Source organism: Bacteroides sp. MSK.20.82 (assembly GCF_019052485.1).
GTDB classification, from domain to species: domain Bacteria; phylum Bacteroidota; class Bacteroidia; order Bacteroidales; family Bacteroidaceae; genus Bacteroides; species Bacteroides thetaiotaomicron.
In genome coordinates this window covers 115,343-210,862 of the sequence record NZ_JAHQUN010000008.1, presented here as the reverse complement: position 1 = coordinate 210,862, position 95,520 = coordinate 115,343, and the positions used below count along the sequence as shown (strand labels likewise).

Below are 95,520 nucleotides of genomic sequence, written 5' to 3'. Positions count from 1 at the left end.
GTTTATCGTAGATTGTGTGTAACTGAATTTTCAATGGTGAAGGCAATTGGTTTTTAAGAATCATTTGCGAACGCCTCAGAACAGTCTTCTTCTTTGCCTCATCCTCTGAATTGGCATACATAGACACACTATATCCCATCAGAAGAGACAGACACAAAGCAGCTTCCTGCTCAGCAGTCTTACCGTGACAAGGATACAGATCATTGATCTGTTCATGGATTTCGTTGTTCAGTCGTGCAAGATCATCAACATACACACCCGCCATATAATTACTTTTATGGAGCAGAGCATGAACTGTATTTTGAAGTTTATCGATTTTTTCTTGTAAACAGGAAGTCGTCATTACCCACTTAGTTTTTTTCACCTATAGGCTCAACATAGCCAATCGGCATGTCTACGCAGGCGCAACCAAGCATGTTCAGTCGAACAGCAATCTTACTTTTACCATCTACATTGACAAGCTCACCCACAAGCCCCTGCAGAGGTCCTTTAATTACTTGAACTTTCTCACCACGTGCCAAAGGAGAGCTATTCATACAGATTGTTTCATCCGAATAATCAAGCATGAAACGAAAACGTGCCATCTGGTCGTCAGGAATAACAGCAGGACTGCTCTCACCGCGCATCACCATATAGCGGCTCACAGTAGTAAAGTTCAGGACTTCCATACGTTCTTTCGGATCAGCGTGTACAAAAACCATCATCGGAAGAAGAACGGATTCAACTAATTTACGGCGATCACTCCATTGATGGATTTCCTTCTGAACAGGTACAAAATTCTCAATCCCCACCTTGTTCAAATACTCGGAAACCTTCTTTTCATGATGCATACGAACTAATGCAACATACCAGCGTTTTGAGTGTGCTACGCCTTCCCCTGTCCCATAAATAGGCCCAGCATTTAGTGATTTCTCTTTTGTTAAAATCATACTTTTTTACCCCATGTTTTTCCGTTACTTCTTAGGTAACGGAAAAGTACACTTCATAATAAATCGGGAGGAAAAAGTCGAAAAGTACCGGCTAATGAGGGTTGAGAGCATCTTGGCTTTAGAGAAAGTAGAGATTCTTAGGAAAATTGGGCATATAAATTCCTAAGCATGAAAATAGGCCTTTTTCATGTTCAGATACATTTTTTTTCAAATTCAGGGTTAAATCGAAAAAAAGTAGGTTTTTATTTGTTTAATACATGTGTTTTTGTCTATCTTTGCGTCAAATTTAAATCCGTTACCTAAGAAGTAACACACCAGCATCAGTACTGATTATCAATTTTTTAACCATTCAAATTCGACCTAAAGGGCAAGTCTTCACGTAATGCAAATTCTTACGATTTACCTCTGTACGCTCTTTCAACTCAAACCCCTTCAGATAAATTTGTGTCGTCTTTATAGACTTATGCCCTAAAGATTCACTGATCATTTCAATTGGAACTCCACGGAACTTTGCAGTAGTTGCCCAAGAATGGCGAATCGTGTAAGAAGTTACCGGAGAGGTCAGGTGCAAAGCCCTCGCCAAACTTTTCAAATGATTATTAAACCGGCGAAGTGCAGACTGATATTCACGATAAGCACGTTCATCCTTACGTTTCTTATCACCGGAAAGGATACTGAAAAGGTAATCGGGGCAACCCGGACGCGATGACTGGGAATTGCGAAGCTGATTCATCATTTCCTTAGCTGTATCCAAAACTTCCACACTCATTGGAGTTCTGGTTTTAATTCGATTATATCGGAGCACATTACAATCTAAAGCCGACTTTTCCAAATGAGCAAGGTCAGCAAAAGACATCCCACAGAATTGAAACATCAAAGCAGCAATCGATTGTGTGCGCCGCAAACAATCCGTCTTGGGATCTTCGTAAAGAAGCCGTCGGAGTTCACTCACCGGAAGAGCCCTTTTCTGACGGATATCCACTCCTGTATACACATCACGGAACAGACCATGTACATAGGGCGCACTACCCAACTCTACCCCACGGTTATAGATACTGCGAAGCATACGCATATACGTTGATACCGTATTCGGTTTTAAGCCCGAATCATACAGATGTTCCCCGTAACGACGCAATCGGTCACGAGTGACTTGCCTGAAAGATACACTGGCATTACCACAAAATTTATTAAAAGAGAAAAGAGCATTTTGATAGACATGTGCCGTAGAAAAACGACCTTCTTTTCGTAAAAGGCCGATGTATAGTTCCCCACATCGGCTAAATCCATTTTTATTCATTATTTGCATCACTAGTTATTTTATATACAATTATAGGGCGAAAATTTGGAATTTCCATCTTAATGCCATTTATTAATTTTATTTAAATCAAAAGAAATGACAACGACAAAAAAATGCCTAAAAAATGCAACTGGCACACAAAAGAAGAGAAGTCTTGAAACTGATTATCAGGATGATGACGAAATTATTGACATCGATGAGGTCAGAAAAAGAAATGGCATCACAGGCGAAAAAAAACACTATTTCATTGCCTGTCTTCGCACTTATTACGAAGATGACGAGTTTAATTCCTACGTAAAATCTTTAACAGGACTAGCCAAGTACATTGCAGACTGGAGAATCTTTTACGTAAACACACATCATGGATATAGATTAATGAAATTCAGGAGTATACTCAGCGAAATTAGCAGTTTAAGCAAAGGAATCGGAATAATTTCGAAGCACGAAAAAGAAGAGAAAGAACAATACAAATCAAAGTATCACAGTAGAAAATAGCAAGAATAATTGGAGCGAAAAAATACAACTTATACTTTTGCCCCCGTTTTTTAGATAAAGAAATGAACGAACTATCCGGCAGAAATTATAGTGTCACTATAACAGTAAGATAGTGTCACTATAACAGCAAGATAGTGTCACTATCCCGACAGGATAGTGTAACTATCATCGCACGATAGTGTAAGCATCCTACAGATAGTTCCGCCTTTTCTTTAAATATAACTATTTTACTAACAAATTTATAATGTAATGACAAAAGAAAAACGGCTGATAGCCACTAACAAAACAGAAGAAGAAAGAGATCGATTAACAGAAGTATGGAAAAAACGTATCGTATCAGAGAAAGGTTATTCGGAAACGATCGCAGAACGAATAGCCGAAAAAGTGAAATCACTGGCAGACTACATGCAATATGGCCATGCCATCATCGCATACTACAGACAGAACGGTAGTTTTCAGTTAGTTACAGGCACTCTTATTTCTTATTCCAAAGACTTTCACCACTCTTATGACATGAAGCAGGTACACAGTACCTTCATATTCTGGTGCATGGAAGAGAAAGGATGGAGAACCTTTCAGATTGAGAATTTTCTCGATTGGAAACCAATTGTATAAACTTAAAAACAAACAATAAGACTGATATGAGCACAACTTATTTAAGCGTAGACTATTTTCCGCTTACCGTAAACTTTTTCGACAGAGATGCCATTGAACTGGCTGAAGCCAAATATGGCATCAGAGTGGATGGAGCTGTATGCAAACTTCTATGTAAAATATTCAAAGAAGGATATTACATCCCATGGGGTGAGGAACAATCGTTGATTTTTGCCCGCAAGCTGGGAGGAGAACTGAAAGGAAAAGAGATAGACGGAATCATTCAAATTTTGCTTGACAAAGGATTCTTTGACAAAGAAAGCTATGAGAAGTTTCAGATATTGACTTCCCTTGAAATTCAGCACATCTGGATAGATGCTACCTGCCGCAGGAAAAGAAAGTTAGAAGATTTGCCCTACCTGTTGGTCAATGACACCCAAAAACAGGAAAAGGAAAATAATACAAAGGATGCAAACAATTCGTCAGTACAAGGTGAATTGAAACTGGAAAATGAGAACATTTCACCCGAAATTGCTGACATTTCCGGACAAAGTAAAGGAGAGAAAAGAAAAGCAGAAGAGGAAGAAGACAATACGGCTTCGCCTTCGCTCGAAATCCCCGGTTATGCCTACAACAAGAGTACGCACAACGTCAAAGGACTTCTGGACAGCCTGGCACAACATGGAGTAACAAACAAGAAAGAAATTACAGCTATTCTCAAGCTGTCGGATTATGGAAAGAAGGGGACGCAGATATGGATCACGCTGTCTACCACCAAGTGGGGAAAGATTGATAATCCGGGAAGGTATATCATTTCAACGTTGAGGACATAGAGATAAAATAAGGCACGGATTACACGAATTAACACGGTTTTTAGTTACTCAATTCCTGAAACCGTGAAATCTGTGTAATCCGTGCCTAAAAAAATTACCACTTATAGTTAATACCGAAGCTCAGCAATTCCTTCAGCTGGAAAAAGCTGCCATTTTCAACGGTTGGTTTTGAACTGTCGTCAAAACGGGCGTGTACGTAAAGTTTAGTAGAAAGATAGCGGTTCAAAACAAAGTTGAATGTATTCTCCCACTCCACACGTACCCATTCGTAATTGGTCAGATAGTTCAGACGGGATTCCAGCGAAACAGCCGAAATGATTTTCCAGTTGAACGTTGACTGCAACTGAGAACCGAAATCGTTTTTAGAGCATTTGCCTTTCTCCAGACCGAACTTGGTTTCATCTACTTCCGAATTGTCGATATATCGCAAGTTATAAGTCAGCGGACCGATGAAAACAGAAAGATTGAATTTCTGCTTATTCAATTTGTAGTCCATACCGATACTGACTGCCAAATCCGCCGGAGACAGGAATGCGGAAACAAGTTCTTCGCTATTGGCTTTGTAACCGTGACAGAACTGAGTCTTAAACTCGGAAGAAATAGTATAGTACCAGTTCTTTAACGCTCTCAATCCTAACTTATTGTACAAACGGAACTGGTCGGTATTAATCAGATAATCATGGAATTTATCCGACGGTGTGGATGTCATACCCAGTTTAGCCTCCAACTGATTTTCGAAAAGGACTTTCTCATTATCATTGTAATTGGCATAAAGCTGCAAGGTAGCCAGACCGGCAAAGTTACTTTCTCCTCCCTTGTACCAGTTCTCAGAAAGGTGGTTCTGGCTGATTTGCAAAGAACCGTTACCTCCGGTAACCCACCAGTTAGGACGGCTGATTTTCATTTTTGCCTTGCCTACATCGTTGCTCATTTCTTCCGGCTGGAAAAGATGGACAACAGATGCCTTCGGAGAAATCTTCGGTTTCACATCCCTACGGAAGACATCACGGCTCATGATACGGTTTTCCGTGGTGACAACCAATTCCGGATGATTGAGATAAAGAGCCATCAGTGCTTTATTGACCGATTGATTGGCACGCTCGGACTTCGTATATGCCAAAGTATCATAAGGAAGAAGTTCCGCTGTCAACTTTTTCAAGTTGTCGGGCAAAGAGTCAAACTGTACCGGTTTCCAGTCCACCTTTGAATACTGCGCCATCGGAGCATAATAATAGGCTAACGGAGTAAACAGACGAAAATAGTCAGGATCGGACGGAATATAACGTTCCGGTACAGACGGGTCATTCAGATAGTCCAACTGACCGATATACTTATTATATAAGATTGATACAGTGTCCAATTTAGGAGTTTCTCCGGACAGATTCAATTTAAGCATTAAATACTTCTGAAGTTCTGACGAAAGCGTGTCTGCCTTCACAATTTTCGCTTTTGCCACTACGGTAGAAGGTTGAGTGGCGGTCTGTGCTGAAAGCGATAAAGATAAAGTCGAGGTAAAAACTACGAATGATAATAACTCTCTTCTCATAATATTCCTAATTTGGTGCAAATCTACATTATTTTGTTTAGAAAACATAGGAATCTTTCAAAATTGCATTTTTTAATAAAATTGTAGAGGGGAAAGTCTGCATTCTTCCCCTTTTTTTTATAATTTTGCGCTTTTTAAGTTCGTAAGAAACTACTAAGTAAAAATAATTAAAACAGTTATAGCTGTGGGAGAAACAAAGTATATTTTCGTCACCGGTGGTGTTGCCTCTTCTTTAGGAAAAGGGATCATCTCATCCTCCATCGGTAAATTGCTGCAAGCAAGAGGTTACAATGTAACCATCCAGAAGTTTGACCCGTATATCAACATCGACCCGGGAACATTGAATCCTTATGAGCATGGAGAATGCTATGTGACCGTAGACGGCCATGAAGCCGATCTTGACCTGGGACACTACGAACGTTTCCTGGGTATTCAGACTACAAAGGCTAACAACATCACTACGGGACGTATCTACAAAAGTGTTATTGACAAAGAACGCCGTGGAGACTATCTGGGTAAGACGATTCAGGTGATTCCTCATATCACGGATGAAATCAAACGGAACGTAAAATTGCTCGGTAACAAATACAAGTTCGATTTTGTAATTACCGAAATCGGTGGTACGGTAGGTGATATCGAATCACTCCCCTACCTCGAAAGTATCCGCCAGTTGAAATGGGAGTTGGGTAAGAACGCTCTTTGCGTACACCTGACATATGTGCCTTATCTTGCCGCTGCCGGAGAGCTGAAAACCAAACCGACACAGCATTCTGTCAAGGAACTCCAGAGTGTAGGTATTCAGCCGGACGTATTGGTGCTTCGTGCCGAACACCCGCTGAGCGACGGACTCCGCAAAAAAGTAGCTCAATTCTGTAATGTGGATGACAAGGCTGTCGTGCAGTCTATCGACGCAGAAACAATTTATGAAGTACCTCTCCTGATGCAGGCACAGGGACTGGACAGCACAATCCTTGAAAAGATGGGGCTGCCCGTAGGAGAAACTCCGGGACTAGGTCCGTGGCGTAAATTCCTGGAACGCCGCCATGCTGCTGAAACGAAAGAACCCATCAACATCGCATTGGTAGGTAAATATGACTTGCAGGATGCTTACAAGTCAATCCGTGAAGCATTGTCACAGGCAGGTACTTACAACGACCGCAAAGTGGAGGTTCACTTTGTGAACAGCGAAAAACTGACAGATGAGAACGTAGCCGAAGCCTTGAAAGGCATGGCAGGCGTGATGATCGGTCCGGGATTCGGTCAGCGTGGTATCGACGGTAAGTTCGTTGCCATCAAATATACACGTACACATGATATACCGACCTTCGGTATCTGTCTGGGTATGCAATGTATCGCTATCGAATTTGCCCGCAACGTATTGGGATATGCCGATGCCGACTCACGCGAAATGGATGAAAAGACTCCGCACAACGTGATCGACATCATGGAGGAACAGAAAGCGATCACCAATATGGGAGGTACGATGCGTCTGGGCGCTTACGAATGTGTGCTTCAGAAAGGATCGAAAGCATACCTTGCTTATGGTGAAGAACATATTCAGGAACGTCACCGCCATCGCTATGAGTTCAACAATGACTATAAGGCTCAATACGAAGCTGCCGGTATGAAATGCGTGGGTATCAACCCCGAATCGGATCTGGTGGAAATCGTTGAGATCCCGGCATTGAAGTGGTTTATCGGCACTCAGTTCCATCCGGAATACAGCAGTACGGTATTGAACCCGCATCCGTTGTTTGTGGCTTTCGTGAAGGCAGCCATCGAGAACGAGAAGAATTGACAATTGACAGTTGACAATTGACAATTTATTATTCAAAAATTTATAATTCATAATTAATAGGAATGGATAAAAACACCATTACAGGTCTCGTTTTAATAGGTATATTATTGGTAGGATTCAGTTATCTGAGCCGTCCAAGCGAGGAGCAGATAGCTGCGCAGAAGAAATACTACGATTCTATTGCCGTGGTGCAACAGCAGCAGGAAGCGCTGAAAGCAAAAACAGAAGCCGCACTCGCCAATGAAAACAAAGGTGCAGCGGCGGCAGCAGATTCTTCTGCCCTGTTTTTCAACGCGATGCATGGAACTGATTCCAAAGTAAGCATCCAGAACAGCGTAGCGGAAATCACTTTCACTACGAAAGGCGGACGGGTATATTCGGCTATGCTGAAAGAATACAAAGGACAGGACAAGACAAACCCTGTCGTACTGTTCGACGGTGATGATGCTACCATGAGTTTCAACTTCTACAACAAGCAAGGAGCCATCCAGACAAAGGACTATTACTTCGAAGCTGTCAATAAGACAGACAGCAGCGTAACTATGCGTCTGGCTGCGGACAACGCCAGCTACATCGATTTTATCTATACGCTGAAACCGAACAGCTACCTGATGAACTTTGAAATCAAAGCAACAGGCATGGAAGGCAAACTGGCCAGTACGGAGTATGTAGACATCGACTGGACACAGCGTGCACGCCAGCTGGAAAAGGGATTCACTTACGAAAACCGCCTCTCAGAGCTGACTTATAAGGTAAAAGGTGACAATGTAGATAATCTGTCGGCTGCCAAGGATGACGAAAAGGATCTGGGCAATACAGCGATAGACTGGGTAGCATTCAAAAACCAGTTCTTCTCTTCTGTATTCATCGCAGACCAGGACTTCAACAAGGTTTCTGTGAAGTCAAGAATGGAACAACAAGGAAGCGGATATATCAAGGATTATTCTGCAGAAATGAGTACCTTCTTCGATCCGAGCGGAAAACAACCGACAGAAATGTACTTCTACTTTGGTCCGAACCACTTCAAGACCTTGAAGGCACTGGACAAAGGACGTACAGAGAAATGGGAACTTAACAGACTGGTATATCTGGGCTGGCCGTTAATCCGCTGGATCAACCAGTTTATCACGATCAACGTATTCGACTGGCTGTCGGGCTGGGGCTTGAGCATGGGTATCGTACTGTTGATTCTGACAATTATGGTGAAGGTGGTAGTTTACCCTGCTACCTGGAAAACATACATGTCTTCTGCCAAGATGCGTGTATTGAAACCGAAAATCGACGAGATCAACAAGAAGTATCCGAAGCAGGAAGATGCGATGAAGAAACAGCAGGAGGTGATGAGCCTTTACAGCCAGTATGGCGTGAGCCCGATGGGCGGTTGTCTGCCAATGTTATTGCAGTTCCCGATCTTGATGGCATTGTTCATGTTCGTACCGAGCGCTATCGAGTTACGTCAGCAGAGCTTCTTGTGGGCGGACGACTTGTCCACTTACGACGCGTTCATCACATTCCCGTTCCATATCCCGTTCCTGGGCAACCATCTCAGCTTGTTCTGCTTGCTGATGACGGTAACCAACATCCTGAACACAAAGTATACAATGACGATGCAGGATACAGGAGCACAACCGCAAATGGCTGCGATGAAATGGATGATGTATCTGATGCCGATTATGTTCCTGTTCGTACTGAACGACTATCCTTCGGGATTGAACTATTATTATTTCGTGTCAACACTGATTAGTGTAGGAACCATGATTTTGTTGCGTAAAACTACAGACGAAACAAAATTACTGGCTATTCTGGAAGCTAAGAAAAAAGACCCGAAACAAATGAAAAAGACCGGATTTGCTGCACGCCTGGAAGCTATGCAAAAGCAACAGGAACAGTTACAGCAGCAAAAACAGAATAAGCGATAAGAAATTATCCGAAGATATATTCTGAGAAAGCCGGGCAACCGAAAGGGGTTTGTCCGGCTTTCTTTCTCTAAAAAACAAACTTAATATGAAGACAAAATATACTTATAAACAAATCTGGACGATCGCCTACCCTATTCTGATCAGCCTGATTATGGAGCAGCTGATCGGCATGACGGACACGGCCTTTCTTGGACGTGTCGGGGAAATTGAATTAGGGGCATCCGCCATCGCCGGGGTTTACTACCTGGCTATTTTCATGATGGCATTCGGATTCAGCGTAGGAGCACAGATATTGATCGCCCGTCGCAACGGGGAAGGAAACTACAAGGAAATCGGACCGATTTTCTATCAGGGGATTTATTTCCTGGTAGTGGTTGCTGCGATTCTGTTTACACTTTCCATCGTATTCTCGCCATTTATTTTAAAGAATATCATTTCGTCCCCTCACATTTATGATGCTGCGGAAAGTTATATTCATTGGCGGGTGTACGGGTTCTTTTTCTCATTTGTCGGAGTGATGTTCCGTGCCTTCTTTGTCGGTACGACACAGACCAAGACGCTGACGCTGAACTCCATCGTGATGGTGCTTTCTAACGTGGTATTCAACTATATCCTGATTTTCGGTAAGTTCGGTTTCCCACAACTGGGCATTGCCGGTGCAGCCATCGGTTCATCCCTCGCCGAGCTGGTATCGGTGATTTTCTTTATCATCTATACCTGGAAGCGGATCGACTGCAAGAAGTATGCACTGAATATCCTGCCGAAATTCCAAAGCCGGACATTGAAGCGGATTCTCAATGTCTCCGTGTGGACAATGATTCAGAACTTCGTTTCTTTATCTACCTGGTTTATGTTCTTCCTGTTCGTGGAACACCTGGGAGAACGGTCATTGGCTATCGCGAACATTATCCGGAATGTGTCGGGTATCCCGTTTATGATCGCCATGGCTTTTGCTGCAACCTGCGGATCTCTGGTCAGCAACCTTATCGGTGCGGGCGAAAAAGATTGTGTACGGGGAACCATCAATCAGCACATCCGTATCGGATATGTGTTCGTACTGCCGATATTGATATTCTTCTGTCTGTTTCCCGACCTGATTCTGCGCATATACACGGATATGCCCGATTTGAGGGATGCGTCCATCCCTTCTTTATGGGTGTTATGCGCAGCCTACGTAGTGCTGGTACCAGCCAATGTGTATTTCCAGTCGGTATCGGGAACAGGTAACACACGCACGGCACTGGCCATGGAACTTTGTGTACTGACAATTTATGTAGCTTACGCTACTTATTTTATTCTTTACCTTAAAATGGACATTGCGTTTGCCTGGACAACAGAAAGTGTGTATGGAATCTTTATCTTCCTCTTCTGCTACTGGTATATGAAGAAAGGAAACTGGCAGAAAAAGCAGATTTAAATCCTTTTTTCATTATCTTCGCAAGAAAATAAACATTTTTATAAAATATGAGACAAGCAAATCTATTTATGATGTCGGCAGCAATGTTGTTAGCTGCCTGCGGCGGAACAAAAGACGCGGGCAAAACGGATCAGGTGCTTATCGAAAAATCCGATATTAAGATCGAAGGGAAGCGTATGACGCCTGAAGCCCTTTGGGCAATGGGACGTATCGGAGGACTGGCGGTATCGCCCGACGGAAAGAAAATTGCGTATACGGTAGCATACTACAGTGTACCGGAGAACAAGAGTAATCGCGAAGTTTTCGTCATGAACGCGGACGGCAGCGATAACCGGCAAATCACCCGCACTCCTTATCAGGAGAATGAGGTGACCTGGATAAAAGGAGGAACGAAGCTGGCTTTCCTGAGCAACGACAACGGAAGCAGCCAACTATACGAAATGAATCCGGACGGTAGCGGCCGTAAACAACTGACCAACTACGACGGTGACATCGAGGGTTATTCTATCTCACCGGACGGCAAGAAACTGCTGTTCATCTCGCAAGTGAAAACCAAAGAAAGCACTGCCGATAAATATCCGGATCTGCCGAAAGCTACAGGTATTATTGTCACCGACCTGATGTATAAGCACTGGGATGAATGGGTGACAACTGCTCCGCATCCTTTCGTGGCAGACTTTGACGGTAACGGTATTTCCAATATCGTGGATATACTGGAAGGAGAACCATACGAAAGTCCGATGAAACCTTGGGGCGGCATTGAGCAGCTGGCGTGGAATACGACTTCGGACAAAGTGGCTTATACCTGTCGCAAGAAAACGGGGCTGGAATATGCTGTTTCTACCAATTCGGATATTTATGTGTATGATCTGAATACAAAGAAAACGGATAATATCACCGAAGAAAACAAGGGGTATGACACCAATCCGCAATACTCTCCGGATGGCAAGTACATTGCATGGCAAAGCATGGAGCGCGATGGATACGAATCTGATCTGAACCGTTTGTTTATCATGAATCTGGAAACCGGAGAGAAGCGTTTTGTCAGCAAAGCATTTGAGTCTAATGTGGATGCGTTTGTCTGGGGCAACGATGCCAAGACCATCTATTTTACAGGTGTATGGCACGGAGAAACTCAGATTTATTCTCTTGACCTGACGAATGATTCTGTAAAGGCGATTACTTCGGGTATGTATGATTATGAAGGGGTAGCACTCTTCGGTGACAAACTGATTGCTAAACGCCACTCAATGAGTATGGGTGATGAGATCTATGCGGTAGCATTGGATGGTTCTGCCACTCAACTGACACAGGAGAACAAGGAGATTTATGATCAGCTGGAAATGGGCAAGGTAGAAGGTCGCTGGATGAAAACGACGGATGGCAAGGATATGTTGACATGGGTGATCTATCCTCCCCAGTTCGATCCGAACAAGAAATATCCGACATTGCTGTTCTGTGAAGGTGGCCCTCAAAGTCCGGTAAGCCAGTTCTGGTCTTATCGCTGGAACTTCCAGATTATGGCTGCCAACGACTATATCATTGTAGCCCCGAACCGTCGCGGATTACCGGGATTCGGAGTGGAATGGAACGAACAGATCAGTGGTGATTATGGTGGCCAGTGTATGAAAGACTATTTCACTGCTATCGACGAGATGGCAAAAGAATCGTATGTAGATAAAGATCGTCTGGGATGTGTGGGCGCTAGTTTCGGAGGATTCTCCGTATATTGGTTAGCCGGTCATCACGACAAACGTTTCAAGGCATTTATCGCTCATGACGGAATCTTCAATATGGAAATGCAGTATCTGGAAACAGAAGAGAAATGGTTTGCCAACTGGGATATGGGCGGCGCGTACTGGGAAAAACAGAATCCGATAGCACAACGTACTTTCGCCAACTCCCCTCACCTCTTCGTGGAAAAATGGGATACTCCGATTCTCTGTATTCATGGAGAAAAAGATTTCCGTATTTTGGCTAATCAGGCTATGGCTGCATTTGATGCCGCTGTAATGCGTGGTGTACCTGCAGAGTTGCTGATTTATCCGGATGAAAACCACTGGGTACTGAAACCACAGAATGGCGTCTTGTGGCAACGCACTTTCTTTGAGTGGCTGGATAAGTGGCTGAAGGCTCCTGCAAAATAAATCTTTGATATAAGACAAATAATGAAGGCTCTGTTCTCAAATCAAATTGAGTTCAGAGCCTTCTGCATTACATCTAAAATCCGCTAGACTTTACTCATGATATATATTTTCGATTGCTACTATATACTTAGATAAGGTCTATGATTCAATCTAGACCTGTTTCATAATCCTTTTCAAATAGCTCAATCGGAGCCTCCATTAAAACAGTTTTTTCAGCACCTTTTTCGTCTGATAAATCAATTAATCCCATTTTTTGCTCCCTTAATTGTTCTCCAGTCCATCTGCCTTTTAAATGGTATTCTTCCCCTTTATTTACGGCCTTCAGTACCAAATAAAAAGTTAAGGTACATCGATATCCACATTCTTGTTTTGTTAACTCATAAGTTGAATAGGGAGGTATCTCATACTTTACATTTCCAATAGAACGTGATCCATTCTTTACTTTTAATGTTTCTCCAAAAATCAACGGAGTCTTCGCACCCGTTCCGTCTATAAAAAGCTTACCTCCAGCATCAATGAAAGGAACAGGAATCTTCAAATCCGCCAAATTTTCAGCATTAACAGGCAAAGAACCTTCAGTCAATACAAATAAAGAGTTCTCTTCCTCTTCCACATCCCATGCATATATCATTGGAAGAGGTTCATCTTTATCATTTACTTTATGTTGCAAGACTACTACAGGATATTCAACCCGCTCTACTACATCCGTTTCCTCCTGCACAAACTTATAGGAAACAACCTCTAATATCGCCGGAGTATTGGATGGAGAAGAAGACACATCATCCGAATCACTACTACAAGCTGCGAGTGCAGCACAGATACCTGCAAGAAAGAACATTTTTGTTTTCATAACGCTTAGTTTTAGTTGTGTTACAATAGTTTAGTTTAAGGCAAATGTATAATATTTATATCACTTATCAAAGCTTTACCGATAAAAAATAAAAAAAGGGAGAATTAATCTCCCTCCCAAATATTTTCGATTTCTACTATATACATTTTATGAAAACCTCCATGAGCATCGTCATACCATTTTTCCAAGGACTCTTTATCCAAGAAACATTCGGGTTTAATAGTATCTGTATAGAGCTTCTTGCATTCCAAACTTAGACGGGCTTGTTCGAAAAGCACATTCCCCTGTTCTGTGAAGACCGGCTTCAATCCGGTTGCTTTCACCTTATCCGTATCACGACCGGACTTTGAGCCACAGACCGCATGAATCTTCTTATTTGCTTCGCCCAAAAAAGAAAGTGTCAGATAATCACTTTTCTCGATGAACTCATACGTATATCGTTCGGGGCGGACAAAAACAAAAGCAACGGGCTTATTCCAAAGCCAGCCAATACCACCCCAACTGGCAGTCATTGTATTGAATTTCTCTTTGGTGCCGGCAGTAACCAACATCCATTCTTTGCCAATCGCCTCAAAGAAATTTTCTTTCAGGTCTTTTACTTCTAACTTCTTCATCTCTCAGTTTATTTTATAATTACTTTCTTTTACTCAGTTTTACGATTTCTCCCAGATAAGGGATTTCCACACGAATCTTTCTTTTCTTTGCTTCTGCCGCAAATACTTTAGGCGGATCATGCAAGGGTTCATCAGACAAATCAAATGTACCGTAGTGCATCGGAATGGTTATTCCTGCATGCATCTCTTCGGAGGCAGTCAGTGATTCATAAGGGGAAATATGATTGGGACGCATGAACCAACGGGGTTTATATGCACCAATACCCAACAAGGCATAGTCCGGAGCTCCGAACAGATCCGGGATTTCCCTAAAATGGGTAGAATACCCTGTGTCTCCGCTATAATAGAGAGAAACACCATTCCCCTGCAGCATGAAAGCTCCCCACAATCGCTGCCCTCCATCACGTACGGAACGTTTGCTCCAATGCTGTGCCGGCAAGAAAGTTATTTTCAGCCCTTCATCTTCCAGTTGCTGATACCAGCCGGCCTCGATCACTCTCATTTCCGGAAACCAGCTCTTTATCAGTTCTCCGGTTCCCAAACCGCAAAACAGTTTCATCTGCGGATTATTATTCAGCAAACGGGTGATACTTTGCTTGTCCAAATGATCAAAATGGTCATGACTGATAAGCAGGTAATCAATTTCTGTAAAAATGTCGGGATTGGCAGGAAACTCACTCTGTCGTTTCACAAAAGGGATGTTTCCGAAAACCGGATCGAACATGATTCTTTTACCTGCCAGCTGAAGGAAGAAGGAATTATGTCCCAGCCATATTAAAGAATCTCCCACCACAGCATCCAGCGAACGAAGGTAACAGACTTTCGGGTCCCACTTCACCGTTTTCTTTTCTTTCCGCTGAGGATTGGGGGACAACCGCCATTTCAACACACTTCCCATACCGGGGCGGAAACGGTGCTGCCTGTTAAAAAAACGTCCGCGTACCATCGGATTTCCTCTCCAATAAGGATTGACGGTAGCCAAACGTTCGTTTCTCCTGAAACATATATGTTCACCCATTTTCTTTATCTATTGAATAAGTCCTCACAAACTTAATTAAAAATCTCGATTTACAAAGAGGGACAAACAAAAAATGTACCCCGGACACACTATCGGGGCACATTTCTCAGAAAAAGAATAAATATTATTCTTTTTTAATAGAACGATCTTATATTAAAAGCAATGCAGTCCATACAACGGCAACTGCCATCCGAGAGCTGACAAATTGATAATCACGATGACCAGTCCCAATACCCATAGGATAAACAGTGACCATTTCAAGCCGGTCCCCATCGGTGACCAATGGAACAACTGACGCATTATGGTGTACAGAAAAGCTCCTAATGGAATGGCAATGAGTGCAATTCCTGAAATGGTGCCAAGCAATGTCATCACAGGAGATATGGTAGCTATGGGCGTCCAGTCAATAGCCGGAAGCATTTCATAAAGCAGAGCTCCGCCACCAACAAGCGCAGCAATCACCGCAAACACAAGAGCTACTATCACCACAGCGAGCACGAACAATACCGGACAGCAAATGATGACAAGAGCTACCAGGAATATCTTAAGAATGATAGCGGCGATCGTCACAAATACATCTCCTACTTTCTGCAGAAAGGTACGCGGTTTGTCCGAGTTCACAAAGTTATTGACCCCGTCGGCAACCCGTTCAAATCCGTCCGTCACCGTTTTGCCTATATTTTCTATAGTTACCGCTTCGCCACGCATACTCAGTTTCTCAGCTGCCGTACGTGCTTCGGGAATGATAATCCATCCTATAATATAAAGGATAATCATCGGGCAATAGGGAACAAACAATAATACGATCATCAGGATACGCACCAACGTGATATCCCAGTCAAAATAAGCTGCCAGCCCGGAAGCTACTCCCCCAAGCAACTTATTATCCGGATCACGGAACAGGCGACGGGCTGTAGTGGTCCGTGTATATCCCTGACCGGAAGAAGCTGTCTGTTCCTTCTTATGCGGTTCGGATTCGTCGTCAGATACACCAAAATCTTCCGGTTTGCCTACCCGGGCAATTATTTCTTCCACATCGGCAATAGTAATGACTTGCTTCCCTGCGGACACTTTCTCGGCAAACAGCTCGGCAATACGAATCTCGATATCATTCACAATCTCTTCCGCCCCCTCCTGTTTGCGAAAAAAATGTTTCAGGTTGGCCAGATAGTCGTCCAGCAAGCGGTAGGCATCATCATCTATATGATAGACAGTTCCTCCCAAATTTACAGTCAATGTTTTTTTCATTATTATTTCTTCTTTATCGAATTATCTACTAGCAATATGATTCACGGTTTCGTTCAGTTCCTTCCAGGATATCTCAAGCTCGCCTAAAAAAGCCTCTCCTTTTTCTGTGAGCTTATAGTACTTGCGAGGAGGTCCCTGCGTGGATTCTACCCATTCATAACTCAACAAATCGTCATTCTTCAAACGTGTCAGCAATGGATATAAGGTACCTTCCACCACAATCAGCTGCGCCTCTTTCAACTTCTGAATAATATCAGAAGCATAAGCCGGCTCTTTGTGCAGTAAAAGCATGATGCAATACTCCAACATGCCTTTTCTCATCTGAGATTTTACATTGTCTACATTCATTGTTATTTTTCTTTTTGACAGGACAAATATATGCATTACTCTAGTACCTTGCATTACAAAGTACTATAATTTAATAATAATTAAATCATTAAGAAGTTTTCTCCTTATTATAAAAAGAAATAATAGCTATATTTGCAGCTCATAAAACCACAAAAAAGAAAATACGTATGTTTACTATTCGAAAAGCAAGGATAGATGATTGCGGTCTGATCAACCAAATGGCCGGTGAAGTATTTCCCGCCACTTACCAAGAGATCTTATCTCCCGGACAACTGGACTATATGATGGACTGGATGTACTCTCCCGAAAATATCCGGAAACAAATGGAAGAAGAAGGTCATGTTTATTTTATCGCATATGAAGGAGATGAGCCCTGTGGCTATGTCTCCGTACAGCAACAGGAAGAGAATGTATTCCATCTGCAGAAAATCTATGTCCTCCCCCATTTTCAAGGCGCACACTGCGGTAGTTTTTTATTCAGAGAGGCTGTCAGATATATCAAGGAGGTGCATCCGGAACCTTGCTTAATGGAGCTTAACGTGAACCGTAACAACAAGGCTTTACTGTTCTATGAACGGATGGGTATGAGAAAATTGCGGGAAGGGGATTTTCCGATTGGCAACGGGTACTATATGAATGATTATATCATGGGACTGGATATCTGAAAAGTAAGATAACCATATACAAAATGCCCCGGAACAGATTGTTACTCAATCAATGTTCCGGGGCATTCGTTTATTTATTACCAAGCGGGCTTATTTCGCTACGCGTTCCAGCCATTTCAGCATGAAGATCATGGTAAACATTGAAATAGTACAAGCTACCACAAATACTGTCCATGTCATCCAGATAGGAATGGATTCATACAAAATAGCACCGATCACCAACAGCTGATTGCCAAGTGCAGTCGCACCTAACCAGCCTCCCTGCATAATACCCTGGTATTTCGGAGGAGCTACTTTAGACACAAATGAAATTCCCAACGGAGAAATATACAATTCAGCTACCGTCAAAATCAGATAAGTCAGCATCAACAAGAACGGAGTCACTTTCACCGGTGAAGTTCCTACAGCGATAATGTCCTTGTGCAAAGGCAGATTGGCAAAATAAGAACCGACAGCCATTACGATAAAGGCCAATGCGGCAATACCCATACCAATTGCAATCTTCTTAGGAGTAGAAGGCTCTTTTCCACGTCTGCGCTGGCTGGCAAAGATTGCCATAATCACAGGAGTCAGGAAAACAACAAAGAACGGATTCAACGACTGGAACAACTCAGCGGAAATAGGCATACCAAACAAGTTAAGGTCAGTGTATTCCTTTGCAAAGTATGTCAAAGTCAAACCATTCTGATGGAAAGAGAACCAGAAGAAGATAACAACTCCGAACACTGCGAACAGGGCATACATACGTTGTTTCACTTCCTGAATACTCATTTCTACAGTAGCCGAAGATGCTGAAGATGCAACGGCTTTCTTGCTGGGATCGGGGAAGTTTCTCTTATTCAGCAAATAGATAGTCAAAGAAATGACCATAGCAATGATAGCTACTCCAAATGCATAATGGAAACCTGTAGTAAAGACGTTCAGGTAATCGGATGCAAAAGCTGTATAATCCTGTACCGGAGCGTTGGAAGCTTTCTCTACCAACGTATGATAAGTTTCAGTAGCTTCGGTCGACAAAGTACCAGCCAAATGACCGTGACATAATGCAGGAAGATCAGCATCGTAATTATAACCGAAAGTAGACAACCACCAGTTACGTACACCTACCGCTGCAAACGGAGCAAAGATTGCACCGATATTAATGAACATATAAAACAAGGAGAAACCGGAGTCACGCATGCTGGCATATTGAGGATTATCGTACATCTGCCCTACCAGAGCTTGCAGATTTCCTTTAAATAATCCATTACCAAATGCAATCACAAACAAGCTGGCGCAAGTAATGACCAGATAAAAGGTCTGATTGTCTACAGGAGTCTTGGATGGAATAGCCAACAACAAGTATCCCACTGCCATCAGCACAATTCCCGTGAAAATAGTTCCTTTGTAGTTTCGTGTCTTATCGGCGATAATACCTCCAACCAAAGCAAGAATGTAAATGGAAAAATAGAAAGTTGAATAAATAAATCCCGCTTCTTTTCCATTCATTCCAAACTTAGCTTGCAAGAAAAGCACGAGGATCGCCATCATTGTATAGAAGCCAAAGCGTTCACCTAGATTGGCTAAAGCGGCTGCTATCAGTCCTTTAGGGTGTTTGTCAAACATAGATATAAATTTATTAATTAATGATTGATAATTTTTCTAATGACATATATTCTGCAAATATATACTTTTTTGGATTTATTCCTCAAATAAACGGCAAATTTCTGCCCTCGATTCGCGGATTAAATCACCCGGCGCAAGCTTTATCTGCAGCCCCCGTACACCGGCACTTACATAAATATACGGAAATTGCCGGCAGGTTTCATGAATATAAGTAGGAAAATGTTTCTTCATGCCAATAGGCGAACAGCCGCCCCGGATATATCCCGTCAGCGGAAGAAGTTCTTTCACCGGTATCAGATCACACTTTTTATTGCCGGAAGCCTTTGCTGCCAGCTTCAGATCGACTTCGTGCTCACCCGGAATGACGCAAACAAAATAACCGCTTTTGTCACCGTGAAGAACCAGTGTCTTAAATACCTGTTCTATATTCTCGCCTAAGCTGGCAGCTACATGAATGGCACTCAGATCGTTTTCGTCAACTTCATAAGGAATCAGTTCATAAGCTATTTTAGCTTTATCCAGCAAACGCGCCGCATTCGTTTTATTGATTTTCATCTAGTTGTTTCTTTTTAGTAAGCCGACACTTATACTTCAATATTAAAGTCCTAATTCCTCGCGAAGAAACTTAGGAGTATAACCTTTCTGGCTCTTCGCAACCTCTTCCGGTGTTCCGTAGCTAAGGAGTACTCCCCCGCCCTTACCACCTTCAGGTCCCATGTCTATGATATAATCCGCCATCTTGATAACGTCCAGGTTATGTTCGATTACAATGACGGTATTACCTTTGTCCACCAGCTTATTAAGTACCCCCATCAATACACGGATATCCTCAAAGTGAAGTCCGGTAGTCGGTTCATCGAGAATGTAAAGTGTTTTACCGGTATCTCGCTTGGACAATTCTGTTGCTAGTTTCACACGCTGGCTCTCTCCACCAGAAAGAGTAGTAGATGACTGCCCTAATTTAATATAGCCCAAACCGACATCCTGCAAGACTTTTATCTTATTCAGAATCTGCGGCACATTCTCAAAGAATTCGACAGCACGGTTTATAGTCATATCAAGCACATCAGCAATAGACTTTCCTTTGAAACGTACTTCAAGCGTTTCGCGATTATACCGCTTGCCGTGGCAAACCTCACAAGGCACATACACATCCGGCAAGAAGTTCATTTCAATTGTCTTGTATCCATTTCCGGTACAGGCTTCACAACGACCGCCCGATACATTAAAAGAGAAGCGTCCGGGCTTGTAACCGCGAATCTTAGCTTCCGGAAGGCTTACGAACAAGTTACGGATATCGGAAAATACACCTGTATAAGTGGCCGGATTGGAACGGGGGGTACGACCAATCGGAGATTGATCTACGTCCACTACCTTATCTATGTTTTCCAGTCCCTCTATAGAATCGTATTCCAAAGGATCCTGCAAAGAGCGATAGAATTTCTGTGAAAGAATCGGCTGCAAAGTCTCATTAATTAACGTCGATTTACCACTTCCGGATACTCCGGTCACACAAATCAACTTCCCTAACGGAAATTCAACATCTACATTTTTCAGATTATTTCCCTTCGCTCCTTTCAGCCAGATAGATTTTCCATTTCCTTTTCTTCGCTTGGCGGGTACTTCTATTTTCATCTCTCCGTTCAGATACTGCGAAGTCATCGTTTCGGTTTGAAGCATTTCTGACGGGGTTCCCGAGAAGACTACCTCCCCACCCAGACGACCGGCTTTAGGCCCCATATCAATCACATAATCGGCAGCCAGCATCATATCTTTATCGTGTTCAACAACGATAACCGAGTTTCCCATATCACGAAGCTCTTTCAACGAGCGGATCAAACGCAGATTGTCACGCTGGTGCAACCCGATACTCGGTTCATCCAGAATATAAAGCACATTCACCAATTGCGAGCCGATCTGTGTAGCCAGACGAATACGCTGACTTTCACCACCGGACAGGCTGACCGAGCTACGGTTCAATGCCAAATAATCCAATCCTACATCCAACAAGAATTTCAAACGCGTACGAATTTCTTTCAGAATCTCGGCTGCGATTTTCTTTTGTTTATCGGACAGAAATTGATCTACGTTCATCAACCAGTCATATAGCTCATTGATGTCCATATTGGCCAAGTCATTGATGTTCTTGTCATGAATACGGAAGTGCAATGCTTCTTTATTCAACCGGGCACCTTTACATTCCGGACAAACAGTGGTACGGGCAAACTGCTCCGCCCACTTCTGCGCGGTAGCAGAAGCATCCTTTTCCTGAAGCATCTGGATATATTTTACGACTCCTTCATAGGTTACAAAGTAATCAGAAGAAGTTCCTATCAGCGAACTCTTGATCTTGATCCGGTCATCCGAACCATATAATATTTCTTCAACCGCATCATCCGACAATTCCTTCACCGGAGTTTTTAAAGTGGCTTCATACTTCTCCAGCAAAGCACCGATCTGCCAGAAAATCATGGCATTCTTGTATTTTCCCAAAGGTGCTATCGCTCCTTCATAGATGGAAAGTTCACGGTCGGGAATCACTTTATCGACATCAATCTGATTGACCACGCCTAATCCTTTACATTTCGGGCACGCTCCCTGCGGAGAGTTGAACGAGAAGTTATGAGGAGCCGGTTCCCGATAAGACAGTCCGGTAACCGGACACATCAGGCGTTTACTGTAATGACGGACACTTTCTGTCTGCGCATCAAGAATCATCAATAAACCATCACCTTGGCGCATAGCAGTTGCCACGCTCTGTTTCAGTCGTTTATCATCTTTCTCGGCTACTATCAGTTTATCAATGACTACCTCAATATCATGATTCTTGTAACGATCGAGTTTCATGCCGTGCGTCACTTCACGCAGTTCGCCGTCTATCCGTACATAGAGATATCCTTTCTTTCGCACCTGTTCGAAGAGTTCTTTATAATGTCCCTTACGCGAACGAACCAAGGGTGCGAGCAAGTATATTTTCTTTCCTTTATAATCTTTCAGGATTAAATCCAGAATCTGTTCTTCCGTATATTTCACCATCTCCTCTCCTGACAGGTACGAATAAGCAATACCTGCACGGGCATAGAGCAGACGAAGGTAATCGTATATTTCCGTTGTTGTTCCCACGGTAGAACGGGGATTTTTATTCGTAGTTTTCTGTTCGATAGAGATAACCGGACTCAGCCCTGTTATTTTATCGACATCCGGACGTTCCAGATTCCCCAAAAAGTTGCGGGCATAGGCCGAAAAAGTCTCGATATAGCGGCGCTGTCCCTCGGCAAATATCGTATCGAAAGCCAAGGAAGATTTACCACTACCACTCAATCCGGTAATCACTGTCAAACTGTTACGGGGAATTTCAGCATCAATATCTTTCAAATTGTGCACACGGGCACCATACACATTAATATATTCTGTTTCTTGCATATTCATATCCTTCATAAACGGTACAAAATTAATGTTTCCGACTGAAATATGCTCCTAAAAAAGCACAATATTATTTTCTTAACTCAAATCTTATGAAGATATAGGGCATTATTCGTACCTTTGTTCCTTGATTTCAAGAACCAATAGTTATAAATTGATGAAACCGATAAGCCGAATATTCTTATTTTTGCTTTTTATAAGCGCCTCATACGCTATTAGTTATGCACAAGAGAACCAATCTTATTTCTTGCATACCATCGAAAAAGGACAGAGTTTATACTCCATTGCCAAGATGTATAATGTCACAACAAACGACATCACACGTCTGAATCCCGGATGTGATGAGAAAATTTATGCCGGACAAGCTATAAAAATCCCTAAAGGAAAAGAAAGCCAAAAAGGGGAAACATTCCATACGATTCAAGCCGGAGAAACTTTATACAAACTGACTACCATTTATAATATATCTGCAAAAGCCATTTGTGAAGCCAATCCGGGATTAAGCGCCGAAAACTTCCGTATCGGTCAGGTTATTCTCATTCCGTTGGAACAAGAGCAGGAAACGGAAACTGCACAAGCACCGGCTGAAAAACCCGCTATACAGGGGCCTGTACAATCCAGATGCAAAGATATGCATAAGGTAAAACGCAAAGAAACCGTATTCAGTGTAAGCCGCGAATATGGAATCAGCGAACAGGAATTGATTGCAGCCAATCCCGAACTGAAAAAGGGAATGAAAAAGGGACAATACCTCTGTATCCCCTATCCCAGTGCAACCACCATGCAACCGACGGCTCCCAAAGAGGATCCGTACGCTATCCCACCCAGTAACAATGAGCTTTTCCGCAAGAGTAAAGAAGCCCCTCAGGCAATCTCTACTATCAAAGCGGCCCTGCTATTGCCTTTCCAGGAAGACAAACGTATGGTGGAATACTACGAAGGTTTCCTGATGGCGGTAGACAGCCTGAAACGTACGGGTACTTCTATTGATCTATATGTATATGACTGTGGAAAAGATGTTTCTACATTAAATACTATTCTGGCGAAAAATGAGATGAAGAACATGAATGTCATTTTCGGTCCGATGCACCAGCAACAGATCAAACCTTTATCTACTTTTGCAGAAAAGAATGATATACGACTGGTGATTCCTTTCTCTTCGAAAGGGGAAGAAGTATTTAATAATCCTGCCATCTACCAGATTAATACCCCGCAATCCTATTTATATTCGGAAGTATACGAACACTTTACCCGTCAATTCCCCAATGCCCATGTCATCTTTATTGAACCAACCAGCGAAGATAAAGAAAAAGCCGAGTTTATCAGCGGCATGAAACAAGAGCTGAAGAGCAAGGGAATGTCAATGAAAACCGTCAATGAAAACGCAACCAAGGATATGCTGAAGGAAGCTCTCCGCTCTGACAAAGACAATATTTTCATTCCGACTTCCGGCAAAAATGTCATGTTAATCAAGATTCTTCCTCAACTGATTCTACTGGTCAGAGATACTCCGGAGCAGAATATTCATCTGTTCGGTTATCCCGAATGGCAGACATATACCCGGGATCACCTGGAAAGTTTCTTTGAACTGGATACCTATTTCTATTCATCGTTCTACACAAATACATTATTTCCGGCTGCCATACAGTTCACCAACAATTATCACAAATGGTATAGCAAGGATTTGGTGAGTAAATTCCCAAGCTACGGAATGCTTGGTTTCGACACAGGCTTCTTCTTCCTGAAAGGCTTGTCACGCTATGGCTCGGAACTGGAAAACAATTTACCGAAAATGAACCTGACTCCGATACAGACAGGCTTCAAATTCGAACGTGTCAACAACTGGGGAGGATTCATTAATAAGAAAGTATTCTTTATCCATTTCACGAAGAATTTTGAATTAGTAAAACTTGACTTCGAATAAGACGAAAATGACAAAGATAAAATCACTTCTGATTGCCGCTTCCCTGATGATGGGACTTGCACTTCCTGCCACCGCACAGATCGGCGAACCACGCCAGAACTTTTCTGTCGGATTTAATGGAGGAGTCAACTTAAACAGTGCTTCATTCACTCCTAAAATCAAACAGAACTCATTGATGGGTATTACCGGAGGTTTGACGGCACGCTACATTTCCGAAAAGTATTTTGCCATGATCTGTGGTGCGCAAGTAGAGTTAAATATCTCCCAACGTGGCTGGGATGAATTATTTGAAGTACCGGGGGAGAATGGAGAACCCGTAGAAGATCCTACCCGCAAATACACCCGAAAGATGACCTATCTCGATATTCCCTTCCTCGCCCACTTGGCTTTCGGCAATGAAAAAGGACTACAGTTCTTTATCAATGCAGGTCCTCAGATCGGCCTTCTGATCAGTGAATCTGAAAGCATGGAGAATATAGACATGAATGCCCTGACAGACACTCAAAAAGCTGTTTACGGAGATAAAATCCAAAACAAATTCGATTATGGTATAGCCGGAGGCGGCGGAATAGAATTCAGAACAAAGAAAGCCGGTAGTTTTCTGCTCGAAGGACGCTATTATTTTGCTCTGTCAGACTTTTACAGCACAACGAAGAAAGACTATTTCTCCCGTGCGGCTCATGGCACAATTACAGTGAAGCTTACTTATCTATTCGATTTAAAGAAATAAGAAGCAGTACCCAAAAAGATCAGGCGCGAATCTCGCTCGAACCTACGGTTTATATTTCCGTGAGTCTGCGAAATTCGCGCCTGTTTTATTCTATCAGGAACTCCCAATGCGAGAGCTTCCCGCATTCTTATCGAAGTCTGTCTGCAGCCTTTACCATCACCTCGTCACGTCCGATAGCACGAATAGCCAGCACATTCAGAACGATAGACACCAATGGTAAGCAAAGCGCCCAACCAATACGGAACAGATTGGCATCGCTCTTCAATGCAAAATAAAAAGCAATGAAGGCAATATAATAGCCCACCAGCAACAAGCTATTGAAGATTGACATACGAATCTGCAACATTCGGTTCTTATACAGAAAAATAGTCGCAAAAGCTACCAGAGCGCTCAGCATCAGAATACCAAATATCCCCCAAGTAGACTGGAAAATTCCATTCACGTCTATCCCCAGTGCTTTAAAAGGATGTTCTCCTGTAGTGTCAATAAAATATCCCATCGGTAAACACATTGCTGTAATCAGCAACCCTGTTACAATCAATAAGTAAAAACTTTGAATTCGTTGAATCATAAGTATTCTATAGTAGTTAAGTTAAACAATAATAGCCAAGCAATAAGGAATAGGAAAATGCTTCCCGCTTACTACTTGACTATCAATTCTTTCGTTAGAAAATAAATTACTGAAGTTTTTCTTTCTCCTTAGCCGGATTTCTATAATAAATTTTCCCTTCGATGTATTCCTGTGTAGCAATCAAGTCAGGTTTCGGCAATTTCTCATAATAACGAGAAATTTCGATCTGTTCTCTATTCTCGAATACTTCTTCCAAATTATCGTTGTAAGAAGCAAACTCTGCTAATTTCTTAGAAAGATCGTTTTTAATTTCCACACTAATCTGGTTAGCACGCTTACCAATAATGGCAACAGTTTCATAAACATTCCCTGTGTCAGCACAGAGTTCCATCATGTCACGGGTTACCGTCGTAGCAGGAGCGTTCGTTTTTTTGTAGTCCATAAATCTATTTAAATTTAGTCTTTAATTACTTTCTGTGATTCATTGAATATTTTTTCAGCCTCTTTCAGGTATTTACTTTCCGGAAACTCGTTCTTGAAAGCATAATATTCATCTATCGTTTCACGGTAACGATCCATCTTCTTGTCTTCTACACTATAAATGGCCATTTCATGTCTGGCACGCAGAATCAATATGGAAAGTTCTTCGCGATAATCTGTATAAGGATAATCTTTCAGAGCATTCTGAGCTGTAATTACACAGGACTCATAGTTATTACCCAGATAGTTACCCAGATTATAATACAACTTTGCAGAATAGAGTTCTTTCAACACCAGTTTATCCTGCAAAGCAAAAATCATATCTTGTGCTTCCTGCTTCTTGGTACTGTTCGGGAAATATTCCATAAACATCTGCAGTTGCTGGATAGCCTGATAGGTGCTTGATTGATCCAAACGTGGTTCCGGAGTATCCAGGAACAGGGATTTACCTGCATGGAAACGTGCCAGTTCAGTGAAAGTACCACGGGGATAAGTATTGAAATAGGTGATAAACGTCTGGGCAGCTGTCTGATAATCTTTCTGATTATAGTAACTCATACCCAACATATACAGAGACTCCTCCGCTTTATCGGTTCCCTTAAGGATTGTAATCAATTCGTTCAGCAAGGTAGCTGAGCGGTTATACTGCCCTTTAGCAAAATAGTTTTTGGCGGCCTCGTACTTGTATTCGTAATCGGTACTTTTCAGCAACTTATTGTACTCTCCACACGATGTCAGAGAGGCTGCTGCGAGCAAAGTTATAATGATATTTTTCTTCATCCTTTTAAAAAATATTGCGCAAAGTTACTTATTCGCGGGGAATTAACCAATTAATCTATGTTTTTTAATACATAAAAGGCGTTAAACATCGACGAAAAGAGAAAAAACGACGTCGAACAGGAAGCTATAAACAGTCAATAATAAACGGTGAACGATCAACAAGCGCGCTATATGTCATTGGTATACCAGCGCTATCGTTCTTCGTTCACCGTTCGCTTATGGTCCGCCGTCCGGTTACAGCTTGTACAAATCACTTGCCGCCAACAGGTCGACTTTCTTTTCTTTCAGTACTTCAATACATTTATCCATATTACTAGGACGAATCACAACGTTTGCCACGTTATTATTGGCAAACGAATACATATACTCAATAAAGACCCCTTCTGCCGACAAGAATCCCAGCACTTTTGCCAGAGCTCCCGGCACATTCGGACAGCTAATGCCGACCACATCTGTTATATTCACGGCAAAATGATTATCTTTCAATGCTTTATATGCTTTATCCGGATCGGATACAATTCCACGCAAAATGCCAAAATCAGCATTTTCAGCGATGCACAAGGCAGAAAGATTGATGTTCTCTTTTGCCAGCACTTCAGTCACTTCCGTCAAACGGCCGGACTTGTTTTCCAAAAAGATAGAAAGTTGTTTTGCTACCATTATCGTAAAGTTTTAAGTATTAGGTATTAAGTAATAAGTAATAAGTAATAGCCACACGAATTCCATGTTGCAGCTACGATAATACCTAATACTTATTACTTATTACCTATTTTAAATTTTTCTGTTATCAATCACTCGTTTAGCTTTGCCTACGCTGCGTTCAATACTACGCGGTTCTACCAGTTTCACATTGACTCCCAGTCCAAGTACGCTTTGGAGACGGCTTGCCAGTTTCTTCTTCAACGCTAGCATACGGTTAATCTCATCCGAATAGAAATCCGGGCGCACTTCTACCTGAAGTTCCATCGTATCGGTATTGTTTTCACGCCCCACTATCAACAAATAATGTGGTTCGAATTCTTCCATCTCAAGAATGACGGACTCGATCTGAGTCGGGAATACATTGACACCACGGATAATCAGCATATCGTCACTACGTCCCAGGATACGGTCCATACGAACCAATGTACGCCCGCAGGAGCATTTATCATAATGCAAGGCCGTCAAGTCACGCGTACGATAACGAAGCAATGGCATTCCTTCCTTCGTCAGGTGCGTAAATACCAGCTCGCCCGTCTGTCCGGGTTCTACCGGCTGCAATGTATTCGGATCAATAATTTCTGGGAAATAATGATCCTCATTCAAGTGCGTACCATGCTGACATTCACATTCGTAACCTACACCCGGTCCGGCAATTTCACTCAGTCCGTAGATATCATATGCTTTAATACCGAGTTTTTCTTCGATTTCATGACGCATATTCTCCGTCCAAGGCTCCGCACCCAAGGCCCCCACTTTCAGTTGGAATTCCTCCCGCGGATAGCCGGAATCTTTAATGGCATCCGCCAGATAAAGTGCATACGAAGGAGTACAGCAAAGAACCGTTGATCCAAAATCATGCATCAATGTAATCTGCTTTTCTGTATTACCACTGGACATCGGAATCACAGAAGCACCAATATTCTCAGCTCCGGCGTGTGCTCCCAGGCCACCCGTAAAAAGTCCGTAACCATAGGAAACCTGAAATATATCTGAGCGTCCTGCTCCATAAGCAGTAAAAGCACGCGATATACATTCTGCCCACGAAGAAAGGTCTTTGCGGGTATATCCCACTACCGTCGGCTTTCCGGTCGTTCCGGAAGAGGCATGAATACGCACGATCTGGCTCATCGGCACGGCACAAAGTCCGAAAGGATAATTATCTCTTAAATCATGTTTCGTGGTAAACGGCAGTTTCACGATATCATCAATCGTATTGATATCATCGGGGGTGATACCCATTTCCTGCATTTTCTTCCGGTAAAAAGGCGTGTTGTGATAAACGTAATCCACAATTTTCTTGAGTCGTATGCTTTGAATCTTGCGAAGACTTTCGCGGTCCATACACTCAATGGTCTCATTCCAAATCATGTTCTCTTGGTATTATTAGTTGTATGAATCTGTTTCATGATATTAATATGTTGCAAAGTAAAGGATTTATTTGGAAAAATGATTTGTTATCTCAATTATTTTGCCGAATATTGCTCCACTTTTTAGGATTTAACTATGAATTTTGAACTAACATCAGCTTACAAACCTACCGGGGATCAACCAGAAGCGATCGCCCAGCTTACTGAGGGGGTACTTCAAGGAGTTCCCGCACAGACTTTATTGGGGGTTACCGGATCGGGAAAAACGTTCACCATCGCCAATGTGATCGCCAACATCAACAAGCCTACGTTGATCTTGAGCCACAACAAGACATTGGCTGCGCAGCTATACAGCGAGTTCAAGGGATTTTTCCCCAATAACGCCGTAGAATATTACGTTTCATATTACGACTACTATCAGCCGGAAGCCTATCTGCCAAATTCAGATACCTATATAGAAAAGGATCTCGCCATCAATGACGAGATTGACAAGTTACGTCTCGCCGCTACCTCCTCCCTGCTTTCAGGCCGGAAAGATGTGGTAGTCGTTTCCTCAGTCTCCTGTATTTACGGTATGGGAAACCCGTCGGATTTCTATAAAAATGTAATCGAAATTGAACGGGGACGGATGCTTGACCGTAATGTTTTTCTGCGTCGTCTTGTGGACAGCCTGTATGTCCGTAATGATATCGATTTGAATCGTGGCAATTTCCGCGTTAAAGGAGATACGGTCGACATTTTCCTTGCGTACTCGGACACTCTGCTTCGTGTCACTTTCTGGGGAGACGAGATTGATGGTATAGAAGAAGTGGACCCGATTACCGGTGTGACTACCGCTCCTTTCGAAGCCTATAAGATCTATCCCGCCAATTTATTTATGACCACCAAGGAAGCCACTCTTCGTGCCATCCACGAAATAGAGGACGACTTGACCAAACAAGTAGCGTTCTTCGAATCTATCGGCAAAGAATATGAAGCGAAACGATTGTACGAGCGGGTTACGTATGACATGGAAATGATCCGGGAATTAGGGCACTGTTCCGGCATTGAGAATTATTCCCGTTATTTTGACGGTCGCGCTGCCGGCACCCGTCCTTATTGCCTTCTCGATTTCTTCCCGGATGACTTTTTGCTGGTTATTGACGAAAGCCATGTAAGCGTGCCGCAGGTTCGCGCCATGTATGGAGGCGACCGTGCCCGTAAAATCAATCTGGTAGAATATGGGTTCCGACTACCTGCCGCAATGGACAACCGCCCTCTGAAATTTGAAGAATTTGAGGAGATGACCAAGCAAGTGATTTACGTCAGTGCTACCCCGGCAGAATATGAGCTGATACAATCGGAAGGAATCGTTGTAGAGCAAGTGATCCGCCCTACCGGTCTGCTTGATCCTGTTATCGAAGTACGTCCGAGCCTCAATCAAATTGACGACCTGATGGAAGAAATTCAGCTGCGCATCGAAAAAGAAGAACGGGTACTTGTCACGACACTTACGAAACGTATGGCGGAAGAGCTGACAGAATACCTTCTCAACAATAATGTGAGATGTAACTATATCCATAGCGATGTGGATACATTAGAGCGTGTGAAGATCATGGATGACTTGAGACAAGGCGTTTATGACGTACTTATCGGTGTCAATCTGCTTCGTGAAGGTCTTGACCTTCCGGAAGTATCCCTTGTCGCTATTCTCGATGCCGATAAAGAAGGATTCCTCCGTTCGCATCGCTCATTGACCCAGACTGCAGGACGTGCTGCCCGTAATGTAAACGGAAAAGTAATCATGTATGCAGATAAAATAACAGACAGTATGCGGCTTACGATCGATGAAACAAACCGTCGACGCGAGAAACAGCTCGCTTATAATGAAGCGAACGGCATCACCCCACAACAAATCAAGAAGGCGAGAAACTTGTCTGTATTTGGCAGTCCAAGTTCCGAAGCCGATGAGTTGCTGAAAGAAAAACACGCTTATGTGGAACCTTCTTCACCTAATATCGCAGCCGACCCAATCGTACAATACATGAGCAAAGCTCAAATGGAAAAGAGCATAGAGCGTACCCGCAAATTAATGCAGGAGGCCGCCAAAAAACTGGAATTTATCGAAGCTGCCCAATATCGGAATGAGCTGCTGAAACTGGAAGATTTGATGAAAGAAAAGTGGGGATAAACGGCTTATAAATATCAATAAATCTATAAGAAACCCAAACTTTTGCTAATTAGTGTTATAAAAACACCTATTTAAGAGAAATAATTTGCAGATTTCGCAAAAGCCCGTATCTTTGCACTGTGTTTTTCATAGTATTAGATTTAAGGTTAACAAAGGTTGGAGCAAGGCGTTGCTCCTTTTTTTATGCCCATACCCCATCTTAGCATCTTCCAATCCTACAAAAATACCCCTTGAAATCTTATCAAAGGGCATTTTTTATCTACACTCTATCTATAATTAAAGCGCTTTTTCAATAGCCTGTTTAATGAGTGCTTCCATGATATCATATCCTTCTCCTGTAGGATGTACCCCATCTTTCGTATATTGAGGATTCAAGGTCTTATTCTCGCCCACCACCATTGGCTGATAATAATTCACAAACGGAATTTTATTAGCTTTGGCGTAAGCTTCTATGCGGGCATTCAATGACTGAATCTTTTGAGGAGCATCTTTAATCTCCCGTCTCCACGGAAATTCAGCAGCCGGCAATACTGAAGTCAGAATCACTTTGATTTTATTTGCCTTCGCCAGTTCTGCCATAGATGCAATATTTCCGAATGTATAATCTTCATTATAAGCACCTGTATTTTCGGCTACATCATTTGTTCCTGCATTAATGACAACCAATGCCGGAGAAAGATTGATCACATCTTCCCTAAAACGAAGTAAAAACTGATAAGACGTCTGACCACTGATACCACGACCGATATATCCATTTGTTTTGAAGAAATCAGGATGTGTCCTCACCCATCCTTCCGTAATGGAATTGCCCATAAAGACCACTCTTTTTTCCTTCTTTACAGGTTGTGCAAGTGCTGCATTCTCTGTCGCATAACGCTTGTAATTAGCGAACTCATGTTTCTGTGCATAGGTCTCTCCTACTGAGAAACTCAAACAAACGATGGCCAACAACATCCATTGACCCAGTCTTTTCTTTTTCATATACGTATATAAAGATTAGTAATTCAAATTGGTTGCAAAGATAAAAAAACTCTTTATATGAACGATCAAATACCGAATATCCGTTAAGCGGAAAGGAGAAATTCTTAATCTATGTTATATAACATAAGATTTTTCTTGGTTAATTTGCAAAGTTCACAGAAGTCCGTATCTTTGCAACGTGTTTTTCATAGTATTAGATTTAAGGTTAACAAAGGTTGGAGCAAGGCGTTGCTCCTTTTTTTATGCCTATACGCTTGGTTTCCTGAAAAAGAATGGTATTTTTGTGAATCTTAATACCCTAAAAAAAACTGCCATGAAAAAGCTCATTACTCTTTTATTTATAAGCATACTTAGCCTTCAGGTTTATTGTTCCGCACAAGAAATATTAAAAGTGGATTATCCGGCTATCAAAGAGTACGTAACTAATCACAATACGGAGTTTCAAAAGCTCATGCAACGTTTTGCAGAAAATGATACTTTACTCACCCGGCAAGATCATGCCATGCTATATTACGGGTATTCATTCACACCAGCTTACAAAGGAAGTATGGATGATTTTCAGGATTTCCGAAAGTTGATTAAAGAAGAAAAGTATGAAGATGCTTATAATATCGGCAAAGAACTACTAAAAAAGAATCCGGTATCTCTCCAATTACTATATAATATGTACGGAATAGCCGGTTTGCTCCAGAAAGATATCCGGGAAATAAAACACTATTCAAAAAGATACGCAGCCTTGCTTACTATGATTGCGCTTACAGGTGACGGTACAAGCGAAGAAACCGCATTTAAGGTTATCTGCGTAAATGACGAATACCAACTGCTGAACATGTTATTCAAAATGGAAAACATGAAAGGTCAATCGCTAGTCAATAAATGTGATCTGATAGAGTTTGATAAATGCCAGTACTATGAAGGAAATCAAATGTATTTCGACATTAGCCGTTCCCTTGATTATATGAGTGAATTATTCGGAAAATGAAAAAAAAGCTATTCTATATCACACTGATAATTGCCATACTTTGTGTTATCAGTATCTTTATCTGCGACTGGACCATCAAGAAGAATGCAGCCTCCTGCATCTATACTGAAATCAGTGATATTCCTGCAAACAATGTAGGTCTGCTTCTCGGCACCTCTCCTAAGCTGAAAAGCGGAAATAACAATTTATATTTTGACTATCGCATTGATGCGGCGGTTGAACTGTACAAGGCAGGCAAAATTAATTATATTCTTATCAGTGGAGATAATCGCAAAGAAGATTACAACGAACCGGAAGAAATGAAGAAAGCGCTTATGCAAAAAGGTGTTCCTGAAAAGTCTATCTATTTAGATTATGCCGGTTTTCGTACCCTTGACTCTGTTGTGCGTGCTAAAGAAGTATTCGGTCAGACCCGTCTGACCATCATTTCTCAACGATTTCACAATGAGCGGGCTATTTATCTTGCCGAAAAGAATGGGATTACCGCCATCGGTTTTAATGCCAAGGATGTAGACGTCTATGCAGGATTGAAAACCAATATCAGAGAATTATTTGCAAGGGTCAAGATGTTTATCGATTTAGCGATAGATAAGCAACCGCATTTCCTGGGAGAAAAGTACAAACTGCCATCCGGCAAATAAGAAAATATCAAAAACAAAAAGTTATTGAAAAATTTATGGAACAACAACCTCAACTCAATGATCACAACAAACAGGAGTATCCTCCTATGCATACAGCAGAGCATTTACTAAATGCCACTATGGTAAAAACTTTCGGTTGCCCTCGCTCAAGAAATGCCCATATAGAAAGGAAAAAGAGTAAGTGCGACTATATTCTTCCTACTTGTCCTACAGATGCGGAGATACAAGCGATAGAAGATAAGGTAAACGAAGTTATCAGTCAAAATCTGCCCGTAACTGTTGAATTTATGACTCATGAGCAAGCTAAAGGCATCGTAGATCTGAGCAAACTTCCTGCTGACGCCAGTGAGACTCTTCGCATTATACGCATAGGAGATTATGACGCCTGTGCCTGTATAGGGTTACATGTATCCAATACCTCAGAGGTAGGAACTTTCAAAATCATCAGTCATGATTATAATGAAGAAAGGCAAACTTTAAGGTTAAGATTCAAACTCATTGAAAAAAAATAGATTATCAAATTAATATCTATATTATATAAAATAAACACACTGCGGTTACATTTTGTCACCAAACAGGCAAAATTGGCATTATTAAAATGACAAATAGACATTTTCAGTCTCAGTTTTCCTTTGGCATAAGGTTTGCACTAATAGCAGTGAACGACGGTTCAAAAGCATACGGCAAGAGTCGGGATGTCCCCTCTGCGGAAAGCAGCGAACCGAAATTCAAGAGTGAATAAACCGAATGTTTAACTAAAAGATAGGAGACTAAGATTATGATGCCTGTTAGAAGAACTCAAAGTTGGTTACCAAGTATTTTTAACGATTTCTTTGATAACGATTGGATGGTAAAAGCAAATGCAACTGCACCTGCAATCAATGTTTTTGAAACAGAAAAAGAATACAAAGTTGAACTGGCTGCTCCGGGAATGACAAAAGAGGACTTCAATGTTCGCATTGATGAAGACAACAACCTCGTTATCTCTATGGAGAAGAAGACTGAAAACAAAGAAGAGAAGAAAGAAGGTCGCTATCTACGTCGCGAATTCTCTTATTCTAAGTTTCAGCAGACAATGATTCTGCCGGATAATGTAGATAAAGAAAAAATTTCTGCCGCAGTAGAAAACGGAGTTTTGAGCGTCCAACTTCCTAAGATTTCTGAAGAAGAAGTGAAGAAGGCCGAAAAGCAAATCGAAGTAAAATAATACAGTAACCACGATTCATCCCAAGGGGTGAAAACAATAATAAAAACAGCTCTTTTCCAACCAATAAGGATAAGAGCTGTTTTTTATATAATCAAATTCTCAATTATTGATTTTTCCGATAACTGATCACCGCCCAGGTATTGAAACCCAGTGCAAAAAGAAGCAGGACTCCTATTTCAGGCAGCAGTTCCAACAAGCTGCTTCCTTTGAGGTATACCATACGCATTCCTTCCATAAAGTACTTCAAAGGATTGAAATAAGTAATCACCTGTGCCCATTCAGGCATACTGCTCACCGGAGTGAATAATCCGCTCATCAACATCAGAATCAGCATAAAAAAGAACATTACAAACATAGACTGCTGCATAGTTGCCGAATAATTGGATATAACGAGCCCGAAACCGGACATAACGAATACAAACAAAATCGCCAAAAAATAAATCACGATAAAATGCCCTACAGGAGTTATTCCATAAAGCAGCCAGGCTAACAAAAAGCACAAAGTCAATACGATAAAGCCTGTGATCCAGTAAGGTAAAAGTTTAGCCAGAATAAAAGTAAATTTCGGTACGGGAGTCACATTAATCTGTTCGATCGTTCCTACCTCCTTCTCACTAACCACATTCAGGGCAGGCAAAAATCCGCATATCAAAGTCAACAACATTCCCATCAAAGCAGGAATCATATAAAGTTTATAATTCAAATTCGGGTTAAATAATCCCTGCGTATCGATACGAATGGAAGGGGCACTGCCCGACGCAGATATGGCATCAGGATATTCTGCACGTAACTCGGCTGCATAGTTCTTGACAATAGTGCCCAGATAAGCACTGCCTAGCCCTCCTTTCGTTCCATTTACCGAATTGGCTGCAATCAGTATATGGGCTTCTCCTTTGTTCATCCAGTCCCGCTCCAGGTGCCTGGGGATCTCCATTATAATATCCGCTGTTCCCAGTTCAATATTCTGTAATCCATCCTCATAAGATGCCGGCACTTCCGTCAGACGGAAATAGGTAGAAGCCGCAATCTTATTCACCAGCCGCTGAGAAATCACCGAATGATCGTTGTCTACAATATTCAGCTGGATATTCTTTATTTCCAGATTCACAGCCCATGGCATCAGCAACATGATCATGCAGGGAAAGATAAGAATCAATCTCGGCAGGAACGAATTGCGAAGCAACTGTTTAAACTCTTTTTCTATCAGAAATTTTATCATAATAAATTCCTTTATTCCAGTCGATATTTAAATTTCCTGATACTGATGGTAATAAGCACTACTGCCATCAGCAACAAAATACCAATCTCTTTAAGTACCAGCACAACCGGCACTCCTTCAATCATCAGTTTGCGCACAGCCTGAATATACCAGCGGGCCGGAATAATGTCCGATATGGCCCGGAGAATCACCGGCATACTTTCTACCGGAAAAATCATTCCGGACAAAACCATGGTGGGCATCATCAATATCATTCCGGATGCCAGCATGGCCGCCACCTGTGTACTTGTCACAGAGGAAATCAGCAAACCCAAAGCCAGCGACACGAAAATAAAGAGCAAAGACACCATCACCAGCCAGAACAAACTCCCCACTACCGGCACATCCAGTACAAAGACTGAAAGCAGCAAAATGGTTGTCAGATTGACAAAAGATAAAACAAAGTAAGGTACCGCCTTGGCCAGCACGATAAACAATGGTCTTACCGGAGATACCAGCAATACTTCCATCGTGCCCGTCTCCTTTTCACGAACAATGGAAATAGAGGTCATCATCGCGCAAATCAACATTAAAATCAGTCCCATGACTCCGGGCACAAAGTTGTAGGCACTCTTCATCTGCGGATTATACAGCAATTTGACATCCGGAGTCAAACGCGAAACGGACACATTGGGAGGCAACATCTCCTGTCCTGCCGAAGAAACAATGCTGGCTGCATAATTACTCTGCGAGGTAGACATATTGGGATCGGTTGCATCGACTATCAGCTGCACACGGGCATCCCCCGTATAAAGTCCGTCGGCAAAACGCTCTCCAAATACAATTGCCATATCGATCTTATTTTTCCGGAAGGCAGTTTCCATCTCCTGTGGAGAATGAAAACGGGTGGTAACCGTGAAATATTCACTCGCATCCAACCGGTCTATAATTTTCCTTGTCACCACATCATTCGAAGGATCAAGAACTGCCAGCCGGACATTCTTCACTTCCGTACTGATAGCAAACCCAAACAGAATAATCTGCACGACCGGCATTCCCAACAGGATCAGCATAGTACGCCGGTCACGGAAAATATGATAAAATTCTTTCTTTACGAAAGCAATAAATTGTTTCATAATCAATCCGCTTTACGCACCGCATGGCGGGCAAGTTGTTGAAACACATCATCCATTGTCTCCACACCAAACTGTTCTTTCAGCCGGGCCGGCGTATCCAGTGCCTTGATCTGGCCGTCCACCATAATCGATATCCGGTTGCAATATTCCGCTTCATCCATATAGTGTGTGGTAACAAATACAGTGATTCCACGATCGGCAGCCTGATAAATCAGCTCCCAGAACTGCCTGCGAGTAGCAGGATCAACTCCTCCGGTCGGTTCATCAAGGAAGACTATTTTCGGCTCATGGAAGATAGAGACAGAAAAGGCCAGTTTCTGTTTCCAACCCAAAGGAAGTTTTTTCACCAACGTATCTCGTTCGTCTGCAAATCCCAGGCGTTCTAACAATTCATCTGTCTTTTCTTCAATCTCCATCTCCTTCATCCCATAAATTCCGGCAAAGAGACGGATATTCTCCCAGACTTTAAGATCCTCATACAAAGAGAATTTCTGACTCATATATCCGATATGCCTTTTGACTTGTTCGGCTTCCCGAAAGATGTCATAGCCTGCCACCTTTCCTACTCCCGAAGTCGGACGGCTCAATCCGCAAAGCATACGCATCGCAGTCGTCTTACCTGCTCCATTGGCTCCAAGAAAACCGAAAATTTCTCCCCGCTGCACTTGAAAAGAGATATGATCGACTGCCGTAAAATGTCCGAAGGATTTGGTCAGCTGCTCCACCTCGATAACAGGAGCTGCCATCTGTTGCGCCTCCTCCCGTTCCAAGGGTGGCGGACAAAGAATGGAAGCAAACTTCTGAAGAATCCGTTCGGGCGTATCGATTCCGTGCACCTGCCCGTGATTAATAAAAGCAATCCGGTCGCATTGACGAGCCTCATCCATAATAGGAGTGGAAACAATGATCGTGATCCCCTGCTTTCTCAAATTACGGAGCATCTGCCAAAATTCTTTCCGAGACACAGGATCTACACCCGTAGTCGGTTCATCCAGAAATAAAATATCAGGTTTATGAATCAGGGAACAGCTCAATGCCAGCTTCTGCTTCATACCTCCCGACAAAGCGCCTGCCCTTCTTTTTTTAAAGGGCTCGATCTGCTGATAAATATCTTTAATCAAATCATAGTTTTCCTGTATCGACGTATGAAATACCGTAGCAAAAAATTCCAGATTCTCTTCTACGGAAAGGTCCTGATAAAGCGAGAACCGTCCGGGCATATATCCTACTTTCGTACGAATCTGCTTATAATCCGTCACCACATCCAGTCCGTTGACAGTTGCCGTACCTTTATCAGCCAACAGTAAAGTGGTCAGGATGCGGAATAAGGTACTCTTCCCCGCCCCGTCAGGACCGATCAGCCCGAAAATTTCTCCCTGCTCTACCGCAAAAGAAACCTCTTTCAGTGCCTCTACTTTCCCGTAGCTCTTGCTGATTTCCTTTACAACGACTATGGGTTCTCCTTTTTCCATACCACACCTCCATACATACCAATCTTCAACGAACCGTCATTTTTCACGGCAATCTTCACTGCGTATACCAGATTGGCACGTTCATTTTTAGTCAGAATCGTTTTGGGGGTAAACTCCGAACGGTCCGAAATCCAAGTGACCACACCGGGATAGGCTTTCTGTTCCGAATTTCCATAATCGGAATACACCGTCACTTTATCCCCCAATTTCACTTGGGACAATTGCTCTGAAGTAACATAAGCCCGCAAATACATCCGGTCTACCTCACCCACTTTAAACAACGGTTTGCCAACGGATGCCAGTTCTCCCGCTTCCGCATATTTTGCCAGTACCGTACCTTCAATAGGTGACTGAATATGGCACTTGTTCAACTGATCTTCTACCTGTGCCACTTGTATACTGACCGAATTCCCCTGTTCCGTCAGACTGTTCGTACTCTTCATCAATGAGGATTCCTGAGCAATCAACTGCCGCTGAAGCAAGGTTACCTGTGCATCCCAGTCATCCAGTTGTTTCTGATTGGCAGCTCCGGCAGCAAGCAGGTTCTCTACCCGCTTCTTTTCCCTTTGCGCTGTAGTAATTTGCTGTTTGGTAGCGGCTATCTGTTTGGCCAGATCGGGGCGCTGGCTTTCCACCGATTTCATGCTTGCTTCCAGTTGCAACTTTTTCAGATATAACTGGACGGTATCTACCAGCCCGACTTCTTCGCCGGCTTTCAATCTTGTTCCTTCTTCCACTTCCAGTTGCAGCAGTTTTCCCGCCGCTTCGGCGGAAACGATCACTTCCGTAGCTTCAAAGGTTCCCGTTGCATCATAATCGGGCGTTCCGTTTCCACAGGCAGAAAGCAACCATACTGCCATCCCGTATATTCCTATTTTTGTCATTCGTTTCATATCCGACAGATTTTTATTAATGATTAGTAGTATATTTCAATTGATAGATACCCATCAACCGTTGAATCTCATGCATTGCCTTCGCCTGACGGGCAAGACTCTCATTCGTCAGTTCTCTGAGCATCTCTGTTACTGTCAACGTACCATTCGCAACTTTGGCTTCCGCAGCCCGACGAATATTCGTACGCAACCGGATAATTTCATCATCATCCTGCATCTGCTTCTCCAACGAACGGACAGACTGATCTTGCTGCGTCATTTCCAGTCTCGTATTAAAAAGAAACACATCCCGATTGCTGTCCAGTTGCTGCCGTTTGTTTTCAATCACCCGACGGTCGTTCTTCAACGTATACAGACTCCCGAAATTCCATGAAAGCCGGACACCTGCAATATAATAAGGAGAAAATTCATTCTTCAGCATATTCAATCCCGGGTTACCGTAAGCTCCCTGCACAAACAATCCGAAATGAGGAAGATGGCGCACATTCAAGGCTTTCTCTTGTACCTGCAAACCGGCCCCCAGTGCGTCAAACCACGACAGCTCCGGTCGGCGAATCTCACTGACAGTCGACAATTCGTTTTGAGGAACAGGCTTCTCCAATACTGTCTCCGGCGAAAGCACCTCTCCCATCAATAACGAAAGCATCTTCAAATAAGCCATACGGGAAGAAGTCAGTTCCACTCTCTTCTGACGGGTATTCAACTGCTCCACTTTCACAGCATCCAGATCGGCCTGATTAGCTATTCCATTTTCCACATAAGCTGTAATCTGACGGAAGTTCCGTCCCAGTTCATCTTGCAGCAAGGCATTCTGAGCCAACTGCTCATCCAACATAAGAATTCCAAAATACAAATCATTCACACGGCCATTCAACGCATACATATCGACGTTCAACTTTTCCCTGTCGATCTCCGCTTCCGCTGTAACCTTTTTCTTCTGCATCCGGATTCCTCCGCCATCCCATATCTGTTGCTGTAACTCCAGCATCACCTGATACTGGTCTTTGGCCATCCCTTTGATATCCACACCGGGAATGGTAATAGGCAACTCCGTCACATCACTTTGATAAGAAGCCTTTGCTGAAAGAGCAAACTGAGGCAAGTATCCCCTCACCGCATTTTCCAGATTATATTCTTTCGTCTTCTCCACTAAATCATATTGACGCACCAATGGATAGTTATCCTGCGTTTTTTGCTGACATTCTTCTAGTGTTATATGTCCGGTCTGCCCATATATTCCGGCCATGAACAGTAAAAGCGAAAGACTAAAAATAATTCTTTTCATACGCATTTTTTCTATGAATTTAAAGATAGACAAAGATAGACCTTTAAGTAATAGTTTCACATTCTGATAGTTGGAAAATATGTCCCAATAGTTCGATTCATCCTAAAAAAAGAGAAGATTCAAGGGCTATTTCTTATCTTTGCCGGAAAAGAACTGAGAAAATGGAACAGAAGAAACCGATGGAATTAGGCCTCCAACTGTTGAAGGATATAAATATAGTACGTCACAACGAATTTCGCTTCATCAATGCCGAATTCGGATTCGTGACAAGTTTCTCTAAAATGGAAACGACTATCTTCAGTGTCGGACAACCGTACCGGCTACAGGAAGGCCGTATTGCTATTGTCACTAATGGCTCGGCACGTGTTTTAATCAATCTGATCGAATATATTTTCCTGCCCGACCATATATCCCTGATAGCTCCCAACTCTATCATACAAATCATAGAAGTATCTCACGATTTTGATGCTCACATGATGGCAGTAGACCTGAACTTTCTGCCGATATCCGGAAAGGAAGAATTCTTCACCCATTTCCTCCAACAAAAGAAAAATCTCCTGTTTCCACTGACTACCGAAGAACAAATACAGATAGAGAATTTTGTGACGGTCATGTGGAGTGTATTGCAAGAACCTGTATTCAGAAAAGAGGTCATTCAGCATTTACTAGTAGGATTACTATATAATATAGAGTATATAGCCAAAAGCAAAGGGCAGGCCGAACTCAGTCCATTAACCCATCAAAACGACATTTTTCAGCGCTTCATTTCTTTGGTCAACACCTATAGCAAAACAGAACGGAATGTCAGTTTCTATGCGGATAAACTTTGTCTCACTCCCCGTTATCTGAACACTGTAATCCGGCAAACCAGCCAGCAAACAGTAATGGACTGGATAAACCAGTCCATTATACTAGAGGCTAAAGTATTGCTAAAACATAGCAACCGCCTTGTTTATCAGATATCAGATGAATTAAACTTTCCCAATCCGTCTTTCTTCAGCAAGTTTTTCAAACGAATGACCGGAATGACGCCTCAGGAATATCAGAAGAATTAAAGGATTACTTTGAAAACTCCTTTATCCGCTGTTCTTCATCCAGTTTACAGATCAACAGTGTATTATCTTTCTCGGCAATGATATATCCATCCAGCCCCTGAATAACGACCCGTTTCTCTTCACTGGTATGTACGATGCAGTTCTTGCTTTCGTACAAACGGACATCGGCCCCTACCGTAGCATTTCCGGATTTATCTTGTGGCAACAGTCCGCGGAGCGCTCCCCAGGTCCCCAAGTCCGACCAACCGAAAGAAGCCGGAAGTACATAGATTTCCTGTGCTTTTTCCATTACGGCATAGTCTATGGAAATAGCTTCGCAGGTAGGGAACAGCTTTTTAATCGTTTCATTTTCCTTCTCCGTATAGAAATCGGGGAAAATACGATCGAAGATTTGCGCTATGCCCGGAGCATATACACGCATCACGGAAGTGATAGTACGCACATTCCATACAAAAATTCCTGCATTCCAGAAGTAATTACCCTCGGCCAGATATCTGTCGGCAGTCTCCCTGTCCGGTTTTTCCTTGAATGCATCTACCGTAAAAATCTCTTTATCAGTCATGATCTGATCTCCGGCAGCAATGTATCCATATCCGGTTTCCGGGCGAGTCGGTTTGATACCCAGCGTTACGATAGCACTGCTGTTGTCAGTAAAACGAAGTGCTTTCTCTACTACCCGGCGGAATTCACCCGTATCGATAACCAATGCATCCGACGGAGTCACCACCACATTGGCGTTCGGATGTTTTTTCTTGATTTTCCAGCAAGCATAGGCGATGCAGGGAGCAGTGTTTCGTGCACAAGGCTCTGCAAGGATATTGCTTTCAGGAATCTCCGGCAATTGCTCCCGGACGATATCAATATATTTCTCGGACGTTACTACCCACACATTTTCCCGTGGACAGACGCCATCAAAACGATCAGCGGTCAGTTGAATCAACGTACGCCCGCATCCCATTATATCAATAAATTGCTTGGGACATTCCGGTGTACTCATCGGCCAAAAACGACTACCGATGCCACCAGCCATAATTACGATATGATTATCCATGCTCATATTACTCCCCTGTTTTAGAATATTTGTGAAATAATTGCGCAATTTACACCAATTTGTCCAATCATGCAACTTTATAGACATTAAAAAAAATAGTGACACTATGCAGAAAGGATAGTGTAAGCATACGGACAGGATAGTGACACTATGCCATGCCTATAGTGACACCATCCCAAAAACAGAAATTCATAAAAAAAGCCGCCCCCGAATGCACGGGAACGACTTTTCCAACTTATTATATAACAACTTATTATATCTTACTTATACTCTTCCCAACTCTTGATGGCAATATCATCAACGGTCATCGTACAGAAAGCATTGATAAATGCACTTGCCAGACGGGCGTTCGTTATCAACGGCACGTTCAGGTCGATAGCCGCGCGACGGATTTTATATCCATTGTCCAGTTCTCCGGCAGTCAGGTTCTTCGGGATATTGACTACCATGTCAATTTCCTTATTATGAAGCATTTCCAATGCCTGCGGATGTCCTTCTTCACTCGGCCAGTAGACAAGCGTACTTTCAATGCCGTTCTCAGCAAAGGTTTTATGAGTACCGTCGGTTGCAAAGAGTTTGTATCCCTTGTTTACCAACATACGTGCTGCATCCATCATATCAGCCTTCTGCTTCATTGTACCTGTAGAAAGCAGGATGTTCTTTTTAGGAATACGGTAGCCGACAGACAGCATGGCTTTCAGTACGGCACAGGAAGTGTCACTTCCGATACAGCCGACCTCACCTGTAGAAGCCATATCCACTCCCAATACAGGGTCAGCTTTCTGCAAACGGTTGAAAGAGAACTGCGAAGCCTTAATTCCCACATAGTCCAGTTCAAAGAGATTCTTTTCCGGTTTCTCCACAGGAAGACCCAGCATCACTTTGGTTGCCAGCTCAATGAAGTTTATCTTCAGCACTTTGCTGACAAACGGGAAAGAACGGCTGGCACGCAGATTACATTCGATTACCTTAATATCATTATCTTTTGCCAGGTATTGGATGTTGAACGGACCGGAAATATTCAATGCCTTGGCAATCTCACGGCTGATGCGTTTGATGCGACGGACAGTTTCCACATACAACTTCTGCGGCGGAAACTGAATAGTGGCATCACCGGAGTGTACACCGGCAAACTCAATATGTTCGCTGATTGCATAGGCTATGATTTCACCATTCTGCGCCACAGCATCCATTTCCACTTCCTTCGCATGTTCGATAAACTGACTTACTACCACCGGATGCTTCTTTGATACATTGGCAGCCAGTTTCAGGAAACGTTCAAGCTCTTCCTGATTGGAGCAGACATTCATCGCAGCACCCGAAAGCACATAAGACGGACGGACAAGAACCGGGAAACCTACTTCATCGACAAACTCGTTAATATCTTCCAGCGATGTCAACTCACGCCAGCGTGGCTGGTCTACACCGATACGGTCGAGCATTGCAGAGAACTTTTCACGGTCTTCGGCATTGTCGATGCTCTGAGCACTTGTTCCCAGTATGTGAATGTTCTGGGCATCCAGACGTAAAGCAAGGTTATTCGGAATCTGACCACCGGTAGATACGATGACACCATGCGGATTTTCCAGTTCAAGAATATCCATTACCCTTTCGAATGTCAGTTCGTCAAAGTAGAGACGGTCGCACATGTCATAGTCTGTAGATACCGTTTCCGGATTATAGTTGATCATAACACTGCGCCAACCTTCCTTGCGAATGGTATTCAGAGCCTGCACACCGCACCAGTCAAACTCTACAGAAGAACCGATACGGTAGGCACCGGAACCCAATACGACGATGGATTTATGGTCACCCAGATAATGTACATCGTTTGCCACTCCGCTATAGGTCAGATACAGATAATTGGTCTGCGCCGGATATTCGGCAGCCAGTGTATCGATCTGTTTTACCACCGGAAGGATACCGGCAGCCTTACGATACTTGCGGACATACAGGCTTCCATTTTCCATATCACCTTCATAACCAATGGCTCGGGCAATCTGGAAATCGGAAAAGCCCTGAACTTTAGCCTTGCGAAGCAGTTCCACAGGCAGATCGGCAATCTGTTTATGATTATTTCCCCATTCGTGCATTTCTTCCGAAGTCTTCATTATATTCATCAACTTCTGAAGGAACCATTTGTCAATCTTCGTCAGTTCATGCACCTGATCGATGGTGTATCCTGCACGGAAGGCTTTTGAGATCACAAAAATACGTTTATCGGTCGGTTCGCGCAGTGCTTTGTCAATATCAGGGATTACTAGTTCTTTGTTTTCCACGAATCCGTGCATTCCCTGTCCGATCATACGGAGGCCCTTCTGAATAGCTTCTTCAAAAGTACGTCCGATTGCCATCACTTCACCTACCGACTTCATGGAAGAACCCAGTTCCTTGTCTACACCATGGAATTTTCCCAAGTCCCAACGTGGAATCTTACATACCACATAGTCCAAAGCCGGTTCGAAGAAAGCAGAAGTAGTCTTTGTCACCGAGTTCTTCAAGTCGAAGAGTCCGTAGCCGAGTCCCAGTTTGGCAGCCACGAATGCCAACGGATATCCGGTTGCCTTAGAGGCCAGGGCCGAGGAACGGGAAAGACGGGCATTTACTTCGATGACGCGATAATCTTCCGATTCGGGGTCGAAAGCATACTGTACATTACATTCGCCGACAATACCGATGTGGCGGATGATACGGATAGCCAGTTCACGAAGTTTATGATATTCACTGTTGGTCAGTGTTTGAGACGGAGCAATAACGATAGACTCACCGGTATGAATACCCAGCGGGTCAAAGTTCTCCATATTACAAACTGTAATACAGTTGTCAAAACGGTCGCGGACGACTTCGTATTCTACTTCTTTCCACCCACGAAGCGATTTTTCCACCAACACTTGCGGAGAAAAAGAAAAGGCTTTTTCTACCAGTACATCCAGTTGCTCTTCATTGTCACAGAAACCGGAGCCCAGACCACCCAGCGCATAAGCCGCACGGACAATGACCGGATATCCCAGTTCCTTCGCTGCACGACGGGCATCTTCCGCATTTTCTACGGCTTCACTTTTAATGGTCTTGACATTGATTTCGTTCAGTTTCTGTACAAAGAGTTCACGGTCTTCCGTATCCATAATGGCTTGTACGGGAGTACCGAGTACTTTTACATTATACTTTTCAAGGATTCCTTCTTTATATAAAGCAACTCCACAATTCAGCGCGGTCTGTCCGCCGAATGCCAGCATAATACCTTCCGGCTTTTCCTTCTGGATTACTTTCTCTACAAAATACGGAGTGACCGGAAGGAAGTAAATTTGATCTGCCACTCCTTCGGATGTCTGTACGGTAGCAATATTCGGATTGATAAGAATGGTTTCAATCCCTTCTTCTTTCAAGGCTTTGAGTGCCTGCGAACCGGAATAGTCAAACTCACCGGCTTCACCGATTTTCAAGGCACCGGAACCCAGCAGCAATACTTTTTTTATATTTTCTTTCATGATAGTCGGTTATTTAAGCAGGTTTACAAATTCATCGAACAGGAATTCCGTATCCGTAGGACCACTTGCAGCTTCGGGATGGAACTGTGCAGAGAACCAAGGATTTTTCTTGTGTTTGATTCCTTCGTTAGAACCATCATTCATATTGATAAACAGCGGTTCCCAATCCGATCCCAGCGTATTATTGTCTACCGCATAACCATGATTCTGCGAAGTAATAAAACAACGTTCCGTACCCACCATGCGTACCGGCTGGTTGTGGCTACGGTGTCCATATTTAAGTTTGTAAATCTTTGCCCCTCCGGCTTTCGAGAGCAACTGGTTGCCCATGCAGATTCCAAAGATGGGAAGTTTCTCGTTCGCCATCGCCTTGCGGATATTCTGTACAGCTGCGTCGCAGGTATCCGGGTCACCCGGTCCGTTGGAGATAAACAGCCCGTCAAATTCGAGTCCGTTAAAATCATAATCCCAAGGTACACGGATCACTTCTACACCACGCTTCAACAAGCAACGGATAATATTGGTCTTTACACCGCAATCCACCAAAACAACCTTCTTTAATTGACAATTGACAGTTGACAATTGACAATTAAGCTGCGCGACGGACATGGTTAATGGAAAAGAACGGGATGTTCCATCGGGAAGATAGGAGATTATTTCTTTGCAGGAAACACGGTCTACGTAATTCACGGCAGCGTAATTGTCCATTGTCAATTGTCCATTGTCAATTTCTTCGACAATTTCATTGTCGAAGACGATGCGTCCCATCATGACTCCGTGTTCACGAAGTATTTTGGTCAGCTCACGCGTATCGATGCCTGTGATGCCCGGTACTTTCTCACGTTTCAGCCAGTCGCCGAGGCTTTCCACTGCGTTCCAGTGGCTGTACTCAGAAGAGTAGTCACTTACGATGATCGCTTCGGCATGAATCTTTTCACTTTCCATGAAAGTAGCAAGTCCGTTGGGTTCGATGGTAAAAGGAGGAACTCCGTAGTTACCCACCAAAGGATAGGTAAGAGTCATCAACTGTCCGGCGTAGGAAGGGTCAGTAAGGCTCTCCGGATATCCGGTCATGGCGGTGTTGAAAACTACTTCGCCCGCCACCGGCTTCTCGTAGCCAAACGACTTACCGGAAAACCGGCTCCCGTCGTCAAGGATTAATGTCACATTTCTCATTCTTATTTTTGAATCGTTGTATGGTTGTTAGAATTGATACATCTGCTCAATGTAGTTGATGAATGCCTGATTCACCATTTTCACACCACCCGGCGTGGGATAGTTTCCACTGAAGTACCAGTCTCCCTGATGGTTCGGACAGGCTTCATGGAGTCCTTCCAGCGGTTGGTAGACGATTTCCACTTTCGCTTTCGTTCCCTTCGGTGTCAGGAGTTCTACCATCTTGGCAGATATTTCTTCATCCGTGAACGGTGCATAGATATCTTTCACGTAATTCACCATTTGTTCTTTCGGCAATCCTACCTGCTCTTTCGATTTCCGGTAGGCGGCGGCAATCACATCCTTCATATCCCGCTCTTTCAGGAGTTCGATGGCTGCTTTGAAAGCGATAAATTCGCTCATCTTCGCCATATCGATGCCGTAATAGTCCGGATAACGGACTTGTGGAGAAGAAGATACAATCACGATCTTCTTCGGACCAAGACGGTCGAGGATACCAATGATACTTTGCTTCAAAGTAGTACCACGCACAATGCTATCGTCGATAATCACGAGATTGTCGACACCGGAAACCAGACTTCCGTATGTGATGTCATATACGTGGGCAGCCAGGTCATTCCGGCTGTTTCCTTCGGCAATGAATGTACGGAGCTTAATATCTTTGATGGCAACTTTTTCACTGCGGATACGGCGGGAAAGAATGACCTCCAGCTCTTCCATATTGGGATGATGCCCCAAGGCCGCAATCTGCCGTACTTTCTCTTCATTCAGATAGTCATCCAGCCCTTGCAGCATTCCGTAGAAGGCAACTTCGGCCGTATTCGGGATAAAGGAAAATACAGTATGGTCCAAGTCGTTATTAATGGCTTTCAGAATATTCGGAACCAGTTTTTCTCCCAGAAGTTTCCGCTCCTTATAGATATCTACATCGCTGCCACGGGAGAAGTAGATACGTTCGAACGAGCAGGCGTGCCGCTCGCGGGGCTTGTTGATTTGTGAAGTCCGCAGTCTGCCTTCTTTGCTGATCAGCAATGCCTGCCCGGGTTGCAGTTCCTTGATTTTTTCTACGGGAACATTCAAAGCAGTCTGAATCACCGGACGCTCGGAAGCCAGTACGGCTATTTCATCATCCTGATACCAGAAAGCGGGACGAATACCCCACGGATCACGGATAGCAAAAGATTCGCCACTTCCGGTGAGGCCGCAGATCACATATCCCCCATCCCACTCACGGCTGGAAGTACGCAATACGTTGGCCAGTTCGATATGTTCTTCTATATAATGGGTGACTCCCATCCCTGTCAGTCCTTCGGCTTCGGCAAGGTTGAAGAGGCGTTCCACTTCACGGTCAAGACGATGTCCCACCTGTTCCAACATGATATAGGTATCGGCATACTTACGTGGATGCTGACCGATAGCGGTGATGCGGGCAAAAATTTCGTCTACATTCGTCATATTGAAGTTTCCGCAGAGAGCCAGATTTTTGGCACGCCAGTTGTTTCTTCTTAAAAACGGATGTACGTACGAGATTCCGGATTTTCCGGTAGTAGAATAACGCAGATGCCCCATATATACTTCACCCGCAAAGGGTAAAGTACGTTTGGCAAATGCCGCATCATGCAACTGTTCGGGAGTGAGGTCCTTGAAGTTACTCTGTACAGCTTCGAAGATTTCGGTGATGGCACCGGAACCTAACGCGCGTTCGCGAAACATATATTCCTCACCCGGATTTGCTTCCAGCTTCACGCATGCCAGTCCTGCCCCTTCCTGCCCCCGGTTATGCTGTTTCTCCATCAACAGATAGAGCTTGTTGAGGCCGTACATCCATGTTCCGTACTTTTTCTCGTAATACTCCAGGGGTTTGAGCAGGCGTATCATGGCAACGCCACATTCATGTTTCAATTGTTCCATTAATCTATCTCTTACTATTTGACTATTTACATTTTAAACTACTCGACTGTTACCGACTTAGCCAAATTTCTAGGTTGGTCTACATCCATTCCCTTACATACCGCAATATGATAGGCAAGCAATTGGAGAGGTACCGTAGTAATTAACGGATCAAGGCACTCGATTGTTTCCGGAAGTTCGATACTGCAATCGGCTACTTTACTGATCACCGTATCGCCCTTGGTTACAAATGCAATCACCTTTCCTTTTCGTGCCTTGATTTCCTGAATATTGCTAAGTACTTTCTCATACAGCCCGTTTTGGGTAGCAATGACTACTACCGGCATTTCGGCATCAATCAGGGCTATCGGTCCGTGCTTCATTTCGGCAGCCGGATAACCTTCGGCGTGAATATACGATATTTCTTTCAATTTCAATGCACCTTCCAAAGCAACCGGATAACTATATCCGCGTCCGAGGTAAATAAAGTTATGCGCATAGGTGAAAGTTTTCGACAGTTCCGCCAGCTTACCATTCAGTTTCAATACTTCCTTCATTTTGCCGGGAATGCTATTCAATTCCCGTACAATGTTCAGGTATTGTGTCTCGTCTATCGTACCTTTCTCCCGGGCGAGAGTCAATGCCAACATGGTCAGCACAGTCACCTGTCCGGTAAATGCTTTGGTCGATGCCACTCCGATTTCCGGTCCGACGTGGATGTACGACCCCGTATGCGTAGCGCGGGGGATGGAGGAACCAATCGCATTACAGATACCATATATAAATGCACCCCGACTTTTTGCCAGTTCCACTGCCGCCAGCGTATCCGCCGTTTCTCCACTTTGAGAAATGGCAATCACCACATCGTGCTCATCGATCACCGGATCACGGTAACGAAATTCGGAGGCATACTCCACTTCTACCGGAATACGGCAGAAACTTTCAATCAGATGCTTTCCGATCAATCCCGCATGCCACGAAGTACCGCAAGCCACAATAATAAAGCGTTTGGCGTTCAGCAACTTTTCTTTATAGTCTATTACTGCCGAAAGCACCACGTTATTGGCTTCCACATTGATACGTCCACGCATACAATCGTGAATACAGTCCGGCTGCTCAAAAATCTCCTTCAACATGAAATGCGGATAACCGCCTTTTTCCAGCTGACCAAGCTTCAATTCTACTTTTTTCACTTCGGGAGTCATCTCCACATTGCTGAGATCGACTACCTTCAATTCTTTTCCCCGATTGATCACCGCTATCTCACCATCTTCGAGATACACCACCTTATCTGTATATTCTACAATCGGTGTGGCATCCGAAGCAAGGAAAAACTCATCTTCACCAATACCTACCACCAGCGGACTGCTTTTGCGGGCCGCAATGATTTCTTCCGGATGTTCTTTATCAAGAATCGCAATCGCATAAGCACCAATCACTTCATTCAAAGCCAACTGAACGGCAGTAAGCAGATCGACCCGATTGGTAACTTTCATATATTCGATTAATTGCACGAGCACCTCGGTATCGGTACTACTTTTAAAGACGTAGCCTTTGGCTTGGAGTTTTTCTTTGAGAACGGCGTAATTTTCAATGATACCGTTATGAATGAGAGCGAGTTTTTCGGAAGAAGAGTAATGAGGATGAGCATTAACGGAACAAGGTTCCCCGTGAGTAGCCCAACGGGTATGGGCAATTCCGACTGTACCGGAAATATCTTTTTGTGTGACGAAATTTTCAAGTTCGGAGACTTTCCCTTTCGTCTTGTACACATTTAACTGTTGGTTATCACTGATCAATGCTACCCCTGCACTGTCATATCCACGATACTCCAGTCGCTTCAGCCCTTTAATAAGGATGGGGTAGGCTTTTCTTTTACCAATATAGCCTACTATTCCACACATATTATGATATTTTTATTTCGGGTGCAAATATACACATTCAAAATGACACAAAGATAACTTTTTCAATATTTATTTGACATAAGCACATAAAAAAGTTGCAAACACATCAAAACGTTAAATAATATATTATTTTAAGCTCAAAAAGAAACAAATTACAATCAAAACAAAATAAAACCGGACAGACTGATAAATTATAAGCAAATCAGAGCATTTTGATTACAAATTAAAAGAATAAAGAAAGGGGTTCTTATTTTGTGTCACACAAAATAAACAATATACTATCATTATGAAATTAAATTCCTAACTTTGCCGAACAATTTGATACAGCAAATAGGTATTATCATACAATAAAGCTAGAAAGAATGAAGAAACAAGAACTTTTTAACAACGCAACAGGAAAATTCCCCTACCAACGACAGCCCGGACAAATGGGCTTGTATGACGCGGCATACGAACACGATGCCTGCGGGGTTGGTATGCTGGTGAACATTCACGGAGAAAAGTCACATGACATTGTTGAGTCGGCTTTAAAGGTATTAGAGAATATGCGTCACCGTGGCGCTGAGGGAGCGGATAACAAAACCGGCGACGGTGCAGGTATTATGTTACAGATTCCGCATGAGTTTATTTTACTGCAAGGCATTCCCGTACCCGAAAAGGGACGGTACGGTACCGGTCTGCTTTTCCTGCCAAAAAACGAGAAAGATCAGGCAGCTATTTTTAGTATCATTATTGAAGAAATAGAAAAAGAGGGACTTACATTGATGCATCTGCGCAATGTACCCACCTGTCCGGAAATTCTAGGTGAAGCGGCTCTGGCTAACGAACCGGATATCAAGCAGGTCTTTATTACCGGTTTTACGGAAACGGAAACCGCCGACCGCAAACTGTATCTGATTCGCAAACGGATAGAGAATAAAGTCAGATTGTCAGCTATTCCGACGAGAAACGATTTTTATGTCGTTTCGCTCTCGACCAAAAGTATTATATATAAAGGTATGCTCTCGTCATTGCAGCTACGCAACTACTATCCTGATCTGACGAATAGTTACTTCACCAGCGGACTGGCTCTGGTACACTCCCGTTTCAGCACCAACACTTTTCCGACATGGGGACTGGCACAACCTTTCCGCCTGCTGGCGCACAATGGTGAGATCAATACCATTCGTGGCAACCGCGGATGGATGGAAGCCCGTGAAAGCGTACTCTCCACTCCTATACTGGGAGAGATCAAAGAAATACGCCCGATCATACAGCCGGGCATGAGCGACAGTGCTTCTCTGGACAATGTGCTGGAGTTTCTGGTCATGTCAGGATTAAGTCTGCCTCATGCAATGGCCATGCTCGTACCGGAATCTTTCAACGAGAAGAATCCGATCAGTGAAGACCTGAAAGCATTCTATGAATACCACTCTATCCTGATGGAGCCTTGGGACGGACCGGCAGCCTTGCTTTTCAGCGACGGACGATTTGCAGGTGGTATGCTCGACCGTAACGGCCTGCGCCCTGCCCGCTATCTGATCACTAAAAACGATACGATGGTAGTGGCATCCGAAGTGGGCGTAATGGACTTTGAACCGGGAGATATCAAGGAAAAAGGGCGCCTGCAACCGGGCAAGATTCTATTGATCGATACAGAGAAAGGAGAAATCTACTATGACGGCGAATTGAAGAAACAACTGGCCGAAGCGAAGCCTTACCGTACATGGCTATCGACTAACCGTATCGAACTGGATGAACTGAAAAGCGGTCGTAAAGTGCCTCATCACGTAGAAAACTATGACTGGATGCTCCGTACTTTCGGCTATTCAAAAGAAGATATCGAACGGCTGATTATGCCAATGGCGAGCGCGGGTGCCGAACCCATCCACTCAATGGGTAATGATACGCCACTGGCTGTACTTTCCGATAAACCACAGCTACTCTACAACTATTTCCGCCAACAATTCGCACAGGTTACGAATCCGCCGATCGACCCGCTACGCGAAGAACTGGTAATGTCTTTGACGGAATATATCGGAGCGGTAGGCATGAATATCCTGACTCCCAGCGAGAGTCATTGTAAAATGGTACGTCTGAATCATCCGATTTTAAGCAATACACAGCTGGATATTCTTTGCAATATCCGCTACAAGGGCTTTAAGACTGTAAAATTACCGATGCTGTTTGAAGTATCCAAAGGGAAAGCCGGATTACAGGAATCACTGAACAACCTTTGCAAAATGGCGGAGGAATCAGTTACGGACGGAGCAAACTACATTGTACTGACCGACCGTGACGTGGATGCAACTCATGCCGTTATCCCTTCATTACTGGCAGTAAGTGCCGTGCATCACCATCTGATATCTGTCGGCAAACGTGTGCAGACAGCATTGATTGTAGAGAGCGGAGAAATGCGTGAAGTAATGCACGCCGCTTTACTACTCGGTTTTGGAGCCAGTGCACTGAACCCGTATATGGCATTTGCCATCCTCGACAAGCTGGTAAAAGAGAAAGATATTCAACTGGACTATGCTACCGCTGAGAAAAACTATATCAAATCTATCTGCAAAGGTCTGTTCAAAATCATGAGTAAGATGGGGATTTCCACTATCCGCTCTTATCGCGGTGCAAAGATTTTCGAAGCTGTCGGACTCAGCGAAGAGTTGAGCAAGGCTTATTTCGGCGGACTCGGTTCCCCCATCGGAGGTATCCGCCTGGAGGAAGTGGCAAGAGACGCAATCGCTTTCCACGATGAAGGAGTTGAAGGAATGGAAAATGGAGAATTGAAAATGGAAAATGAAGCACCGCACGGCAACTCTCAATTTTCAACTTTCAATTTTCCATTATTAAAGAACAACGGACTGTATGCCTTCCGAAAGGACGGAGAGAAACATGCGTGGAACCCGGAAACCATCAGTACATTGCAACTTGCCACCCGCTTGGGCAGCTACAAGAAATTCAAAGAGTTCACTCATTTGGTAGACAATAAGGAGAAACCTATTTTCCTGCGTGACTTCTTAGGATTCCGTCGCAATCCTATATCCATCGAACAGGTAGAACCGATAGAGAATATTCTCCGTCGTTTTGTGACGGGTGCCATGTCTTTCGGATCTATCAGCAAGGAAGCTCATGAAGCAATGGCGATTGCCATGAATACCATTCACGGACGCAGCAACACGGGTGAAGGTGGCGAAGATGCTTCCCGCTTCCACCCGCTGCCGGACGGTACTTCCATGCGAAGTGCCATCAAACAGGTAGCTTCCGGACGCTTCGGGGTCACCGCCGAATATCTGGTGAATGCCGATGAGATACAAATAAAAATAGCGCAGGGAGCTAAACCAGGGGAAGGCGGACAGCTTCCGGGATTCAAAGTGAACGACGTCATAGCCAAAACACGCCATTCCATTCCGGGAATCTCACTGATCTCTCCTCCTCCCCATCATGATATTTATTCGATTGAGGATTTGGCGCAATTGATATTTGACTTGAAAAACGTTAATCCACAAGCCAAAATCAGTGTCAAACTGGTAGCAGAAAGTGGCGTAGGTACCATTGCCGCAGGCGTGGCAAAAGCAAAAGCGGATTTGATTGTCATCTCCGGTGCCGAGGGTGGTACGGGAGCCTCTCCCGCTTCATCCATCCGTTACGCCGGCATTTCTCCGGAACTGGGACTGAGCGAGACACAGCAAACCTTGGTTCTGAACGGTCTGCGGGGACAAGTCGTCCTACAAGCCGATGGCCAATTGAAAACCGGACGCGACATTATCATAATGGCATTAATGGGCGCCGAAGAATATGGTTTTGCCACTTCCGCCCTGATCGTGCTGGGATGTGTGATGATGCGCAAATGTCACCAGAATACTTGTCCGGTAGGAGTAGCCACGCAGAATGAGGAATTACGCAAACGCTTTCATGGGCGCAGCGAATATCTTATCAACTTTTTCACCTTCCTGGCACAGGAAGTCCGTGAATATCTGGCGGAAATGGGATTCACCAAAATGGATGATATTATCGGACGCACGGACTTGATTGAACGCAAATCCGACGAAAACGATCCGAATCCGAAGCACGCTCTGATTGACTTCACCAAGCTACTGGCACGCGTGGATAACAGTGCAGCCATCCGTCACGTCATCGATCAGGATCATGGTATTTCTACAGTGAAGGATGTGGCAATCATTGATGCTGCCCAAGAAGCGATAGAACACGAAAAAGAAGTTTCATTGGAATACACAATTGCCAATACGGACCGTGCGACAGGTGCCATGCTCTCCGGTGTCATTGCCAAAAAACACGGAGAAAAGGGACTGCCGGAACATACCTTGAATGTGAAATTCAAAGGCTCTGCGGGACAGTCGTTCGGTGCCTTCCTCGTACCGGGAGTCAATTTCAAGCTGGAAGGTGAAGCGAATGATTATCTGGGTAAAGGATTGAGTGGCGGACGCATTGCCGTATTACCGCCTATCCGCAGCAACTTCGAAGCCGAAAAGAACACGATTGCAGGCAACACCCTGCTCTATGGTGCAACCAGCGGTGAAGTTTATATCAATGGCCGCGTAGGCGAACGTTTTGCCGTGCGCAACTCAGGAGCTGTTGCCGTAGTGGAAGGTGTAGGCGACCACTGTTGCGAATATATGACCGGAGGCCGTGTAGTGGTTCTGGGGCAAACCGGACGAAATTTTGCCGCCGGTATGAGTGGCGGTGTGGCTTACGTATGGAACAAAGACGGCAATTTTGACTACTTCTGCAACATGGAAATGGTTGAACTGTCACTGATCGAAGAAGCCGGTTACCGCAAAGAACTGCACGAACTGATTCGTCAGCACTACCTGTACACCGGTTCGAAACTGGCACGTACCATGCTCGATGACTGGAACCATTACGTAGATCAGTTTATCCAGATAGTACCTATTGAATACAAAAAAGTACTACAGGAAGAGCAGATGAGAAAGTTACAGCAAAAAATAGCAGATATGCAAAGAGACTATTAATTCAAGTATTAGGTATTAAGTATTAGGTATTAACCGTAGCTTCAAACATCTTTAATCCATATAGTTAATACTTATTGCTTAATACCTATTACCTAATACTTATTACTTAACAAGATGGGAGATCCTAAAGCTTTTTTAAATATACCTCGGCAAGAGGCGGGATACCGCCCCGTTAGCGAGCGCATCACTGACTATAGTCAGGTAGAACAAACATTGAATACGAACAGCCGTAAATTACAGGCATCACGGTGTATGGATTGCGGAGTACCTTTTTGTCACTGGGCTTGTCCAATAGGCAATAAACAGCCGGAATGGCAGGACGCTTTATTCAAAGGAAAATGGAAAGAAGCGTATGAAGTGCTGTCATCCACTTGCGACTTTCCGGAATTTACAGGACGTATCTGCCCTGCCCTCTGTGAGAAATCCTGTGTACTGAAACTATCCTGTGACCAACCGGTGACTATCCGTGAAAATGAAGCTGCCATTGTAGAAGCCGCCTTCCGTGAAGGATATATACAGGTGCAGCATCCCCAAAGAAACGGCAAAAAAGTAGCAGTTGTCGGTGCCGGTCCGGCCGGATTGGTAGTTGCCAACCAACTGAATCTAAAAGGATACACCGTAACGTTATTCGATAAAGATGAAGCTGCGGGAGGATTATTACGTTTCGGTATTCCAAACTTCAAACTGGACAAAAACGTAATCGACCGCCGCATGAAAATACTTGCCGCAGAAGGTATTCAGTTTGAAATGGGAGTAGAAATAGACGTTAACCATTTGCCGGAAGGATTCGATGCATATTGCATTTGCACGGGTACACCGACTGCCCGTGATTTAAGCATTCCGGGACGGGAGTTGAAAGGAATCCATTTCGCACTGGAAATGCTGGCGCAACAGAACAGGATTCTGGAAGGACAAACTTTCCCCAAAGACAAACTGGTGAATGCCAAAGGCAAAAAAGTGCTTGTGATCGGCGGTGGAGACACCGGTTCGGACTGTATCGGAACCAGTGTACGACAGGGAGCAACCAGCGTCACGCAAATTGAAATTATGCCCAAACCTCCCGTCGGCCACAATCCTTCTACGCCCTGGCCGCAATGGCCGGTAGTTTTCAAAACGACCTCCAGCCATGAAGAAGGTTGTACCCGTCGCTGGTGCCTGACTTCCAATCAGTTTTTGGGTAAGAACGGTAAAGTAACCGGCGTCGAGGTGGAAGAAGTAGAATGGACACCGGCAACAGATGGCGGACGTCCGACCATGAACCTCACAGGGAAGAAAGAAGTAATCGAAGCAGATATGGTGCTGCTGGCCATGGGATTCCTGAAACCGGAACAACCGAAATTTGCAGAAAACGTATTCCTTGCCGGAGATGCAGCTACCGGAGCAAGCCTCGTAGTACGGGCGATGGCAGGAGGACGAAAGGCTGCTGCGGACATAGATCACTATTTGGTGAAGTAACCCTTACAGCAAGGAACACCATGAAGTTTATAGACTATTATTTATTCGTTTGACCTAGGTTGAACGAAACAACAACCTAGGTTGAACTAAAAGATGACCCAGGTCAAACGAAAGGAAAAGCCAGGGAAAACGAATAAATAGTAACGAACCGACTTTTAAAAAACAGAGAATCAACAAATTATATTAACTTCCAAATACTCAAAGTTATGTGTGGAATAGCAGGTATACTCAACATAAAAACTCAAACCAAAGAGCTAAGAGACAAAGCACTGAAAATGGCACAGAAAATCCGTCATCGCGGACCGGACTGGAGCGGTATCTACGTAGGTGGAAGCGCCATTCTGGCACACGAACGCCTCTCGATAGTTGACCCGCAAAGCGGAGGACAGCCCTTATACTCCCCCGACCGGAAACAAGCGCTCGCCGTGAACGGTGAAATCTACAACCATCGGGATATCCGCGCCCGCTATGCCGGACAATATGATTTTCAGACCGGAAGCGACTGTGAAGTGATTCTTGCCCTTTATAAAGATAAAGGCATCCACTTTCTGGAAGAGATCAGCGGAATTTTCGCCTTTGTACTTTATGATGAAGAAAAAGACGAGTTCCTCATTGCACGTGATCCTATCGGAGTCATACCTTTATATATAGGAAAAGACAAGGATGGCAAAATCTACTTCGGCAGTGAACTGAAAGCACTCGAAGGATTCTGTAATGAGTACGAACCATTTCTTCCGGGACATTACTTTTACAGTAAAGAAGGCAAAATGAAGCGTTGGTATACACGCGAATGGACAGACTATGAGTCTGTAAAAGACAATGATGCCAAAGTCAGTGATGTAAAAGAAGCATTGGAAGATGCCGTTCATCGCCAGCTGATGAGTGACGTTCCCTATGGAGTACTTCTTTCAGGTGGTCTGGACAGTTCTGTGATTTCAGCTATCGCCAAAAAATATGCAGCAAAACGTATTGAAACAGACGGAGCAAGTGACGCCTGGTGGCCTCAACTACATTCTTTTGCCATCGGTCTGAAGGGGGCGCCCGATTTGATAAAGGCACGTGAAGTGGCAGAATATATCGGTACGGTTCATCATGAAATCAATTATACGGTTCAGGAAGGGCTGGATGCTATTCGGGATGTTATCTATTTTATCGAGACGTATGATGTGACTACGGTACGTGCCTCCACTCCCATGTATTTACTGGCACGTGTGATCAAATCGATGGGGATCAAAATGGTATTGAGTGGTGAAGGTGCCGATGAAGTTTTCGGCGGTTATCTTTACTTTCACAAAGCTCCCACTCCGAAAGATTTCCATGAGGAAACGGTACGTAAGTTATCAAAACTGCATATGTATGATTGCCTTCGTGCCAATAAGAGTTTATCAGCCTGGGGTGTAGAGGGACGTGTCCCATTTCTGGACAAGGAATTTCTGGATGTAGCGATGGCGTTGAATCCAAAAGCTAAAATGTGCCCCGGAAAGGAGATTGAGAAACGAATTGTACGTGAAGCTTTTGCCGATATGCTACCGGAAAGCGTAGCATGGAGACAAAAAGAGCAGTTCAGTGATGGTGTGGGATATTCGTGGATTGATACCTTAAGAGAGATTACAGCGGCTGCCGTCAGTGATGAACAGATGGAACACGCTGCCGAACGTTTCCCGATTAACACTCCGCTCAACAAGGAAGAATATTACTACCGGAGTATCTTTGAAGAGCATTTTCCGAGTGAAAGCGCAGCCCGCAGCGTACCAAGCGTACCAAGTGTGGCCTGCTCTACAGCAGAAGCGCTGGCATGGGATGTAGCTTTCCGTAACCTGAATGAACCAAGCGGCAGAGCAGTGAGAGGAGTGCATGAAGAAGCCTATGCCGAAGAGGTAAAATAAATTTGTTGAAAAATTTTAGATGTCTGAAATAAACTCATATCTTTGAATATATATTCATCAGTTTGTAAAGTCAGGAATAAAAAGTATAGACTTCTATGCATAAAAAGCTGTCAATTAACGCAGATTAGCATAATAACAGGCTGATCTGTGTTTTATTTTTTATAATTTTGGACTCATAAACTTTTTAAATGTACTATCAATGAAGATAAAAAGAATTATTCTAATGGTTGCCCTTATCATTTCAGTAGCTAGTGCCCAAGCGCAAAAGTCGCAAGTTATCGCCCATCGTGGCTACTGGAAAACAGCAGGTTCTGCGCAAAATAGTATCACAGCACTTCAAAAAGCCGATTCTATCCATTGCTATGGCTCCGAATTTGATGTATGGCTTACCAAAGACAATAAACTGGTTATCAATCATGACCCTGTCTATAAGATGAAATACATGGAGTATTCCAAAGGTGACGCTCTTACAGGATTGAAACTATCGAACGGAGAGAACCTGCCCAGCCTGGAACAGTATCTGGAAGCCGGTAAAAAATGCAATACCAAACTTATATTGGAACTAAAAGCACTTAACAGCAAAAAGCGTGAAACGAAAGCCGTACAGGAAATTCTTGCCTTGGTAACAAAGCTGGGACTGGAAAACCGTATGGAATATATCACTTTCTCACTGCACGCCATGAAAGAGTTTATCCGCCTGGCACCTGCCGGAACTCCGGTATTCTATCTCAACGGCGAGCTATCTCCCAAAGAGCTGAAAGACCTCGGTGCAGCCGGACTCGACTATCACATGGGAGTAATCAAGAAACATCCCGAATGGATCAAAGAAGCCCATGATCTCGGACTGAAAGTCAATGTATGGACTGTAGATAAAGCAGAAGACATGAAGTGGCTCATAGACCAAAAGGTGGATTTCATTACGACCAACGAGCCGACTGTGGCACAGGAAATACTAAAATAGTTACTCTCAGAAAATGTAAAAAGCCGACAGAAACTTTTTGCAAATATTCGATAGATACAAGAAGCACCATTATACATATTTATTTGCTGTATAATGGTGCTTCTTACATAAAATTCAAACAGGACTTATTTAAAATCTTCCAATACCTCTTTCAACTCTCCTATGGTCAACTCTCCTACCTGCCTCCACAATTCATGTCCTTTATGCAACAGAAGGAACGCAGGCACCGTATCTATATTATGAGAATCGGCTACAGTTTTATTTTCCTCGATATTCACGTTAATCAATTCAATGACTCTCCGTTCATAAGTACGGAGCACAGGCCCTATTCATTCATAATGAGGTGACCAGTCGGCATAAAACACAATCAATACCAAATGATCGCTCTGCGCCGCAACTTCCAATTGTTTCTCTATATCCATATTGCTACATTATTATATTTATTAGTGACTAAACAATGCTATAACAAAAAGGTTCTGCAAAACTGCAAACAAGCAATATGATATATAAAAGCGAAAATCACTAGCATATCGACCTATTGTAAAAGCGAAAATTCACATTTTAGATCGAATACAAGGACTGATTTACCCCAAATATTCTTCATATATTATGGAAGGATATGCAAAACAAATCAAGCAAATAACAGTTTATTAATATAAAGGTATGCATAATTTCAATTTATAACAAAACATGGCTTTATTTCCCGCGATTGTAAGATTGTATAAAATAAATAGAGATTAGACATCTTTTCATCAAAAGTTAAATCAAAAAGTCATATCTTTGCATTGTAATAAAACAAAAGGATACAACAACCAATTAATAAAGAACAAAATGACAACCAAGATTAAGTTCACAAAAATGCATGGAGCAGGTAATGACTACATATATGTAGATACTACCCGATATCCGATAGCAGCCCCTGAAAAGAAAGCAATCGAATGGAGCAAGTTTCATACGGGAATTGGAAGTGACGGACTTATATTGATTGGCAGTTCTGACAAAGCAGATTTCAGTATGCGTATATTTAATGCAGATGGTTCGGAAGCAATGATGTGTGGCAATGGAAGCCGTTGTGTAGGCAAGTATGTATACGAATACGGATTAACTGCCAAAAAGGAAATCACGCTTGACACCCGTTCGGGCATTAAGGTTCTGAAATTACATGTAGAAGGAGGAAAGGTGACGGCAGTCACTGTAGATATGGGTAGTCCTCTGGAAACGGAAGCGGTAGATTTCGGCGATCAATTTCCTTTTCAGTCTACCCGGGTATCAATGGGAAACCCGCATCTGGTAACTTTTGTAGAAGATATTACCCAAATCAATCTGCCGGAAATTGGTCCGCAGTTAGAAAATTATCATCTCTTTCCGGACAGGACAAATGTAGAGTTTGCTCAGATCGTAGGTAAAGACACCATTCGGATGAGAGTTTGGGAAAGAGGTTCAGGAATCACCCAGGCCTGTGGAACAGGCGCTTGTGCCACGGCTGTAGCCGCTGTTCTCCATGGATTGGCAGGAAGAAAATGTGATATAATAATGGATGGGGGAACCGTCACCATCGAGTGGGAAGAAGCAACGGGACACATATTAATGACAGGACCGGCAACTAAAGTTTTTGATGGGGAGATGGAGGGATAGGTAATAAGTATTAGGTAATAGGTAACAGGTTTTGCAGAAACTTAAAACAATAACAATATGGCATTAGTAAACGAACATTTTTTGAAATTACCGGGGAGCTATTTGTTCTCGGATATAGCGAAGAAGGTAAATACATTCAAAATAACGCATCCGAAGCAGGATATTATCCGGTTAGGTATCGGAGATGTCACTCAGCCGCTTCCCAAAGCATGTATCGAGGCTATGCACAAAGCAGTGGAAGAGCTGGCAAGTAAAGATACATTTCGCGGATATGGTCCTGAGCAGGGGTACGATTTTCTGATTGAAGCTATTATAAAGAATGATTTCGCTCCACGTGGCATTCATTTCTCACCATCAGAAATATTCGTCAACGACGGAGCCAAAAGTGATACCGGAAATATCGGCGATATCCTTCGCCACGACAATAGTGTCGGTGTAACAGACCCTATTTACCCGGTATATATTGACAGTAACGTCATGTGCGGACGTGCCGGAGTGCTGGAAGAAGGAACAGGCAAATGGAGCAATGTGACTTATATGCCTTGTACAAGTGAGAATGACTTCATTCCGGAGATTCCCGACAAACGGATAGACATTGTTTACCTCTGCTACCCGAACAATCCGACAGGGACGACACTGACCAAACCGGAACTAAAAAAGTGGGTAGACTATGCATTGGCAAATGATACACTGATTTTGTTCGATGCCGCATACGAAGCCTATATTCAGGATGCGGATGTCCCCCACTCCATATACGAAATCAAAGGAGCCAAGAAATGTGCTATTGAGTTCCGCAGTTTCTCAAAGACAGCCGGTTTCACCGGAGTACGTTGCGGATATACCGTAGTCCCGAAAGAACTGACAGCTGCCACACTGGAAGGCGACCGGATTCCACTCAACAAATTATGGAACCGCCGCCAGTGCACTAAATTCAACGGCACTTCGTACATCACACAACGTGCAGCGGAAGCCGTCTACAGTACAGAAGGCAAAGCACAGATTAAAGAAACGATTAACTATTATATGAGCAATGCGAAGATCATGAAGGAAGGACTGGAAGCTACCGGATTGAAAGTATACGGAGGCGTCAATGCTCCATACTTATGGGTGAAAACCCCGAACGGGCTCTCTTCCTGGCGATTCTTCGAACAGATGTTGTATGAAGCCAATGTAGTAGGAACCCCCGGTGTAGGTTTCGGCCCCAGCGGTGAGGGATATATCCGACTGACAGCATTCGGCGATCACAATGATTGTATGGAAGCAATGAGAAGAATAAAGAACTGGCTTTGATAGTATTTTGCGCGCTACTATATAACACTGGACCGTACATCCACATTTTTCTAACTATTAAAGGTAAAAAGACGATGAAAACGACGATTAACAAAAAATTGAGGGGCATAGCAGCAGCGTTATTACTGATCGGCCTTGTGCCATCCAATATGATGGCGCAGGATAAAGTAGAAGCCTCCGTAGGAGCAGACTTGGTAAGTGGTTATATCTGGCGTGGTCAGGATTTAGGCGGAGTCAGCATTCAGCCTTCATTAGGAATCTCTTACAAAGGACTTTCACTCGGAGCATGGGGATCGGTAGGGTTTGAGTCATCGGATACTAAAGAGTTCGATTTGACTCTCGGTTATTCAACCGGTGGTTTCAGCATCTCGGTAACGGATTACTGGTTCAACACTCAGGTACCTACCAACAAGTATTTCAAATATGGCGCTCATTCAACCGCTCATGTATTTGAGGCACAGGTAGGATATGATTTTGGTCCGCTGGCAATCAACTGGTACACGAACTTTGCAGGTGCCGACGGAGTTAAAGAAAACGGGAAAAGGGCTTATTCTTCCTACCTCGCACTTAGTGCACCGTTCAGCCTTGGAGGACTTGACTGGACAGTAGATGTAGGAATGGTACCTTGGGAGACGACTTTTTATAATGGATACACAAGTGGGTTCTGCGTTTCCGACATCAGTCTCGGAGCTGTCAAGGAGATCAGGGTTACTGATTCATTCTCGGTTCCGGCATTTGCCAAAGTATCAGTAAATCCACGTACGGAAGGCGCTTACTTCACATTCGGATTAAGTTTTTAAGAGAGAGAGAGTTTATATAGTCAAAGAGCGTATAGGGAACAGGAAGGTAGTTAGAGTTTAGATTTTATCGGTTTGTTGTATGGTAACCTGCGATGGCTGCCACCTCCCTATACCTCTTCTTTTTACAGGTCAACACTAATATTTAAGGTATATGAAAAAGATTGAAGCTATCATCCGTAAAACCAAATTCGAGGACGTGAAAGACGCTCTGCTCGAAGCGGACATTGAATGGTTCTCTTACTACGATGTAAGAGGGATCGGTAAAGCACGGCAAGGACGTATCTATCGTGGAGTGGTATATGATACCAGCACCATCGAACGTATTCTGGTTTCTATTGTAGTACGCGACAAAAATGCAGAAAAGACCGTACAGGCTATCATCAAAGCCGCACAAACCGGAGAGATCGGTGACGGACGCATTTTCGTCATTCCTATCGAGGACGCCATCCGCATCCGCACCGCCGAACGTGGCGACATCGCTCTCTATAACGCCGAACAGGAACGATAACCGGCAACCGGCAAGGTGCCGGGGCCAGATTTCCTTTCGGATGATAATATTATAAAAACAGGTATTAAATAAGATAATCATTATGGATAAAACATATAAGAGACACAGCTTCACAAAGCTGTGGATAGCCACTGCTATGTTCATTTTCTGCTGTTTCGCAACCAGTGCTTTTGCACAGGAAGCAGTTGATGCAGATACTTTTATGACAACTACGGAGACAATTACTGAAGTCAAAACTACACCTGAAATTGCTGAAACCGCCACTGCTTCTGCCGAAACAACTCCCGATACAATCGGGGAACTGGCATTAGGATTGAATACAGTCTGGATGCTGCTTGCGGCAATGCTCGTATTTTTTATGCAGCCGGGGTTTGCATTGGTTGAGGCGGGTTTTACCAGAGTCAAGAATACCGCCAACATTTTGATGAAGAACTTTGTGGATTTCATGTTTGGTTCCTTGCTCTACTGGTTCATCGGTTTCGGTCTGATGTTTGGTGCGGGAGGTCTCATCGGAATGCCACACTTCTTTGATCTGTCATTCCTCGACAGTGATTTACCCAGAGAAGGATTTCTGGTTTTTCAGACAGTATTCTGCGCAACGGCAGCCACGATTGTATCGGGAGCGATGGCGGAACGCACCAAGTTCTCCATGTATCTGGTCTATACTATCTTTATCAGTGTACTAATTTACCCAATTTCCGGTCACTGGACATGGGGTGGCGGCTGGCTGATGAACGGAGAAGAAGGTTCGTTCATGATGAATCTTTTCGGAACGACATTCCATGACTTTGCAGGTTCAACGATTGTCCACTCCGTTGGTGGTTGGATTGCTTTGGTAGGCGCTGCTATTCTTGGTCCCCGTATCGGTAAATATGGCAAAGACGGTAAGTCAAGAGCTATTCCGGGACACAACCTGACAGTTGCCGCACTGGGTGTATTTATCCTTTGGTTCGGATGGTTCGGATTCAACCCCGGATCACAGTTGGCAGCAAGTACCGAAGCGGATGCAATGGCCATCTCACATGTATTTCTGACAACAAATCTGGCGGCTTGTGCCGGTGGCTTCTTTGCACTGGCGATGAGCTGGATGAAATATGGCAAACCGTCTTTATCACTGACACTGAATGGTGTTTTGGCAGGTTTGGTAGGTATCACAGCCGGATGTGACGCTGTAGCTCCCTCAGGAGCGGTATTAATCGGTGCCATTTGTGGTGTAGTCATGATATTTGCAGTCGACTTTATTGACAAGGTATTGAAGATTGACGATCCTGTCGGTGCTTCTTCCGTACACGGGGTTTGTGGTTTCTTGGGAACAGTGCTCACAGGATTGTTTTCTACCAGTGAAGGGTTGTTCTACGGACATGGAGCCGGCTTTTTGGGTGCCCAGCTTTTCGGTGCGGTTGTTGTCGGAGTCTGGGCGGCAGGTATGGGATTCATTATCTTCAAAGTACTCGACAAGATTCACGGACTTCGCGTTCCGGCACGTGTCGAAGAAGAAGGTCTCGACATCTACGAACACGGAGAATCTGCTTATAACTAAGCTAAAAAAGGAATTTTTACTCTAACATATTTAACAACAAATCAAATTAGGTATTATGTCAAAACTAAGATTCAGAGTCGTAGAGACAGCTTTCAAGAAGAAAGCGGTTGAAGTAGCAACACCTGCCGAACGCCCTTCGGAATACTTCGGTAAGTATGTGTTCAACAAGGAAAAAATGTTCAAGTACCTTCCAAGCAAGGTATACAACGCACTGATTGACGCTATTGACAATGGTGCCCCGCTAGACCGCAGCATCGCTGATGAAGTAGCTGCCGGAATGAAAAAATGGGCTGTCGAAATGGGTGTCACTCATTATACTCACTGGTTTGCACCGCTCACCGAAGGTACGGCAGAAAAGCATGACGCTTTCGTCGAACATGACGGCAAGGGAGGCATGATGGAAGAGTTCACAGGCAAACTGCTGGTACAGCAGGAGCCGGATGCTTCTTCTTTCCCGAACGGCGGTATCCGTAATACTTTCGAAGCACGCGGATATAGCGCATGGGACCCATCATCACCCGCATTTATCGTAGATGATACGCTTTGCATCCCGACTGTATTTATCGCATATACAGGTGAAGCCCTTGATTATAAAGCACCGTTACTGAAAGCTCTGCGTGCCGTAGATAAAGCCGCAACCGCCGTCTGCCACTATTTCAATCCTGAGGTAAAGAAGGTCGTTGCCTATCTGGGATGGGAACAGGAATACTTTCTGGTAGATGAAGGTTTGTATGCCGCACGTCCGGACTTACTTATGACAGGACGCACATTGATGGGACATGACAGTGCCAAGAACCAGCAGTTGGAAGACCACTATTTCGGTGCCATCCCTACCCGTGTGGCCGCATTTATGAAAGACCTTGAAATTGAAGCGTTGAAACTGGGTATTCCTGTAAAGACCCGTCATAACGAGGTAGCTCCGAATCAATTCGAATTAGCTCCTATCTTCGAAGAATGTAACCTGGCAAATGACCATAACCTACTGATCATGTCGTTGATGCGTAAAGTCAGCCGCCGTCACGGTTTCCGTGTATTGCTTCATGAAAAGCCGTTCAAGGGTGTCAACGGTTCCGGCAAGCACAATAACTGGTCACTGGGAACGGATACAGGTATCCTGTTGATGGGACCGGGCAAGACGCCGGAAGATAACCTGCGCTTTGTCACATTTGTAGTGAATACGCTGATGGCAGTTTACCGTCACAACGGATTACTGAAAGCTTCTATTTCCAGCGCTACCAACGCTCATCGCCTGGGAGCCAATGAAGCACCTCCCGCTATCATTTCTTCTTTCCTCGGCAAACAGTTGTCACAGGTATTGGATCATATTGAGAACAGTACCAAAGACGATCTGATCAACCTTAGCGGAAAACAGGGAATGAAGCTGGATATTCCCCAAATCCCCGAATTGCTGATTGATAATACAGACCGCAACCGCACCTCTCCTTTCGCTTTCACCGGAAACCGGTTTGAGTTCCGTGCCGTAGGCTCTGAGGCCAACTGTGCAAGTGCCATGATTGCATTAAACGCTGCCGTAGCAGAACAGCTGATGAAATTCAAAAAGGATGTAGACGCTCTGATCGAAAAGGGAGAACCGAAAGTTTCCGCTATTCTTGAAGTAATTCGCGGATATATCAAAGAATGTAAGGCTATCCACTTCGATGGCAACGGTTACAGCGACGAATGGAAAGTAGAAGCCGCCCGTCGAGGTCTGGACTGTGAAACAAGTGTTCCCGTTATCTTCGACAACTATCTGAAACCGGAGACAATTGCTATGTTCGAAGCAATCGGTGTGATGACGAAAAAGGAACTGGAAGCCCGCAACGAAGTAAAATGGGAAACTTACACGAAAAAGATTCAGATTGAAGCCCGCGTATTAGGCGACCTGGCAATGAACCACATTATTCCGGTCGCTACTCAATATCAGACGGATCTGATTAATAATGTCTATAAAATGCAGTCCTTATTTCCGGCAGATAAAGCAGCCAGACTATCTGCCAAGAATCTGGAACTGATCGAAGAAATCGCCGACCGCACCGCCTTCATCAAAGAACACGTAGATGCAATGATTGAAGCACGAAAAGTGGCGAACAAGATCGAAAGCGAACGCGAAAAAGCGATCGCTTACCACGATACAATCGTTCCGGCACTGGAAGAGATTCGTTACCACATTGACAAGCTGGAACTGATCGTAGACAACCAGATGTGGACACTGCCGAAATACAGAGAACTGTTGTTTGTAAGATAAAAAAGAAATGCTGAATGGAGAATATCTTCATTCAGCATTAAGATAGAAATTATCTATTTCTTTTGTTGGTTGTTTTAAGTTTGCAGGGGAGGGGTACCGTGACGGTAGTCCTCTTCTTTTTTTATTCTATAATCTTAGCATCCTCAATATCCTCATCGTGAGGCGTAACCGGAGTCTTAGGACGACGGCGCGCAAACTTAAACCAGTTGATCAGTTCGGACAGAGAATAAACCAAGCTACTGATACCGATAATAATGAAAGCAGTATTACGTACTCCCGTCGGATTGAACAGCGCAATAACACCTGCGATAAGAATCAATGAAGGCACCAGATAGAAAATCCCCGGAACAGGTGTCCAACGACGGGCCATCGACAAAGAGGCAATCTGCTGCACACCTCCCATGATCAGGATAAAGCCCAAAAGGAACATCAGGACGTCTGCAAAAAACTCAGGCATCACAATCAGCCAAAGTCCGAATAACAAACTGCCGATTCCCTCAATAGGAAAACGGGGAGCCGGTTCATGTTCCGATCTTTTCCGTCCGAAAAAGCTAAAAAGACTGATGACACCGGGAATCAAAAAAGCCACTCCTATCGTAATGACAATATAACTAGCTGCTGTATTCGGCCAAAGTACCAACACCAGACCTATGACAAGCGCAAACAAAATGCGAATCAGAGAGTAATTCATTGTTTTCATATATTCTATATTTTTTAACGAAGTCCATTTCAATACTTTTGCGAATATAAGTGTTTCTATTCACATATAAAAATAACAAACGTAGATTGTAATAAGTTCGTAACAAAATCGTTATAGCCATTACACCTCACTTAGATAATTTTGCAGAAAATTAATAAACAGGTTTTTCATCATGAAATCAAGCGAAACAAAAAAGAAGTGCCCTTATGTAGAACGTGACATCAGCTGGATGTACTTCAATCAGCGTATCCTGCTCGAAGCTGCCCGTCCGGAAGTACCTCTTCTGGAACGCCTGACTTTTCTTGGCATCTATTCCAATAATCTGGATGAGTTTTTCCGCGTCCGCGTAGCTACGCTGAACCGGATCATCGAATATGCAGATAAAAACATACAGAAAGAACAAGAAACGGCTACACGCACACTGAAGCAGATAAGCAAACTACACAACCGCTTCTACGAACAATTTGAAGAAACTTTCGCTTCCATCATGGAAGAACTGAAGAAGGAAAACATCTGCGTCATCAAAGACACCGAAATGACGGATGACCAAAAGACATTTATCACCTCCTTCTATCGCAATAAACTGAATGGCTCCACCACCCCTCTTTTCCTCAACGGAGCCCGACCGCTGGACGACCAGACTGACGAAGATATTTATCTCGCCATCCGCCTGCTTCGTAAAGACGAAACAGGAAAAATAAAAGAGAAAGATTATGCAGTGATCGAATTGCCCACCGAAGAATACGGTCGTTTTATCCAATTGCCGGACTCGGAGGGGAAAACATATCTGATGTTTCTCGATGATGTGATCCGCTATTGTCTGCCGTTGATTTTTGTCGGCATGAAATATACGGATTACGAGGCATATACCTTTAAATTCACCAAAGACGCGGAAATGGAGATAGACAGCGACCTGCGGACAGGCGTACTTCAGAAGATTTCAAAAGGAGTGAAAAGCCGGAAGAGAGGAGAACCGATTCGATTCGTTTATGACGAACAGATTCCCAAAGATTTACTGAAAAGATTAGTTGACCGGCTGAATGTGGATAAAAACGACACCCGTGTGGCAGGAGGACGCTATCATAACTTCAAAGACTTGATGAAATTTCCGGTGTGCGGTCGCTACGACTTAAAGTATCCCGTCTGGGAACCGGTTTTCAAGCCCGAACTAAACGGCAAAGAAAGCCTGCTCACATTGATTCGTCAGAAGGACCGCTCCCTGCATTATCCATTCCATAGCTTCGATACTTTCATCCGCGTACTTCGTGAAGCAGCCATCAGCAAAGAAGTAAAAAGTATCAAGATGACACTTTACCGGCTCGCTAAAGAATCAAAAGTGATCAAAGCACTGATCTGCGCAGCCAAAAACGGGAAGAAAGTAACGGTGGTCATCGAACTACTGGCACGTTTCGACGAAGCATCCAACATCAACTGGAGCAAAAGAATGCAGGACGCAGGCATCCACGTTATCTTCGGAGTGGAGGGACTGAAGATTCATTCCAAACTGGTACATATCGGTACCCGTCACGGAGACATTGCCTGCATCAGCACAGGAAACTTTCATGAAGGAAACGCACGTATGTATACCGATTATACCATCATGACCGCCCATCGTCCGCTGGTACGAGAAGTGAATGCCGTTTTCGACTTTATTGAGAAACCATACACTCCCGTCAATTTCAAAGAATTACTGGTTTCACCCAACGATATGCGCAAACGTCTGATTGCTCTCATCAGCAAGGAAATAAAGAACAAGGAACAAGGGAAAGAAGCCTATATTCTGGCAAAAGTAAACCATATTACCGACCGTGCGCTTATAGAAAAACTCTACGAAGCCTCGACAGCCGGAGTTCAGGTGGAACTGGTAGTACGCGGCAACTGTTCGCTGGTGACAGGCATCGCAGGTATCAGTGAAAATATCCATATCAACGGTATTATCGACCGATATCTTGAACACTCCCGTATCTTTATCTTTGCCAATGGCGGAGAAGAAAAATATTATATCGGTTCTGCCGACTGGATGCCCCGCAATCTTGATAACCGGATCGAAGTACTGGCTCCGGTGTACGACAAAGAAATACAGGCAGACTTAAAACGAATTGTCTGCTACGGATATCGGGATACGGCCAAAGGACGTATCGTAGACGGGACCGGAGAAAACCGACCTTGGGAAAACCGACCTTCCACACTCTGCAAAGACTTCACTCCTGCCCTTGCCGAAGCAGAGACAGCCACTGTCGTTTTCCGTTCGCAAGAAGAATTATATAGAAAATACAAGAATACATTATGATAAGTATGAAGAAAGTTAATTATGCAGCTATCGACATAGGTTCGAATGCCGTGCGGCTATTGATAAAATGCGTAAACGAAGAAAACGCTCCCGAATTAATGAGCAAGGTACAACTCATCCGCATTCCCTTACGACTGGGAGAAGATGCTTTTACCATGGGAGTTATTTCTGCTGAAAAAGAAAAGAAACTGATCCGGCTGATGAAAGCCTACAAACAGTTGATGAAGATATATGACGTAGTAGATTACCGTGCCTGTGCTACGTCCGCCATGCGTGACGCACGCAACGGAAAGGACATCGCCCGACAAATAGCCAGGAAAACTGGTATCCGCGTAGATATCATCGACGGACAAGAAGAAGCACACATTGTATATGACAACCATATCGAGCAACTTTTTGCTTCCGGACAAAACTACCTGTATGTAGATGTCGGCGGTGGCAGCACCGAGATTAATCTGATCAGTAACGGTGAACTGAAAAATTCCCGTTCATACAATATCGGAACGGTTCGTATGCTCAGCGGCATGGTGAAAGAAGAAGAAAAAGAGGCTTTACGCACCGACCTCATAGGGCTTGCTGCGGAATACGCGCCTATCAGCATCATCGGTTCGGGAGGAAACATCAATAAACTTTTTCGTCTGGCAGACAAGAAAGACAAAAAGGCTTCCCTCCTACCCGTCGAATCACTACGTGAAATTTACGAAGCATTGCAAGCTCTTCCTGCCGAGCAACGTATCAAACAGTATAAGCTAAAACCTGATCGGGCGGATGTCATCGTTCCGGCTGCGGAGATATTTCTGGAAGTAGCTACGAATGTGAAAGCTACCGGAATCATTGTACCTACCATCGGACTGTCCGACGGGATTATCGACAGCCTGTACACTCAGAAGATGAATACACCTGTCACACCACAGATTCAATAAATAGATAAAAGGCTCCTGATATCCGAATGACAACTTATTTGCATCAGGAGCCTTTTTCTATAATTTCCATCTTTCTTCATGTATAAAATGACAGTTTGTAAGATAAGTCTGTTTTTGACAGTTTGTAATTCGTAATGTATCAAGAAGAGCTTCTTTAGCCGGTCATACTACTATTGATATTTTTTCGCGATTGTAGGGAAATTAGCATATATCAGAAATTCAGCATTTGCATCCAACCCTGTGCTTATTAACAAATAATAGTCTACTTACATATCTATATGATTACATTTTCATTGATTCTGTTTATTTTCAACATTAAGCACTTAAACTTTCCAAAGAGCGAAATAGAAAACAGAGAAGACTAAAAGTATTAAATAAAGACAGTTTTATCGGTATGATGACACTATAGCAATGGTTTACTTACTTCATACCTACCTTTTAGTAACACCATCCGCATCTCTTGGTTACTTCATCCGCATCTTTTTCACAAACAATACGGTGTTTTTCATCAAACCATACGGTCATTTTATGCAAATCAACCGTATATTTGCGGTAATTCAACCATCTTTCCAAACTAACAGAAGATTATTAAAAAACAGGCAGGAAAGCAAATCGAGTCTTTCTACAAACAAATGACAGAATAAAGACTTATCACTGAACATTATGATAAAGGCAATCATCAATACCTGCACTCAAATAGTCTCTAAAATATAATATGCAATATATTACTTTTTTCACTTTTCTATTAGATGGAAGAAAAAACTGCCTGTTTCTTTTGTAGGGAATTAAACAAAACCGTATTTTTAGAGACAATAATTATAGTTTATAAAGCAAGAATGTCTGATATACATACATTTATTAGGTGACTGTGAAGGACTTGATAAATATTATTTAGTAACAGTTGATTTGATGGAGCTATATAGTATAACAGACCATGATGACTTACTTTATATTGATGTGAGAGGAAATGAAATAAAAAAGTTAACAACAAGCGAATAAGCGACCCTAATAGTCGGCTATTCACCAACCATTACCTGTAAACTAAAGAATCATAGAATGGATAAAATTACAGCAATAAAAAAACAGCTTGTAAAGAAAGCAACAAACTTCACCACAGGTGGATTCAGACCAACAAACTCTAACACAGAAAGTTGGATTGGACGAGTTTATCTTTATAAAGAAGATGAAGAAATTCCAACCGATAACAATGGTAAATTAATGATCCCATTATTTCAGGTTTGTCTTGAAAGTCTGCCCTATGTTCCGGCAAGCCTGCATGACACTAAAGTGCTGACTATTTTTGCGTCTGCTGATATACCTATGGATTTAGTAACAAATGGGAATAACTGGCTTATTCGGGAATATAAAATGAATGATGTATTAGTCGTAAAAGATTTAGTAAATAAAGCATCATTCGTAAAGCCATTTCCATTGAAAAGCCAATTGATTGAAGAAGATTATCCCGTATGGGATGGAGGAGGCATACCCGCTGAAATAGAAAGTGAACTTCTTGAAATGGAAGAATCGGGAGAAATAACCGATTATTTCGATTATGTGGAAATAAACGAAGGACATAAAATAGGTGGTTATCCTAACTTTATTCAATCGGGAATAGACTTTGGTGAAGGATATGAATTTCTGATTCAAATAGCGTCAGATGAAAAAGCAAATCTGGAAATTGTGGATAGTGGAAATATGTATTTCGCTAAAAACAGCCAAACAGGAGACTGGAAACTCTATTGCGATTTTTATTAATAAACAATAGATATTGGAGGATATAAATGAATACAGATTATAAAGTTGGTGATTTAATTTATGATGCAAATATTTATGACGGGATGAATACCGACCTATCTGATTTGCAATTTTATAAGCGGTGGCTACCCCAAAGTAAAGGTGCCCGAATACTCGAACTTTGTTGTGGAACAGGCAGGCTTACTCTTCCAATTGCAAGGGATGGATATGATATTAGTGGTGTTGATTACACTCCCTCAATGCTTGCCCAAGCAAGACTCAAAGCTTCCGAAGCAGGATTAGAAATCAACTTCATTGAAGCAGATATCAGGACTTTAAATCTACAAGAAAAATACGACCTTATTTTTATTCCATTTAATTCAATCCATCATTTATATAAGAATGAGGACTTATTTAAAGTATTTAATGTCGTTAAAAACCACCTCAAAGACGGAGGTTTATTCTTATTAGATTGCTTCAATCCGAATATTCAATATATCGTTGAAGGCGAAAAAGAACAGAAGGAAATTGCTGCATATACCACTGACGACGGAAGAGAAGTATTGATAAAACAAAAGATGCGATATGAAAATAAAACTCAGATTAATCGCATTGAATGGCATTATTATATCAATGGTAAATTCAATTCTATCCAAAATTTGGATATGAGAATGTTTTTCCCTCAAGAACTGGATTCATACTTGAAATGGAATGGTTTTAATATTATCCATAAGTATGGAGGATTTGGAGAAGAAGCATTTAATGATAACTCGGAAAAACAGGTGTTTGTTTGTCAATGAAAATCTGCTGCATAACAATAACCTTCCTATATTGATATAGCAACTGCCCTGTAATCTGATATCAGACTACAGGGCAGTTGCTATAACGTTATGCTAATTCCCTTCTATCTGTCAGAATGGGAAAATCAGAGGCAGCACCAATATCATCACAATTCCCATGATAATCTGCAACGGTAATCCCACTTTTATATAATCCATAAAAGTATATTGTCCGGCAGGCATCACCAGCGCATTAGGCGGTGTAGAGAACGGAGAAGCGAAACACATACTTGCACCCACCGTCACGGCAAACAGGAAAGGAACCGGACTAACTCCGATCTGCATAGCACTTTGCAAAGCAATCGGGGCAAGCAAGACAGCAGTAGCGGTATTACTGATAAACATAGTCATTAATGACGTTGTAAAATAAATACCAGCCATCAATGCTACCGGTCCGTAAGATCCAAGCCCACTTACCAAAGTATTGGAGATGTACTCCGAAGCGCCTGTTTTCTCTAATGCCAAAGACATAGGAAGCATAGCTGCAATCAATACAATACTTTCCCAGTTGATTGTTTTGTAAGCTGCTTCCACATTACGGAAACATCCCGTCAGAACCATCAGGATACCAGCTATCATAACTGCCGTAACCGGCGCAACCGGAATAAAATCGAATACCATCATTGCCACCATCAATACCATGATAGCAGCAGCAACGGGTGCTTTATAGTCCAACGTTACTTTAGCCGCTTCTGCCAAAGGCTGTCCCAACACCACCCAATCCGAATCTTCCTTACTAAGCCGGGCAATATTACTCCACGTCCCCTGCACTAAAAGCACATCACCACTATGAATCCGCTCATTACCCAAATCCTGCAACAGATATTCCTTTTTACGACGGATACCTAATACATTCACATTAAACTTATCACGGAATCCGGACTCTTTAATAGTCTGATTGACCAGATTGGAAGCAGGCATCAATACAATTTCGGCAATACCGATATCATAAAAATCAAGCGAATTAGTAGTGCTTCTTGTCTCTTCCGTAGCATGATCATCAAGGATATCCAGCAGATAATCTTCGGCAAACTGCTGCACTTTATCAAATTCTCCCGTCACATACAGAATATCTTCCGCTTCCAGCATAGTATCCGGTTCGGCAAGTTTCTGAGTAATAGTCTTCAGAAAACGGTGCTGCGAAGCGTCTCCACGACGGACTTCCATAATATTAAGTCCATATTTACGACGAATATCCAGATCGAGGATGGTCTTTCCCAAAAGGCGGGAGTCTTTGATCACCTGCATACGGAACAGATTACTGGAAAGACCATATTCATTCACCAACTGTTTCAGTGACTTACCCGAACGGCTGTTATCATCTTTCTGTCCTTTTTTAGAAAGAAACCATTTACTAAGCGGCATCAGAACCAACGTACCGACAGCCACACTTACCAGACCTACGGGCAGGAAAGTAAAGAAAGAAAGCGGTTCGAAGCCTGCGGAAGTCAATGTATTTTGTATAACAAGGTTGGGCGGTGTACCGATCAGCGTCATCATGCCTCCCATACTACTGGCAAAGGCCAACGGCATCAGCAACCGGCTCGGATTCATTTTGGCGCTCATCGCCAGACTGACCACAATGGGAAGCATCAATGCCACCGTCCCGGTATTACTGACAAACGCACCGATAGCGGAAGTTACCAGCATAACAAGCAAGAACAGGCGAATTTCACTGTTTCCAGCAAGTTTAAGAATACGCGAACTAATCATTTTTGCCAGTCCTGTCTGAAAAATAGCTCCGCCCACGACAAACAGTCCGATCATCATAATGACTACCGAATTGGAGAAACCGGAAAGGGCTTCGTCGGGTGTTAATATCTGAAAGATAAGCAAAGCTACCAATGCACATAGTGCCACAAGATCCGAGCGTATCTTACCGTTTACAAAAAAGATAGCCGAAAGAACGAGAATGATAATGGTTATCAACATAAGCAAAAAATAAAATGATTGTTTTATCCTGAATGTATCAAAGATTTATTTTGGAAGAGCAAAATTAAAAAATACTTTGCCGTTATAAAAACAAATTAGAATTGTTTTTGGTTCACGGGACATCATTTAATATTTTAATACATTCTTACTCTTTACGAAAATGCGTTCCATTAAAAACATTTTAAAACCAAACCGGAAATAGAAGGCACCAAAGTTCTACTAATCAGACAAGGTATTCCTTTTAGAAAGGTTTCATAAGGCTGACATACAATATATTTCAGAAATTCCCTTTGTGAATTACAAAAAATGCATATATTTACCACAGATTTAGTACAAACATAAATTATGGCAAACAATATACTATCCGTTATATGGATTACAGACCAGCATTGGAGTTATTATTATTTACTAATAGGCTTTTTACTCCTGATCATCTGCTTTTTATTATACAGACTACGACAACTTAAAAAGAATATAGGAAAAGAACAGGATTACTATCATTCTTTATTCGATATACTCGATAACCTCCCTTTCCCTATTATGGTAAAAGATATCCAGGATAGTTTCCGATACTATTACTGGAACAAAGGATCCGAACTGCAATCCGGCATTAAGCGGGAAGAAGCAGTAGGATGCACAGATTATGAAATCTATGGAGAAGAACGGGGCAGAAGATACCGGGATGTAGATGAATCACTTGTACAGGCAGGCAAGGTATACCGTGCAGAAGAAAGCTACAGCACAGTAGACGGAATAGTACATGATACGATTGCCGTAAAATCGATTATCAAATGGAAGGAAAAGAAAAAATGGCTGTTAGTGACCCGATGGGACATCACCCGGCTAAAAACTTACGAACGGGAACTGATCGCCGCTAAAGAAGAACTGGAAAAAGCGCTGAACAAACAAAAGTTAGCCTTGAAGAGCGTCAACTTCGGGCTCATCTATATCGATAAAAATTATCTGGTACAATGGGAAGAAACAACGCAAATTGCCAGCCTCGTGAAAGGAAGGCATTATACACCGGGACAAATCTGTTACAAAACAAGTGCACTCCGGGATACTCCATGCGGACAATGCGCCTTTCAGAAAGCGATTGAACAAGGAAAAATCATACGCCATACCATCCGGATAGATCAGGTAGACTTTGAGGTGACAGCTACTCCGGTTTATGATAATGAAGGAACAGAAATCATCGGTGGTCTGTTGCGCTTCGAAGACATCACCGAAAAGGTAAAAATGGACAAGATGCTACAGGAAGCAAAAGAAAAAGCAGAAGAATCAAACCGTCTGAAATCAGCTTTTCTTGCCAACATGAGTCATGAGATACGTACTCCATTGAATGCGATTATTGGATTCTCTGACATGATTTGCCAAACAGGTGAAGAGGAAGAGAAACAGGAATACATGAAGATAGTGTCCAGTAACAATGAATTATTACTGCAATTGATAGATGATATTCTCGATCTTTCCAAAATCGAAGCCGGTACGATGGAATTTACCCTTGCCCCTACCGATATCAATGATCTGATGGAGGGCATTTGCAGGCAAATGCAGGAGAAAAACACTTCCCCCGACGTGGCAATCACCTTCACGGAGAAAGCGGAAGAATGTATTCTCAACACAGACCGCGTACGTCTTTCGCAAGTAATCATCAACTTCACAAACAATGCGATGAAGTTCACTCCGAAAGGTTCCATTCAAATGGGATACCGGATTGACGAAGCAAAAGATGAAATCTACTTCTATGTAAAAGACACGGGAATCGGGATTCCGGCGGATAAAATAAACGAGGTATTCGAACGTTTCGTCAAGTTAAATACATTCGCAAAAGGTACGGGACTTGGTCTGGCTATCTGCCGGGTGATCGTAGAGCGCTTAGGCGGCACTATCGGAGCAGATTCTAAAGAAGGAGAAGGTTCGTGCTTTTGGTTCAGACTTCCGATAACCCAAAAATCAAATAATTAACTGTAAATGGCTGTACACACTAATTCATACTTGTACAGTTTTACTCCTTTCTGTTTAGGAATGAACTAAACAGTAGTACACAATAGTAACTCCATTCTCCTCCTTCGGGAAGCTACCCTTTATACACAAGTATATATTATTTTTTTTATCTTTGCTTGATGTTATTAGAGACAGATCAAATTCGTGATCCTCGGCTTTTGCGGCGTTTAAACTTAATTTGCTCTCAGATGGTTGTCCATCAAAGTGCTATAGTGAATCAATTTAGTAAGGAACATAAAGAAAAGATGGGTGCTTATAGATTTTTGAACAATTCCTCAGTCAGCTCTGATGCTATCTTATCAGGTCTGATACACACTTGCTGTAAGAATGCTTCCGGTCGTCAGCATTTACTGTGTATTCAAGATACCTCGGAGATAAACTATGAGGCTCATGTTGAGCGAATGAAGAAAAAAACAGCCAGTCCCGGCATTGTCGGTCAAAAGCAATGTGGTACTTTTTTGCATCCTGTCTTGGTAGTGGATGCCTCCAGTCATATTCCTATAGGCTTTTCTTCGGTTAAGCAGTGGAATCGCTCACCGGCTGCTTTAAGTCGTGAAGAACGTAATTACAGATATCAGCCTATAGAAGAAAAAGAGTCATATCGTTGGATAGAAAGTGGAATGGCTGCCAGTGAGCAAATGCCCCGGGATGCAGTTAAAACGATCATCGGTGACCGTGAAGCGGACATTTTCGAGCTTTTCAGCCGTATCCCTTGATAATGTTCACTTGCTGATACGTTCTGTTCATGAAAGGAATTGCCGGTTGGATGATCCAGACTGTTCTGTCCATCTGAATACATTAATGGAGCAGGCTGTTCTACGGGCAGAGTATAGCTTTGAAGTGCTCCCGGGAAGCGGACGTAAGAAACGGGTAGCGTGCATGGAACTTCGCTTTGAAAGAGTCACCTTGTGCGCTCCTGTTAACGGTCCGGCAAAGGGCAGTCCCCCTGTTAGTCTTTATTGCATACATGTTAAAGAAAAATCTTCCAGTACACCGGTAAATGAGAGCCCTATTGAATGGAGACTGCTAACTACACATGTGGTGGAGACTGTAGAACAAGCAATTGAATGTATCGGTTGGTATCGTTGTAGATGGCTGATTGAAGAGTTGTTCAGAGTGCTCAAAAGAAAGGGATTCATGATTGAGGACGCACAGTTGGAAACTGTTTCGGCATTACAAAAACTAATCTTAATTTCCTTGCAGGCAGCCCTGCAGGTGATGGTACTCAAACTTTCTTTTGATAAAGAAGATGAAAAACTCTCTTCAGAAATCTACTTTACAAGCAAAGAAATAGCATTATTACATATAGTAGGAAAAAAGAGTGAGGGAAATACAAAAATACAGCAAAATCCATATAAAAAAGAATCAATGGCATGGGCAGCATGGATTATTGCAAGGTTAGGAGCATGGAGTGCATACAAGAGCCAGTCCATTCCAGGATATATTACCTTTAAGAATGGACTGGATAGATTTTATACACAGTTTGAACTGTATGAGTTAATCAGCTAAGACTTGTGTATAAAGGGTAGCTTCGGGAAGGAGGAGTGGTCGAAGACCGAGGTGGTAGGAAAAACAATGTTTATACCTATTTCTTTGTAAATGACAGGATTATGTATTCACCTACCACCTCCCCCTACGGGTACTCCTCCTTCCCGAAGGAGGAGAATTGAAGATAGAACCGACTATTATTTAGTTCAAAACAGTGTCAAAAGAAGCGATCAGAGGGCAGCCTCCAATATTTTACGGGCAACGGCTCCTGTCACATTCTCATTTTCTCCATACTTGGCACCACGTTCATTAAACCGGCGTTCAATTTCCAAAACGGTTTCTTCACCGATATTTTCTTCATGCAGACGGGTAGTCAAGCCTAATGAACGGAAAAACTCTTCAGTACGATCAATTGCTTCATCAATGCGTTCTTCTTTCGTTCCGGAAGTAATTCCCCATACTCTTTCACCGTATTGCACCAACTTGTCTCCTTTCGCTTCCCGAAGGACACGTAAAGTTGCCGGGAGAATAATCACCAGCGTATGCCCATGTGTCAGTCCATGCAATGCAGTGATTTCATGACCGATCATGTGAGTTGCCCAGTCCTGAGACACTCCCATTGCAATAAAGCCATTCAACGCCATTGTTGCAGAAAGCATGAAATCTGCCATAAGCTGATAATCATGCTGGTTCTCACGAATCTTTGGAGCTATTTCTACCAGAGTTTGCAAGATACCTTCCGCCCAACGGTCCATCACACGGCTTTGTCCGGCAACTGTCATGTATTGCTCCATCACATGAACGAATGTATCCGCCAATCCGCACGCCACCTGATGAGGAGGTAGAGTAAAGGTTACTTCCGGATCGAGAATAGAGAACAATGGGAAATTGGAATAAAAAGGATATTTTTCCTTGGTTTCGTGACGGGAGATGACAGCTCCGTTATTCATTTCCGACCCAGTGGCAGGAAGCGTCAATACGGTAGAAAGCGGAACAGTCTTGGTAACCGGACGTCCGGCAAGTACCAAATCCCATGCATCACCGTCATATAACAAACCCGCAGAAATCAATTTCGTACCATCAATCACAGAACCACCGCCTACAGCCAATAGATAATCGACTTTCTGTTCCTTGCCCAAAGCAATCGCCTTGCGAAGCGTTTCAATGGCCGGATTAGGCTCAATGCCCCAAAACTCTATCGTAAAATGGTCTTTAAGCGCTTCTTTTACCTGATCATACACGCCATTCTTTTTCACGCTGCCTCCGCCAAAAGTTATCATAATACGTTTGTCGGATGGTATTTCTTTGCTCAGCCGGGCAATCATTCCATGCCCCATAATCAGCTTTACGGGATTCTGAAAGATAAAATTTTCCATATCTGTCTATTGTTGTTATTTTGGTTATTAGTGACTAACCTTGCAAATATACGCCAATTATCTGAAACCTGTCGGAATCAGGCAATGAATTGTTGCAAGGCCGAAGGAACCATAGCGGACAGCCAAGGTTTCATATCTTCAGCTACCAATAACCAATAAAGCAATAATATAATAAAAATGGTAATAGCGATACCTACTAAGACTTTTCTCTGTTTCATAATTGTTTTTCGTTTAAATATTCAATATTTATAAGAACAGATCAGGCAGAAAATTGTTCTATATCAGAAAAATGAAGGGGAAAAAGAAAAAAAGTAAGATTTTGTTTGTTGTTTCAAACAAAGTGTCTATATTTGCCCCCGATAAATAACAAAAGACAATGAGAACAATGTTAGTAAATACATATTGGTGGTGGCGCCCGTTACAACTCCGACAGTCGTAAGGGAGCAGTGCTCGTATGTATATACCTCATTAAAGATATAACAAATTTGAAAGAGCCCTGTCGCAACCTGCGACAGGGCTCTTTTTATTTGCCCGTTTTTGAAAATCGAATAAATAATAATAAATAAAAATAGGATTATGAAAAGTTTTTTAGTTGATCAGGATGGTTATTACGGAGAGTTCGGCGGCGCTTATGTTCCGGAAATTCTCCACAAATGTGTAGAGGAACTGAAGAATACGTACCTCGAAGTGCTCGAAAGCGAAGATTTCAAAAAGGAATTTGACCAGTTGCTGCGTGACTACGTAGGCCGCCCTTCCCCACTCTATCTCGCCCGCAGACTTTCAGAAAAGTATGGTTGCAAAATGTATCTGAAACGGGAAGACCTGAACCATACAGGTGCCCACAAAATCAATAATACTATCGGACAGATTCTGCTGGCACGCCGCATGGGCAAGAAACGTATCATCGCCGAAACAGGAGCCGGACAACACGGCGTTGCAACAGCTACCGTATGTGCTTTGATGGATATGGAATGTATCGTCTATATGGGTAAAACGGACGTTGAGCGCCAGCACATCAATGTCGAAAAAATGAAGATGCTGGGAGCTACCGTAATCCCGGTCACTTCCGGCAACATGACACTGAAAGATGCGACCAACGAAGCAATCCGCGACTGGTGCTGTCATCCTGCCGACACTTATTATATCATCGGCTCAACAGTAGGTCCCCATCCTTATCCCGACATGGTGGCACGCCTGCAATCCGTAATCAGCGAAGAAATCAAAAAACAACTTATGGAGAAAGAAGGACGTGATCACCCTGATTATCTGATAGCCTGTGTAGGTGGAGGAAGCAATGCCGCCGGAACGATTTATCATTATATCAATGACGGACGGGTAGGCATCATTCTGGCAGAAGCAGGAGGAAAAGGAATAGAAACCGGAATGACCGCCGCCACTATACAGCTTGGGAAAATGGGCATTATCCATGGAGCCCGTACTTACGTTATCCAGAACGAAGACGGACAGATTGAAGAACCCTACTCTATCTCCGCCGGACTGGACTATCCGGGAATCGGACCGATACACGCCAATCTTGCCGCTCAAAGACGGGCTACCGTATTGGCTGTCAATGATGACGAAGCAATAGAAGCCGCTTATGAACTGACCAAACTTGAAGGAATCATTCCCGCACTGGAATCTGCCCACGCACTGGGTGCGCTGAAAAAATTGAAGTTCAAACCGGAAGATGTGGTTGTACTGACCGTATCGGGACGTGGCGACAAAGACATTGAAACTTATTTGTCTTTCAATGAAAAGTGATTATCAACATCTAGTTTTGTAGTTTGAATTTAGAAATTATAAAAATGAAAACATTCAGTTATACAGCCCATAGCAAACAGGTACTCGGAGATATGCACACTCCTGTCAGTATCTATCTGAAAGTACGTGATATGTACCCACAATCTGCATTGATGGAGAGTTCCGATTATCATGCAGGAGAAAATTCCCTCTCGTTCATCGCTCTTTGTCCGCTGGCAAGTATCGGTGTCAATAGCGGAATAGTCACTGCTAGTTATCCTGACAACAGTCGGAAGGAAGAGCCGCTCACCCAATCATTCACGGTAGAAAAAGCGATGAATCAATTCATCAGTCAGTTTCAAGTGACCGGAGAAAACAAGAATGTGTGCGGACTTTACGGATACACCACATTCAACGCAGTGAAATACTTCGAACATATCCCGGTGAAAGAAAGTCATGATGAGCAGAATGATGCTCCGGACTTGCTATACATATTATATAAGTATATCATCGTTTTCAATCATTTCAAGAATGAATTGACATTGGTAGAAATGCTGGGCGAAGGTGAAGAAAGCGGTTTGCCGGAACTGGAGGCCGCTATCGAAAACAGAAATTATGCTTCTTATAATTTCTCGGTGACAGGTCCTGTCAGCAGCCCGATCTCCGATGAGGAGCATAAAGCGAACGTTCGCAAGGGTATTGCCCATTGTATGCGTGGTGATGTTTTTCAGATTGTCCTTTCCAGAAGATTCATCCAGCCTTATGCCGGAGATGATTTCAAAGTCTATCGTGCTCTTCGCAGCATCAACCCTTCTCCTTATCTTTTCTATTTCGATTTCGGAGGATACCGCATTTTCGGTTCTTCTCCGGAGACTCACTGTAAAATTGAAGACGGACGTGCCTACATCGACCCGATTGCCGGAACAACCCGCCGTACCGGAGATACGGTAAAAGACCGCGAATTGGCGGAAGCACTGCTTGCCGATCCGAAAGAGAACGCGGAGCATGTGATGCTGGTTGATCTGGCAAGAAATGATCTTTCACGTAATTGCCATGATGTACGGGTATTGTTTTATAAGGAACCACAGTATTACAGTCATGTGATTCATCTGGTCAGCCGCGTGAGCGGTCAGCTGAATGAAGGGGCGGATAAGATTAAAACTTTCATCGATACTTTCCCTGCGGGAACGTTGAGCGGAGCACCGAAAGTACGCGCCATGCAGCTGATCAGTGAAATCGAACCTCATAACCGCGGTGCTTATGGCGGCTGTATCGGCTTTATCGGACTTAACGGAGAACTGAACCAGGCAATCACCATCCGTACTTTTGTCAGCCGTAATAACGAGTTATGGTTCCAGGCCGGAGGCGGTATCGTTGCACGCAGTCAGGATGAATACGAGTTGCAAGAGGTAAACAATAAATTAGGAGCTCTTAAAAAGGCTATCGATTTAGCTGTTAATTTAAAAAACTAACTGTTCAGAGCGATCTGCCTGATAAGTCAGAAACAGTATTTGAACAACAATTTTACAATAACAATAAAATGAAAATATTACTTTTAGATAACTATGATTCTTTCACCTACAATTTGCTGCATGCAGTGAAAGAACTGGGAGCTACAGACGTCGAAGTAGTCCGCAACGACCAGATAAACCTTGATGAAGTGGAACGATTTGATAAGATCATACTTTCACCGGGGCCGGGAATACCCGAAGAAGCAGGCTTGCTATTGCCCATTATCAAACGATATGCACCGACAAAGAGTATTTTAGGCGTTTGTCTGGGACATCAGGCCATCGGCGAGGCTTTTGGTGCACGACTGGAAAACCTGAAAGAAGTATATCACGGTGTACAGACACCGATCAGCATCCTGCAGAAAGACGTACTTTTTGAAGGGCTGGGCAAAGAGATACCTGTCGGACGTTATCATTCCTGGGTAGTCAGCCGGGAAGGTTTTCCCGAGTGCCTGGAGATAACTGCTGAAAGTCAGGAAGGACAAATCATGGCATTACGTCACAAAACCTATGATGTACATGGCATCCAGTTCCATCCCGAATCCGTACTGACTCCGCAAGGAAAAGAAATCATCAAAAACTTCTTAAACGAATAAACTTATGAAACAGATTCTATATAAACTTTTCGAACACCAATATTTGGGACGCGATGAAGCACGTACTATCCTGCAAAACATCGCACAAGGGAAATATAATGACGTACAGGTAGCATCACTGATTACTGTCTTTCTGATGCGTAATATTTCTGTCGAAGAATTATGCGGATTCCGTGATGCATTATTGGAAATGCGGGTTCCGGTTGATTTGAGCGAGTTTGCTCCGATCGATATTGTCGGTACGGGAGGAGATGGAAAAAATACGTTCAACATTTCTACGGCGGCCTGCTTTACAGTAGCCGGAGCAGGTATTCCGGTAGTAAAACATGGCAATTATGGAGCTACTTCAGTCAGCGGTGCCAGCAATGTGATGGAGCAACATGGGGTTAAATTCACAAGTGATGTTGATCAGATGCGGCGCAGCATGGAACAATGTAATATTGCTTATCTGCACGCTCCTTTGTTCAATCCGGCACTGAAGGCAGTTGCCCCGATCCGTAAAGGATTGGCGGTACGTACATTCTTTAATATGCTCGGTCCGTTGGTCAATCCGGTGTTGCCGACTTATCAGCTTTTAGGCGTGTATAATCTTCCACTTTTGCGCCTTTATACCTATACTTATCAGGAGAGTAAGACTAAATTTGCCGTTGTACATAGCCTGGACGGATATGATGAGATTTCTCTGACGAACGAGTTTAAGGTAGCTACCTGTGGCAATGAGAAGATTTATACTCCGGAAGGTCTCGGATTTGCACGTTATCAGGATACTGATCTGGATGGTGGACAGACACCGGAAGATGCTGCTAAAATCTTTGATAACATCATGAACAATACAGCTACGGAAGCACAGAAAAACGTGGTTGTTATCAATGCAGCTTTCGCTATTCAAGTAGTTCGTCCGGAAAAAACGATTGAAGAGTGCATCGCCCTCGCTAAAGAATCACTAGAAAGTGGCCGGGCATTGGCTACACTGAAGAAATTCATTGAATTGAATAATAAGTAATAGGTAATAAGTTATAAATGATAAGTGGTAAAGGATGAATATGCGATATCCTTTGCCTTGATTCTAAATTTAAGATTAATGAAAGATATATTATCCGAAATTATAGCTAACAAACGGTTTGAAGTCGATTTGCAAAAGCAGGCTATTTCCATCGAACAGTTGCAGGAAGGTATCAATGAAGTTCCGGCTTCCCGTTCTATGAAACGGGCATTGGCTTCTTCCGATTCCGGTATTATAGCCGAATTTAAGCGTCGCTCGCCATCCAAAGGGTGGATCAAACAGGAGGCACGTCCCGAAGAAATTGTTCCGTCATACCTTGCGGCAGGTGCTTCCGCCCTCTCTATTCTCACTGATGAGAAGTTTTTTGGAGGAAGTCTGAAAGATATTCGTACAGCACGTCCTTTGGTCGATGTGCCCATTATAAGAAAAGACTTTATCATTGATGAGTATCAGTTATATCAGGCAAAAATTGTCGGTGCGGATGCCGTACTTCTTATCGCCGCCGCACTGAAACAGGAAAAATGTCAGGAACTGGCAGAGCAGGCGCATGAACTGGGACTGGAAGTATTACTTGAAATCCATAGTGCGGAAGAGTTACCTTATATTAATAGCAAAATTGATATGATTGGGATTAATAATCGCAATCTGGGTACTTTCTTCACAGATGTAGAAAACTCTTTCCGACTGGCAGGACAACTTCCACAAGATGCGGTATTAGTATCAGAGAGTGGCATTTCCGATCCGGAAGTGGTAAAACGTCTTCGGACCGCCGGATTCCGGGGATTCCTCATCGGAGAGACATTTATGAAAACTCCGCAACCGGGAGAAACTCTGCAGAACTTTCTGAAAGCCATCCAATAAATATATGAACTTCCAAAAACGGACAGCCCTATGATCAACGGAAAAATCATCAAAGTATGCGGTATGCGTGAAGCCCAAAATATACGGGATGTGGAGTCACTACAAAGAGTGGATATGATGGGATTTATCTTCTATCCCAAATCTCCCCGTTATATCTACGAACTTCCCGCTTACCTACCTGTTCATGCCCGCCGTGTCGGAGTTTTTGTAAATGAAGACAAAGATGTAATCACGATGTACGCCGACCGTTTTGGACTGGAATATATCCAGCTCCACGGCAAAGAATCACCGGAATACTGTCAGTCATTGCGCACCTCCGGCCTGAAAATCATCAAAGCTTTTTCTGTAGCTCGTCCGAAAGATTTGAATCACGTAAGCGAGTATGAAAAAACTTGCAATCTTTTCCTGTTTGATACGAAATGTGAGCAGTATGGTGGCTCAGGAAACCAATTCGACTGGAACATTCTGCATACCTACAACGGACAAGTTCCATTCTTATTGAGTGGCGGCATCAACTCACACAGTGCCAATGCATTGAAAGCATTCGACCATCCCCGTCTGGCAGGCTACGACCTGAACAGTCGTTTCGAACTGAAGCCCGGGGAAAAAGATCCGGAACGAATCCGGATATTTCTAAATGAACTAAAGTCATAAAATTAAATTCTCAAAATCATGAACAGAATTAATCAACTCTTTAATAGCAACAAGAAAGACATCCTTTCTATTTATTTTTGTGCAGGTAATCCTACCCTTGATGGAACAGTCAATGTCATCCGTACTCTCGAAAAACATGGCGTCAGCATGATTGAAGTCGGTATTCCATTCAGTGACCCTATGGCAGACGGCATCGTTATCCAGAATGCCGCCACTCAGGCATTACGCAACGGAATGTCATTGAAAATCCTTTTCGAACAATTACGAAACATTCGCCAGGAAGTAAGTATTCCATTGGTATTTATGGGATACTTAAACCCTATTATGCAGTTCGGATTTGAAAACTTCTGCCGCAAATGCGTGGAATGCGGAATAGACGGCGTTATCATCCCCGACTTGCCTTTCAGAGATTATCAGGATCACTACCGTATCATTGCCGAACGTTATGGAATCAAAGTAATCATGCTCATCACCCCGGAGACCAGCGAAGAGCGGGTACGTGAGATCGATGCACATACAGACGGATTCATCTATATGGTTTCATCCGCAGCAACTACAGGCGCACAACAAGACTTTAATGAACAGAAACGTGCCTATTTCAAAAAGATCGAAGATATGAATCTGCGCAACCCGCTAATGGTTGGTTTCGGTATCTCCAACAAAGCTACTTTTCAAGCAGCTTGCGAACATGCTTCCGGAGCTATCATCGGTAGCCGCTTTGTCACTCTGCTTGAAGAAGAAAAAGATCCGGAAAAAGCCATTCTAAAACTGAAAGATGCGCTTAAATAGACATAAGAAATAGTCAGACAAATGGTAGCTAAAATAGCCGGGCAGTATCGTTTTGCTTTGCATAACCATTCTTTCCAAACAATTTTAGCTACTTGACTATTTTTACAACTCACTTGATTTTTTCTTTTAATCCATCGTATAATTACGCATAAATATTCAGATTTATAACATTTCACTGCAAACTACGAACAAATTCATCATTTACTATTCATAATTCGCAATTAATCTATATCTTTGTCAGCGTTTTAACAGAAATTCATCAATTATGAGAGTAGAGACCCCTTCCGTTTTGTTAATTTACACGGGTGGAACTATCGGAATGATAGAAAATCCGGAGACAGGTGCCTTAGAAAACTTTAATTTCGACCATTTGCTCAAGCACGTTCCTGAGCTGAAAAGATTCAACTATCGCATTTCCTCCTATCAATTCGATCCTCCTCTCGACTCCTCGGATATGGAACCAGCTTACTGGGCAAAACTTGTAAAGATCATCAACTATAATTACGACTATTTCGATGGCTTTGTAATTTTGCATGGAACGGATACAATGGCCTATACGGCTTCTGCCCTAAGTTTTATGCTCGAAAATCTGAGTAAGCCTGTTATTCTGACCGGTTCTCAATTGCCAATCGGAACGCTGCGTACGGACGGAAAAGAAAATCTGATCACTGCAATCGAGATTGCTGCTGCCAAGAATCCGGACGGTACAGCTATTGTCCCCGAAGTATGTATTTTCTTTGAAAATCACTTGATGCGGGGTAATCGTACCACAAAAATCAATGCTGAGAACTTTAATGCCTTCCGGTCTTTCAATTACCCGCCATTGGCACGCGTAGGCATCCATATTAAATACGAGCCCAACCTTATTCGCAAACCGGACCCGGACAAACCACTAAAGCCACACTATCTGTTTGATACGAATGTGGTAATATTAACTCTTTTCCCCGGCATCCAGGAGGAGATCATTCATTCACTACTCCATGTCCCCGGATTGAAAGCGGTCGTCATGAAAACATTCGGATCAGGAAATGCACCGCAAAAAGAATGGTTCATCCGGGAATTAAAAGAGGCTACTGATCGTGGAATTATCATTGTTAACATCACACAATGTGCTTCCGGAGCAGTAGAAATGGGACGTTACGAGACCGGAATGCATCTACTCGAAGCAGGTGTTATCAGTGGATATGACAGTACTCCCGAATGTGCTGTAACTAAACTGATGTTTTTGCTGGGACACGGACTATCTAATAAAGACATCCGATACAAAATGAACTCTTGTTTAATAGGGGAAATTACCAAACCCTAAAAAAAAATCTCTATAGTAATCTCCTGATTTTCATTCTATAATATTTCTGCAAAAGAAAAAATCAGGAGGTTTTTCTTTCGTTTTTCATATAAAGCGAACCAAAACGGAATTATCGTTGCTTTTTACACAAGAAATATCAATAAATACATCTTTAATCCAAAATATACAACTATCTTTGCAGCAAACAAAAAAACAATCAAACAATAGACATTATGATGAAAAAAACAATTCTGCTTACATCTATTATTGCGATAGCAATAGTAAGCATGTTATCCAGTTGCGTAGATTCCGAGAAGGATCTATATGATCCGTCTTATCAGACAGCCAATCCAATGGGAGACGGTTTTGCTGCACCGGATGGATTTGACTGGAATATGACTACAACTAGTATTCTAAACATAGAAATTGATGATGAACTTTACAACCAAATAGAAATATTGGACGCAAATCCATTTTCAACGTCTGATTACCATATACTTGCCAAAGGAGTTGCCAAGAAAGGTCAAGCTTTTTCACAAGAAATAAATTATACAGAAGGAACTAATTACCTATATATTCGTAAGACAGACTCTAGAAGCAGAGTGTCTATTAGTACATGGGATGTATCTAAAAATAAAGAATTTGTAGGTTCAAGGACTACAAGAGTTGCAAAAGCGACCATCGGAAGCTATAATATTCCAGAAAAATATCCCGAAGAAACTTATGATACCACAGGAGCTATTGAACTTACAGGTAATACTAATTGGAATCAATCAAATCATCATTTGGAAGCAGGCAAAAGCTATATCATAAAAAACAAATTTAATGGTGAAATCAACCATACCAGTGGATATTTGAATGGCGGAAGATTTACCATATTTGTAGAAGGTGAATGGACACCCTCGCAAAACCAAATACAAAGTGCAGATATTATTATTTTGAAGGGTGGAAAAATCAACACCGATTCATTCACGAGTTTTCTTATTGCTGACAACTCAATATTAACGATTCAATCAGGCGGAAGTCTTATTGGCAATAACATCAATCTTGCTGCCATAGGAGTATTACTGAAAAATTTTGGAACAATTAGTGTCAATAGTATGAAGGACTTGAATACGACGTCTATTTTATACAATGCTCCTAAAGCCACAATTAATGTTACAGGAAAATCTGTTGCTTCTTGGGAACAGTCCGTATTTACCAAAGGAGCTATTTATAACTTTGGAGAATTGACTATTCAAGAAGGTGCATTAAAGTTTAATTCTCAAGATGCAACATGCTATTTTTATAATGGAACTGAAGCAACAATTAATACTCCAACTTTCATTATAGGTGGGATTGGTGTAAATGATGGAACTGTTAATGCTCAAAAAATAAGTAATGATAATGGCGGTAACCCTACTTTTACTAATAATTGCAGTCTTTATGCCCAAAATTCTTTCGAATTCGGAGGAACAAGCGGAACTATCATAATGAATAAAGGTATATTGGCTGGTGGCGTAGAAAATGGTACTTTTATAGCTATTCCATCTTTTAAATGCGGTAATAGCGGAAGCACTTTTGAACTGAATAATGGTTCTATGATAAAAGCAGAGATAATGGATATTCCTAATGTCACTTTTAAAGCTGCCGGAACTCGTTCATTAATAAAATCCACAAAAAGCATATCTACTGGTTGGACAACTAAGTTCAATGGTAATTTGGATATTGAATGCCCGGAAGGGGAATTCGCCAAAGGGGTACCTGCCAATAACCCTAATTACATTATGGAAAATTCAGTAGAATTATATATCCCGAATGGTTCCAAAACAATCATTACTTCATGTGGTGAACTTTCAGAAATACCTGACCCTACCCCTGACCCGGAAGATCCTGAATTCCCTATTGAAGTGGAAGACAACAAAGATTATACTTACCTCTTCGAAGACCAATGGCCACTATATGGAGATTATGATATGAATGATATCGTTCTGACCATTCAGAAAAGGAAAATATATACTAATAAAGAGAATAAAGTAACAAAATTCGAGTTAAGTATTGACTTATCCGCAGCCGGAGCAACCAAAAGCATCGGAGCAGCTATTATGCTGGACAATGTACCCGCCAATGCCATTACACAGTCAGTTGAATTCAGTGACAATACTCTTGCCAAGAATTTCAATCTAAATAATAACAATATCGAAAGTGGTCAGGATTATGCTGTGATTCCTCTGTTTGATGATGCTCATAAAGTATTGGGAAGAGATCGGTATGAGCAGATTAATACTGTCTCAGACTATGCAGGCAATACCAAACCTAAGAATATCAGTTTCTCCATTACCTTCAATAATCCGACAATATCAGCAGATGCTTTTAATGTCAACAATTTGAATGTCTTTATCATCGTAGACGGCAACAGAAACCCACGTAAGGAAATACATGTTGCAGGCTATCAACCAACCAAACTCGCAAACACCGATCTGTTTGGCGGAAACAACGATAACAGTCATCATGGCAGCAAAAAATATTATATCAGTAAAGAGAATCTGGCATGGGGTATCATGGTTCCTTCCAATTTCAAATGGCCTTTAGAGTATGTAAATATCAAAACTGCTTATTCACAATTCAGCGACTGGGTAACGAGCGGTGGTACAGAAAATGAAAAATGGTGGAATGATTTTGATGTAAACAAGGTATTCCAAACAAATAAAAACTAATCTCCCTTATCAACACGGATTTCATAAAAAAAATGAAATCCGTGTTTTTTTTCCTCACTAAACGTATCAGATATATTCTATTAATAAATAAAAATAATAATCTTCATGAATTTTACTTCTGCTAATTGGAAGTTTATTCTAAAATTATATATATATTTGCACGAAGTGAAACAAAGGCAAGAGATTCAATTTAATCTATATAAATCAAGTAGCAAAGCAAGCGATAGAAAGGTTCTATTTGTATGAAAAAAAAGATACTATTAGTTGACGATAAAGCGACTATTGGAAAAGTTGCAAGTATATATTTAGGCAAGGATTACGACGTTATGTATTTGGAGAATCCTATTAAAGCAATAGATTGGCTTAATGAAGGTAATGTACCCGATCTCATTATTTCCGATATTCGTATGCCGTTAATGAGAGGAGATGAATTCCTCAGATATATGAAAGCCAATGAGTTATTCAAGTCAATTCCTATCGTTATGCTGTCCAGCGAAGAAAGTACTACGGAAAGAATCAAATTACTGGAAGAAGGGGCAGAAGACTATATTCTGAAGCCATTCAATCCTTTGGAACTAAAAATCCGAATCAAAAAGATTATCGACTAATACAGCCTTTAAATGCAATATTTTGTTTACATAGGCAGACACAACAAAACAATAGAACTGTTTTCGAAATTAAGTACCGGAGTATTCTATGCAGCACCAAACTGCTATAAGGCAACTAAAGTGCTAGACAAGATACGAGAAAAATACGACGCAGCTTTATTTATTGAGCAGGTAGAATTATCAAAAGATATCGCTGATATTCGCTCTATACGAAAAATGTATCCAGGGCTTTATATGGTACTGGTTATAGATTCCATTACTAAGGAAGAAGCTACAGAATACTTGAAGGCAGGAGTTAATAACACGATTAAGTACGAAACCAACAGTGAAGTACTGAAAGATCTGTCAACTTTTCTCACACGTAGAAAAGAACAAAAAATAGCAGCACTGCAACTCCAAACACAGAATTTAAAAGCCTTTCGCCTGCCTTCATGGAAAAGAATCTTCGATATATTCTTTTCCGGAATAGCACTACTTTTCCTTTCTCCTCTTTTAATAGCTACTGCTATAGCCATTCGCTTGGAGAGCAAAGGACCGATTATCTATAAATCCAAACGTGTAGGAAGCAATTATCAGATATTTGATTTTCTCAAATTCCGTTCGATGTATACCGACGCTGATAAACATCTGAAGGATTTCAATGCTCTCAACCAATACCAACAGGAAGAAGAAGAGGAAGAAGATATATGGGGAGAAGAATCCTGTGTCTCTGAAGAAGCAGACGAAGAAGAAATTCTCCTGATATCCGACGATTTTGTAATTTCTGAAGAAGACTATATCCACAAGAAATCAAAAGAGAAAAGTAATGCTTTCGTAAAACTGGAAAATGACCCCAGAATCACAAAGATAGGACGTTTTATCCGTAAATACAGCATTGATGAATTACCACAGCTTATCAATATCCTCAAAGGAGATATGTCTATAGTGGGCAATCGTCCCCTCCCACTCTATGAGGCAGAGTTACTGACTAGTGATGAACACATTGATCGTTTTATGGGACCAGCCGGTCTTACCGGGCTGTGGCAGGTTGAAAAAAGAGGTGAAGCGGGTAAACTCTCCGCAGAAGAACGCAAGCAACTGGATATCCAATATGCAAAAAACTTCTCTTTCGGACTGGACATAAAAATCATTCTGAAAACAGTTACTGCATTCGTTCAAAAAGAGAACGTATAACTCCTTCACTACAGGATGGACTACTTTATCTACATAGCAGACGATTTCTTCTTTTTGTGTATAGGGCTTTTGCTCCTATACCTTTTCATATTGGCTGTTGCCTCACATTTCAAACATTCCAATTATCCCAAAGCCAGAAAACAATATCAGTGTGCCATATTAGTTCAGGACGGAAGCCTCCTTCCTTTCATGT

The 95,520-nt window shown here is 42.9% G+C and carries 76 protein-coding genes and 2 pseudogenes (1 of these 78 running past the window's edge); 44 read left to right on the top strand and 34 right to left on the bottom strand.

Annotated features, from left to right (window positions below; all coding sequences use genetic code 11):
- The 3 genes from KTR07_RS10610 to KTR07_RS10600 all read right to left on the bottom strand — a co-directional run.
- Positions 1–343, bottom strand: a 343-nt coding sequence (locus KTR07_RS10610) for a UpxZ family transcription anti-terminator antagonist (protein ID WP_217315380.1), incomplete at its 3' end; no start/stop codon positions are given.
- 7 nt (positions 344–350) lie between these two features.
- Positions 351–929: a UpxY family transcription antiterminator gene (locus KTR07_RS10605; RefSeq protein WP_008763899.1), complete on the bottom strand. Its 579-nt coding sequence runs from the start codon at positions 927–929 to the stop codon at positions 351–353.
- Positions 930–1,278: 349 nt separating this feature from the next.
- A complete protein-coding gene (locus KTR07_RS10600; RefSeq protein ID WP_008765099.1) occupies positions 1,279–2,235 on the bottom strand; it encodes a tyrosine-type DNA invertase cluster 3b in 957 nt (318 codons plus the stop codon).
- Between the two features lie 87 nt (positions 2,236–2,322).
- Between KTR07_RS10600 and KTR07_RS10595 the strand changes: the two genes are divergently transcribed.
- The 3 genes from KTR07_RS10595 (at position 2,323) to KTR07_RS10585 (ending at position 4,148) form a co-directional block, all read left to right on the top strand.
- Positions 2,323–2,721 (top strand): DUF4119 family protein, encoded by a 399-nt coding sequence (locus tag KTR07_RS10595; RefSeq protein ID WP_011107341.1) that lies wholly within the window; start codon positions 2,323–2,325, stop codon positions 2,719–2,721.
- Positions 2,722–2,970: 249 nt separating this feature from the next.
- The gene (locus tag KTR07_RS10590) at positions 2,971–3,336 is read left to right on the top strand and encodes an SH3 beta-barrel fold-containing protein (protein ID WP_008765097.1); all 366 of its coding nucleotides are present in this window, start codon (positions 2,971–2,973) and stop codon (positions 3,334–3,336) included.
- Between the two features lie 26 nt (positions 3,337–3,362).
- The gene (locus KTR07_RS10585; protein WP_008763177.1) at positions 3,363–4,148 is read left to right on the top strand and encodes a DUF4373 domain-containing protein; all 786 of its coding nucleotides are present in this window, start codon (positions 3,363–3,365) and stop codon (positions 4,146–4,148) included.
- A gap of 94 nt (positions 4,149–4,242) precedes the next feature.
- Here KTR07_RS10585 and KTR07_RS10580 read toward each other — a convergent pair whose 3' ends face one another.
- A complete protein-coding gene (locus KTR07_RS10580) occupies positions 4,243–5,694 on the bottom strand; it encodes a DUF3078 domain-containing protein (protein ID WP_011107340.1) in 1,452 nt (483 codons plus the stop codon).
- Positions 5,695–5,878: 184 nt separating this feature from the next.
- On the opposite strand from KTR07_RS10580, the gene KTR07_RS10575 reads away from it, so the two are divergent.
- From KTR07_RS10575 to KTR07_RS10560, 4 genes are all read left to right on the top strand, one after another.
- Positions 5,879–7,492: a CTP synthase gene (locus KTR07_RS10575; protein ID WP_008763175.1), complete on the top strand. Its 1,614-nt coding sequence runs from the start codon at positions 5,879–5,881 to the stop codon at positions 7,490–7,492.
- 62 nt (positions 7,493–7,554) lie between these two features.
- Entirely contained in the window at positions 7,555–9,411 is a 1,857-nt protein-coding gene (gene yidC, locus KTR07_RS10570; protein WP_008763174.1) for a membrane protein insertase YidC, read from the top strand.
- A gap of 85 nt (positions 9,412–9,496) precedes the next feature.
- On the top strand, positions 9,497–10,828 hold the full coding sequence (gene bexA, locus KTR07_RS10565; RefSeq protein WP_011107339.1) for a multidrug efflux MATE transporter BexA: 1,332 nt from the start codon (positions 9,497–9,499) through the stop codon (positions 10,826–10,828).
- 47 nt (positions 10,829–10,875) lie between these two features.
- Positions 10,876–12,975, top strand: a complete 2,100-nt coding sequence (locus KTR07_RS10560; protein WP_217315378.1) for a S9 family peptidase — start codon at positions 10,876–10,878, stop codon at positions 12,973–12,975.
- Positions 12,976–13,120: 145 nt separating this feature from the next.
- On the opposite strand, the gene KTR07_RS10555 is transcribed toward KTR07_RS10560, so the two are convergent.
- The 5 genes from KTR07_RS10555 to KTR07_RS10535 form a co-directional block, all read right to left on the bottom strand.
- Positions 13,121–13,825 (bottom strand): hypothetical protein, encoded by a 705-nt coding sequence (locus KTR07_RS10555; RefSeq protein WP_172681272.1) that lies wholly within the window; start codon positions 13,823–13,825, stop codon positions 13,121–13,123.
- A 104-nt stretch (positions 13,826–13,929) separates the two neighbouring features.
- The gene (locus KTR07_RS10550; RefSeq protein WP_008765093.1) at positions 13,930–14,439 is read right to left on the bottom strand and encodes a flavin reductase family protein; all 510 of its coding nucleotides are present in this window, start codon (positions 14,437–14,439) and stop codon (positions 13,930–13,932) included.
- Positions 14,440–14,458: 19 nt separating this feature from the next.
- Positions 14,459–15,457, bottom strand: a complete 999-nt coding sequence (locus KTR07_RS10545) for an MBL fold metallo-hydrolase (RefSeq protein ID WP_008765092.1) — start codon at positions 15,455–15,457, stop codon at positions 14,459–14,461.
- Positions 15,458–15,610: 153 nt separating this feature from the next.
- On the bottom strand, positions 15,611–16,705 hold the full coding sequence (locus KTR07_RS10540) for a PspC domain-containing protein (protein ID WP_022471437.1): 1,095 nt from the start codon (positions 16,703–16,705) through the stop codon (positions 15,611–15,613).
- A gap of 21 nt (positions 16,706–16,726) precedes the next feature.
- Positions 16,727–17,053, bottom strand: coding sequence for a PadR family transcriptional regulator (locus tag KTR07_RS10535; protein ID WP_032813353.1), 327 nt, complete (start codon positions 17,051–17,053; stop codon positions 16,727–16,729).
- A gap of 167 nt (positions 17,054–17,220) precedes the next feature.
- Here KTR07_RS10535 and KTR07_RS10530 point away from each other — a divergent pair, with 167 nt between their 5' ends.
- Positions 17,221–17,718 carry a GNAT family N-acetyltransferase gene (locus KTR07_RS10530; protein WP_008765089.1) on the top strand — a complete coding sequence of 166 codons (498 nt, stop codon included), beginning with the start codon at positions 17,221–17,223 and terminating at the stop codon, positions 17,716–17,718.
- Between the two features lie 90 nt (positions 17,719–17,808).
- Here KTR07_RS10530 and KTR07_RS10525 read toward each other — a convergent pair whose 3' ends face one another.
- The 3 genes from KTR07_RS10525 to uvrA all read right to left on the bottom strand — a co-directional run bounded on the left by KTR07_RS10525 (position 17,809) and on the right by uvrA (position 22,746).
- The gene (locus KTR07_RS10525) at positions 17,809–19,323 is read right to left on the bottom strand and encodes a peptide MFS transporter (protein ID WP_118336847.1); all 1,515 of its coding nucleotides are present in this window, start codon (positions 19,321–19,323) and stop codon (positions 17,809–17,811) included.
- Between the two features lie 75 nt (positions 19,324–19,398).
- Entirely contained in the window at positions 19,399–19,878 is a 480-nt protein-coding gene (ybaK, locus tag KTR07_RS10520) for a Cys-tRNA(Pro) deacylase (protein ID WP_008763164.1), read from the bottom strand.
- 42 nt (positions 19,879–19,920) lie between these two features.
- Positions 19,921–22,746: an excinuclease ABC subunit UvrA gene (gene uvrA, locus KTR07_RS10515; protein WP_032813763.1), complete on the bottom strand. Its 2,826-nt coding sequence runs from the start codon at positions 22,744–22,746 to the stop codon at positions 19,921–19,923.
- 157 nt (positions 22,747–22,903) lie between these two features.
- On the opposite strand from uvrA, the gene KTR07_RS10510 reads away from it, so the two are divergent.
- Both KTR07_RS10510 and KTR07_RS10505 read left to right on the top strand, forming a co-directional pair.
- On the top strand, positions 22,904–24,670 hold the full coding sequence (locus tag KTR07_RS10510) for a LysM peptidoglycan-binding domain-containing protein (protein ID WP_117981663.1): 1,767 nt from the start codon (positions 22,904–22,906) through the stop codon (positions 24,668–24,670).
- A gap of 7 nt (positions 24,671–24,677) precedes the next feature.
- Positions 24,678–25,400 (top strand): porin family protein, encoded by a 723-nt coding sequence (locus KTR07_RS10505; RefSeq protein ID WP_016267343.1) that lies wholly within the window; start codon positions 24,678–24,680, stop codon positions 25,398–25,400.
- 127 nt (positions 25,401–25,527) lie between these two features.
- Here the strand turns inward: KTR07_RS10505 and KTR07_RS10500 are convergent, their stop codons facing one another.
- From KTR07_RS10500 to KTR07_RS10480, 5 genes are all read right to left on the bottom strand, one after another.
- Positions 25,528–25,971 (bottom strand): DUF4293 domain-containing protein, encoded by a 444-nt coding sequence (locus tag KTR07_RS10500; RefSeq protein WP_011107333.1) that lies wholly within the window; start codon positions 25,969–25,971, stop codon positions 25,528–25,530.
- 106 nt (positions 25,972–26,077) lie between these two features.
- Complete coding sequence (locus tag KTR07_RS10495) at positions 26,078–26,413, bottom strand: DNA-directed RNA polymerase subunit omega (RefSeq protein ID WP_004299989.1); 336 nt, start codon at positions 26,411–26,413, stop codon at positions 26,078–26,080.
- 14 nt (positions 26,414–26,427) lie between these two features.
- The gene (locus KTR07_RS10490) at positions 26,428–27,231 is read right to left on the bottom strand and encodes an outer membrane protein assembly factor BamD (protein ID WP_008763159.1); all 804 of its coding nucleotides are present in this window, start codon (positions 27,229–27,231) and stop codon (positions 26,428–26,430) included.
- A gap of 234 nt (positions 27,232–27,465) precedes the next feature.
- Positions 27,466–27,891, bottom strand: a complete 426-nt coding sequence (locus KTR07_RS10485; RefSeq protein ID WP_008763158.1) for an amino acid-binding protein — start codon at positions 27,889–27,891, stop codon at positions 27,466–27,468.
- A 111-nt stretch (positions 27,892–28,002) separates the two neighbouring features.
- Positions 28,003–29,301, bottom strand: a complete 1,299-nt coding sequence (locus tag KTR07_RS10480; protein ID WP_011107332.1) for a phenylacetate--CoA ligase family protein — start codon at positions 29,299–29,301, stop codon at positions 28,003–28,005.
- A 135-nt stretch (positions 29,302–29,436) separates the two neighbouring features.
- Between KTR07_RS10480 and uvrB the strand changes: the two genes are divergently transcribed.
- A complete protein-coding gene (gene uvrB, locus KTR07_RS10475) occupies positions 29,437–31,470 on the top strand; it encodes an excinuclease ABC subunit UvrB (protein WP_055300217.1) in 2,034 nt (677 codons plus the stop codon).
- Positions 31,471–31,746: 276 nt separating this feature from the next.
- Here the strand turns inward: uvrB and KTR07_RS10470 are convergent, their stop codons facing one another.
- On the bottom strand, positions 31,747–32,451 hold the full coding sequence (locus tag KTR07_RS10470; RefSeq protein ID WP_113748441.1) for an SGNH/GDSL hydrolase family protein: 705 nt from the start codon (positions 32,449–32,451) through the stop codon (positions 31,747–31,749).
- A 313-nt stretch (positions 32,452–32,764) separates the two neighbouring features.
- Between KTR07_RS10470 and KTR07_RS10465 the strand changes: the two genes are divergently transcribed.
- The 4 genes from KTR07_RS10465 (at position 32,765) to KTR07_RS10450 (ending at position 35,281) form a co-directional block, all read left to right on the top strand.
- Positions 32,765–33,433: a DUF4919 domain-containing protein gene (locus KTR07_RS10465; RefSeq protein ID WP_117981664.1), complete on the top strand. Its 669-nt coding sequence runs from the start codon at positions 32,765–32,767 to the stop codon at positions 33,431–33,433.
- Entirely contained in the window at positions 33,430–34,074 is a 645-nt protein-coding gene (locus tag KTR07_RS10460) for a vancomycin high temperature exclusion protein (protein WP_117981665.1), read from the top strand. The genes KTR07_RS10465 and KTR07_RS10460 overlap by 4 nt, the downstream gene beginning before the upstream one ends.
- A gap of 35 nt (positions 34,075–34,109) precedes the next feature.
- Complete coding sequence (locus KTR07_RS10455) at positions 34,110–34,586, top strand: hypothetical protein (RefSeq protein WP_011107329.1); 477 nt, start codon at positions 34,110–34,112, stop codon at positions 34,584–34,586.
- A gap of 266 nt (positions 34,587–34,852) precedes the next feature.
- On the top strand, positions 34,853–35,281 hold the full coding sequence (locus KTR07_RS10450) for an Hsp20/alpha crystallin family protein (RefSeq protein ID WP_008763145.1): 429 nt from the start codon (positions 34,853–34,855) through the stop codon (positions 35,279–35,281).
- Between the two features lie 103 nt (positions 35,282–35,384).
- On the opposite strand, the gene KTR07_RS10445 is transcribed toward KTR07_RS10450, so the two are convergent.
- The 5 genes from KTR07_RS10445 to KTR07_RS10425 are packed head-to-tail and all read right to left on the bottom strand — an operon-like array spanning position 35,385 to position 41,265.
- Positions 35,385–36,500 (bottom strand): ABC transporter permease, encoded by a 1,116-nt coding sequence (locus KTR07_RS10445; RefSeq protein WP_117981667.1) that lies wholly within the window; start codon positions 36,498–36,500, stop codon positions 35,385–35,387.
- Positions 36,501–36,511: 11 nt separating this feature from the next.
- Entirely contained in the window at positions 36,512–37,615 is a 1,104-nt protein-coding gene (locus tag KTR07_RS10440) for an ABC transporter permease (RefSeq protein ID WP_055300215.1), read from the bottom strand.
- A gap of 2 nt (positions 37,616–37,617) precedes the next feature.
- Entirely contained in the window at positions 37,618–39,087 is a 1,470-nt protein-coding gene (locus tag KTR07_RS10435) for an ATP-binding cassette domain-containing protein (RefSeq protein ID WP_117981668.1), read from the bottom strand.
- Positions 39,066–39,980 carry an HlyD family secretion protein gene (locus KTR07_RS10430; RefSeq protein ID WP_070749995.1) on the bottom strand — a complete coding sequence of 305 codons (915 nt, stop codon included), beginning with the start codon at positions 39,978–39,980 and terminating at the stop codon, positions 39,066–39,068. The genes KTR07_RS10435 and KTR07_RS10430 overlap by 22 nt, the downstream gene beginning before the upstream one ends.
- Before the next feature lie 16 nt (positions 39,981–39,996).
- On the bottom strand, positions 39,997–41,265 hold the full coding sequence (locus KTR07_RS10425) for a TolC family protein (RefSeq protein ID WP_062695924.1): 1,269 nt from the start codon (positions 41,263–41,265) through the stop codon (positions 39,997–39,999).
- 161 nt (positions 41,266–41,426) lie between these two features.
- Here KTR07_RS10425 and KTR07_RS10420 point away from each other — a divergent pair, with 161 nt between their 5' ends.
- A complete protein-coding gene (locus tag KTR07_RS10420; protein ID WP_072066308.1) occupies positions 41,427–42,320 on the top strand; it encodes an AraC family transcriptional regulator in 894 nt (297 codons plus the stop codon).
- A 4-nt stretch (positions 42,321–42,324) separates the two neighbouring features.
- Here KTR07_RS10420 and KTR07_RS10415 read toward each other — a convergent pair whose 3' ends face one another.
- From KTR07_RS10415 to glmS, 5 genes are all read right to left on the bottom strand, one after another.
- Entirely contained in the window at positions 42,325–43,371 is a 1,047-nt protein-coding gene (locus KTR07_RS10415) for a mannose-1-phosphate guanylyltransferase (protein ID WP_181981977.1), read from the bottom strand.
- 260 nt (positions 43,372–43,631) lie between these two features.
- Positions 43,632–46,859: a carbamoyl-phosphate synthase (glutamine-hydrolyzing) large subunit gene (carB, locus tag KTR07_RS10410; protein WP_117981670.1), complete on the bottom strand. Its 3,228-nt coding sequence runs from the start codon at positions 46,857–46,859 to the stop codon at positions 43,632–43,634.
- 9 nt (positions 46,860–46,868) lie between these two features.
- Positions 46,869–48,035 carry a glutamine-hydrolyzing carbamoyl-phosphate synthase small subunit gene (carA, locus tag KTR07_RS10405; RefSeq protein WP_117981671.1) on the bottom strand — a complete coding sequence of 389 codons (1,167 nt, stop codon included), beginning with the start codon at positions 48,033–48,035 and terminating at the stop codon, positions 46,869–46,871.
- A 27-nt stretch (positions 48,036–48,062) separates the two neighbouring features.
- Entirely contained in the window at positions 48,063–49,946 is a 1,884-nt protein-coding gene (locus KTR07_RS10400) for an amidophosphoribosyltransferase (RefSeq protein ID WP_117981672.1), read from the bottom strand.
- A gap of 38 nt (positions 49,947–49,984) precedes the next feature.
- Complete coding sequence (glmS, locus tag KTR07_RS10395) at positions 49,985–51,829, bottom strand: glutamine--fructose-6-phosphate transaminase (isomerizing) (protein ID WP_217315376.1); 1,845 nt, start codon at positions 51,827–51,829, stop codon at positions 49,985–49,987.
- Between the two features lie 362 nt (positions 51,830–52,191).
- Here glmS and gltB point away from each other — a divergent pair, with 362 nt between their 5' ends.
- From gltB to KTR07_RS10375, 4 genes are all read left to right on the top strand, one after another.
- Positions 52,192–56,802, top strand: a complete 4,611-nt coding sequence (gene gltB / locus KTR07_RS10390; RefSeq protein ID WP_217315370.1) for a glutamate synthase large subunit — start codon at positions 52,192–52,194, stop codon at positions 56,800–56,802.
- Between the two features lie 114 nt (positions 56,803–56,916).
- A complete protein-coding gene (locus tag KTR07_RS10385) occupies positions 56,917–58,257 on the top strand; it encodes a glutamate synthase subunit beta (protein ID WP_008763133.1) in 1,341 nt (446 codons plus the stop codon).
- A 206-nt stretch (positions 58,258–58,463) separates the two neighbouring features.
- Positions 58,464–60,143: an asparagine synthase B gene (asnB, locus tag KTR07_RS10380; protein ID WP_011107317.1), complete on the top strand. Its 1,680-nt coding sequence runs from the start codon at positions 58,464–58,466 to the stop codon at positions 60,141–60,143.
- Between the two features lie 223 nt (positions 60,144–60,366).
- Entirely contained in the window at positions 60,367–61,104 is a 738-nt protein-coding gene (locus KTR07_RS10375) for a glycerophosphodiester phosphodiesterase (protein ID WP_011107316.1), read from the top strand.
- A 125-nt stretch (positions 61,105–61,229) separates the two neighbouring features.
- Here the strand turns inward: KTR07_RS10375 and KTR07_RS10370 are convergent.
- Positions 61,230–61,526, bottom strand: a pseudogene (locus KTR07_RS10370) (thioredoxin family protein).
- Positions 61,527–61,935: 409 nt separating this feature from the next.
- On the opposite strand from KTR07_RS10370, the gene dapF reads away from it, so the two are divergent.
- The 6 genes from dapF to KTR07_RS10340 all read left to right on the top strand — a co-directional run bounded on the left by dapF (position 61,936) and on the right by KTR07_RS10340 (position 69,122).
- Positions 61,936–62,739, top strand: a complete 804-nt coding sequence (gene dapF, locus KTR07_RS10365) for a diaminopimelate epimerase (protein ID WP_008765061.1) — start codon at positions 61,936–61,938, stop codon at positions 62,737–62,739.
- Between the two features lie 57 nt (positions 62,740–62,796).
- On the top strand, positions 62,797–64,029 hold the full coding sequence (locus KTR07_RS10360) for an LL-diaminopimelate aminotransferase (protein WP_008765060.1): 1,233 nt from the start codon (positions 62,797–62,799) through the stop codon (positions 64,027–64,029).
- A gap of 74 nt (positions 64,030–64,103) precedes the next feature.
- On the top strand, positions 64,104–64,829 hold the full coding sequence (locus KTR07_RS10355; protein WP_008763127.1) for a hypothetical protein: 726 nt from the start codon (positions 64,104–64,106) through the stop codon (positions 64,827–64,829).
- A 151-nt stretch (positions 64,830–64,980) separates the two neighbouring features.
- On the top strand, positions 64,981–65,337 hold the full coding sequence (locus KTR07_RS10350; RefSeq protein WP_008763126.1) for a P-II family nitrogen regulator: 357 nt from the start codon (positions 64,981–64,983) through the stop codon (positions 65,335–65,337).
- A gap of 82 nt (positions 65,338–65,419) precedes the next feature.
- Complete coding sequence (locus KTR07_RS10345; RefSeq protein WP_008765058.1) at positions 65,420–66,877, top strand: ammonium transporter; 1,458 nt, start codon at positions 65,420–65,422, stop codon at positions 66,875–66,877.
- A gap of 55 nt (positions 66,878–66,932) precedes the next feature.
- Positions 66,933–69,122, top strand: a complete 2,190-nt coding sequence (locus KTR07_RS10340; protein WP_008765057.1) for a glutamine synthetase III — start codon at positions 66,933–66,935, stop codon at positions 69,120–69,122.
- A 121-nt stretch (positions 69,123–69,243) separates the two neighbouring features.
- On the opposite strand, the gene KTR07_RS10335 is transcribed toward KTR07_RS10340, so the two are convergent.
- Positions 69,244–69,822 (bottom strand): HdeD family acid-resistance protein, encoded by a 579-nt coding sequence (locus KTR07_RS10335; RefSeq protein WP_008763102.1) that lies wholly within the window; start codon positions 69,820–69,822, stop codon positions 69,244–69,246.
- A gap of 172 nt (positions 69,823–69,994) precedes the next feature.
- On the opposite strand from KTR07_RS10335, the gene KTR07_RS10330 reads away from it, so the two are divergent.
- Both KTR07_RS10330 and KTR07_RS10325 read left to right on the top strand, forming a co-directional pair.
- Positions 69,995–72,112 (top strand): RNA degradosome polyphosphate kinase, encoded by a 2,118-nt coding sequence (locus KTR07_RS10330; RefSeq protein WP_011107315.1) that lies wholly within the window; start codon positions 69,995–69,997, stop codon positions 72,110–72,112.
- Positions 72,109–73,035 carry a Ppx/GppA family phosphatase gene (locus KTR07_RS10325; protein ID WP_182426882.1) on the top strand — a complete coding sequence of 309 codons (927 nt, stop codon included), beginning with the start codon at positions 72,109–72,111 and terminating at the stop codon, positions 73,033–73,035. The genes KTR07_RS10330 and KTR07_RS10325 overlap by 4 nt, the downstream gene beginning before the upstream one ends.
- Positions 73,036–73,473: 438 nt before the next feature.
- On the opposite strand, the gene KTR07_RS28625 is transcribed toward KTR07_RS10325, so the two are convergent.
- A complete protein-coding gene (locus tag KTR07_RS28625) occupies positions 73,474–73,608 on the bottom strand; it encodes a hypothetical protein (protein ID WP_256171244.1) in 135 nt (44 codons plus the stop codon).
- 483 nt (positions 73,609–74,091) lie between these two features.
- On the opposite strand from KTR07_RS28625, the gene KTR07_RS10320 reads away from it, so the two are divergent.
- Positions 74,092–74,790 carry a DUF1963 domain-containing protein gene (locus tag KTR07_RS10320; protein WP_118336842.1) on the top strand — a complete coding sequence of 233 codons (699 nt, stop codon included), beginning with the start codon at positions 74,092–74,094 and terminating at the stop codon, positions 74,788–74,790.
- A gap of 26 nt (positions 74,791–74,816) precedes the next feature.
- Entirely contained in the window at positions 74,817–75,569 is a 753-nt protein-coding gene (locus KTR07_RS10315; protein WP_118336841.1) for a class I SAM-dependent methyltransferase, read from the top strand.
- Between the two features lie 111 nt (positions 75,570–75,680).
- Here the strand turns inward: KTR07_RS10315 and KTR07_RS10310 are convergent, their stop codons facing one another.
- Positions 75,681–77,540 carry an SLC13 family permease gene (locus KTR07_RS10310; protein WP_113748418.1) on the bottom strand — a complete coding sequence of 620 codons (1,860 nt, stop codon included), beginning with the start codon at positions 77,538–77,540 and terminating at the stop codon, positions 75,681–75,683.
- Positions 77,541–77,885: 345 nt separating this feature from the next.
- On the opposite strand from KTR07_RS10310, the gene KTR07_RS10305 reads away from it, so the two are divergent.
- Positions 77,886–79,508: an ATP-binding protein gene (locus KTR07_RS10305; RefSeq protein WP_118336839.1), complete on the top strand. Its 1,623-nt coding sequence runs from the start codon at positions 77,886–77,888 to the stop codon at positions 79,506–79,508.
- 227 nt (positions 79,509–79,735) lie between these two features.
- Positions 79,736–81,056: pseudogene (locus KTR07_RS10300) on the top strand (IS4-like element ISBthe3 family transposase).
- A gap of 209 nt (positions 81,057–81,265) precedes the next feature.
- Here KTR07_RS10300 and KTR07_RS10295 read toward each other — a convergent pair.
- Entirely contained in the window at positions 81,266–82,411 is a 1,146-nt protein-coding gene (locus tag KTR07_RS10295) for an iron-containing alcohol dehydrogenase (RefSeq protein WP_008763097.1), read from the bottom strand.
- A 77-nt stretch (positions 82,412–82,488) separates the two neighbouring features.
- Entirely contained in the window at positions 82,489–82,629 is a 141-nt protein-coding gene (locus tag KTR07_RS10290) for a hypothetical protein (protein ID WP_172685113.1), read from the bottom strand.
- 358 nt (positions 82,630–82,987) lie between these two features.
- On the opposite strand from KTR07_RS10290, the gene trpB reads away from it, so the two are divergent.
- From trpB to KTR07_RS10230, 12 genes are all read left to right on the top strand, one after another.
- Positions 82,988–84,172, top strand: a complete 1,185-nt coding sequence (gene trpB / locus KTR07_RS10285; RefSeq protein ID WP_217315368.1) for a tryptophan synthase subunit beta — start codon at positions 82,988–82,990, stop codon at positions 84,170–84,172.
- A gap of 44 nt (positions 84,173–84,216) precedes the next feature.
- Positions 84,217–85,623: an anthranilate synthase component I family protein gene (locus KTR07_RS10280; RefSeq protein ID WP_062695923.1), complete on the top strand. Its 1,407-nt coding sequence runs from the start codon at positions 84,217–84,219 to the stop codon at positions 85,621–85,623.
- Between the two features lie 68 nt (positions 85,624–85,691).
- Complete coding sequence (locus KTR07_RS10275; protein ID WP_008763094.1) at positions 85,692–86,258, top strand: aminodeoxychorismate/anthranilate synthase component II; 567 nt, start codon at positions 85,692–85,694, stop codon at positions 86,256–86,258.
- 4 nt (positions 86,259–86,262) lie between these two features.
- Positions 86,263–87,261 carry an anthranilate phosphoribosyltransferase gene (trpD, locus tag KTR07_RS10270; protein WP_008763093.1) on the top strand — a complete coding sequence of 333 codons (999 nt, stop codon included), beginning with the start codon at positions 86,263–86,265 and terminating at the stop codon, positions 87,259–87,261.
- A 78-nt stretch (positions 87,262–87,339) separates the two neighbouring features.
- Positions 87,340–88,122 (top strand): indole-3-glycerol phosphate synthase TrpC, encoded by a 783-nt coding sequence (trpC, locus tag KTR07_RS10265; RefSeq protein WP_008765048.1) that lies wholly within the window; start codon positions 87,340–87,342, stop codon positions 88,120–88,122.
- 30 nt (positions 88,123–88,152) lie between these two features.
- Positions 88,153–88,776 (top strand): phosphoribosylanthranilate isomerase, encoded by a 624-nt coding sequence (locus KTR07_RS10260; protein WP_008765047.1) that lies wholly within the window; start codon positions 88,153–88,155, stop codon positions 88,774–88,776.
- A gap of 18 nt (positions 88,777–88,794) precedes the next feature.
- Positions 88,795–89,565, top strand: a complete 771-nt coding sequence (gene trpA / locus KTR07_RS10255; RefSeq protein ID WP_008765046.1) for a tryptophan synthase subunit alpha — start codon at positions 88,795–88,797, stop codon at positions 89,563–89,565.
- Between the two features lie 265 nt (positions 89,566–89,830).
- A complete protein-coding gene (locus tag KTR07_RS10250; RefSeq protein ID WP_008765045.1) occupies positions 89,831–90,871 on the top strand; it encodes an asparaginase in 1,041 nt (346 codons plus the stop codon).
- A 212-nt stretch (positions 90,872–91,083) separates the two neighbouring features.
- Positions 91,084–93,546 (top strand): LruC domain-containing protein, encoded by a 2,463-nt coding sequence (locus KTR07_RS10245; RefSeq protein ID WP_011107306.1) that lies wholly within the window; start codon positions 91,084–91,086, stop codon positions 93,544–93,546.
- A 242-nt stretch (positions 93,547–93,788) separates the two neighbouring features.
- Complete coding sequence (locus KTR07_RS10240; protein WP_008763087.1) at positions 93,789–94,154, top strand: PleD family two-component system response regulator; 366 nt, start codon at positions 93,789–93,791, stop codon at positions 94,152–94,154.
- 12 nt (positions 94,155–94,166) lie between these two features.
- On the top strand, positions 94,167–95,327 hold the full coding sequence (locus KTR07_RS10235; RefSeq protein ID WP_061473145.1) for a sugar transferase: 1,161 nt from the start codon (positions 94,167–94,169) through the stop codon (positions 95,325–95,327).
- Positions 95,328–95,342: 15 nt separating this feature from the next.
- On the top strand, positions 95,343–95,520 hold the 5' end (the start) of the coding sequence (locus tag KTR07_RS10230; RefSeq protein ID WP_061473146.1) for a glycosyltransferase family 2 protein. It continues 737 nt past the right edge of the window; 178 of the gene's 915 nt are visible here — the first part of the coding sequence; the start codon lies at positions 95,343–95,345; its stop codon lies off the right edge, out of view.

Bases quoted from the DNA above. Each gene is read 5' to 3' on its own strand.
- KTR07_RS10490 (WP_008763159.1), bottom strand. From the start codon at position 27,231: ATGAAGAAAAATATCATTATAACTTTGCTCGCAGCAGCCTCTCTGACA.
- carA (WP_117981671.1), bottom strand. From the start codon at position 48,035: ATGAGAAATGTGACATTAATCCTTGACGACGGGAGCCGGTTTTCCGGT.
- KTR07_RS10420 (WP_072066308.1), top strand. From the start codon at position 41,427: ATGGAACAGAAGAAACCGATGGAATTAGGCCTCCAACTGTTGAAGGAT.
- KTR07_RS10425 (WP_062695924.1), bottom strand. From the start codon at position 41,265: ATGAAAAGAATTATTTTTAGTCTTTCGCTTTTACTGTTCATGGCCGGA.
- dapF (WP_008765061.1), top strand. From the start codon at position 61,936: ATGACAACCAAGATTAAGTTCACAAAAATGCATGGAGCAGGTAATGAC.
- KTR07_RS10430 (WP_070749995.1), bottom strand. From the start codon at position 39,980: ATGAAACGAATGACAAAAATAGGAATATACGGGATGGCAGTATGGTTG.
- KTR07_RS10505 (WP_016267343.1), top strand. From the start codon at position 24,678: ATGACAAAGATAAAATCACTTCTGATTGCCGCTTCCCTGATGATGGGA.
- KTR07_RS10280 (WP_062695923.1), top strand. From the start codon at position 84,217: ATGAAAACATTCAGTTATACAGCCCATAGCAAACAGGTACTCGGAGAT.
- KTR07_RS10320 (WP_118336842.1), top strand. From the start codon at position 74,092: ATGGATAAAATTACAGCAATAAAAAAACAGCTTGTAAAGAAAGCAACA.
- KTR07_RS10385 (WP_008763133.1), top strand. From the start codon at position 56,917: ATGGGAGATCCTAAAGCTTTTTTAAATATACCTCGGCAAGAGGCGGGA.
- KTR07_RS10240 (WP_008763087.1), top strand. From the start codon at position 93,789: ATGAAAAAAAAGATACTATTAGTTGACGATAAAGCGACTATTGGAAAA.
- KTR07_RS10440 (WP_055300215.1), bottom strand. From the start codon at position 37,615: ATGAAACAATTTATTGCTTTCGTAAAGAAAGAATTTTATCATATTTTC.
- KTR07_RS10590 (WP_008765097.1), top strand. From the start codon at position 2,971: ATGACAAAAGAAAAACGGCTGATAGCCACTAACAAAACAGAAGAAGAA.
- KTR07_RS10470 (WP_113748441.1), bottom strand. From the start codon at position 32,451: ATGAAAAAGAAAAGACTGGGTCAATGGATGTTGTTGGCCATCGTTTGT.
- KTR07_RS10415 (WP_181981977.1), bottom strand. From the start codon at position 43,371: ATGGATAATCATATCGTAATTATGGCTGGTGGCATCGGTAGTCGTTTT.
- KTR07_RS10545 (WP_008765092.1), bottom strand. From the start codon at position 15,457: ATGGGTGAACATATATGTTTCAGGAGAAACGAACGTTTGGCTACCGTC.
- KTR07_RS10525 (WP_118336847.1), bottom strand. From the start codon at position 19,323: ATGTTTGACAAACACCCTAAAGGACTGATAGCAGCCGCTTTAGCCAAT.
- uvrA (WP_032813763.1), bottom strand. From the start codon at position 22,746: ATGCAAGAAACAGAATATATTAATGTGTATGGTGCCCGTGTGCACAAT.
- ybaK (WP_008763164.1), bottom strand. From the start codon at position 19,878: ATGAAAATCAATAAAACGAATGCGGCGCGTTTGCTGGATAAAGCTAAA.
- KTR07_RS10400 (WP_117981672.1), bottom strand. From the start codon at position 49,946: ATGGAACAATTGAAACATGAATGTGGCGTTGCCATGATACGCCTGCTC.
- KTR07_RS10585 (WP_008763177.1), top strand. From the start codon at position 3,363: ATGAGCACAACTTATTTAAGCGTAGACTATTTTCCGCTTACCGTAAAC.
- KTR07_RS10555 (WP_172681272.1), bottom strand. From the start codon at position 13,825: ATGAAAACAAAAATGTTCTTTCTTGCAGGTATCTGTGCTGCACTCGCA.
- KTR07_RS10540 (WP_022471437.1), bottom strand. From the start codon at position 16,705: ATGAAAAAAACATTGACTGTAAATTTGGGAGGAACTGTCTATCATATA.
- KTR07_RS10500 (WP_011107333.1), bottom strand. From the start codon at position 25,971: ATGATTCAACGAATTCAAAGTTTTTACTTATTGATTGTAACAGGGTTG.
- KTR07_RS10260 (WP_008765047.1), top strand. From the start codon at position 88,153: ATGATCAACGGAAAAATCATCAAAGTATGCGGTATGCGTGAAGCCCAA.
- trpC (WP_008765048.1), top strand. From the start codon at position 87,340: ATGAAAGATATATTATCCGAAATTATAGCTAACAAACGGTTTGAAGTC.
- KTR07_RS10245 (WP_011107306.1), top strand. From the start codon at position 91,084: ATGATGAAAAAAACAATTCTGCTTACATCTATTATTGCGATAGCAATA.
- KTR07_RS10235 (WP_061473145.1), top strand. From the start codon at position 94,167: ATGCAATATTTTGTTTACATAGGCAGACACAACAAAACAATAGAACTG.
- KTR07_RS10485 (WP_008763158.1), bottom strand. From the start codon at position 27,891: ATGGTAGCAAAACAACTTTCTATCTTTTTGGAAAACAAGTCCGGCCGT.
- KTR07_RS10360 (WP_008765060.1), top strand. From the start codon at position 62,797: ATGGCATTAGTAAACGAACATTTTTTGAAATTACCGGGGAGCTATTTG.
- KTR07_RS10345 (WP_008765058.1), top strand. From the start codon at position 65,420: ATGGATAAAACATATAAGAGACACAGCTTCACAAAGCTGTGGATAGCC.
- glmS (WP_217315376.1), bottom strand. From the start codon at position 51,829: ATGTGTGGAATAGTAGGCTATATTGGTAAAAGAAAAGCCTACCCCATC.
- KTR07_RS10340 (WP_008765057.1), top strand. From the start codon at position 66,933: ATGTCAAAACTAAGATTCAGAGTCGTAGAGACAGCTTTCAAGAAGAAA.
- KTR07_RS10480 (WP_011107332.1), bottom strand. From the start codon at position 29,301: ATGATTTGGAATGAGACCATTGAGTGTATGGACCGCGAAAGTCTTCGC.
- KTR07_RS10580 (WP_011107340.1), bottom strand. From the start codon at position 5,694: ATGAGAAGAGAGTTATTATCATTCGTAGTTTTTACCTCGACTTTATCT.
- KTR07_RS10305 (WP_118336839.1), top strand. From the start codon at position 77,886: ATGGCAAACAATATACTATCCGTTATATGGATTACAGACCAGCATTGG.
- KTR07_RS10310 (WP_113748418.1), bottom strand. From the start codon at position 77,540: ATGTTGATAACCATTATCATTCTCGTTCTTTCGGCTATCTTTTTTGTA.
- KTR07_RS10315 (WP_118336841.1), top strand. From the start codon at position 74,817: ATGAATACAGATTATAAAGTTGGTGATTTAATTTATGATGCAAATATT.
- KTR07_RS10535 (WP_032813353.1), bottom strand. From the start codon at position 17,053: ATGAATGTAGACAATGTAAAATCTCAGATGAGAAAAGGCATGTTGGAG.
- trpA (WP_008765046.1), top strand. From the start codon at position 88,795: ATGAACAGAATTAATCAACTCTTTAATAGCAACAAGAAAGACATCCTT.
- KTR07_RS10295 (WP_008763097.1), bottom strand. From the start codon at position 82,411: ATGGAAAATTTTATCTTTCAGAATCCCGTAAAGCTGATTATGGGGCAT.
- KTR07_RS10455 (WP_011107329.1), top strand. From the start codon at position 34,110: ATGGAACAACAACCTCAACTCAATGATCACAACAAACAGGAGTATCCT.
- uvrB (WP_055300217.1), top strand. From the start codon at position 29,437: ATGAATTTTGAACTAACATCAGCTTACAAACCTACCGGGGATCAACCA.
- KTR07_RS10375 (WP_011107316.1), top strand. From the start codon at position 60,367: ATGGTTGCCCTTATCATTTCAGTAGCTAGTGCCCAAGCGCAAAAGTCG.
- KTR07_RS10605 (WP_008763899.1), bottom strand. From the start codon at position 929: ATGATTTTAACAAAAGAGAAATCACTAAATGCTGGGCCTATTTATGGG.
- KTR07_RS10355 (WP_008763127.1), top strand. From the start codon at position 64,104: ATGAAAACGACGATTAACAAAAAATTGAGGGGCATAGCAGCAGCGTTA.
- bexA (WP_011107339.1), top strand. From the start codon at position 9,497: ATGAAGACAAAATATACTTATAAACAAATCTGGACGATCGCCTACCCT.
- carB (WP_117981670.1), bottom strand. From the start codon at position 46,859: ATGAAAGAAAATATAAAAAAAGTATTGCTGCTGGGTTCCGGTGCCTTG.
- KTR07_RS10450 (WP_008763145.1), top strand. From the start codon at position 34,853: ATGATGCCTGTTAGAAGAACTCAAAGTTGGTTACCAAGTATTTTTAAC.
- KTR07_RS10330 (WP_011107315.1), top strand. From the start codon at position 69,995: ATGAAATCAAGCGAAACAAAAAAGAAGTGCCCTTATGTAGAACGTGAC.
- KTR07_RS10335 (WP_008763102.1), bottom strand. From the start codon at position 69,822: ATGAAAACAATGAATTACTCTCTGATTCGCATTTTGTTTGCGCTTGTC.
- KTR07_RS10600 (WP_008765099.1), bottom strand. From the start codon at position 2,235: ATGCAAATAATGAATAAAAATGGATTTAGCCGATGTGGGGAACTATAC.
- trpD (WP_008763093.1), top strand. From the start codon at position 86,263: ATGAAACAGATTCTATATAAACTTTTCGAACACCAATATTTGGGACGC.
- gltB (WP_217315370.1), top strand. From the start codon at position 52,192: ATGAAGAAACAAGAACTTTTTAACAACGCAACAGGAAAATTCCCCTAC.
- KTR07_RS10560 (WP_217315378.1), top strand. From the start codon at position 10,876: ATGAGACAAGCAAATCTATTTATGATGTCGGCAGCAATGTTGTTAGCT.
- KTR07_RS10290 (WP_172685113.1), bottom strand. From the start codon at position 82,629: ATGAAACAGAGAAAAGTCTTAGTAGGTATCGCTATTACCATTTTTATT.
- yidC (WP_008763174.1), top strand. From the start codon at position 7,555: ATGGATAAAAACACCATTACAGGTCTCGTTTTAATAGGTATATTATTG.
- KTR07_RS10435 (WP_117981668.1), bottom strand. From the start codon at position 39,087: ATGGAAAAAGGAGAACCCATAGTCGTTGTAAAGGAAATCAGCAAGAGC.
- KTR07_RS10530 (WP_008765089.1), top strand. From the start codon at position 17,221: ATGTTTACTATTCGAAAAGCAAGGATAGATGATTGCGGTCTGATCAAC.
- KTR07_RS10460 (WP_117981665.1), top strand. From the start codon at position 33,430: ATGAAAAAAAAGCTATTCTATATCACACTGATAATTGCCATACTTTGT.
- KTR07_RS10325 (WP_182426882.1), top strand. From the start codon at position 72,109: ATGATAAGTATGAAGAAAGTTAATTATGCAGCTATCGACATAGGTTCG.
- KTR07_RS10275 (WP_008763094.1), top strand. From the start codon at position 85,692: ATGAAAATATTACTTTTAGATAACTATGATTCTTTCACCTACAATTTG.
- KTR07_RS10350 (WP_008763126.1), top strand. From the start codon at position 64,981: ATGAAAAAGATTGAAGCTATCATCCGTAAAACCAAATTCGAGGACGTG.
- KTR07_RS10445 (WP_117981667.1), bottom strand. From the start codon at position 36,500: ATGATAAAATTTCTGATAGAAAAAGAGTTTAAACAGTTGCTTCGCAAT.
- KTR07_RS10550 (WP_008765093.1), bottom strand. From the start codon at position 14,439: ATGAAGAAGTTAGAAGTAAAAGACCTGAAAGAAAATTTCTTTGAGGCG.
- KTR07_RS10510 (WP_117981663.1), top strand. From the start codon at position 22,904: ATGAAACCGATAAGCCGAATATTCTTATTTTTGCTTTTTATAAGCGCC.
- KTR07_RS10465 (WP_117981664.1), top strand. From the start codon at position 32,765: ATGAAAAAGCTCATTACTCTTTTATTTATAAGCATACTTAGCCTTCAG.
- trpB (WP_217315368.1), top strand. From the start codon at position 82,988: ATGAAAAGTTTTTTAGTTGATCAGGATGGTTATTACGGAGAGTTCGGC.
- KTR07_RS10495 (WP_004299989.1), bottom strand. From the start codon at position 26,413: ATGGACTACAAAAAAACGAACGCTCCTGCTACGACGGTAACCCGTGAC.
- asnB (WP_011107317.1), top strand. From the start codon at position 58,464: ATGTGTGGAATAGCAGGTATACTCAACATAAAAACTCAAACCAAAGAG.
- KTR07_RS10250 (WP_008765045.1), top strand. From the start codon at position 89,831: ATGAGAGTAGAGACCCCTTCCGTTTTGTTAATTTACACGGGTGGAACT.
- KTR07_RS10595 (WP_011107341.1), top strand. From the start codon at position 2,323: ATGACAACGACAAAAAAATGCCTAAAAAATGCAACTGGCACACAAAAG.